Here is a 99,049-nt window from a genome sequence, read left to right on the forward strand (position 1 = left end):
TCCCTGTGCCCCATTATCACCGCCTTTGGGTAGCGTCCCCGCAGTTCCTTCAGCAGCTGCAGGAGTCCGGCCTTCTGTGCGTCTGTACGGTTGTCCGTGCTGCGCAGCCTTTCGTCAACGCCTCCGGTGTAGGCAATGTTTATGCTTGTTGAGTTGTAGCCTTTCACACCATTGCTTGCGTGTTCCTCACCAAGCAGCCTGTGGCATGAGCCGTCTGCGGTTATCAGATAATGATAGCCCGGATTCTGCCACCCTTTGCGCCGGAACTCCGCCAGCACCTCTTTCACTGTCGCCTTTTGGCTTCCTGCCGTGCAGTGCACGAATATCCGTTCAATCCTTCTCATCCTTGTCCTCCTTCATTTTGTCATTGATGACATTCCTTACATCCCCGAACTTTGTCGAGATGTACACCGTCACGCCGAATACAGAGCCGGCATACACAAGGCACTGCGCCACGTACCACAGGACAGTGTCGTTGACATTATAGTTGTTCAGGAAAAAGCACAGGAACGCCAGCAGCACACCGCTTGCAAGCATGCCGAGCGCCGAGCCGTACTGCAGCCACTCTTTTGTATTCTTCCGCATCTTCTTTGTTTTTTATATGGTTAGTATGTAGCTTTTATATCTATGCCTGCCAGCGTTATTCTTACGCTCTCCACCGTCTGTCCGTCCATCTCCAGCTGCTCCTTGATGCGTGTGCGCCAGAATATCGGGTCATGGTCAAGCAGCATGCCGCTTATTCCCACTCCCACGGCGGGGCGCTCCTTCAGCTCCCCGTTGTGCAGGCAGAGCAGCAAGGCCTGGTTCTGCGCGAGGATGTCGCCCGTCACCAATGAGCCGTTCCTTACGACAGGCTCCAGCGTCTGCCCTTTCTCGTCCCATGTCAGTTGTATTCCGTTCATGCCATGTTTCAGTGTGTGACCTTCAGGTCTTCATAATCGTCCTTGTTGAACTCATCCGCTTCCGTCCCGGGCTTTATCGTCGTGAACTTTCCGCCCGGGTGACTCACCGTGACATCGTGGGTATGCGAGTTGAACGTCTTCACAAGTTCATTGATTTTCTGTGTCAGCTGCGCTATGTTCACCAGTCCGCCGAGTTTGCCGCCGTTGACGACGACAGTCTCCGCATGGTCGACTTGCAGCACCACAAGCTGCGCGAGGTCGCCGCTCAGGCTGCCGACAGTGACGGCACTTCCTCTTTTCGGTGTTATGAGCAGCTGCCCGGCATCGTCAGTTTCAGAAGCTCTCAAACGGACATCGGGGATAACGATGTTTCCAATCTCCACTTCACACAGACAGCCTTCCACATTCTTCACGATGCCTTGGCATATTGTTATGGTGCGTCCTCCACTAATTTTTGTCAGATAATCACGCAGTATTCTGTAATCGTCCATAGTTGTCAAGATATTCTGAACCCCAAATCAATTTTCCTTTTTCCTCCGTCCTTGCCGAAGGTTGTCGTCACACTTGTCACGAAATACGTGCCGTCCTTGTACGGATAGTCCTTGTCATGCAGCGTTACCATGTCAGCAGGACGGCACACCGGTATGAGCCAGCCTGTGATGCTGCCCTCATAACCGTCAAAAGTCCTGCGTTTTACTTCAAGTTCTCCGCGTGCCTTCATGCCCGCCTCGTCACTTGTTGGGCATCTGACCTCAACCCTTTCGCCTCCGGTGCTCCCGGCTTCCACCTCCTTGACAGTCCCATCCGGAAGGAGGGCTTTCACCACGACCTTGACCTTCTTTTCCGCAGCGCGGCGGTATGTGAGGTCTTCCTTCTCAACATTTATGGCAAGGTCGTAGAGCCGCTCATTGCCGATGGTCTCGCCGGGCGGATGCACATGCAGCGTGCCGTCACATATATATATGTCCGCACCGCATTCCTCCTGTATCTTTTTCAGGACATCGTATCCGGTCGCATCGTGTATGACAAACTTTCCATAAGTCCAGCTGTAGGAGCAGGCTATCTGTAAGCCAAGCCCGCAACCGCCAACTACCTTTTCAAGCAGAGCCGTAAGGCTGGTCTTTTTCAGGACCTCGTCAGGAATCTCTTTCCTGAAGAGGAACAGGTCGTCCTCACAGTAGAGCTTTATGCTGCCACCATCTGTCGATATACGTTGCAGCCATCCGCTGAACTCACGGACAAGTCCAGTCTCCTCATATCCGAACGATATGCAGACCTTGTCGCCTCGATGCAGCTTGTTCTCCACCTCAAGCGCATTGTTGTACTGTGCTGCAGGAAGCGTTACCACAGCCGTGTCGGCAAGAAGCTCCACGCTTTTGTGTACCTCAACATTGTCAAGCATCCCCAGCCTATAGCTGCCTATCCTTATGTCATATATCATTGTGTACATAGTCTCAGGTGTCAAGGTCGTCACGGCTCAGCAACAACTTGTATATGTCGTCACTGTATGCCGTGATAGTATAGTTCTGGTTCGCTGTGCCGGCGGTGAAAGGAAAGTCCCAGCTTTCTATGGCAAGCCGGCTGACGCCGAATATCTCCAGCAGCGGGCAAAGGGCCTTCACATGTCCAGCCTCACAGAAGCCTTTGAGCGTCGCCACGTCGGCTGCCGGGTATTTCCCGTTGTCGGACATGAGCACACCCTCTATCCTCACCGTATAGTCGTCCTGCGTCCACCTTTCCTTGATGCTGCCCTTCACGCTGCCTTTGCTGACATGGCGCCGTATCAGGATGTTCTGCCCGTTGACGCTCACCATCGGCTCGACGGGGAACAGCCACTCCTTGGCGCCTGACTTCTCCAGACAAAAGCGCAGGGGCATCACCATAGGCATGCCTGCAGCATTGGTGCGTATGACGTCCTCCAGTTCCTCGTCGCTCAACGCCTCCACATCGAAGCCCGAAGGGTCAGGGATGGTCTTGCCCCTGATGTAGCCGGTGTTCACGCCATGGAAGTCGTTCTCGCGGAAAAGAGAGTAAGGCGGTATCTTTGTAAGCCCCATGGCGCGCAGTGCCGCGTTCTCCAAAAGGAATCTCGTTGTCTTCATTGTTCTGTGCTTGTCGCTATTGCCAGTGACCTGTTTATGCTTTTCAGTATCACATGTTCAAGTTCCGCCGTGTCCATCCTGTCATTCATGGTGACATTTATGCTGTCGAAGAACTTGGAGATGTGCATGGTTATGCTCGTGTTCCTTGTACCGCCCATGGCAAGAGCCTCTGCGGTCTTGCCGTGACTGCCTCTTCCAGCCTTGCCATTGCCGGAGGATGCGGCGTTGAACACTGTCCCGTTTGATGCGCTGCCCTTTGTCCCAGGTGTAGAGATTGCCGCATTCTTTGCCACACTGTGCTTTTTAACCTTGCTCTGTATGGCGTAGTTCTTGTCGTACTCAGCCTTCACGCCGGAAGCCAGAGCTTTCGTGGATGCGAATGCCTTTTCCGCGCTTGTGACACCAGTAAGGTCCCTCACTCCGCTTGCGGCGCTCTGCCATGCCCCCTTGAAATCTCCTGAGAAGAGCTTTGATAACGCGGAGCCAAGTTTCCCGATGCCGCTCATGAAAGCCTTGATACGGTCAATGAGGTATAGCTTAATGATGTCGCCGAAGCCTTTCACCGTGTCCCACATGGTGAGAAGGAAGGCGCGGAAGCCGGCAAACTTGTTCCAGCAGTATACGACGGCAGCGACAAGACCGGTAATCAGTGTAATCACCAAACCGATAGGATTGGCGTTCATGGCTATGTTCACAAGCCATTGCACACCTTCCCATATTTTTGTAACAGCCGTGACCGCCTTGACTGCTCCTGTGAGTCCGAATATTGCAACAGTGTTGAGATTGAATGCGACGGTATCCACTGCAACGACAGCGGCGAGAAGCCCAAGTTCCTCCTTCCAGTCAATGAGAAAGCCGGCCACTTTGCCGGCCACCTTGAAAATACCCTGCATGGCTGACGCTACCGGCGGCACTATCATGATGAACAGGTCAAGCAGCCCGCTTATTACCGGCTTTATCTCCCCGAACATATCCACGGCAGCCTGCTGCACGTTGCCGGCGAGGGTCGAGAACTTGCCGCTGACGGTCTGGCTCAGCCTGTCGCTCATTCCCGCAAATGCCCCGCCTTCATCCGTGGCGTGCCGGATGGCTGCCGCCACGGCGTCAAGACCTATCTGTCCCTTGCCCATCATGTCCTGAAGCTCACTGTATGTCTTGCCGGTCATCTTCTCCAGTTCCTTGAGAGGGTTGAAGCCTGCATTGATGAACTGAAGGAGATCCTGCCCGCTCATCTTTCCCGCACTTGCCACCTGCCCGAAGACAAGTGACAGGCTGCCGAGTTTGTTCCTGTCACCGGCTGCGATGTCTCCCAGCTGTCTCAGGTAGCCGTTGACCTTGTCCGCCTCCACACCGAAGTTCAGCATGGTCTTGGTATTGTCCACAAGGTCAAGGTTGGAGTATGGCGTCTTTGCCGCGAAATCATTTATCTGCGCAAGGATGCCCGCCGCCTTCTCCTCGCTGCCGACAAGCGTCGTGAACGCCACAGAGGTCTGTTCCGCCTGTGCTCCGAGACTTGCGACGGCGCTTATCCCTGTACCTGCAAGAGTGTATGGGTTGGTCAGGAACTGCATGCCCGGCACGGACATCAGGGAGTTCCCGAAATTGGATATTGAGAAGGCATTGCGCAGGCGGACCCCGACAGAAGCCGCCTTGCGCGAGACAGTGTCCAGCTGATCGGAGGTGCGCCGCGCCACGTTGAGCACGTTGCCGCCGTCCGCCTGCAGTTTTATGAGAAATTTAAGAATGTTGTCCATTTGCAGCCTTCGCCTCCATTCGTCGGATGTCTATGAGATACCGGATAGTATGTGCCCACTCTTCGTCACTCAGTGTGTCGGGGTCCATGTGCATGTAATACCTCAGCATGGTGTTCAGGAACAGCACGTCCCCGTCCTCCGCCCCCGGAACCTCCGCATCCGCTAAAGTTTTTTTATCTGTGCCTCCTTTATTTTCATGACCTCCTCCAGCTTTGGGATTACAGGGAGGAAGTACTCATCATCCTCCTGTATCGCCGTGTCACCGTCAACCCACAACTGGCGGAGCATCGTCTCGCTCATCTTTATAGGGTCCTTTATCACACTGAGGTAGCTCAAGTCCTTGCGTGTCGGCTTGCGCACTATGCAGCTCTTGCCGCCCACTTCTATCTCAAAGATGTCCCCGTGCTTCTTCTTCCATGCGGAGACCTGTTCTTTCGTGTAAACCATTTTCAATTGCTTTTTGATTGTTGTCTGAATGCCGTTCGTACAGTGTTCAGGCTGTCTTCCTGTTGGTGAAGAGGAACGGCAGCGTTTTTTCCTGGAACTTGTCGCCCTGCTTCCACTCGGTGTTGTCCTCAGTGAATTCGCAGCCGACAATCATGTCCGTCGTTATCACGTCGCCCTTTGTCGGGTTGCCGTAGGAGACGACCATGTCGAAGCTCGCGTCAAGGATGTCTCCGCCGCAAGCCTGCCGCAAAGCCTCATACTCGGACTGCAGGAGCGTAATCTCGCCCTCGTAGCTCTTGTTGCCGCGCTGTATGCTGTGCGGCTTGTTGCCCTTTGCATGCAGCAGCTCCTTCTCCTGCTTCGCGCTGTATTTCACGCCGCGAAGCCCTGTTATGGGACGGCCCGCCAGAACGACGCTGACGTCCGCCCATTCGTATTCTCTTGTATTGAACATATTGCTGTCTTTTTATGATGCCGACGTCACCAGGAATCCAAGGTCGACATCTATATAGCGCGCATAGCCGTGCGGGCGCACCTTGACCTGCACTTTGATGCGTGACGTGGCGGCAATGTCCTGCTTCTCGTCGATGTGGCACTTGCAGCCTTCACCGCTTGCGTCCGCACTCAGCTCGCCGTTTGCGGTCATCAGCCTGTTAAGGGCATTCTCGAACGCCTGCTGCCAGCTCTTCACGACGCCCAGCGACATCGTGCCGTCGTCGTTAAGCTCTATCTCGTCGAGCAGGAAATCCAATGCTGTGTCATACACGACCCTGTACGCCTTGTCTATCACGCGCCGCATGGCAAGGTGCGCATAATCGTCCGTAATGTCACATGCCATGCAGTCGTCTGTGAAGAAATATCCGCTCCTGCCGACATATTTGCGTGGTGTGATATACCCTTTTGAGTATATCTCCGCCACGGCGCTGCCGCTCTCATCCACTTTCCTGCCGCCGATGAACATCTCCAAAGGGAAGAGGCTGCCGTCCTTTACGCGACCGATGTTGCGGTGCACAGGCACGGAGGCTGTACGCCCCAGCAATGTGCCGACGCATGCACCCTTGCCGTCCTGCAGCGTGTCACCGATCAGCACGCATACGCGGTTATAGTCCTCCTGTGTCAAATCCTTCAGGCTCTTCGGCGAACTGTAGCTGCGCCCCTCAATAACCATGAAGAGCGGGGCATAAAGCTCTGTGGTGCTCCATTCCGCAAGCTGCTGCGCTTTGGGGAGGGCGGCGTACACATCGGCGGCAAGGCCTTCGGAACCGGCGGCACCGTCACCGACATTGGCGATGCCGATGCCGCGAAGTGCACCGTTCTGCCTTGTTATAAGGTCACGTATGAAACCCTTGCCGCTTTCGGTGTAGTCGCAGAGGGCAGCCATCGTCTCACCGGTGGAAACCGGATACAGGACAAGCCTTGTGCCGTTGCCTGCCTCGTCGTAGAACTCCCTCACATGCTTGTGCAGCGCAGCGTTGTTCCCTGCTGTCACGCCAAGGGCGGTGAGGTCATCCATGCCGCTTATGGTGTACGGCTCGTTGAGTGCCATGGTGTCCCCGACAGCCTCCGCGCCGCACACAAGGGCCATAAGCCCGTCGGGACTCTCACCGACGGTGCCCAACTGGCCGTTAAGGAATTGTATCTTTACTCTTGGAAGTTGCATGATGATTCTTTTTTTGCGTTAACCCGCTGCCTCTACCAGTGCAGCCACACCCTTCTTGTCATAACGGCGGTACTTGCCGCCTGAACGCATCAGGAAGGAATAGATGTCGCCATAATACTGAGGGTTGTCCATGGAGTCGAACATCTTGACCTCGCCCTGCGCGCGGCTCACGCACTGCTCCTGCCATGCAAGGCCTGCGGCACACTCTCCTACGACAGCGTCCTTCTCCCATTCAAGGAGGGTGTTGCCGTCGGCTGCCATGCGGAGAACCTGGCTGCGCTCCATGATATGGAAGCTGAACAGCTGTCCGAGGATGCCTTTCTCCGTGTCGGCGGAGTTCTGGAACGCCCAAAGCTCTTTCTCTGAAAGGTCGGCTATAAGGTCAGAATACATCACACTGTCAAGCAGGAGGTAGCGGCCGTCCTTGGCGACATTGTCCTTGTTGAAGAGAATCATCAGTTCAAGGATGTCATCCTTCGTCACCTTCTTGCGCTTGCCGCTTGCTGTCCCGCTTGTGTGCGCGTCACGCGCCTCGCCGGAGGTCTTCACGATGTTGCCGCCGGTGAACCATTTGTAGAGAAGGTTCTGCTGCGCATTGCTCCTTAACGCCTCACGGTCGTTGGCAAGCACACTGTTGCGCTTGTCGTAGCTGAGCTCCACAGTCTCGATATGCGGAATGTATATCGGGTCTGTCGTCAGCTCGTCAAGGTCGTAGGTGAGGTCGTTGTCCGTGCACTTCGTCACATCCGCAGGCACCTTTGAGCGGTTTATCTGCACCTTCGAAGGCGCACCGGCGTTAGGGATGTGCACGGTGTGGTAGTTGACGAACGCGGAGTCATCAACACTCTTGACAGCGAATGAGTCGTCAGGATAAAAGTTCTCCTGGATGTCGCTGAGCCAGATTTCTTTGTTTAATGCCATTTTCTTTATGTGTTTTGTTAGTTCTTGTATTCAATGCCGAACTTGTCCTTGTACTTGACCGCGAAGAGCGCTGGGTTCTCGGATTTGAGCGAGGCAAGCATCCCGGCACGGTCAAGCTCGTCCCAGGACTTGCCTTCGAAGCCGCTGCCGCTGCCACGGTCTATGAAGTCTGCGGCACGGCGTGTCTCCTTGCGTGCCTGCATGCTGTTTATGAACTCTTCCGCGGCGGTGCGGTCGCTTGCCATGAGCTTCTTCATCAAGGGGAGCTGCTCCTTGCCGATCTTGCCGTCGGCAACCGCCCGGTTGAGGAAATTGTCCGCATCCTTCTCCTGAAGCTCCGCAATCTGAGCCTTGTATGCCTCGTTAGCTTGCCGGAGGGCTTCAGCGCCTGTCGCCTTGCTCTCCAACGATTTGATGTGCGCCACGATGGCGCCGGCATCCGCCTTGTCTGAAAAGGACGGGATTGCCCTGATGTCGTCTATTAATGCCATTTCATTGTCGTTTTTGGGCTCAAAGCAGAGCCTGTTATTGAAATAATGATAAATCTCCTCGTCTGTCTCCGGTCTGCCTTCATCGTCCTGCATGTCGTAGACACTGTCGGCAAGCCCCATATCCAGAGCCTCGCCGGCGGTGAGCCAGTGGTCTGCACCGTCAAAGTATTTCTCAAGGACATCAGCAGGCTCCATGCCGCAGCGCCCCGCAATCATCTCCGCAAGGTCCTTCTGCAGACGTTCCATCTGGTCGGCAGTCTGGCGGAGGACGGAGGCATTGCCCCAGGTGCCGCCGCTCACACTGTGAAGCATAAGTTTCGCGTATGGGCTCATGTGGAGGGGCTTTCCGCAAAGGGCAATGATGGCGGCGATGCTTGCCGCGAGTCCGTCAACGTATATTGCAATCTCACTCTTCGACCGGCGGAGGGTGTTGTATATCGCCATGCCGCTGAACACATCACCTCCACGGCTGTTGATGCGCACATCGATGCGCCTGTACCGCGACTGCAGGGAAAGCAGCTCGCTCACGATGCGCCCGCTCTCCACCTTGTCGCCTTCACCGATGTCTCCATACAGAAGGATGGTGGCGCGGTCCTCTTCCGGGATTATGTTAAAGAACTGTCTGGTCATGTCATGCTATGTTTTGGCTGCAAAGTTCACTAAAAAAAACGACACTGCAAAACGCTGTTTCCGTCATGTGCTTCACCGTGGACATGTTGTATCTCACCGGGTCAAACAGAAAAACATGGTTTTGTTTTATCGCTGAATATTAGGAACTTTGCACTGATTTTTAGAAAAAGCACATGACAAAGACAAACATCGACAGAAAGGACATCGCCAAGTCCCTGTACCTCAACGGCAGCTTCACGCAGGAGGAGATTGCCGGGAAGGTGGGGACGACGCGGCAGACGGTGGCAAGGTGGGTGAAGGACGGTGGTTGGGAGGAACTGAAGGCATCCCGCACAATCACACCGGCACAGATACTTGCCGGGCTGAACCGCCAGATAGTGGAGATTAACAACAACATCAACGGGCGTGAGGAGGGAAAGAGGTTCGCCACAGTCGCAGAGGCGGACACGCTCGCAAAGCTCGCGTCAGCAATAAAGAAGATTGAGAATGATGCGGGCATCGCCGACATCGTCAACGTGGCGATACGCTTCACGAACTGGCTGCGCCCGCTTGACCTTGACATGGCAAAGAGGTTCAACGACCTCCTCGACACATTCCTTAAAGAGCAGATGAGATGACACAGGAAGAGAAAAAAGCCCTGCAACGCTGGGCGGAACACCACAAGGCGCTCGCCGCGGACATCCCCGTCGATGACGGGCTGTCGGCAAGGGAAATAGAGAAGAAGCGGGCGGAGCTGGAGAAGGACCCTGTGGAATGGATAAGGTACTTTTTCCCGAAATACGCAAAATATGGCTTCGCGCCGTTCCACATCCGCGCCATCAACCGCATAACAAGGAACAGCGAGTGGTATGAGGTCCTTTCATGGAGCCGTGAGCTTGCAAAGTCCACCGTTGCGATGTTCATCATCATGTACCTTACACTGACAAGGAAAAAGCGCTTCGTCGCACTCGCCTCCGCAACAGAGACTGCAGCGATAAGACTGCTCGCACCATACAAGCTGAATTTCGAGAACAACCCGCGCCTGAAGCAGTTCTACGGCAGCCAGGTGACATTGGGCGCATGGACGGAGAAGGACTTCACCACCCAATGCGGAGCGAAGTTCGTAGCCCTCGGTGCCGGCTCAGCCCCGCGCGGCGCCCGTAACGAGGAGGTGCGCCCGGACATAATATATATGGACGACTACGACACCGACGAGGACTGCCGCAACCCTGAGACGCTGAAAAAGAAATGGGAATGGTTCGAGGGCGCGCTTTATCCGACACGCTCCATCTCCGAGCCGACACTCGTCCTGTGGTGCGGCAACATCATAGCAAAGGACTGCTGCATAAAACGTGCCGGAGAACACGCAAGGCACTGGGACATCGTCAACATACGCGGAAAGGACGGCAAGTCGACATGGCCGCAGAAGAACACGGAGGAGCAGATTGACACCGTGCTGTCAAACATCTCGGCGCGCAGTGCGCAGGCGGAGTACTTCAACAACCCGGTGTCGGAAGGGACTGTCTTCAAGAACCTGCCGTTCGGCAAAGTCCCGCCATTGGGGAAGTTCCCATTCCTCGTGGTATATGGCGACCCGGCATATTCCGACTCACGCAAGAAGGCGAGCTCCACAAAGGCGGTCTTCCTCATCGGCAGGCTGAAAGGGGTGTACTACATAATCAAGGGCTTCCTTGCCCGTGAGCTGAACGCAGTGTTCATATCCTGGTACTTCGACCTCGTGGACTATGTCGGAGGCAGGACAAACGTGTACTGCTACATGGAGAACAACAAGCTGCAGGACCCGTTCTTCGAGCAGGTGTTCAAGCCGCTGCTCCGTGAGGAGATAAGGAAAAGAGGCAGGGAGCTCCATATCCGTGGCGACGAGCGCAGGAAGACGGACAAGGCGACACGTATCGAGGCGAACCTTGAACCTATTGACCGGAACGGAGCTTGGGTGTTCAACGAGGAGGAAAGGGACAACCCGCACATGCAGGAACTCATCAGCCAATTCAGGATGTTCGAGATGCACCTTCCATACAATGCCGACGGACCTGACTGCATAGAGGGAGGAATGACCATCATCAGCCAAAAGACTGCGGAGATGCTGCCGACAGAGTTCATCACTTACCGCGAACTTAACGAAAACAACAAATACAGGATGTAACATGGACAATTTCATCGAAACAACCGACTACGACGCGACAATACACCGCGAGATACTTGACGCGCTGCTGCGCAAGGATGCGCCGACCTACGACCCGCAGATAGTGGAAATCTGCGAGGACCGCGCCGTCGCCGAGATGCGCTCTTACCTTAACAAGAGCTATGACTGTGACAGGATATTCGCCGCCACAGGCACAGAGCGCCACCCGCTCATACTCATGTTCGCCATCGACATCACCGTCTACCACATCTTCTGCCAGCACAACCCTTACAAGATGGCGAAAATACGTCAGGACCGCTACGACCGCGCGATAGAGTGGCTGAAGGGCATCATGAAGGGCGACATCACAATTGACGGGGCGCCGATGCTGGAGGACGATGCCAAAGCGGACAACTCGCCATGGCAGATTCTCGCAGACACCTTGAGGCCGGCTTTCAGATGAGCAGGACAGCACGCTGTCATTCCGCAAAACAAACGGTGCCCTTTCACCATGCGAAGCGTTATCTTTCACCATATAAAGCGTTACGCTTTGCAGCATAAAGTGACACCTTTTATTTCGTCATCCAAAAGTCTTTGACTAACAAGCATATACAGACAATGAAAAAGAAAAGCAAGAAGCTCTCGGAAGAGAGGCACATAAAGCAGGGAGGGATGCGCACGCAGCAGGGTGAGCGTATGCCCGACATCGTCCTGCAGATGCCGGAGATTTTCCTCTTCGACATGAACGCGTACATGAACGCCGTCACACAGGCGAAAAGCATAGACTACTCATGCCGCACAAGGCTCTACGACATGTATGAGTCGGCAATGCTTGACCTTCATCTCTCAGGGGTGCTCGACAAACGTCTCAGGGGTGTCACACGGCTGCCGATACAGTTCGTGCGCGACGGCGTGCCTGACGAGACAGTGAACTCACAGCTCCGCTCGCCATGGTTCAAGAGACTGTGCAAAGACCTCATCATGTCTGAGTTCTGGGGATTCACGCTCGTGCAGTTCTACCTTGACGACGACGGAAGCATACAGTATGACCTCATAGACCGGAAGCATTATGACCCGGTGCGCAAGAGAATCCTCAAGTTCCAGAACGACCAGGACGGCATCCCTGCCGGGGAGTTCCCGGACATGATGTTCGTAGGCTCGGAAAGAGGGCTGGGAATATTCGCGGAACTGATGCCGGCTGTCCTTTACAAACGCGGGAACATGGCGGACTGGGCGCAGTTCTGCAACATCTTCGGCATGCCGATACGAGAGTACACATACGATGCCGGGGACGAAATGGCACGACGCAGGCTCCTTGCCGACGCAAGAAGCCAGGGCACGAATGCGGTGTACATCCACCCGAAGGACTCCGACCTCACGCTCATTGAATCGGGGAACAAGACAGGCTCGTCAGACCTCTACAAGACTTTCGCCGACTACTGGGACAGCAAGATTTCCATACGCGTGCTTGGCAATACCCTTACGACAGATGCCAGAGATACAGGAACACAGGCTCTGGGGACAGTGCACAAGGAAGAGGAGGACGACATGAAGGCGGACGACCGCAACTTTATCCTTGATGTGCTCAACTATGACATGAGACCAATCTTTGCGGACCTCGGCTTCAACGTTGACGGCGGAGAGTTCGTCTATATCGAAAAAGAGAAAATGGACCCGGCACAACGGCTGGAAATAGTGCAAGGGCTGAAAAACATGGGGCTGCCGATGGATGATGACTGGCTGTACGAGACCTTCAGCATCGAGAAGCCGAAGGACTACGACCGGCAGAAAGCCATGGCGGAGGAACGCAAGGATATGCTCCGCAAGGCTCTTGAAGACAACGGCAATGAGAACGGGACGGAAGGGAAAGACCATTTGAACACCAATCGGACGCCGTTCAAAAACATCCTGAGCCGTTTTTTCGGAGTCGCCCCGCAGCAACACGGGGCGGACACCGAATTCTGATTGACACGCTCTACTATGGCGATGGCAATGATGCACGGTTCCAAAACTCCGCACCGCTGCGCTTCGACGGCAATATCCTGAAAATGTTCATGGAGAGGCTGTACCGCGAAGAGGGTGCGGAATCCGCCGTTGACAAGGGACTGTGGCGAGAGATACTCCGGATAATCAACGAAGGCACTGTGGAAGGACTGTCACAGGCTGCCGCACCGCCTGCTCATGATGAGCAGTTCTACCGTGAGCTGCGACACTCAAATGAGGTGTTCGCCGCATTCAAGGCGCACACCATGGCGGACGAGATGGCAGCGAAACTCTATGATGCAGGAGGTCACCTGAAACCTTTCCGCATTTGGGAAAGGGATGTAAGTTCCATAAAGAGCCATCAGGTGGGCTCATGGCTGCGCACGGAGTATGACACAGCAGTAATCCGCGCGCACAACGCCGCCGACTGGAGGGAGTTCGAGCGCAACAAGGATGTCATGCCTAACCTCCGGTGGATGCCTACGACATCGCCGGAACCGGACAGCGTGCACAGCCGGTACTGGAAGGCAAGGCTCACACTGCCTGTCGGTCATCCGTTCTGGGACATGCACCGCCCGGGTGACCGCTGGAACTGCAAGTGCTCTCTCGAGGCGACGGACGAGCCGGCAACTCCGGAGGCTCTGGACGGCATGGAGGATGTGAAGCCGCAGCGCGGACTGGAGAACAATCCGGGAAAGGACGGGCATACGTTCTCTGACTCGCACCCGTATTTCCCGAAGGACTGCAGACACTGCTTCGCATACAGGAACAGCGGATTCAAAAACAGGCTCAAAGGATGGTTCAAGAACCAACAGAAAGACTGCTACAACTGTCAAGATATAGACAATCTCATACAGTCAAACATTAGAAGTTTAAAAGAACTGGTAGATGTGGAGCCACCATATGTATCTACATATACAACATCAAATGGAGGTAATATTTTTACAAGCCCATACCATGGAGAAGATGAAAAGGATGAGAATGTTAGGCTTGCAGTATTTATCCATGAAAAATTAGGTAAAAAAGTTTATCTATTACCAAGACTGGATCCTAAGAATGCAGAACAAGCTGCGTTGCGTCCTATATTGCACCCTGATGGTGTGATTCCGAATAAGAATCCTGATTATATGATTGGTGGTCTGTTATTTGATGGCAAAAGCATGATGAATGTTGAACAGAGTGGCAATACCGATAAATACCATGAAGCCATATTAAACCGTGTGAAAGCGGCAAAAAGACAAGCAGATAATGCAATTTTGGAAATTCCACCATTCATTTCAAGAAGGATAATAAACAACACTATTGGAGGGTTCCTTAAGCAATCACATAAAAACCGTATTATTATAGTAAAACACGGAGAAAAATGTTATATTTATAAAAAACGGGGCTAAAAAGCCCCATTGGAGGTATAGGCCATTAAACACGTGAATGTAAAGTTGACCGATACCACCACAAAGGTACAAAAAATATTTGAATCACCAAATAATTATGCAATAAAATATTATTATGGACGCAAAAAACATAGAAAAGCACATTCAGCGTGCCAAAAAGGATATTGAGAAGGAGGTTTGTGACCGCCTTCCGCGCAAAGTGGGCACGATAGCCGTCAACCATTTCAAGCAGAATTTCCGCGACGGAGGATGGCTTGACGGCGGCCGGCACCCATGGAAGCGGACAAAGAGGCAGGACGCCGGCACCTCCGATGCCAGATACGGACCACTGACATCAAGGCGGAACCACCTCATGCGCTCCATACAGGCGCGCCCGTCTCCCGGCATGGTGTCCATAGAGAACCCTGTGCCGTATGCCGCAATGCACAACGATGGCGGAGACATACAGACAACCGTCACAAAGAAAATGCGCAAGTACGCATGGCGCATGGCCTATTCCCTCGCAGGAGTGAAAGGCAAAGGCAGGAAGCTCCCGAAGGAACTGCCCCGGGAGGCGGAAAAATGGAAAGGGCTTGCGCTGACAAGGAAGAAGCGCCTTACTGTGCATATCCCGCAGCGACGGTTCATGGGCGACTCGCAGGAGCTGCGCATGAAAATCAACAAGACTATCAATGAATCACTGGACAAAATAAAAAGCAAACTGACAAATGGAACACCTTCTTCATAAACTTGTCATCCACATAAAGGAGAGCATGCCGTCGCTCTCCCTTGTGGACGAGGACTACGGACAGCTGGAGGCGCTTGACAAGGACAACATCGACATGTACCCTCTGACCTTCCCCGCCGTCCTCATCGATGCGCCGGAGTGCGACTGGTCAGACATCGCCGGCAAAAGCCAGAAAGGAACGGCAAAGGTCGGCGTGAAGCTCATCATCGACTGCTACGATGACACGCACTGCAACTCGGGGACAACGGACGCCATACTCGCACGTGCCGAAATGGTGGCGGAACTCCACAGGCAGCTGCAAGGCTTCCGCCCTGTCGATGAAGGGGGACTGGACCGCGAGAAGTCACGGTTCTACACATGGAACCATGGCATAAAGGTCTATGAGGCGGTCTACTCCGTGCCCGTCACTGAGGAAATCCGGGAAACAGAGGCATATCCGGGACAGGAGCGTCTGAAGGTGTCGCTTTCCGCCGGGCTGTACCCTTGAAGCCTGTGAACAGGGGCTTCTCTATCTGCCTGCCCTCGACAGTGGCACCCTCCTGTATCATCCTGCGGACAACCTGCATGACACGTCCCTCCGAGACGAAGAACTCCTCCTCGCTCAGCTTCCTTATAGCGTCATCAAAACGCAGGCGGCGGACTTCCGTCCAATAAAAGTACCTTTCAAACATCCTGCGGTCACGCGCGGCGACCAGGACCTTGCTTCTTCCTCGCTTCATAACTGCAAAGATAGCAAAAATAATACATACCGGCAAACATAAAATGAGGCACTCCGTAAGGAATGCCTCATTTTATGTTAACAGTTTATACAAAAGTTCCTACATACCCACCTTCTCCGGCTTCTTCACCTTCTGAATCATAACGGCGTGTCCTCCTTCTTCGGCTCCACATAGAAACTCTCATCCTGCACCACCTGGATGCCGCACTCCGCCATACGCTCCGCCATCGTCGCAATGCCCTCGCCAAAAACATAGTTCTTGTCTGCCAAAAGCTTGTCCTTCGCAATCTCTTCCGTCTGACGGACATAGTCGGGAAGGAACTTCCTCACCAGCTGCAACGCACTCGCCCAGGTGAAACCTTTCAGGGTCTTCAACTTCGGCGTACCGGTCCTGAAGCCTATCACGCCATGAGTCATGTCAAGGCTCTTCCTCTTTGCGAACAACTCCGACTGGTTCTCTGTCGCGAAAGCCTGCAGGGTGTCGAAAGCGACAGCCTTCTCCTCCTCCAGCTCCGCCAGACGGCCGGCATACTTCTCACGGATTCTCGCACACTGCAGCTCTATGTCCGCAGTAATCTTTGAACTCTGGGCATCTGCCTTCGCATAGCTTGCGAATGCGTCCTCTGCCATCTCCCTGCTAACGCCTGTCACCAGGACTTTCTTTGCTCTTTTTGCCATAATGTTGTCTGTTTTTATTTGTTGTTAAGCCAAATTTCGTAAGCTCAACTCGCAACCCGCTTGAGGTTCATTAGGCCGTTTGTTTTAGGTTTCAGGGGGGATTGCCACAGTAACCGCAAACCCATAACCTACAACCACAAACCTCACTGACCATCAAACTTGAGCACTTGCGAAAGTTGAATTGTTAATACTCGTCTTCATCCACCCCTTGGGTGTATTGTGTAATCTCTATGTGGCACTCTATCTCATGCTCAAGCTCCTCAAGCAGCTCAAGATAACGCTCGCCGTCAAGTCCCTTTGCCTCCGCAGTATCAAAGATGTACTGCATTATGCGTCTCACCGTTTCTTTCATGTCAGTTACTGTATTTGTCATCAATGTTTATCGGTATAATGAATGCCATACCACCTCCCTGTCCACTGTCCTGCCCCTGAGGCTTGAGCCCGCCCTTGCGCTCTATGCTGCGCAGCTTCACGCTCAAGGCGTCAAGCTCCTCCACCGTCAGAGGATAAAAGTCCTTGCCGCATATCCGCGCGTCACGGCACAAGGCGTTCACCCTTGACCAGTCCGTGGTGTCGACACCCAACTTCTGCATAAGTTTCAGACAGACACTGCGCTTTTTTCTCACTTTATGCTTCAAGGAAACCTCGTCGATGACACTCAGCTCACGCTCAAGGCTCGCGCACAACGCCTCATATTCCGACTCCCTGATATATCTCAGTTCATCAGTCCTGCCGTTCGTGTACTGGCTTACAAGCCCTCTCCGCAACTCATCACGGTCACCTATGTAAGCCAGACGCTTGAACAGACCGAAAAACCGCTTGAAATTAAAAACCTCCTGCTCCATGCTATAAGTCCGTTTTCTTGGTGGTACGGCACGCTATGATCTTTATGACCGTGGCGTTACTCTCAATTACGTTCTTGTTACTTATCGCTCTGCGCATAATGTTAGTCTTTTTCTATACTTACCTGCCACATGTTAGAAAAACGGGCTTTAACTATAGCTTGTGCCCTCCTTAATGCGGCATCCTCTGTGTAAAAGGCATTTGTAAGGTCTCCAGCTCGATAGCCCTGCCAGCGTATTGGGTCTTTAGCAAGTTCCTTTTCTGATACCGCCCTGCAAACTGATATGGTGTATTTGGGCGCGTATAAGTCTTTCTTACTTGCTGGTAAGTTATTAAACTCTTCGCATAAATAGCCACAATGCATGCGTATTTGGTTGCCCTTTTCTGCCGTTACATCCTCACATATCATTATGCCGTCTGCTTTAATGCTGGCGTAATAATGCTCCGCACCGAAACAAACGTGGCGAAAGGTGGTTATTTCAATAACCACCTTGCGGGGGCTGGCGGTTTTTGCATATAATTCTGGGCGTGTTTTTAGCTTGAAATCAAGCCCCACCATGGTGCTAAAAAATACAGGATAACACCCGTTATCTACCGAATAGTGACATGCTTCTTTTATTGTCATGCCGCACCCCCTTTCTTTTTGGCTGCCCATACGACGCGCTTTACTCTGCGCAGGTCGCATTCCCGGAATGGGTTCACAGGCAGATAGCCTGCCCTCAGAAGCCTTTCCTCCGCACAGGCGAACACATCCCTGCGCTCCTCCAAGTCATAGTGGGCTATCGCCCCGCTGATGTAGATTTTTTCTTTTCCCATAGTCATTTGTTTTCGTTTGTCTGTATTTTGTTGCTTGTCTGTATTTTGTTGCTTGTCTGTATTTTGTTGCTTGTCTGCACCAACCCCTTCTCCCATACCGTAAAATAGCTTCCGGCATCGTTGATGGAGCGTCCTTGGCAATAAGCCTTGTAACCGCTCACCCATATCTTCATGTCACACCAGTACCTCAGCTTGAGAGCTCCGCCGCCCATCGGCTCGCCCTTCTTCTCCTGACTGACGAACACAAAACATTTTTTGGGGAACATCTCTGTAAGAGCCTTCGCCTTAGGATAGTCCATGCCCATGTCATGGGCGACCTGGAACGAGTCTATTATCACGAACCTTGGCGACTTGGGGGCTTTCAGACGGGCAACCAGCTCATCGTATGTGTCGTCTGTGATAACCCGGAAATGCCCCTGCACCTCATTCATACCGAGATAGCCCATGCGCCGCTGGAAACTTTGATTTACACGCTCCTCATAGCTCACATACAGGACGATGCCATACCGGCAGAACTCTTTGGCAAGCTGCATTACAAACGAGCTTTTGCCGCTTGCGCTCCTGCCGCAGATAAACCATGAGGCGGTCTCGGCAGGCTCGCCGAATGGACCGCTCCACCGCTCATCCCACGGAAGGGTCCTCCATTTCTTTGCCGCTATGTCACGCGGACTATACGCTCTCTTCATTCTGATGACATTTGAGTTTCTCAACTGGCGTGCAAGCCGAACGCAATGGAGCTTGCTCCAATTGCTGAGGCGCAGCCGACAGTCGAAGTTTTTCAATTTCTGTGTACACACGCCGCAGACCGCCTCGTGTCTTGCGCACAACGGCCTTGATGTCAGCTCCCTCCGGTGCATTCACCTTAGCGACTATCATCGCCTGTGCTGTAAGGAATTTCTCACGCTCGCGTCCGTCATCAGGCGTGACCTTGGAGTATCTGTCACCGTATCTGCTCAGCATCTCGGTGTAGCCAACCTTCTTGCACTCTATGGAGCGGTTTATCTTTTCCTTCAGACCGTCAGCGCCCATCATGTACCAGGCGCAGCAACGCTCTGTGGCGTTCCACAAGGCTTTCAACTCCAAAAACGCCTCATACTGCAAATCACCGGCCTCGTCCAAAACAACCAACGGACAATCTATTGACCTCAGGTAGTAAACCAAGTCATCATACACATCAGCATAGCGCCCTTTGGCGTCAATGCCGAACTCACCGGCTATCTTTCTCACAAGCTTCAGTTTGGTCTTCACCTGTGAACAGTCGATATATACCGCATGCGGATGAGTCTGGACATAGTGCTTTGCCGCGAATGTCTTGCCTATATTCGGAATGTCGCAAAGAATGGCACTCAGACTGGATTTCTGTGAAAACTCAAGCTGTGTGGTGATATACTCAAAGGTAGGGGTCTTTGCCGCCTTCCATTCCATCTCACCGCGAAGGCTCACACCTAACCTTCTTGCTATGCCTATCCAGTTGGCATCACTCAGGGCTTTTTCAGTTTGCCCGTTCTTTATGGCACTGTAGACTGATGTGCTGATACCGAGACTTGCCGCATGCTTTGCGTCGCTCGGATAGTTAGGACGGTTGGCGGCTATCGCTGCCAGAATCCGCTGTTTCTGCGTCTCTTTGATCATAATTCTAACGCTGTTTTTATGTTATTCTATAAGTCTTCGATTGGTGAACGGAAGCTGTACATGCTGAAAGTGTCAACAACATCGTCCGTTTCCTCAATGGCCTCCTGTTCCGGAACTCTGAGCGCAACCGGCTCAGACTCGATACAAGGCACATCCTCCTTTTTCATGATGCCGACCCTGTCGATTGCGTTTTCTCTGACATATTTGCCGAACCTTGCAATCTTCTTCTGCTGCTCGATGTATGCCACAGTGTCCTCTTCCGTCTGCTCAGCCATCACCCTGTTGTATGTAACAACTTTTTCAACCTTATCGATGTAACGGTCGCCCTGGAATATATAGATGTCCTCTGTGTCTCCGTCCTCGGCAGGCAGGAAATAGGCCGTCACTTTGTAATTGTTTGGCTCCAGCCTCTCCAATACACTGGTATCACTCAGCCACCAGTCATCGCCAAGGACTCTCACTGTTGAATTGCGACGCACGGAGGTGGACACCTTCTCGCCGATATAACGGCTCAGCATAACCTTGTCGTACGGTTTCAGAGTAGGGTTGATGTTTGCCACAAGCACCTGCCACCTCGTCATGCCAGGATACTTCTTCTGGTTAGGGTGCAGGGTGTTGTTCCACTCAGCGCAGTCAGCCCTGTCCTCTGCCACCAGCTGCTCCCAGCTGAAATATTCCTTGTCTTCCCACATCTCGTTGGTCTCGTCACTTATCTTCTTGCTCTCCGTGCGCCACTTGCCCTTGCCGTAGAACCTGCCGATGCCCTCGTGGTTCTTGTGGATGATGCTGCGCTTCTTTGCGCCGTTCATTGCCTCGGCATACTTCTCCTGTGAGTTCTGGGGAGCACAGAAATGGACGAAGGGGAAAGCGACACCGGCCTGCAGGAAGCCGTCCTTGTACTCTGTCATCAAGTGGTTCTCCACCTCGATGCCGGCAGGCATGCCCCAACCGTTGCGCTCTATCAGCCTGAACATGTCACGGAAGCAGTCAACGACAAGACCCTGGTCCTTTTTCCTTGAGTAGCTTGCGCCGACCACACACTGGCTGACAACATCATAGGCATAATAGGCATGCACCCTCTGTTTCGTGTCCCTCAGCTTGCGTGTCAGGTCAACATCGTCCATCGTTATCTGACTCAGTGAGAACTCGCCGCTGTGCCTGTGGACGTGTGGCATCTGCTCGTGCATGAATGTGGTGAAGCTCATCAGCTTGTGCTCGATCAGAAGCTTGTTCTTCGGCTTGTTGAGATAATTGCTGATAGTGCTCTCGCTCAGTTCCAGCGGCTCGCCCTTCTTGTCCGTATAATCATCAGGGTTAAGAAGCTCCCCGCTGTCCGGGTCATAGACATCCAACTCCCCGGTCACAAACATATTGTACATCTCAAGCACACTGGTGTTGAACGGCTTGTTCGGAAGTACCGCGATGCCAAGTATCAGCCGCTCGGTCTTGTAATCCACCTTCCGCGCGCTCTGGTTGCCGAACTTGGAGCTGATAAGGCACTCGTATCCGTACTGCCGGTACTCGCTGACCTTCTTCCTGAAGCGCAGGGTGCTCGTCGGGAGGTCATGACCCAACTCATCGCGGAGGGTCTCTATCACCATTGTCATGTCCTCCCAGCCGTATTTCTCACCCATGAGCTTCTTGCGCATGGAGGCGTTGTCGTACAGCCTGATGCAGCAGTTCAGCACGCTTGCGTTTATGGCATACCGGCGGGCAAGCTCAGCTGTGGCATTACTGCTTCTGCTCCGCACCGCCCAGTCGTTGAAGAAGGCGACAGCATGCTGGTCAAGCTCATAGTTGGACATCACCCAGCCGCGGAGAAGGACACTGCCGCCGTCGCCATACAGGCTCCTCACCGCATCCCTGTAAGGAGAGGGCAGGCTGTCAACGGCTACAAGGGCGTAATTGCCTACCGCACCACCACCACGACGCACCACATTGATGCGTTTGCGGGCAGACATCTGCTTGTAGTTGGACTGTGTCATAACACCGCCGTCAACAAGCTCCCTCGCACTGATGCAGAGTGTGTTTTCGTGATACTCCATATATCTCCTGCCAATAATAGTTTAATACTCAATAAGGCACCTGCCAAACGCCTTGATGCCACAGTATATCGGCACCATTGTAACGAAGTAGACAACACCGACAACCTTCTCCGCCGGTGACATGTCCTCATAGCTCCATTTGAAACTAAGGACGAACCATATCCAAATAAGAACAAGAGTCAAAGCCAACATTATTTTCATCAATGCCTTCATAATGCGTTCCTCCTTACTACTCACCAACCTCAATTCCTTCAAACTGGGTTTTCGCGACATGGCGGATCTTCCGTGCCAGAAAACTGTTCTTCCTATAGTTCAATGACAGACTTACCATAGTACGGGTGCAGTCCATCACTTTGGCGATTTCTGCGATTTTACCATACTCCAAAATTATACGCTTCATACATTATTAATATTAAAATTTCATGCTTTATTCGTTTATCTCGATTTTTTTTCGTATTTTTGCCGCCAATTAACATTGTTAACAAAACGGTATATGAATACGGACACCATCATACTCAAAGCGCAGTTCAATGCACTGAGAAACTACTTCACATCGCTGCTGCCTGCCATTTTTAAGAATGACCCTCAGACAGACAGCAAAGTGTGGCTTGCCAAATACCTTATCTGGAAGTTTGAGAGGGATTCGCTCGCACCATACGACTTCTCAGATACGCTTCCATCTCCTGAGAAAGAAAAGATAAGTCACCGACGCTTCCAACTGCAAGTTCTTCAGGATGTAGCCTATATTCAGGGGCAGCTTGAAGAATACGGCATACCAAGAATGATAGATTCCTACGCTGCCGCTCAAGCTCAGCAAGTCTTTCTGCATTCTGACGGTTCTGAAGAGACAATGCTGCCGCTGATTGACAATCTTTAATGCCGCCATTGATTTCAATTCGTTCCATACGCTGTTTTTGATGTTAATATTGTTAATGCGCTGCAAAGATAAACAATATATCTCGACTATGCAAGAAAAGCAACAAGAAAAATCGCTTATAAAGCAAAATATCTTGCTTTATTTATCAAAAAAAGGGGTTACTCCATACGAATTTTACAAAAAATCAGGTGTAACACGCGGTGTACTACAACAAAACAATGGTATAAGCGAGGATAATCTTACAAGATTTCTTGCTTACGCCCCAGATGTTAATATTAACTGGCTTATAACAGGCAAGGGAAAGATGCTGCAAAACGAAATGACTCCCGAGTCAGATTCCTCATCTTCTGGCAACATTTCCGACTGTAAATGTACAAAAAATAATCCAAACTACCAGAGAGATTCAGAAAAAAATGATGCTTTACCTCTCGCCTCACAGGCTACCAAGCCGGGGGAGGGAATACCTCTCATACCCATCGACGCAATGGCGGGCGCACTCACAGGCGAAAGAACCGTCCTCGAATATGAGTGCGAGCGTTATGTAATACCGGCATTCAAGGGGGCGGACTTCCTCATACCAGTCAAAGGCTCAAGCATGTACCCGAAATACTTCTCTGGCGACATCGTGGCGTGCCAGCGCGTTCCAATGACCGACCTCTTCTTCCAGTGGAATAAGGTCTACGTCATTGACACTAACCAGGGACCGCTCATCAAGCGCATCAAGCCCGGAAGCGACAAGGACCATGTCCTCATCGTCTCCGATAACGAAAAATACGATCCATTCGAAATCCCATGCTCCGCCATACACGCCGTCGCACTCGTCATCGGGGTCATCAGGCTGGAATAAACCACCCTAAACCATCCAACCTCGTCAGCCCCGTCCCATAATCACCCTCCATCACCCCCGCACATATCGAAACGTTACATCTTTACCATCTCTTTTGCGGCTTCCCCCCCCTCCCTAAACCGTAATTCCCTATATATAATAAGGTGAAATTTGAAAACGGTGTGGAAATAGAGGGGGTACTATCGGCATGGTTTTTCAAGCCGAAATGAGGAAAACCATATTTATACCCCCTCTCCATTTGTACCCTCAAAACCCTATTTTGTAACCCCACTTTTTTCAAAATGTAACCCCACTTTGTAACCCCACCTGTAACCCCAGTCACGAAAAACACCATTTCTGGACACAAAAAAAAGGAGCGTAAAGCCCCCCTATTAAATAGGCATTATAACGCTGTTTTTAAGTCATTTTTAGCCCATCTAAAGGCGTAAAAGCACAAAGTCTATATACAAGCTAAGACACATAAAAGGCTAAAATACAGCCATTTCAGGGTGTCAAATATTCATGCATTTGTCGCCTTGGGCAAGGAATACAGCCTTTGTGTGTTCTAATGTAATATTTTCATGCAGTTTCTGCTCGCTTAACGCCCGCCAATGTAACATAAATGTAAATCTAATGTTAAGTTTTTATACGTTTCGTTTTACGCCCGTATTTTTCAGCAACCGCCCTAAACCATTAATAACCAATGCATTCCGCCCTATTCCCCTCTATGTCGTTTTATACGCTTCGTTTTACGCCCCATATTCTTTTCGGTGTGCTTCTGGAAAATAATCAGGTCAGAGCCGACATCTGTTCCAGCATTTTCGCTGAACGTATTGTTGGGCAGACGCAGAGCCGCCACAAGGTCAGCCTTTTTCACAAGCTCCATTCTTATGAAAGGCGAAGCGGCGTTCATTACACCCTGCGATGTGATAAAGGCAATCAGGCCTCCTTCTCTCACTTGGTCAAGACCTTTGAGAAAGAAGTAATTGTGCAACGACTTGGAAGCCTGACGATAGCCAATCTCCTTGCTAACGGCATAAGCCGGGTCTGCAACCGCGAAATCTCCGAAAGGAACATTGGAGGCAGCAACATCAAAGTAACCGTTGAAGTCACTCTCAATCTTCTCGAACCTCTCTATGCGTGTCAGCATTGACGGGTGCAGGGCTGACAAGATTTTACCGGTGAGCAAGTCCTTTTCGTAAGCCAACACCTCGGCTCCGGGGTATCTGTCATTGCGCAGGAAAGAGTCGATAAACGCTCCCTGTCCGGCAGACGGTTCAAGAAAACTTTTTATCTCTACACCCTGATATTTAAGCGCATCGGAAATAGCATCAACAATACGGTTGTCGGTATAGAATGCTGTCAGCGTTGACGCCTTCAACGACTCCATATAGCGGTTAAACTCCTTATCATCACGAGAATAATCGTGAATCAGCCGACGCAGCTCTACCGTAGGCGCGAACAGTTCAATGTCGCTCTTGCTCCACTTGGCGGCATCCGCCAGTTCATTGGCATCGTTGAGAATACACTTCAACCCACCGAATCCGGCATACTTGCGCAGCACTGCAATCTCCTCGGCAGTCTGCGCCCCGCGCCCCTTGACACCGAGACTAAACGCCATCCGTATCGCCTCGATGTTGTCGCGCATTGTTTGTAGTCTATTGTAACTCATTGCGGTATTGTTCTAAAATGTCCGCAATGGTACCCGCTAACTCGTTCTGTAGCCTCGGGTAATCTTCTCTGCTGAGGAAGTCCCCGTTGACTTCATACTTGTCAAGTATGGCGTTGACGTAACGGAGTCCGAGCAGTAATTCTGCCCACTCAATTTTTGCTTCTTCAGTCGGCAGGTCGTTGTGGAACAGTTCTTCAAGGAGGTTGAATATCACATCCCAACGGGACACATAGTGACCTTCGAGAAGAACACGCATGGCGAGTTCCTCGGCTACGGACTGACTGCGCCCTTCGAGGATAAGGTGGGTCATGGTCTTATATGCTTCGCCGGCGCGGGTATTGATAAACTCTGGGTCTGTTAATTCGGGAAAGCGGTGGTCACGTAGGTGACCGTAGAGATAGGCTGCGAAATAGTCCATCTCATTTTCATGAGATTGTTTCATTATGGTGGGGAATTTAGTGGTTTGCCGAAATCCTGTTTGCTTAAAGTGGTGTATGGTAGGCATATAAGCAAAAGGACACCGGGTTCCCGCCCGATGTCCAACCACTAAATCCACGTCAAAAATGAAACAAAAACATTATATGACGTTGAATCAAGTGCAAAGATACAAAATCTTCGGGACATTCGGGAGGAGTTATTGATATTTTAGCTGATTTTCAAGCCTCTTAACCCGCTTTCTTGTGGGATTTACGCTTCTTGCGGGCTTTCTTCTGAAAATCATTCTCGTCGGGGGTGAAGGCCTCGATGACTCGCTTCACGATGAGGTTGTAGAGTTTTTCCTCGTCACGGCTGAGGTCGGTGGGATGCAGCCCGGTCGTGACTATGCCATGACCGTTATAGGGCGTTTCGCCATTGTGGAAGGTGTTGCGGGTGCTGAGCCATCCCACTTCTTTAGCCATCCGGCCGTAGCAGGGGTTGTGTTCCAGCACACGGAAGTCACGACGCATGGAGTCATAAACATTGCCGGGGATGCCGTTCTGGTAGAGGTAGGGGTATGAGATCAGCCCTTTGGCGTAAAGTTTGTGGGCGATGAGGAACGTCGGCTCAAAATCGTAGCCGAGTTCCATAGTGGCATCCATCCACAGGGTGACCATGTTGTGAAGAGTCTGACCCTTCACGATATTCAGTTCCACGTCGCCGCTTTCATCGGCTGATTCGTTCTCAGCCGATTCGATGTCGAGGTCTTTTCCTGCGGCCTCGGAATTGGCTTTGAGAAAAAAATTCACGAGTTCCTCCGCGAGCCATGCCTCATGCTTGTCGGGAGAATATGTGCCGTTCTCGACAGCCCGGATGATGATGGGCTTACGCAGACGTGGAAGCCATGCGCGGCGCACAGTCACCGGCATACGGAGATACCAGTACAGGTTCAGGAACGCCAGTTCTCCTTCGAATGTGGGTTCCATGGCGTTGACGACGACATTGCTTTTTGCCCACAGCGTCTTGATTACGGAGAGTTGGGCTTCGTCGGCTTTCGACTTCTCCCAGCCGAGCAGCGCATCATAGTTGCGCATCCTGAAATTGAAGTGGTGCGCGTACATCTGGCGCATGTCCTGACCGGAGTTCATGACGAACTTTTCGCCATGCTTGTATTCGGATTCGATGATTTCGCCGTTGGTCCATGTCACGGCATAGCCGTTGCCATGATAGTAGCCTTCGAGTTCGGAGGTTGCGCCGATTGCGCGGGCAATGGTCTCAGCCATGAAACGGTTGGCGGTTACGACTGTCACGAGTGTCTTCTTTGTCATATTTGAAATGTTTTTATTGTGAGTTGGGAATTTTGAGACGAAAGCGTCGGGAGGTTCCGGACCCTCCCTAGGCGTTTCATCCGCGTGGGTTCAGTGGTTGTGGATTATACTCTGCTGTGGGAATCAGAGTCGCGGGCCCTTTGGCTTACGCTGCTGCTTTTGCTGGATTTCGTCCTTCGGCTGGGTCTGTCCCTTGGTCAGAGGGTCGGTGATGTTCTTCGTCTCCTCGTTGGTGAGACCGTCGTTGTTCACCGCCTTCTGGGTGCGGGATTCGTCGGCGACCTTGACACGCGGGTCATTGAGCGATGTCACCGGACGCTGTTTCTCCTTGTCGAAGTACAGATAGACAGTGCAGGGCTGTCCCTTCTCATCGACCATGTTGTCGAGCTTGGCGACACGCCCGTTGGCGTAGTCTTCCTTCTGCTGTTCGGTGAGCGGAATCTTGTTCCATTGTCCGAGAGGCTTGATGCTGCCGTCTTTGAGTGTCCAGTTGGGTTTCCTCTCAGCCTTCTTTTCCGAAGCCTCGGTCGAAACGGATTCGCCTTTGCCTTCTTTCTTGGCTTCGGCGGCACGCTTTGCCTGCTCCACCTTCTCATACCAGTGTATGCCGTTGGGTACAAATTCGACAGCCTTGCGGTCGACATTGTACTGGAGTATTCCCGTGCGGGTCTTTCCATCGCGGCATACCACCTCTTTGGGGGGCAGGGGAAGACCTTTCTTCAGGGTCATGATCTCCGGCATGGTCAGCTTCGTCTGGCCGAAAGTGTCACGGATTCTGACATCCTTTGCCGGGATTGCCAGCAGCTCGTTGGTGTAGCGGTCCCGGCTGATGAGCGATGGAACTTTCTCTCCGGTGGCAGGGTCGATCAGTTCTACAATACGACCGAGGTTGCCGTTCTCTTTGAGATTTGCCTGATCGATTTTGTCGAATTTGTGTCCCATGAACTGGTCGAGCTTCTGTTCGCTCTGGATGAAGTGAGGGACAAGTTTGACGCTGCCGTCGGGGTCAGTGCGGAAAGAGAGTCGAGCCTCGATGCTGAATTTTTCTCCTCCGAAGGTCGGGGTGATATTCACCAGCTTGGATTTCCGGTTATAAAGCATCTCCCTCAGGTCGCCGGAGGCTTCGAGAGCCTCTTTGTCGATGCCCCATTTCTCTTTGAGCATATCCCAGTCGATTTTCGACTGGTCGATAGCCTGCCACTTGGGTTCCTGCGACATGGTTGTCTGAGATTGAGCTTCATCCGCTGTCTGCTCCGATGGTTCCGCAGAGGTTTCTGTCTGCTTGGACTGCTCGACTTTCAGAGCCGGGAGCGCCACATCGACCTTGTTATCTTTGAGTATCTCGGCATTCGCCACAGGGTCTTTGGCGAGGTCGCCGATTACGGTGCCCACCGTGTCGTATCGGTCGGCGGGTACGCGGAAGAATCCGAATGTCGAGGGGTTCTTGCACTGGCGCACGAAGTTCGACATAAAAGCTTCGAGAGGGTTCTGGCCTTTTGAGAATTTCACGAGGTCAGAGAGTTTCGCCGACTTTACATCGGTCATTTTGGGTGTGCCGTCCTCGTTGAGTCCGGTCACCGCGCCTACCTGCCCGGTGTCGTTGTTGCGGGCGATAAGGACTTCTTCTTGATTCAGCTCTTGTGCCATATTAATTAGAAGTTTTTGGGGTTGGAAACTTGTGCCTGAAAAGAGGCACGTTAATTATTGGTGTATGGTGGTATGGTTTTTATCTTCTTGTGGTTTCAAATGCGATTCTGGCATCTGCCCAGCGGAAGGTCACGCGGGACTGGCGGCTGTCACCGGATTTTATGAATGGTAGTGTACCGTCAGCCATCATGGATTCTATTTTGGTTTTGCCGACATTATACATTTCCATGAGCTGTGCCTTGGTCAAAACTCTTTCTTCCGGCTCAATGATACCCTGATTTGTCAGGACAGCATAAATCTCTTTGCTGGCTTCCTTGATTTCGCGTCTGATTTCACATTTGATTTCTGCTCGAAGATCATCAATTATGGCTCTGAAATCAGAGAGGATTGCTCTTTTCTCTAATACTGTCATATCAATATCGGGGTAATCGGGTTACACGTTTCATTGCTTTCTCGTATGCCACCGGATTCCAAGGACATTGGAACTTTTCGATAGCCTCCACAAGTTCCTTCAGGAAGTAGTGGGTTTCTCGACCGACCTTCTTCCATTTCAGCACCAGCCGTTTTCGGATGCGCTGAAGGTGTCGGGGTGATACACAGAGGATAGCAGCGGCCTCATCCTTGCTCACCATAGGCTGGTTGGGAAGCCGCTCATGGATAAATCCATATTCCTCGGCTTTATGAATTTTCTCATCCTGAGCCGCGAGAAACTTTTCAAGACGGCTGAGAGTGCCTTGCATTCTCTGTACCTCTTGTGCCAGATCGGGATGAGGGGGGAACATAACGTAATTGTCCATATCAGGTGGGTTTAGCGGTTTGTTTGTGATGCAAAGTTACTTCGGGAAAAGGAGGTGCATCTATGATAACTCCGGGATAGAGTTGGGATAAGTGTAGGATAAAAAACGCTTGATTTTCTAAAATCCGCAATAATTCATCGTTGAATAACAGCGACTTATACAAATACTCTTAATGAATGTTAAAGTAGAAATTTGTGGAAATTTTTTTGAAAATCTCACGTCAGGACACAGCGAGTGCCGTCCGAGCATTCCCGAACGGCACTCGCAAGAGGCTTATGGAATGTTCAGCTTAGAAATCGAGATTGCCGAGGTTTTTGGAAAGAATGTCCATATCCTTTCCGATTTTGTCGGCGGTAATTCTCGCGTAGATCTGTGTGGTCTGGATATTTGTGTGGCCGAGCATCTTTGATACCGACTCGATGGGCACTCCACGGCCGAGGGTCATGGTAGTGGCGAAGGTGTGCCGGGCGAGATGGAACGTCAGGTTCTTCTCGATGCCACAGATGTCGGCTATCTCCTTCAGATAGCAGTTGAGCTTCTGATTGGTGATTATCGGCATGAGCTGGCCGTCGGTGTAGCAGCCCTCATATTTGTTGAGGATTTTCAGGGCCGGCGGAAGTAGGGGTACCATTACCTTCGTGTTGGTCTTCTGACGGTGGGTGACTATCCACAAGCGACCGTCGAACATCTTCTGGATGTTGTCGACACGGAGGTGGGCGAGGTCGATGTATGCCAGCCCGGTGAAGCAGGCGAAGATGAAGATGTCGCGCACCTGTTCCAGTCGCTTGGAGGCAAACTCTTTCTGCATCATCTTGCAAAGCTCGTCTTCGGTAAGATAGCCACGGTCAACACGCTCGATGGAGATTTTGTAGCCGTTGAAGGGGTCAACGGTTATCAGTCCGGCGCGGATGGCTTTGTTGATTACCTGCTTGAAGAACTTCATGCACTTGTAGGTGGTGTTCTGCGAGTATTTATACTCGGTACGGAGGAAGAACTCCAAGTCCACGATGAACTGATACTTTATCTCTCTCAGGGGAATGTCGGTGATATTGTACTTCTTCTTCATGAACTCCACCACGCGGCGGTACATTCTTTCGTACTTGCGGTAGGTGGGGTCGGCTTTGCTGAGTCCGACGAGCTTCTTGGTGTCCTCCAGATGCTGCTCATAGAGTTTCAGGAGTGATTCCTCCCGCTGGGTGATGCCCATGTAGGCGTTGCGCACCATTTCTACGGTAACGTAGCCGTGACGACGCTGGATGTCATAGAAATGATTGGTCAGAATAGTCTGAATATCCTGAAGATGGTTATTGATCTCAAAAGACTTGGATGAACGACCGGTGGCTTTACCGGCTTTCCCATCCCATCTTTCTGGCTCGCAAACCAATTTTGTGCTCCAGTCCTGTCTTTCTCCGTCAATAGACACGCGCACGATGATGGCGGATGTACCATCCTTGTTGACATGATTGCTTCGGAGATAGAACAGAATCTTAAATGTGCTCTGTTTCATCTTACATTTGGATTTGGTGGTTATGATTGCGCAGGGTTTTTACCCCCTTGCAAAATTCATAACGAGTTAAACTTAATTTTGCTTAGACTCACCTCGGCCAATAGAGGACGAATAGCGGACATGATGTCCTGCGTATTCTGACGGAGTGCATGGGAATAGAAAATTAGGTATCAAATGTAAGCTTCGGACTATGCCACCGGACTCCATTTCTTGTGTGCCATCAGATGTCCGATTTTGGCCGCTATTTTCCGACTTATGTCAGAGTTTCGGTTTCGTAAAGTGCTGCACAAAACATAGTTACGACACTTACTGCTACACAACTGCTACATTTGGCATCTCACGATTTTTGTGTAGCAGATTTGCAACCAATGGGTGTCTTGTTCAGTCTTTTTTCTGTCCGATGACGGTCCTGAGTCGTCATTTTTAGGCATTAAAAAACCGCACAATAAGTTGATATTGTGCGGTTTAGTCTTGTTTAGACTTTTGTTGGCCGGAATCTGTCCGACCCGTCAAGTGGAGCTGGGGAGAATCGAACTCCCGTCCACACAAGGAACCAATATGCTTTCTACATGTTTATTCCGGACTTCATTTTCGAGTGCCGACAAGACCCGGACCACCAACCGGCACCTTAGCCTCTAAAGTCTCATCCTTCGGCCGAGGCTGCCTCCGGACTATTCCCGAATTTCCTACACCGCTTTACCAGACGCTTCGGAACAAGAGCTTCTGAGCGATGTCTCGTCCCAACACCTTGTGTCGGGATTAGGCCAGTAAACTACTGTACTTCGTTTAGGCAGCGAGAGCGTAACGTGTTTCGCCAGATAAATGTTCGACAGCAGAGATTAAGGAGCCTACCGCCACCGCTCCACATGCTTACACACCGCTTCAACTTGCTGTCAAATCCAGTCAGCCCCGGTGCTTGTTTCAAGACTGCAAAAGTACACATTATTTGCCTAACCTACAAGAAAAGGGCGGGAAATCGTAGTTAAAATATGCAAAACGGCACTATTTATACAATAAAACTCGTAACTTTGCGAAATAAAGTTCAATATAATCAGTAAAAGAAAAAGTATCAAAATTGGGAAAAGTATTAGTCATAGGATGTGGCGGCGTTGCTGGCGTCGCAATCCAGAAGTGTGCGGCGAATGCCGAGGTGTTCGGGGAGATTTGTATTGCCTCACGCACTGTGAGCAAGTGTGACGACCTGAAAGCTGCCATTGAGGCGAAGGGTACGAAGGCGAAAATCACCACAAGGAAGGTTGATGCGGACAACGTTGAGGAGCTGAAAGCCCTCATCAACGAGGTGAAGCCTGACGTGGTGCTGAACCTTGCCCTGCCTTATCAGGACCTGACAATCATGGATGCGTGCCTCGCCTGCGGCGTGCATTACGTCGACACCGCCAACTATGAGTGCGAGGACACCAACGATCCGGAGTGGCGCAAGACATACGAGGCGCGCTGCAAGGAGAAGGGCTTCACTGCATATTTCGACTACTCATGGCAGTGGGCGTACAAGAAGCGTTACGAGGAGGCAGGGCTCACCGCAATCCTCGGCACAGGTTTCGACCCGGGAGTGACATCAGTGTTCACAGCCTACGCCTTGAAGCATTACTTTGACGAAATCCACACCATAGATATCCTTGACTGCAACGGCGGTGACCACGGTTATCCTTTCGCGACAAACTTCAACCCTGAAATCAATCTCCGTGAGGTAAGTGCCAACGGTTCTTACTGGGAGAACGGCAAATGGGTGGAGACAGAGCCGATGGAAATCAAGCGTGTCTACAACTTCGACGGTGTCGGAGAGAAGGACATGTACCTCCTTCACCATGAGGAGATTGAGTCTTTGGCACAGAACATCCCGGGAGTGAAGCGCATCCGCTTCTTCATGACCTTCGGACAGAGCTACCTCACCCACATGAAGTGCCTTGAGAATGTCGGCATGCTCGGCACAGAGCCTGTAGAGTTCAACGGTCAGGAGATTGTCCCTATACAGTTCCTCCGCCGCCTGCTCCCGGACCCTGCGTCCCTCGGTCCTCGCACTGTCGGCAAGACAAACATCGGATGTATCTTCACCGGCGTTAAGGACGGCAAGGAGAAGCATGTGTATATTTATAATGTATGTGACCATCAGGAGTGCTACAAGGAGGTCGGCAGCCAGGCCATCTCCTACACAACAGGCGTTCCGGCGATGATTGGCACAGCCATGCTCATGCAGGGTCTGTGGAAGAAACCGGGCGTGTTCACCGTCGAAGAGTTTGACCCTGATCCATACATGGACATGCTCAACAAGTGGGGACTCCCATGGCAGGTGGACGAAAATCCTGTACTTGTTGATTAATGTAATATTCTCTGCCATGCAACCAATTAAGGCTACATTCGTGAAAAGCAACCGTTTTTGGTTGCATAGCAGAGACTTTTCTACAAACGTCATATAAAAAAAACGTTAGTTCGATGCATTGCCAACGATCCGGCGAAACAAAAAAACATGCTATCAAAAGCACCGTGAAACGGTGACTCCTTGTTAACCCCGTATGCTGCTTACGGCAGCATGCGGGGCTGTATCCATGTAAGTGACTCTGCACCGTAAGACGGTGTCTCACACAGAAAAGTAACTATTGGCATGTTTATATTATGAGGCACCGTATTACGGTGCAGGTTGATGCGCTGAGGTTTTTGTTTGGGGCAAGCCATATCAGTTGATAAATGCATGCGGACCGGTGACATCTACAAAAAAATGTGGCAGAGCCACACTTAATGGGAATACTCGGCAATGCCCCTGTATGCATATTGCATATTATCCACACCCACACCAAATCTTGCAGAACCATGAAAAAAGGTGCGAAAAGCAAATGCCTTTCACACCCTTGACTTGAAATCTTCATAGGAGAAGCGTTTCCAAAGGCGGAGCGTTTCTCTTTTTTTTATGTATATGTCCGGCAGCGGCATACCGTTGAACGTGTTCGTCTTGACCATGGAATAGATAGCCATGTCGCCAAAAACGACCTCATCACCTTCGGTCAGTTCACACGCCATGTCATACGTTCCGATGACATCACCGCTGAGACACGTAGGTCCTCCGAAGCGGTACTTGCGGCATTCGGCATCCGAAGCGTCGGGAGCAGTGTAACGCTCGCCCTTGACTTTCTCCAAAGGCGGTGTGTAAGGCATCTCTATGACGTCAGGCATGTGGCAGGCGGCAGAGGTGTCAAGGATAACGTTCCGTACGCCATCGCCGCTTTTCGCCTGCACTTCAAGCACTTGGGAATGGAGCGTTCCGGCATTCAAAGCCACCGCTTCGCCCGGCTCAAGATAGACTTCAAGACCGTATTTCCCCTGCATGCTCCTGATGCAACGCTCAAGACGAGGTATTTCGTAGTCATCCCTTGTTATATGATGTCCGCCGCCAAAGTTTATCCAGCGCATGCCATGCAGATACTTTCCGAACTTTTCCTCCACGGCATCGAGTGTCTTTTCAAGGTCGTCGCTGTTCTGTTCGCAGAGTGTATGGAAATGAATGCCGTCAAGAAGCGACATCAACGGTGTGCCGGCGACCTCCCGTTCAAACACGGCGAGCGTCGTTCCGAGGCGCGAACCCGGAGCGCAAGGGTCATAAATGGCGTGTCCTTCCTGTGTGGAGCATTCCGGATTGATGCGCAAACCTACTTGCAGTCCGGCATCCTTCGCACGCTTGCCGTAAAGGCTCAGCTGCCGTGGCGAATTGAAGTCTATATGGTCGCATATTTCAAATATGCGTTCCATATCCTCCTCCTTGAATGCCGGCGAGAAGACATGGTTCTCTCCCCTGCCCTCTTCGTGCCACAGCTGCGCCTCAAAAATGCCGCTTGCCGTCGCACCCGCCAAATAATCCGCCACCAAAGGGTACAGCCCGTAACAGCTGAAGCACTTCTGTGCCAAAAGTATCTTGCATCCTGTCCTGTCCGTCACACCGCGCAGTACACGGAGATTCTGCTCCAAACGGTCGGTATCGATACAGAAATATGGTGTCCTTATCTTATCCATAAACAATTTATCCTTATTATAAAAATCATTCCGAGATGCCGCTCTGCAGAACGTGCCGACACCCCTCACAAAAGCATCCGTGACACAAGGAAAAAGCACCCGTCACAGGCAGGCAAACAAAGTGTAGCCTTTCACCATACGAAAGGTTACCTTTTACCTCCCAAAAGGTAACACTTTGCCGCACGAATCGTAACCTTTCGCCACGTCATCTGTAACAGCTTGAAAATCAATGTGTCATTATGGAAACAGTAGTTCTTGTTTTCTGTTCCATAAATTAAAGTCCATTCCAACGAACCGCATTAGCGGTTGAATAGAGTAGCCGTGGGTCGTACCCACGGATTTTTGCATGTATTTTTCTGTTACCGACCGATTTATCGGTCGAACAACCCCACAACACTCAACCCTATTCGACCGACAAATCGGTCGTTGTATAACGATTTCCTGCAATCCGTGGGGTGCGCCCCACGGCTACTTTCTTATCACCGCTAACGCGGTTCCATGCACAGGCTTTGCAAACCTAATGCACAGGCTATATCACAGTATAGCCACCGCTGATGCGGTTTTATATACAAGAACCTGTTTCCCTACTCTATCACTCCGCAAAGCCGCTCTATGTACTTGCATACAATGTCTATTCCCGGCGTGTTGCTCGCACCCTCAGGGATGATGACATTGGCGAAACGCTTCGTCGGCTCTATGAACTGTTCGTGCATAGGCTTAAGCACCTTGATGTAACGCTCCATGACCATTGTCACAGTGCGTCCTCGGTCGATGGTGTCACGCTGTATGTTGCGCAGCAGACGGATGTCCGCATCACAGTCGACATATATCTTCAGGTCCATCATGTCACGCAGACGCTTGTCGACAAGTGCCATGATTCCCTCGACGATAATCACCGGCTTCGGCTCCACATGTATGGTTTCCGGCAAGCGGTTGCTTATGAGATACGAATAAGTCGGCTGCTCTATGGCACGCCCAGCCTTAAGTTCATTGATTTGCTCTATGAGGAGCTCCCAGTCGAAAGCGTCAGGGTGGTCGAAATTTATCGCCTTACGCTCCTCGTCAGTAAGCCCGGTTGTGTCATTATAGTACGAGTCCTGCGGTATCACAGTGACATAGTTGGGAGGCAGAGCCTCAACGATTTTCTTCACGACAGAGGTTTTTCCGGAACCGGTACCTCCTGCTATTCCGATGATTGTCATTGTCTTGGGTTTTACGATGCCCACCAAGCACTGTGGCTTCCATAGGCAACAAAAGGTTATTTCAGTGAGCAAAATTAATAAATCTTTGCGAGAAACAGGCAAAAGAAGTGGCGTATTTATGTTAATATATGCTAATAACCGACTTGCTTTCAGCATTTCCTTTTTCTGTTTCAACTTTTCTTAGTACCTTTGCATCTGCTTTATGCAATAATCGTATAAACTAAACAAAAGAACAAAGAAATGAAAAAAGGTATTCACCCAGAGAACTACCGCCCTGTCGTATTCAAGGATATGTCTAACGGCGATATGTTCCTCACACGCTCTACAGCCAAGACTAACGACACAATCGAGTTCGAAGGCGAGACTTATCCGGTAGTGAAGGTCGAAATCTCAAGCACCTCTCACCCATTCTACACAGGCAAGAGCAAGCTTGTCGATACAGCAGGTCGTGTCGATCGCTTCATGAGCCGCTACGCAAAACTGAAGAAGTAAGGAGACCCACCATATTAATATATATGGTCGTTTGCCCTCCATGCAGTTGCAGATTCGTGGAGGTGCTACAACCAAAGCGAGACACTCAAGGTGAAAGCCTTGGATGTCTCGTTTTTTTTTTCATACACATGAGGTTACGGAAAAAACATATTCACATTGCCATTGCAGCGGTTATCGCAGTCGCTGCGGTTGTCTCACGCTTCTATTATGACTCCCCAACGCCACTTTCCGCGGTGACTTTGGAGGAACAGAAATACAGCCTTCTCACTGACGAGGATGGCTCAGACTCGCTGCATATCTTTGTTTTTCCCGGCAAAGACACACTCGTGGCGACAGCCCGGGACTCGCTTTTCCTGCGAAGGATAACAAGGGAGCGACCCGCTTCATGGGTCAACCGGCTGTGGCTGCCGTCATGCTTCGGACTTGTAGCATGCAAAACCGACAGTGCGGAGGAACGCCCTCTGACCGTCATACGCGAGGATTCCGTGCCGGCAATGCTACGCCGGGAGCTTGCGACACTCACCGCCTTGCAGCGGAACTACTGCAACCAGCTGTCGGAAATAGACTATTACATGCACTCTCACGACATGCAGGACGAGGGTTTTGATGTCGTCATACGCCACAGGGAAAGGATTCTGCACAGGCAGGACTCGGTCTCGGCACTCATGGCAAGCATACGCAAGTTGCAGAAAAGCAAAGTTTTCCGTGTTGAAGAAAAGGCTTCTTATTGCATTGTCAACGGAAAAGAGCGATTCAAGGCTAAGGAGCGATTCACCCTGCGCAAGGGCTACAAGGCATTCGGGGCTACAGATGACGCGCTGAGGCTCTTCGTCAGGCAGTTCCGCAGTGACGGTTTCCGTCCTGTCTATCTTGGAGCGGACAGCATAGGGTATGGAGACACGCCGTCAAAAGCCCTGTCAGTACCTGCCGACACAATAATCTGCCGCATGCAGCAGAAAGGGCAGAACCTTGTGGCGATACACTATAAAGGCGGCGGATACTACGAAGGGGAGTACAGTGACTCACTGAAAGCGCGCCATGGCTTCGGCATCGGCTTCGACAACCGTGTCCGCGCCGGCAAGTGGGAGAACGGAAAGTTCAAGGGCGAACAGCCGGTCTATTCCGCCAACCATGTCTACGGCATCGACATTTCGCGCTGGCAGCATGAACTGCCGGGCAGGAAAGGCTACCGCACTGTCATCAAGAAAGTCAGGAGAGGAAAGCAATGGCGCAGGATAAGAGTGCGCCGGAAGATTGTCTACCCTATACAATGGGACCGGCTGCGCATAACATCCCTTGGCACATTGTCAAAGAAAAAGGTCAACGGAACTGTCGATTTCCCGATTTCTTTCGTGTACATCAAAAGCACAGAAGGCATATCCATCCAAAACACCTATTACAGGAACGACTACGCACAGGCACGCAAGCATGGGTACAAAGTCGGCTCTTACCACTTTTTCTCCACGAAAAGCGGTGCGCAGGCACAGGCTGCTTACTTCATAAAGAACAGCCACTACAGCCATGGCGACCTCCCTCCCGTGCTTGACCTTGAACCGTTGGAAGCACAGATACGGGCGGTTGGAGGCGAGAAAGTGCTCCTTGCAAGGGCAAGGCTGTGGCTGGAGGCTGTGGAGAAGCAGTGGGGCGTGCGCCCTATCCTTTATGTCAGCCAGTCGTTCATAAACAAGCATCTCAACGAGACTGACACAAAGACTGATGCAAGGTATATAAAAAAGAACTACAACATCTGGATTGCACGCTACGGAGAGTACAAGCCTGACGTGCATCTTGTGTTCTGGCAGCTCAGTCCCGATGGCAGAGTGGCAGGCATAAAGACACCTGTGGACATCAACATCTTCAACGGCTATGCCACGGCATTCCACAAAACCTTTTCCGGACAAAAATAAAATAATTATTAATTTATTTTGTTTTTCGCCCGCGATATAGTAATTTTGCAAAGAGTATGAACACCATAATCCTGAAAAACATTGTATTTTACCTCGTCTGCACATTGATGTCGCTAACGGCAATGACTGTGCAGGCGCAGGATATCCCTGCCATAAAGGCTGTGCGCGACAGAGCCGCCAAAGTGGAGAAACTGCCGACAGGGCTTATACTCCCTGAAGGGTTTGATTATGACCTGCCGACAAGGAAGAGGGTAAAGAAGCCCATTGACCCAAACATGGCAGGCGTGGAATGCGAGGATACATGCAACCACATCCATGGCATTGACATAAGCCACTATCAAGGGCATGTGTTTTGGGAGACCATAGCGGAGAACTCCAACATGGCGTATGTCTATATCAAGGCAACCGAGGGTGGCGACCGCATAGACTCGAAATACGAGAACAACCTCAAGACGGCTCACAAGAACGGGCTGGCGGTAGGCTCTTACCATTTCTATCGCCCAAAGACACCACAGCAAAAACAGCTGAGAAACTTCACGACACAGTGCAGACCGCATGAACAAGACCTTGTGCCGATGATTGACATCGAGGTGACAAACGGCTTGCAGACACAGGCTTTCTGCGACTCTCTGTTCAAATTCCTTGACCTTGTCGAGAAGTATTACAAGCAGAAGCCTCTCCTCTACACCGGCGCAAACTTCTATGACAAATATCTGTTGGGGAAACTTGACGGCTACAAGGTCATGATTGCGCAGTACACTCAGCATGAACCGAAACTGAAAGACGACTTGGATTACACCCTTTGGCAATACACCGGCAAGGGACATATCAAAGGAATAAAAGGATATGTTGACAAATCGCGCTTCATGAGGAGGCACAAACTGAAGGAGATAAGGTACAAACACAAGAAATAAGAACAAACAATTAAGAAAAGAAACATGATTATAAAATGTCCCGAATGCGGACGGCAAGTGAGCGACAAAGCCCCGACATGTCCGTCCTGTGGTGTCGAAATAGCTGGAAAAGTGACACACTGCCACCATTGCGGACACCTTTATTTCACAGCTGACGGCATCTGCCCGAACTGCCATGCGCCAAAAGACGCGCCGAAAAACAATACAAACGCCGTTGCACCTAATGCTGGTACAGATGCGGCAAACACAGCTCCTGCAACAGTAACTTCCACCAACACAAACGCTGTACAACACGCCGAAACTCACGATTCCGGCACAAACGGCAGCAAAGAGCCCAATAAAGGCGGAAAGACTCTTGCCATCGCCTTTGTCTTTGCGACAGTAATCTGCCTGGGACTGTTCTATTTCTACAGCCGGGCACAGAGCACAAAGGAAGAGGAAGACTATGAGTTTGCCATGCGCTCCACAGACCCGGAAGTGCTGCAGAACTATCTCCTACGCTACAATGACGCACCGGAAGCGCACCGCGATTCCATAGAAGCGCACCTCATCGCTCTGCAAAAAGGGGACGAAGAATGGAACAACGCCATACTGAGCAACTCTCGCCAGAAACTGCAAGCCTACATTGACGCTCATCCAGAGTCCGTCCACAGGCAGGAGGCATTGGTCAGACTGGATTCTCTCGATTGGGTTGCAGCAAAGAAAAGCAACTCTGAGGACGAACTTAAAGAGTACACCGTGCAGCATCCTGACGGCAGATTCATTGACGAAGCTAATGTCATGCTGTCCAAAATCCTCAGCACCATGGTGCAATCTGACGAGAAAGAGATGGTCACCTCTCTCTTCCGCCAGTTCTTCCAAAGCATAAACTCAAAGGATGAGTCACGACTTACGGCAACAGTGGGTATGGTAATCGACTCATTCCTTGGCAAATCAAACGCCAATGCACAGGATGTGGTCACCTTCATGCGCAAAATCTACAAGGATGATGTTGACAACATGATATGGCGAATTGACCCGCAGTCGTACAAAATCGAGAAGCGCGAGATTGCAGAAAACGAATATGAGTACAGCGTTTCATTCTCCGCAACGCAGGATGTTGAGCGCAACGGCACTGTCACAAAGTCCGACTACCGCGTATCGGCAATGGTAAGCAACGACGGAAAAATATCAGGTTTCAACCTCACGAAACTTAATTAACCCAAATCCACATATACAACAACAAGAGGCTATGTTCATCTTTCATGACATAGCCTCTTGTTGTTTTGTAATAGTTTTTGCATTATTTGAAAATATCCGAATGAGTGCCGGTGCGCATAAGTATCAGCAACAGTTCAGTTTCTTTCTTATCCCAAACCAACAGCCAGTCCGGTGCTATGTGGCATTCCCATAACCCCTCGTATTGCCCATGAAGCCTATGGGGCTTATATTCTTTAGGCAACTCGCCCTTTTTCTTTTAGAATATTCAAGACCTCAGTTATAAGATTGGAATCATAACCACGTTTCAGGCACCGCTTCAAAGAACGTTTAAACTCACCTGTCACTTTCAAAGTGTATGTCATGGTTTACACTCATTAATCAGTTCATCAATACTATCGACAGTGTACAAATTACCAGACCTGACATCATCCAAAGCTCTGTCAAGCCCTGTCTTATGCAGTTTTTTCGCCTTAACCTCCACAACACCTTTTAGCATGCCTATTGCTGTCAGCAATTCATCAAGCATAGTCGTGTTTTCAACTTTTACTATCAATTCTGTCATAACTATTGATTTTATGTCACAAAGTTACAATATTCTTATGATATTTGCAAAACAATTCAAAAGAAATGTGTCCACATTCTGCAAAAGACTATGACGTTTCGTTCATCGGAGACACTAAAATCCGATATTTTCAGAACTCAATCTGCACCTTGGCATTAATCTGCCTGCCGGTCAGATAGTTAGGAACGGCATACTGATGGTTGGAGACATCCGTCACCCAATAGTAGGAATTGACATTGTTAATACCGAAAAGGTTCAGGCAGTCCACACCAAGCCAGATGTTGCGGAAAGCCTTCTTCTTGTCGCGCTTTCCCTTTCCGTCCTTCCGCTCATTGTCATACAGGCGGTAGCTCATGCCGATGTCCGCACGCTTGTATGCCGGAGCGCGGAAATTATTGTCCTCAACACCACGGTGAGGGGCGGCAAACGGGAGACCGTCGGCAAAGGCTAACTTCAACGCCATCTTAAGACGCTGCGTGCCGGGGAAATAATCCGTGAAGAAAAGGTTCACGGCATAACGCTGGTCGGTAGGCAGCGGAACTGACTTTCCATGCAGCTTCATGCCTGTGTTCATGACCGAGAACGACAACCAGGAGTCTGTTCCGGGCACAAACTCGCCATATAGCTTGAGGTCCAAGCCTGCGGTATGTCCCGACGCCTCATTAGTTCCATAGTACACAACCTTCACATTCGACACAGAGTAAGGCACAAGATTGGACAGCGCCTTATAGTAAAGCTCGGCAGAAAACCTATACCTCTTCTCCGAAACGCGGAAGCGCCTGTCATAGGCTGCTATCAGGTGAATGGAACGCTGCGACTTGATGTTCTCGTTAAGCAACGCCGTTGTCACACCGTCCACTGTCGATGTGTCACGCAGTTCCTTATAGAACGGCGCCTGATAGTACAGACCCGCGGCAAAGCGGTATGTCACATCATGGTTCTTTCCCGGCACAATGGAGAGCGACACACGGGGAGAGACAATGCTCTCCTTGTTGAACGACCAGTTGGCGAAGCGCACACCGTAGTTCAAAGTGTACAATGTCATGCGGTTCTCGTCACGCTCATTCTTCTCAGCGTCCCAACCTCCGGAAGTGAAACGGTAACTGTCCTGCATGAAAGCCTCTATACGCGTCGCGTCAAGGACATTGTTTGCCGAGAGCGTGTATATCATGTGAAGGTCATGACCCGTATGAGGGACAGAGTATCCCGATGAGTCGCGATACTCATATTCACGCGATTTCTCCTCTATATGCTCTTTTTTCAGAGTGAGCCCTGCAAGGAATTCATGCTTGCGCGACTTATGTTCAAGCATCAGTTTGGTACTCAGCACCCTTGCTTTGAGGTAATTCCTTGTATGCTCGAAATACGTTCCGACACCAAGATTCTCCGATGTCTCGGTCTGGTCAAGCCAGTATTGTCCCTGAATGTCATACGTTTCCTGCTCCTTGGTGGAGAAAGCAGAGCCCATAAGCGACAGCTTCGTCTTCTCCGTAAACTTGCGTGTGATGCCCAAAGTGCCAAAGAATGTGCGGAACAAGTCCTTCTCCTGACCGTCGAAATATATGCGCAGAGACTTCACATTGTCCTGAGTGCCGAAGGTTGTCTCACGGTTTTCAGGTGTGAAGTTGTAGTGGTTCTCTGAAATATTGCCCAAGAAACTGATGTCCCAACGCTTGTTCGGCGAGTAGACCATATACGTCTGATAGTCAAGGAAAGAAGGGTCGTACTCGCCCTTTGTGTCCATCTTGCCCAGCAGACTGCTTGTGCGCTTGTACCGCAAGCCATTGCTCCATGAGAATTTCTTTGTCGAAAAGCCCACGAACCCACTCGCACCGAGGAGCGATGCCATTACGTTTGCCTCGAATTTCTCAGGACGACGGTACTTTATGTCCAAGGCAGAGGACATCTTGTCGCCGTATTTCGCCTCATAACCGCCGGTGGAGAAGCCCACAGACTCCACCATGTCGGGATTGATGACCGACAGTCCCTCCTGCTGGCCGTTACGCACAAGGAAAGGACGGTAGACCTCCACATTATTTATATATACGGAATTCTCGTCAAAAGCGCCGCCACGTACATTGTACTGCGAGGACAATTCCGAATGGGTTGACACTCCTGCCTGTGTCTGAATCATGTCCTCCACGGCATTCCCCGTAATGGAAGCCGACCTCTGCACTGTCTTCAGGTCCTCTTTGTCAAGCATTTCCGTGGAGCCTGTCTGACGCCTTTTCTCCGTGACTACCACCTCTCCTATCCGGTTGTCGGCAAACATCTGCACCTGCAGGGTAAGTTTTCCCTTCGGACGGCGCAACACACGCGTCTTCGTCTTGTAGCCCACCATGGAGAAGCGCACCACCACGCTGTCAGCGGAAACACCACTGAGCGAGTAATTGCCCTTAAGATTCGTGAATGCCACCTTCATCTGCGGCAGTATGGTCACTGTCGCAAGCTCCAGTGGGTCTTGATTCTCGTCTGTGACCCTGCCCGAGAGTGTGAATGTGTTCCCTCCCTCAGGATGTGTCTGTGCCTCTGCCATGACAGAATGAAAACAGCAGACAATAGATATAATTATGTATATTATTCGTCTCATTACAGTAAAATAACGTACAAAAGTAGCATTTTATTGCTATCGGATAAGTTTATTATCACACAAGAATTCATTTTTCATCAAAAAGCAGAAATCGAACATATATATTTTGAATTCTACTGCCTTTTTAAGTTAAGTATTATTAATGTGCGCGTTAACAGCAAATTAAACAGTAAAAAAGCGCAAGAAAAATTTGCATAAATCAAGAAAATGCAATATCTTTGCAATCGTTATCCTGAAAACAATCTTTTTACCTTAAACTAGTACCTATTGAAGGTAAGAGCGATAGCCTGTGAAGGTAGTCGCTTTTTTCTTTTTAAACCACTCCGGCGAAAGGTAACCTTTCACCATGCAAAGGGTTACCTTTGACAACACAAAGTGTAACCTTTCACAATGCAAAAGGTTACACTTCATAAAAACAAAAAAGCGTATTATTTTGAAGAGGTTGTACGCCGTAGAAATGAATATTTTACCGATTGGGGAACTTCTATAAAGCCGGCCATACTCTCATCGCCTCCATACGTTTCCAAAACATCAGTCATGGTTATCGACTTGTCTGCCGGATTGTATTTCAGTTTTGCAGAATATTTCGCACCTGAGCACATCTCTTCCAAGTTGATTTTGATTGTATTTCCATCGATTTTGAAGTCTGTGATGTTGTAAGAGCCATTGCGGTTAGCTCCCAAGGTGTTGCTCATTCCCGAATACACAATGCCCCATTGTGGCTCTTCACCGCCGTCCGGCATGAACTTTTCATAGAGATTCAATACAATTGTACCACGGTATCTATACTTGTCGCCCTCTCCCATGTCTTCCGTCTTGCTAAAAGTCCACATTCCCACGAAAGGCTTTTCTTCAAGGTCCTTCTTTTCCTTCCCTGTTGCCTGAAGCTCTTCTTCTGAATAATAATCAATGGTTCGTGACATAGTGTTGAAATCTATGGAACTTGTCGGCTTGGGTTCCGAGCCCATTGTTATGGACACCCAATTACCTTGTCCATCATACCGGTATTCAAAAGTGTCAATACCATGGTGTACAGCCGTGGAAAGCAATGTCTCATCCGTAAGAGGAGCTTTGTCTGTAAAGAGGTAAAACTCCTTCTTTGCCACATCTCCTTGTTCATTGTAAGTGTACTCTGTCAGTCCGTAGAGCACAGATGCCCTATACCCTTTCACGCCGCGATACATGGTGCGGATAGCCTTCAACTGTCCGTCGGGTGCGTATTCCATCACGCTTTCGGCTTTGTCTGCCGAAAAATTCCCCGGCAGTGATGACCGTTTATGGGTCATCCGCCCGACAAGTATCATGTCGTCTCGTTGGATGAACTTGATATTAAGGTATGGTGTCAGGCCATTTGTCACTATGCTGTCGGGAACCAGGACATCCATACTGTCATGATAGCAGTACAGGCGTTCGCCATGCGATGATGAACGGCGGGCGAGCTTTCCTTTCTTGTAGCTATAAGAATGGCTGTTTGGACTTTGACCTCGGAAATTGCGCCCAAGAAGCGTCAACTCTCCGGCTTCATTATACTCTGCCTTTGCTCCTTCGCCGTATCTTCCTTGAGAGTCCATGCGAAATTGGTAGTCCGTCAGATTCCCTGCCGTATTAAAGGTGTAGGTCCATGAAAAAGTACTGACTTTCTCTCTGACTGACTTGACTTTTCCGCGCAATCCCATCTTTGCGAGGTCATTGGGATAGGTTACATAGTCAGGCAAATTCGACGGTTTTATCTCATAACCAGGGGTACTGCCGAACATTGCTGTCGGCATGCCATAATATAGTCCGATAGGTGGGAACACCTGTTCTACCTTTGTTTCATCAGAAGAAGAGCCTGTGCGTTGAGGAGCACAGGAAACCACGCTAAGGCTTAATGCCAATGCAATAAATTTGATATAATTCTTCATAGTAGCTTTACAATTTGAAATTTACAGGAACTGAATAATACGACCTTACAGCACGACCGTTTACCTTGCCCGGAGAAGACATCTTTCCTAATGCCTTTACTACTCTAACAGCTTCGCGGTCGAGACTGCAATCAACCGGCTTAACCACTTCCACATTAGTGATTGAACAATCTTTCTCAACGATAAATTTCACCACGACGTTCCCTTGAATGTTGCTTTCTGCTGCAACCAGCGGGTAACGAGTGTTCTTTAATATGCATGCAAGAAGAGCTGCCGGACCGCCGGGATAAGTGGGTTCTTGCTCTACCTGCGTGTATATCTGATTGTCGTCGACGGAAACAGAAGTACCGGTTTCATCACCTACCAGACGAGTTTCAAACCACATTGCACGTCTGCCTTCACTTGTATTGTATGCAAACATTACAGCATAAACGTTGTCTTCAATAGACTCTGCATGCTTAAGGATGTATTCGACATCCCTCAAAGTGAATTTTGAAAGGTCTATGTCGTAACCAAGCTTTCCGTTAAGGATGCCCGAATGATTTGACTCGGGATTGCGTTCAACAGTACAGGTGTACGGGAAAACGACATATCCTTCCTTGAGCATTCCGATATAGAAAGTATCTGCCCAACCTACATGCTCCTCCGTCCCACGTTCGAGAACTACAGTTATATTTCCCTCTGCATCAGGAACACAAACGACATAGGTGCACTCTTCCAAATCCTTAATTGTTACAGGCATAGCCTCTACTTCTTTAAGGCCATAAGACTGAGTGTATCCATTGAAAATTCCGGAAACATAAGTACTGAATTCCACTTCTATCATCAAACCATGCCCCTCGGATTTTACAGGCAAAACAGTTCCGGGAGTGATAACCATGCTGGTTCCGCCTTCATTAAGAGGTTTGGAAGACTGTCTGTGCCATTCGTATTCATCATACTCAGGCCCGGCAATGCAAATCAGAATGTCGGATTGCATATCGGAAGTTTTGAAAAGTTGTCCTTCCATTGTCGGTGTTACAAGTGCTTTCCACCTCGGCAGTGGAACGTTGAACGGTATACGCACTTGGGCAACGGCCGAAAGGAAACATGTTGTAGCCGTCAGTAGCAATAAGAGATGCTTCATGGTCTGTTACTTTTTAGTTACTGAGAATGGATAACTGTTTTCACCGTCAGCACTTGTCCATGTGCCATAATAGCCATTGCGAGTGAGAGTGCCTTCAAATTTTCCGGTCATGTTCATGCCTACATATTCTTCAAGGACAAGATGCTCATAGTCGTCAGTAAGTTGACCACGCAGTTGGATTGGCTGTTTCTTTTTGGTATAGAAATATTCGCCACTGTAATATGCACCTCCGTCTGTGGTAAGAGTCATCTCTATGGCATGTTTGCCATCGATTGTGCCTTTGTAATTATCAGTGTATTCATTACCTTCCGGCTCATCCTGGGTCTCTGCTTCCTCTATTGCGGTTGACGTTTCTTCCGTTTTGGGATACGTTGAGGCAGGTTCGTCATTATCTTCTGAGAACATCGTCTCTTCTGAAGGACGCACATCTTCAACATTATTCTTTCCGATTGTGTATGTCGCACCTTTATGTGTAATCGGTGAAATGCAAAACCATGAAGCAAGTCCAATGAGAACAATTGTGGCAAGGATTGAGCACAGAGTCATAATTGTACTGTTATCCGACCAACATTCGTCTTCATCAGCACCGGCAAGCGAACCATTGTTGATCTTGCACCAGCCGCTAATAAGGTAGCAGACCTGACAAATCCAGAAGACAATCGCCGCCAATGCCAAGAGAACAAATATCGCTATAGAGCCGCCAATCAGTGAAGCAATGGCATCCATTCCGTCACCGGCAAAACTACTTACGATATTGGAGAAATTGCTGATGGAACCCAAACCGATAAACAATGCTGTCAGGAATACTATGATGGGATAGAAGGCAAGGATGATTCCGAAGGTGTAAGAGACACGAAGATTTCCGGCTCCTCTCTGTGCCAGACTGTTCCAAGTTTCTTCAATGCCCAGGTGATTGAACGCCCCGCGGAACTTAAACAAGGAGATAAGGTTAAGCACCCAACCCACAAAGCGGAACAATAAGCCAAACATACCGAGGAAACTGCCGATAAACGTACATGCCATGCCGGCAAGTCCTATCCAGCAAGCTGAATAGAGGCTTCCTGTCAGCCAGCGTCCTTTTTCTGTCGATTGTGTATCCCGGAATTTGGAAAGTCCTAAGACATAGGCAACCCAGCCACCGATGGCCAGCACTTCAAATACACGGGTACAGAATGAAATCCTGCCATGTACTGCATAAAACTTAAAGAAACCTTCAGCATGAGATTGGTCTCCGAAAGAGGCGGCTACATCAGACAGGTTATCAAGATATCCTTTCGCAGTATCGATAATACTAAAGAAGAATCCACAAAAGGAAGCGGCGCAGCCGAAAACAGTCAGGGCGAGTACGCCCCAGAAAATCATGGAGGTTGAAGAGCGCCATGCCGCACTGTTAGATGACAATTGGTTCATCATTTTACATTTTTTGTTTGATTTACGTTGTTAATTGATAGACACAAAAAAGGCGTGTAACCGTTCATCGGCTTGTCTGACTCAAGGTTACCGCCAAGTGACCTGCACATATAACAAGCACAGAACGGCTCACGCCCATGGAGCGTGAACCTTCCATCTGCTTGTTCTCATATGTTGAATGTTTGGCGGTATTCAGAGTCAGAGAACAAGAGCGAAAGCTCTATTTTTTATGTAAAATGTATGAACTGGAAACGCTTTTCTGTTTTTCTACGGAACGCCACACTCATGGTGCAGCCTTTTCCTTTGTTGCGTTCATCGTTCTTTTATGTCTGTTTCTTCAGTAATAATTAAAGGGTGAATAATTTTGCTTATCAAGTGCAAATATACAAAATTTTAATGTAAATCAATCATTTTTATGTGTTTTTCTGCAAAGGAAAGATGATTTTTTGTGTTTCATGCTATCAACGATTGACTTTGGAAGCAAATTCATTTTATACAACATAGCACACATACAATAATAATGTAAGTTAAATGTAAACAGATAGTTTCCCTCGTCTCAATGATTTTTTGTATTTTTGCATATTAAAGTGCAACAAGGACTTATGCTTAACGATAAAAATCCATTACTCAGACATTACAACACCCCGCACGAGACTGCTCCGTTCGGGGAAATATCAATACAGGACTTCGAGGAGGCTATGCTCGAAGGCATACGCCGTGACAATGAAGACATCGACCTCATAGTGAACAATCCGGCGGAACCTACTTTCGACAACACCATAGTACGCGAGGATTCCGACAGGGAGAAGAGCTATTACTACGGACTTCTTGGTCGTGCAACAACGATTTTCTTCAACCTCATGTCGGCGGAAACGTCGGACGAGATTGACGCTTTGGCTGAAAAGATGCAGCCTATCCTCACGAAGCACAGCAATGATGTGAGCCTCAACAAGCAGCTTTTCGAGAGAATCAAGCGTGTGCATGACCGCTACGCTTGTGAGAACAATGACGGTCTGCGCCCTCTTTCTGCAGAAGAGCGGATGCTGCTTGACAAGAGTTATGACGGTTTCGTGCGCTCCGGTGCGCTCCTCAATGAAGAGGAAAAGGACAAACTGCGTGCCCTGAGCGAGGAGGCAAGCATGCTTGCACTGAAATTCTCACAGAACCTGCTGAAGGAGAACAAGGCTTATTCGCTGCACATCACTGACGAAGCACAGCTTGAAGGGTTGCCACAGACTGCCACAGATACTGCTGCACAGACTGCAAAGGAGCAGGAAAAGGAAGGTTGGGTGTTCACTCTCGACATGCCTTCCTACTCGCCTTTCATGACATATTCCACACAGCGCGAGCTTCGCCGTGAGATGTACATGGCGAGAAACAGTGTGTGCACCCACGATAATGACGAGAACAACCTCGAAATATGCAAACGCTTGGTCAATCTTCGCCGTGAGATTGCGCAGTTGCTTGGCTACGAGACTTATGCCGACTATGTGCTGAAACACCGCATGGCAACAAGCGTTGCGAATGTTTACAACCTTCTTGACAGTCTCATCGAGGCGTACAAACCGACAGCAGAGCAGGAGCGCAAAGAGCTGCGCGAGTTTGCCGGAATGGAATTGGAACCATGGGATGTGTCCTTCTATTCCCACAAACTGCAGCTGGAGCGTTACAATCTTGACTCGGAAATGCTGCGCCCGTACTTCAAACTGGAGAACGTCATCAACGGCATCTTCGGTCTTGCGACACGCCTTTACGGCATAACTTTCAAGGAGAATAACGACATTCCGGTCTATCATCCTGACGTCAAGGCATACGAAGTCTTTGATAAGGACGGCTCATATCTTGCTGTCTTCTACGCTGATTTCCACCCACGAAAGGGCAAACAGGGAGGCGCGTGGATGACAGAATACCAGGGTCAGTGGATTGACTGCAAAGGTGAAAATGTGCGTCCGCATGTCTCTGTCGTTATGAACCTTACGAAACCAACCGCAGAGAAGCCTGCATTGCTCACTCTTGGCGAGGTGGAGACCTTCCTGCATGAGTTCGGTCATTCGCTGCACGGCATGTTTGCCAACACGCGCTTTGAGTCGCTTTCCGGCACAAACGTATGGTGGGACTTTGTGGAACTCCCTTCACAGTTCATGGAGAACTTCTCCGTGGAGCGCGAGTTCCTGCGCACTTTCGCCTTCCATTACGAGACAGGCGAGGTCATTCCCGACGAGTTGATTGACCGTATCCTTAAGGCGCGCAACTACAACTGTGCCACGGCATGCCTGCGACAGGTAAGTTTCGGTCTGCTTGACATGGCGTATTACACAAAGAAGGATGAGTTTTCGGACGATATTGTTTCCTTTGAGAAGAAGGCATGGGAGAAGGCTATCCTTGGCAAACAGCGTAACGACACGTGCATGACGGTGCAGTTCTCGCACATCATGGCAGGAGGTTATGCCGCAGGCTATTACAGCTACAAATGGGCGGAAGTGCTTGACGCCGATGCTTTTGCCGTATTCCAAAAGGAAGGCATATTCAATCCTGAAACCGCACAACGCTTCCGCGACTGCATACTCTCAAAGGGTGGCACGGAGCATCCTATGGAATTGTACAAGCGTTTCAAAGGCTCAGAAGCAACAATCGACGCATTACTGGAAAGAAATGGAATCAAAACAACAGCTTCTTGACAAGCGCTACCTCCGCATGGCGGAGATATGGGCGGAGAACTCCTACTGCAAAAGGCGGCAGGTGGGATGCCTTGTCGTCAAGGACAAGCGCATAATCTCTGACGGCTACAATGGCACACCGTCTGGATTTGAGAATGTCTGCGAGGACGAGGATAACATCACAAAGCCGTATGTCCTGCACGCGGAGGCTAACGCCATAACGAAACTGGCTCGCTCCCATAACAACAGTGACGGAGCAACACTGTATGTGACAGACTCGCCCTGCATCGAATGCGCGAAACTAATCATACAGTCGGGCATCACACGCGTGGTGTTCACGCACCTGTACCGCATCACCGACGGTGTGGAACTGTTGCAGCGTGCCGGCATCGAGGTTGTGCATCTCACCATGGAGAAAAACTGACATCACCCCATTCTTCCGGCATTCCGCGGATGGAACGGCGAGAAAAAAACATGAAGCACACAGCATAAAGGACAATCCTCTTTCTGAACACAATCAAAAACATCATCCTGTGAACACAAAAAACAGATACATGCCTGTGCTGATGGCCATTTGCATGGTCATCGGCATACTCATCGGAACTTTCTATGCAAACCATTTCTCAGGCAACCGGCTCAACATCATCAACACAGAGTCCAACCGCCTGAACAATCTCCTGCATATCATCGACGACCAATATGTGGACACCGTCAATGTCAATGACCTCGTTGAGAAAGCCATACCGCAGATTCTTGCGGAGCTTGATCCGCACTCTGTCTACATAAGCGCAAAAGACGTGCAGGTGATGAACGATGACCTGAAAGGCTCATTCTCAGGTATAGGCATAGCATTCACCATACGTGAGGACACTATCCATGTCCAGAACGTCATGTCTGACGGTCCTGCGGAACGTGCGGGAATAATGGCAGGCGACAAGATTGTGGCTGTCGACGGCAAGCCTTTTGTCGGAAAAGAAGTGACAAACGAGGCTGCCATGCGCAAACTGAAGGGCGAGAAAGGCTCAAAGGTGACTATCGGCGTACTCAGCTATGGCAGCAAAAAAGTCAAGACCTTCACACTCACGCGTGACGACATACAGACAAAGAGCGTTACGGCATACTATATGCTGGACGAAACGACAGGCTACATAAAGGTGAAGAACTTCGGCGAGAACACTTATGCCGAGCTTCTTGTTGCCCTTGCGTCACTGTCACAGGAGAACCTTGAGAACCTTGTCATCGACCTTCGCGACAATACGGGCGGCTATCTGCAGACTGCAATACAGATGGCTAATGAGTTCCTGCCAAGCAAACGCCTCATCACTTATACCGAAGGACGCAAGTCGCCACGCCAAGACTACAAGAGCGACGGACGCGGTGCATACCAGCATATCCCTCTCTGCGTGCTTATCAACGAGGGTTCCGCATCATCCTCCGAGATATTTGCCGGTGCCATGCAGGACAATGACCGTGCCACAATAATCGGCAGACGCTCATTCGGCAAGGGACTTGTGCAGCAGCAGATTTCATTCCCTGACGGTTCGCTCATCCGTCTGACAATAGCGCGTTACTATACGCCGTCAGGCCGTTGCATACAGAAGCCTTATACAATGGGCGATGAGGAGGAATACGAAAATGACCTCATTGCACGCTATGAGCATGGCGAATTCTTCTCGCAGGACAGCATAAAGCATGACGGCCCGGAATACCATACAACACTTGGCAGACCGGTGTACGGCGGTGGCGGCATCACCCCTGATTACTTCATCGCTGAGGACACTACGGGCATGACATCGTACTACAAGCAGGCGGCAATGACAGGACTCATCATGCAGTTCGCATACACCTACACTGACGACAACCGTCTGAAACTGAACAATTTCAAGGAGATGATGGAGATGTCCGACTACCTTGTGAAACAGAACACTGTGGAGAAGTTCGCCACTTATGCCAACTCACGAGGGCTGCAGCGTCGCAACCTCATGATTCGCAAGTCGCACTCTCTGCTGGAAAGGTACATCAATTCGCGCATCATCTACAACATGCTGGACGAGCAGGCTCTTACGGAATATCTGAATATTGACGATAAGGCGGTGCTGAAAGCCCTTGAACTGTTCCACAACGGCAACGCATGGCCACAAAAGCCAGTAAAGAATGACAAAGCAGGAACTAAGAAATAGTGTCAGGGAACAGCTCCGCGAATGCTCTCCGGAAGAGCTTTCACGGCAGTCGGAAGCAATCTGTGAATGGCTGCTGCGCCACCCTCGGGTGATGGTTGCCGACACTGTCGTGGCATATTGGTGCCTTCATGACGAGCCGGATCTAAGTAATGCCATTGACGCTCTATGCAAACAAGGGAAAAGAGTGCTGCTGCCATGCGTGACAAGTGACACGGAAATGGTGCTCAGGCAGTATGACGGACCAACGTCCATGCGCACCGGAGCATTCGGAATACAGGAGCCTATCGGTGAGGAAGCGGACATAGACAGCCTGAATAACGACTCCACCGTCATCCTTGTGCCGGGAGTGGCATTCGACAACAACGGCAATCGTTTGGGACGCGGCAAGGGTTATTATGACAGATTCCTGCAAAACGCCGGCAGACCGCATACCATCGGCATCTGCTTTGACCTTCAGATTGTCGGCGAAGTGCCTTACGGAGAGCACGACATCCCTGTGGACGAACTTGTCAAGGTTGCCATTGACAACTGTCAGAAACTTACAAACAACAACTTATTCGGCAACGGCAAAAACAATAATCCATACATACCTTGACTATGGAAAACTTCAAAATAATCATCGTGGAGGATGTAGCCCTCGAGCTGAAAGGCACAGAGGGCATCATACGTAATGACATCCCGGAAGCGGAAATAATAGGCACAGCACAGAACGAGGCGGAATACTGGCGGCTGATTCGCAAGGAAGAGCCTGACCTTGTGCTGCTTGACCTTGGCTTGGGCGGCTCAACAACCGTTGGAGTTGAGATATGCCGACAGACAAAACAGACACGCCCAAAGGTGAAAGTGCTCATCTTCACAGGCGAAATCCTTAACGAGAAACTGTGGGTCGATGTGCTTGACGCAGGGGCGGACGGCATTATTCTCAAGACCGGGGAGCTTCTCACGCGCCGCGATGTCATAGCCGTAATGGACGGCAAGCAGCTTGTCTTCAACCAGCCTATCCTCGAACGCATAGTGGAACGCTTCAAGCGCACAGTAGGTTCGGAACAGATGAACCAGGATGCAAAGATAAGGTACGAGATTGACGAGTATGACGAACGCTTCCTGAGGCATCTTGCCTTGGGCTACACCAAGGAGCAAATCACGGCTCTCCGCGGCATGCCGTTCGGCATAAAGTCACTGGAGAAGCGCCAGGCGGAACTGATTCAGAAACTTTTCCCCAAGAAATCAGGAATCAATGCCACACGACTGGTGACAAAAGCCCTCGAACTGCACATCATAGACATAGACAACCTCGTTCCCGATGAGGAATGACACCACATCGTTCATCATGAAGCTAATCAGCTTTCGCCATGAAGCAAAGAAGAAACATTGTCCCTATTGTCCTCTGCCTCCTGTTCGCATGTGAGGCAGTCCTCTTCCCCTTGTCATGGATTGCAAGCACAATATGGCAGGAAAGCGGCATAATGTCCCTTCTCTCTCCTGACGGCATCCGTTGGTTCGTAGGCAATCATGCACGGCTGCTGTCAACGCCCTACCTTGTATGGCTCCTGCTTGCCGGAATATCGGCAGGCATTGTCAAGGACAGCGGAATCCTACACCCAAAGAAAGGATGGACGCTGCAAGTCACACTGTTTGTGCTTGTTGTCATGCTTTCTGCCATCGGATTGCTTTCATTCTCCCCACATGCCATACTCCTCAGTGCCACCGGCAACCTGCTTGACAGCAGTTTCTCGGCAGGAATCGTACCGGCATTGTGCTTCGTGGCATGCTGTTGTGCGCTGACCTACGGCACACTTGAATCAAGATATGCAACTCTCAACCATATTTATACGGCAGCATTACGCGGCATAAATATGGCTGCGCCGTATATCCTGCTGTATCTTTTCACTGCGCAACTCTATTTCACCCTTCAATACATCCTGCCATAATCAGGAGGGGAATATAATGACATGAAAACCGGAAAGCGTTCAGTGACATTCTGAAAGGTAACACTTTGTAGTACAAAGAGTAATACTTGACTTGACAAAAGGTAACACTTGGCATTGCCAAGTGTTACCTTTTGTTTTCTCCTCCGCATTTTAACATCCGTTGCGTTTTTAGTTTAGCAAAAACAGCGAAATGCTTTACATTTTACAGGAAGCCACTATATTTTGCTTACATATTGGCAAATGACAAAAAGAAGATATTTGCAACACCATGCAATATACAAACAGAAGCAAACGGCAGACAAATGCCATTTGCTTCTGTTTTTTATTTTCCCTGAAGCATTAGCAGCTGCAGAGAGCAACATTCTAATACCCCGGATTCTGGTATTCCGCACCATTATCTATGAGGAGAATCTCCTTGCTTGAGATTGGGCGCAGGTAGTGGACAGCCGGATTAAAGCTCTTAATCTGAGGATTGTGCACCAGGCGTGACTCGAAAGCACGGAAACGCTTCAGTGTCATCCAACGGTTCCACTCGCCAATCATCTCGCGTGCATACTCGTCAAGCAGGAAGTCCTGTGTGAGCTGTGCCTCGCTGATGTCAAGACTTCCGTCATGGTTCTTGCAAGCGCGGTTACGCAGAGTGTTGATACGGTTCACTGCCGCGCCCTTATTGCCAAGACGCCATTCGATTTCAGCAGAGACAAGGTAGCTCTCACCGAGACGGTAGATGAACTGGTCACTGGCATTGTAAGCCTTGTTCGGGTTTGTCAGATAATCAGGAACCATGCAGTCGCCCTTGATGAGCGTAGGGAAGAATCGCTTCGGACGCGCCAGGTCAAGATAGTTGTCGTCTATGTTGTAGACAGCATATTTGTGTTTCTGCTTCTCCGCATCCGTGAGTTTTGTGCGTGAAAGATAGATGATTGTGTCACCGACCATCACATCGTAAGCAGCATTGCCCACACGGCCGTCATTCACACCGTAACGCTTGGCATCCGCATCAATCCATCTGTAGCCGGTCTTCTCCGGGTTTGTAGCCTTGTTGCAGTAGTAAACAACCTTGAAGAACGCATCAAAACGCTCGTCGGCAGGATTGCTGTAAAGGTTGTACATGTACTTTGTAGGCTCCATGATGCAGTCACCCTTCAGCACCTTTGGCGCAGACTTTACGCTTGGTTCAAGGCCTTCGATGTAGATTCCTGCCTTGTCATTGTTGTAAGCACAGTACTTCTTCCATGTACGGTTAGGATAGTTGCCGCGCGGATTAAGGCTCAGCTCTGTCTCATCATGGCTTATCACGAAGAACGCCTCCTTGTTATGCTTGTTGTTCTTCTCGGCAAAGATGTCCTTTGCATCAGCATAGAGCTGAGTGTCATAGTCGGCAGCATGGTCGATAAGCTCGTCTATCGCCTTCTTCGCCTTCTTCAGCAGTTCCTCACTCTCTGTGGCAGAGATAGGCACAACATTGGAGATTTTGTCCGTGTATGTAGAGTATGTCATACATGCCTTTGCGTACAGGTGATAGGCAGCGGCACGCTTCACATGTCCCTGATTGGACTGAGTGAGAGGAAGCCATTGCATCGCAAATTCCAGGTCGGAGAGAATGACATTGTAGAAATCATTCACGGAACTCATAGGGAGAGACTTTATTTCCCCGGTTACCGGCTCCAGAGGAAGATACTTTCCACCTCTGTGCTCCACAATGTTGAAGAGCGCGTGGGCACGGATGAAATGAGCCTCGGCAGCAAGTTTGTAGACAGTCTCCTTCGGAGCGTCAGTCACCTTGTCTTGGTAAGCGATTGCGCCGTTGCAAGCATGTATGACGCCATAGAAACCGTCGTAGCCCTCATTCATGAGGTTGCATGCCGCACCGAAATCCTCATAGCGCATGAGCTTGCTGTAATTGCCGTTAGTGCCGTTCTCGTTGACGTCCGCCCAGATGTCCGTACCGCCTTCGGCTTCAAGAAGGAAGCTGTCCTCTGACTGACCATAGATGATGCGCACAAGGTCGAAATAGCAGTCGTTTATCTTTTTTGTGTATCCGGCTATCGAGCTCCATGCCAATTCTGTGTCACCGGAAGGATTCTCTTCATCCAATTCACAGCTTGTGGTAACGCCTAAGAGGAGTACCGAAGCTGCCAAAATCCAAATATTTATCTTTTTCATAGGTGTTTCTGTTTTTTTTAGAATGAGACATTTACGCCAAACACATACTGCTTGGACATTGGTGTGGAATCATCGTCACCGCCCTTCTCCGGGTCGTAGTTCTTCAAGTAGTCACACTTCGTGAACACAAACGGATTGTTTGCAGTGAAATAGAAGCGCACATTCTCCATGTGAACCTTCTTCACGAGATTCTTCGGAAGTGTGTATCCGAAAGAGATTGTCTTGATTTTGAAATAAGAACCGTCGAAGAAGTTCGCCCAATCCTGGTACTGTGGGTTGCCGTTGTTGGCATCCGGCATAGGATAGCGTGCAGACTGGTTCTCCTTTGTCCAATAGTCGCAGATGACCGGTGTGGCATTCAGACCGTCGCCACGGTACCAGCCTGTCAGTCCGTAGTGGATAGTCTGTCCCCAGCGCATTGTCATAAGGACAGAGAGGTCGAAATTCTTGTATGTGAACTGGTTCTGCATGCTTGCCGCCCACTTAGGGGTTGCCTGTCCGAGGACATAGTAGTCGTCAGTGTTGAGTTTGTAGTCAGCCTCGCCCTTCTCCGCGATGTGCACCTGTCCCGGCTTCTGTCCGTACTTCGCAGCCTCGTCAGCCTCAGCTGTTCCCCAGATGCCGGCATACCTGTAGCCATAGTAAGTCTTGATTGCTTCACCCGGAATCAGGTAGTAGTCCCCGAACTGGAGCGGTCCGTCGGATGTTGTCTTCACGACTTCCTCCTTGTTTGTGGACCAGTTGAGGGTTGTTGTCCAAGTGAAGTCCTTCTTTATGATGTTACGGCTTGTGACGGCCACTTCCCAACCGGTGTTGCGTGTCTCTCCGACGTTTGCCCAGATAGAAAGACCGCCACCGCCAAAACCGCCTACTCCCATTGGGAGGGTCTTCTTGTAAAGCACATCCTTTGTGGTTGTGCGATACCAGTCGACAACGAAGTTCAGCCTGTTCTTGAAGAGAGCAAGGTCAAGTCCCAAGTCCACCATGTAGGACTTCTCCCAACCGAGTTCCTTGTTTGCCATGATGTTGCTGTAGCCACTGGAGTTCTGCACATCACCGCCGAAGCCGAACTTGTTGGCACGGATGTTCTGTATTGTGGCATACTCGGCTGCACCGGCATTGCCTGTCACACCGTAACTTGCACGGAGTTTCAGGTCGGATATTGCTTTGAGGTCGGACATGAATGCCTCATCGCTGATGCGCCATGCGACAGCAGCTGCGGGGAACACATCCCAACGCTTGTCCTCGGAGAGTACGGAAGAACCGTCCCAACGTGCGGAAACGCTTGCAAGATAGCGTCCTTTGTAGGAATAGTTGGCACGTGCTACGTATGACATTTTCTGGCTGCCTACAAAAGAAGAGGATACTTTCGGCTGTCCCGTTCCTGCGCCAAGATTGTGGTAACCGAATGAGTCGGAATCAAAGCCGTAAGCCTCAGCAGACGATTCTTCCAAACGGTTCTTCTGCCATTCTGCAACAGCAGTGACAGTGAAGTCATGGTCCTTCTTTATCCGGAAATTGTAAGAAAGGACATTCTCCCACTTATAATTATATGTGAACTTTGTCGGAATCTTTGCTGATACAGGGTCTTTTTCGAGATGTTCGTAAGACTGGCTTCCTGTATAGAGTCCTTGACGGCGGCTTGTGAAATGTCCTCCCAATGTTGACTTGAATGTAAGTCCTTTCATCGGAGTTAGTTCAACGTATGCCTGTGGAGTGACACTGAGCACCTTGATGTTGTTGACATACTGCCCTTCTGCCTCATCGGCGATAGGGTTAAGAGTGTTGCCGCCGTCGCCCAACGGGTCAAGATTCACAGTTCCGTCCTCATTGTATGGAATGCCGAGAGGGGCAGTGCCCATCATACGGTTCCATATACGGTTGGAACGCTTGTCATGGTCGGAGTACATGGCGTAGACGTTCAGTCCGTACTTTACAATTTTGTTGGCTGTGAAATCAATCTTCGCACGTGCGGAGTAGCGGGTCTTTTCATCTCCTTGCAAGTTGCCCTCTACATTATAGTAGCCAAGGGAGAAATAAGAGCTCATACGGTCATTTGCGTATGATGTGCTGAGATTGTAGCTCTGTGTGATACCGGCCTGCGTGCCGAGGTCAAACCAGTTGACCCAATTACCGTTATCAATAAGATTTTGAAAAGATGTCGGGAACAAATCGGCGTCACTTGTGTATGTTCCGGCATTCTGCTGTGCAAGACGACGGAAATTGACATAATCCTCCCCTTTGCGTGTCTCAGGATAGGAAGGTATGGTGTTTAATCCGAGATAAGCGTCGAAATTGATGCTGTGCTTGCCCTTCTTTGGGCTCTTTGTAGTGATGATGATTACGCCGTTGGCACCTGCCGAACCGTAGACAGCCGTCGAGGAAGCATCCTTGAGAACCTCAATAGACGCGATGTCATTAGGGTTCAGTTCTGAATAAGACCCCTGCATACCGTCGATGATGAAGAGCGGAGTGTTGTCGCCGTTGATAGAGCGCGTACCACGAAGCATGATGTTAAGCTCTGCATCAGCGTCACCGGAAGTGCGTGTGATGTCCAGACCTGCCACCTGCCCCTGAATAGCTTCGATAGGGTTGCTGACAGGAACACGTGCAATGTCCTCGCTCTTTACGGAAGAAACCGAGCCGGTAAGGTCACGCTTCTTGATTGTGCCGTAGCCGATGACTATAACCTCGTCCATCACCTGCGAATCCGGAGACATCTTGACGGTCATTCCGGTCTTTGCGGTAACAGTCTGCGTGGTGTAGCCTACATACGACAATTCCAAAGTCGCTCCATTAGGCGCATTGACTGAGAACCCTCCGTTGACGTCTGTGATTGTCGCGGCTTGAGAGCCCTTCACCTTTATGGTGACACCAATCATAGGCTCCCCCTGTTCGTCAACAACAGTTCCCTTGATTGAATTCTGCTGAGTTTGCACCAAAATGTTAGCCCTGACATCTGCAAATACTGAAGAAGGGTACACAGTTGTAACAAAACCAGCAAGCAACATAGCTTTCATAGCCCTGTTGACTAAAGTCTTGTTTTTTTGCATAAATTTTAAGTTAGTTGTTTGATAGTTTTATTAAGGAATAAGTAATGTTTATATAGTTATTGTGAAGACATTTCCCAACTTACTTAACACATGTCGGTTAGAGATTTTTTGCAAATTTATTGTTAAAAGTGGACTTTTTAGGCTAAATATTCTGCAAAAAGGTGGATTTTTCTTAACTTTGCAGCATGAAACGAACAATTAGCGTAATAATCCACCTGGCATTTGTTTTGCTATGCATAAATGCGCAGACCTTTTGGAACACACGGACGTTCACTCCCAAGGAAGGGTTGTTCCTGGAGATAATCACGGAAGTGTTGCAAACCGATGACGGATATCTTTGGTTTGCAACATGGGATGGCATTATGCGCTATGACGGCTATGACTTTGTCACTTTCCGACAGGACAATGCCAAAAACAGGATAACCACGGCAAGGTTGATTAAAAGCGGCATATTGATTCAGGACTATAACTCAAAGTACAAACTGTTTGACACCAACACTCTCTCTTTCCGTGCTGCCACTGCCGCAGAGATTAAAAGCACAACCATAAACCCACTGCAAGTAAAGAGGAGTGACCTTGACATCACTGTTCCTGAAGAGCACAAGGTACGAGCTATATTCAAGGACAACCAGAAGAATCTGTGGATATTGATGGACAGGGGTATGGTTTATATGTCCCAACACAAACAGACATTCAAAGAAAGCCTTAACCGTAGGAAAGCGGAGACTCGGGCTTTGTTCATAGACAGTCGTGGGCGGTTCTGGAAGGGTGGCAAATCAACTGACACCCCGGACGGCGGTTTCTGTGAGCTTGACGGCAAGCCACTCAACGTAAAATGCAGACCTTACGCATTTGCGGAGGACGCACAAGGGAACATTCTTATAGCTTCTAAGAAGGACGGCATCTTCATCGCCAACAGCAACGGAATAAAGCCTTATGACTATAATGTCCCCAGATGCTTCTGCTTCGAGACAGACAGGCGCGGGCATATTCTTGTGGGAAGCCATAAGAACGGAGTCTATGATTTAACAGCACGCAAACATATTTTCGGAAAAGAGAAGGTGCGCTTAATCAGAGTTTTAGGAGGTGACAGCCTGCTTGTCGCCACCACGGACGGTGTGATTCTTTCTACAGGAGGGAAGGAACGGAAGATACTTGACAACAGGGATGTATACACCGTTGACTGCATCAACGGCAAATACTATTTCGGAGTATATGGTGAAGGGCTCCACCACATGAAGTCCCTTGATGAAAAAACTACACGCCTCTGCCCTTATGTCGGTGACAAAAGCATCAGCTACATAAAATCATCTTTCGTTGACAGGAACAGCAACCTATGGCTTGTGACATCCAACTCCATCATAAGCTATAATGACAAGACATCAACCTTCGTCAATTATGGTGAGGCTCATTTCGGGAAGAACATCGACTTCACAGAGTGCAGACCTTTGATGCTCAATGACGGTAGTATCGTTGTCGGTACAATGACAGGAACGTTGACTTTCAACCCTGACAGCATAAGGAATGAAAGGGAAGACATGGTAACCATCGCTGTGTCAGGGATAAGGTATGGTGACGACACTGAAATACGTGCCGTGAGGGACATTGACAGCATCACGCTGGACGCTTCCCAACGCAGGTGCAAGCTTAACCTCACGACTTTCAACTATGCATTTGCCAAAGAAATCAGTTTTGCATACAAGATGGACAATGAGAAAGAATGGCACTATCTGTTCCATGACCATGTCATACACCTTGACAATCTGTCCTCAGGCAACCATACTTTGCAGATTCGCGCTTCTGATGACCATGGGATATACTATGATAATGTGCGGACGATAACAATCAATGTGGAGCCATATTTCTACGAGTCAAGTGTTTTCTGGATAGCAATACTGTTGCTGGCACTGCTTGCCACCGCATACATCTACCACAGGGTCCAGGTCAATCTGCAGATACAACGTGAGAAGGACAATGCCGGAAAGGTTACTGTACAGTTCAAGAACCCGGAAACATGTGACAGTGACAAGGAGTTCATGGAGACATTGACAAACCTTCTTGAAGAGCGCATCTCCGATTCAGACTTGCGCATGGAAGACATTGCCCAGATGATGCACATGAGCTATTCCAATTTCTATCGCAAACTGAAATCACTAACAGGCTTGAGCGTCGTGGAGTTCCTGAAGCGCATGAGGATTCAGCATGCAGCAAGAATGTTCGATGCAAGCAATACAAAAGTCAGTGAGGTTTCCTATGCTGTAGGCTTTGCAGACCCAAAATATTTCAGCAGGGTCTTCAAGAATGTTATGGGAAAGACTGCCTCAGAATATATTGCTGAAAACAAAAAGCAAAAACACTGACATCTATAATAAGGAGGGTGTGCCAAAATACCCTCCTTTCTCTAAAAACCGCAATGTTATGGATTCCGTCAGAACCGGAATCCAAGGCCGATGCCTATATCTTTGCATCCACAAAACATTTATTTCATGGCATCAATAGCTAAGCCAAGGCATCAAAAAAACGTGGACTAATAGCTTCATCTACGTTCTTGAGGTATCGCCAAACACCATGCCACATATATGAGTAAAAGCCCACGCCATTGGGTATGAAAAAATTATATTCTGCAAGATTCCGGCATTTATCAAAACATACCAGGCTTTATTTTGGTGACTCTGTATTATATACTTTAGCATTCTCAGGCTTCTGTTTCGGAACTATCTCCGATGTGGAAGTCTTGTCGGAAGAAGAAACCGTGGCTGCGTCGGTTACAGCCTGCCAAGGGGTTGCAGTACGCTCATCTTTTGCCACATTATCTTTGCGGCGTGTCCAGAATGTTGCCATAATTATATGTGTATATGATTATTACAAGATATGTTGCAAATGCCTCACAAGACAAAATGCGCTCCCCATACGAGGATGGCATAGCGCAGGAACTTGCCTATCGCTATTGCTATTGTTGTGATGAATATGTTGGCACGCATAAGACCGAGCATAATGGTAATTGCACTGCCAATAATGGGCAGGAACGCGAAAAAGCCTATCCATGCACCATGTCCATGCATGAAGCGTTCAGCCTTGTCCAATGACTCTTTCTTCACATGCAGGTATTTCTCTATCCAGTCAATTCTGCCAAGATGTCCGACCCAATAGTTGAACATAGAGCCAAGGACATTGCCAGCAGTGCCCCACACCACCAAACCAACAGGGTCAAGCCCAGCAGCCTGGAGACCAACCATTATGGCTTCGCTGCTCCATGGGAACACACTTCCGGCAATGAATGCCGCAATGAACATCCCTATGTATCCGTAACCTTCCAGCAGGGTTATAATGTCAGCCATTCTTGCAAATAGGGTATGATGGTTAATGCCAAGACAAGCACAATAGAAACTATCACTGATATGTTTGTCAGGCGTGTTGAAGTGAAATTGATATAATGCGCTACCAGAGGAGCGGCGCACACGACAATGATTCCGAACAAGATGTCCGCGCCCGGCACATCATTCAGGGGAAGGATGTATAGTGCTGCCAAAGCGAAAGTGAACACCAAGGATATGAGTGTGAATATGCTGAAAAGCATCCTCACATGAATCTTGTCATCAGAACTGTGGCGCAGGAAATGTATCATTCCAACCAAAGACATTACCACAACAAATGATTCTGCGTAAAGTTCCCACAATGTCATCGGCAAGGCTGCCGGCAATAATGTATTCATATCACTGAATGCGAGCAATGTGCTGTCGTCCGGCACCAAAGCATCGCGATACGCAAAAATAAGGTCATACCGGTTTTCAATCACGACATAAGGCATGAGGCACCACAAAGGCGTAATCACCCCAAGAATCGATGCAAGCCAAGACCTGAAACTGAACGACATAAGGAAAAACGCATCTGCTATCCAAAATACCGGCAAGGCAAACACCAATGGAGGCCAAAGCATTGCAGCAAGTCCCATGAAAAGGTATGCCCAATATTTCATGCCATTACTGTCATGCTCCTGGTATGTCCTGAACGATAATGTCACCATGAACAGGAAACACATCTGTACTGCCATTACCTCAAGATTCCTCAACAGCCATGGGCACATGAGCATCAGCGCCATATAGGAACAACTTACCATACGGCTGTATCTTCTCATAAGGGCATTGCGGTTGTTCAACTCCATCATGAGGTATGTGTTGACGACAAATATCAGACACTGCCACCACAACGTATTGTCTGCAAAGAGCATAAGCCCCCACAGACATGCACTGTAAAGAATCATAACAGGCAATGCCATACGGCTTGAACCCATATTGTTCTGGAATCGTCGCATCACTAAATATTGTAGCAATATGGCATGCCGACAAATGGTTTCCCCCTTGTCGGCATGCTTCAATAATTTTATAAAGAGAATTATAGGTCTGCTCCTATGTCGGAACGGAAATATTTTCCTTCAAACTGAATCTTCTGTGCTTCCTTGAAAGACTTGGCAAGAGCCTCTTCCTTGTCTGCTCCATAAGAAGAGACAGCTATGACACGTCCGCCGGCAGTTACCACATTTCCATCCTTCATGGCTGTTCCTGAATGGAAGACAATTGATCCTTCAACATCCTCAATGCCTGTAATTGTGAAGCCTTTCTTGTACTCCTGGGGATAGCCTCCTGACACCATCATCACGCAGACAGCGGAACGTGGGTCGAACTCTATTGCCCTTGTGTCAAGGTTTCCTTCCGCAACACCTTCAAAAAGGTCTACGATGTCTGACTTCAGACGGAGCATAACACTCTCTGTCTCAGGGTCACCCATGCGGCAGTTGTACTCGATCACCATCGGTTCTCCATTGACATTGATGAGTCCGAAGAAGATAAAGCCCTTGTAATCAATGCCCTCTGCAGCAAGACCGTTGACCGTTGGCTTGATGATGCGCTCCTCAACCTTAGCCATCCATTCAGGAGTTGCGAAAGGAACAGGAGTCACGCTGCCCATGCCACCTGTGTTAAGACCAGTGTCATGCTCACCGATGCGCTTGTAATCCTTTGCTTCAGGCAGGATTTTGTATTTCTTTCCGTCTGTGAGGACAAAGACAGAGCACTCTATGCCTGACAGGAATTCCTCAATTACAACACGTGAAGACGCATTGCCGAACATGCCTCCGAGCATCTCTTTCAACTCGCTCTTTGCCTCGTCCAGTGTGTCAAGGATAAGCACTCCCTTGCCGGCGCACAGTCCGTCAGCCTTCAGCACATAAGGAGCAGAAAGCGTCTCAAGGAACTTGCAGCCTTCCTCCACCTGTGTGCCATCGAAAGTTTCATAGGCAGCAGTTGGTATGTTGTGGCGCTTCATGAACGCTTTTGCGAAATCCTTTGAGCCTTCAAGCACGGCACCGGCCTTTGAAGGTCCTATGACAGGAATATCCTTTGTGCGGGAATCGTTCTTCAAATCATCATAAACTCCCTTTACCAATGGGTCTTCGGGACCTACAACGACCATTTTCACGTCATTATCCACAACAAACTGCTTGATAGCCTCAAAGTCATCGGCTTTCATATCCACGTTAACACCCTTGCCACCGACACCGTCAGTGCCGGCATTGCCCGGGGCGACAAACAGTTTGTCACACTTTGCGCTCTGCGCAATCTTCCAACCTATGGCATGCTCTCTGCCACCTGAACCTAATAAAAGTATATTCATATCGTTACAAGTTTCTTTTTTTCATACACGCAAGGTGCCTAATCCTTACAGTGGGAATCCCACCGGCAAGCAGCATCCTATTTCAGATAATCCTCGAAATACTGTGTGATTCGCTCATGCAAATGGACAGATGCATGTCCACGCATGTTATGCCCCTCACCCGGATAAACAAAGAAATCAGGCTGAGTGCCTGCCTTCACACAAGCGTCAAGGAACTGCAAAGCATGCTGTGGCACGACTGTCGGGTCGTTCATACCGATAATAATCTGCAGCTTGCCCTTCAGATTCTTTGCTTTGTCAAGCAAAGATGTTTGGGCATAGCCTTCCGGATTGGTCTCAGGAGTGTCCATATAACGCTCGCCATACATCACCTCATACCATTTCCAGTCTATCACCGGTCCGCCGGCAACACCTACTTTGAACACATCCGGATAGGTTGTCATCAATGATGTCGTCATGAATCCGCCAAAGCTCCAGCCATGAACACCAAGTCTTTCCATGTCAACGTAAGGCAATGTACGCAGGAAATCCACACCCTTCATCTGGTCTTTCATCTCCTCCTGTCCGAGATGCCTGAATGTCACCTGCTCAAACTCCCTGCCACGGTTCTCCGAACCACGGTTGTCAAGAATGAAAAGGATATATCCCTTCTGTGCCATGTATGTCTCCCAGGAACGGGAGCCCCAATGCCATGATGCCTCAACGTTATGGGCATGAGGTCCGCCATAGACATAAACGACTGTCGGATATTTCTTTGTTTCGTCAAAATCCGGTGGCAGCACAAGACGGTAATAGAGGTCTGTTGTTCCGTCAGCAGCCTTTATCGAACCGCATTTGTACGTTGGAACGGCATATCCCTCCCATGGATTAGGCGAAACGAAATACTCCTTTCGTGTCTTCTTCACCGTATTTATGATGTCGTATGCACGCGGAGTGTCAGGTGTGGAATACACATCCACCAACTGCGTGCCGTCATCTGAGAGAATGCCATAATGAACGCCCTTGCCGTTGTCAAGAAGGGTACGTTTGCCATTCATGTCAAGTGCAAAGAGATTGCTTTGCAAAGGGTTCAGCTCATTGGAGCGGATTATGACGGATTTGTTCTTCTTGCAGAATCCGAGAATCTCCATGTTGACATAGTTTCCATTGGTCAGCTGCTTCAGAAGTTTGCCGTCTGTATTATACAAGTACAGATGTCTGTACCCATCCGTGTCGCTCCACAATATGAACTTGTTGGAGTCCCAAGGCAGGAAAGCAACAGGATGAAGAGGCTCTACGTATTTGTCATTATGCTCTGTGTATAGGGTCTTGACTTTCTTGCCTGTCTCCGCATCATAGACATCCAACGAAGTGTCAGTCTGGTCGCGGTTCACTTCAAACAGATAAATGCTTCTGTTGTCCGGTGACCAGCAGATATTCGTGAAATAACGGTCTGTCACATCTCCGAGCTCCAGCCACACTGTCTTTGCTGTCTTCATGTCATAGACACCGACAGTGACCTTGTGGCTCTTCATTCCTGCCATAGGATACGCGTCCGGCTCCACAGCAGCCACACGCTCAAAGGTGTTCACCTGCGGATAGTCCGTGACCATTGACTGGTCCATACGATAGAAAGCAAACCGTGACTTGTCAGGAGAAAGGAATATGCCACTGTTGATTCCGAACTCATTCCTATGGACAGCCTCGCCATAAACAAGCTGACGGCTGCCGTCAGTGGTAACCTGCTGCGGCTCATTGCCGACAGCTGTCTGCACATATATATTATGTTCACGCGTGAACACCTGCGGGTAGCCCTTCGGTTTCGTCAGCGTGTCACTGTTCACCAGCTTGTTGCCGTCCCACCAAAGGCGGAGGTATTTCGGTGACATCTGCCTGAAGTTCTTGCCGCCGAAATTCAAATCCTCAAGTGTGAACTGCTTCTGCTGCGCATTGATGCCCAGTGTTGCCACAGTCATTGCCATTGCAAGAATAATACGTTTCATAAATCAATCCTTCCCGAACATTTTCTTTCTGTCAGCGAAACCACGTCCGGAACCTTCACGGCGAGGACGCATTGGCTTCTTTTCACCATAGCCTTTGTCGTCGAAACGGCTTCCCTTACGTTCAAAACCTCCACGGCGATTTTTCTTGTCGTTATCAAAACGCTTGCCGTCTTTGCGGCGGTCATCACGGAATTCCCTGCGGCGCTCATCGTTTCTGCCATAGTCCCTGCCCTCACGGCGCTCGCCACCACGGTCACGTCGCTCACGGAAATCCGCCTTGCCTATCCTATGGTCAAGCGAGTGGAAATGGAATGAGCGTATGTCCTCGTCGTCGTAATCATCGACATTGCCTGAACGCATCGCCTTGTATTTGCGTTCAAGCGCCTTTTCCTTTTCGCGCTCATCGTCACCGTCCATACGGCTCTGCTCACGGTTTCCTTTCACATAGCGCTTCTCGGAATTGAATTTCCTGTCATCACCGGTCTTCACATCCCCACCTTCCTTACGGAAATCAGAGAACTTGCCGCCAAAGAGAGAATACTTGCGGAACTCGCATTCCAAAGAGCCATTGTACACAGGAATCTTCTGTGAAGGCTTCAGCCCGATAGCCTCGAAGCACTCTTCCTTATAAGACAGTATCCATGCGTCATTGCCCTGGAACTGATGCTTCAGGCGCTCGCCTATCATCTTATATGTGCCGAGAAGGTTCTGTGTGGAGATTCTCTCACCATAAGGAGGGTTGCTGACAAGAATAGCCGGTTCTGCAGGCTGCTGGAAATCCTTGAAATCAGCACATTCCACCTCTATGCATTTGGTCAGTCCTGCTGCCTTGACATTCAGTCGGGCAGTGTTCACCGCCTTTATGTCACAGTCATACCCCTTGATTTTATGCACGAACTCACGCTCCTGTGAATCATCATTGTATATTTCGTCAAAAAGGTCTTTGTCGAAATCTGCCCATTTCTCAAAGGCATATTCCTTGCGGAACACACCCGGAGCCATGTTCTGCGCTATGAGTGCTGCCTCGATAAGCAATGTTCCCGAACCGCACATAGGATCGATGAAGTCCGTTTCACCTTTCCAGCCTGTCATAAGTATCATACCTGCTGCAAGCACTTCATTCAGCGGAGCTTCCACCTGTTCCTGACGATAGCCGCGACGGTGGAGCGACTCACCGGAGGAGTCAAGCGACAGTGTGCACTCATTCCCCGCGATATGTATGTTAAGCCTCAAGTCCGGGTTCGCCACGGAGATGTTAGGACGGCGTCCGCCCTTTTCCCTGAACTGGTCGACAATGGCATCCTTAACCTTGTAAGTGACGAAGCGCGAATTGCGGAACTCATCAGAATAGACGACAGAGTCCACTGAGAATGTGGAACTCGCCGTGATATACTCGCTCCAGTCAACGGCTTTCACGCCTTCATAAACCTCATCCGCCGAATTGGCTTTGAAGCGTCTGATAGGCTTCAGTATCCTGATTGCCGTATGCAACTGGAAGTTTGCACGGTACATCATCTCCTTGTCACCAGTGAACGACACCATACGGCATCCTATCTGGACATTGTCGGCACCAAGTTCTGTCAACTCTTTTGCCAGTACATTCTCAAGACCCATGAAGGTCTTAGCTATCATTTCAAATTCCATATCTTGTTTTGGATGTATTCTTTTCTTACTTTCTCCTTTGCTTTATTTATCGAAAGACATTTCCAACAGCCACTTTCCGCCGATGAAAACCATCCGACATCACTTTTTCTGTACTATCATATCCCCGGGTTTCGTGCTTTCCGTCACCCATATATTTCCTCCGATGACAGTGCCTTTGCCAATGGTTATACGACCAAGAACCGTGGCATTACTATAGACTATGACATCATCTTCCAAAATAGGATGGCGTGGAATGCCCTTGATTGGGTTGCCTTCCTCGTCCAACGGGAAACTTTTTGCGCCGAGCGTCACACCCTGATAGAGCTTCACATTGTTGCCGATGATGCACGTTGCGCCGATAACGACACCTGTACCGTGGTCGATGGTGAAATGATGACCTATCGTCGCGCCGGGATGGATGTCTATGCCTGTCTCCGAATGCGCCATCTCTGTCAGTATGCGCGGTATAAGCGGGACACCCTGAACGAATAATTCGTGAGCCAAACGGTAGTTGGTCATTGCACGGATGCATGGGTAGCAGGAGATTATCTCGCCATAGTTTTCCGCCGCAGGGTCACCGTTGTAAGCAGCCTCAACGTCAGTGGCAAGAATGGTCTGCAACTCCGGAAGTTTCTCTATCACCCCGGTGGCTATCTCCCCTGCCCTTCTCCGCATGCTGCAAATGTCCAATTCTTCCTCAGAAAAGCACAGACCAGCCAAAATCTGGTCGACCAGCAGTTCATAAAGTTGCTGCAGACCGGCTCCGATAGGGTATTTCAATGAATGGATAAGAACGTTCGACTTTCCGAAATATCCCGGAAAAACAATCGCACGTGTAATGTCAATAATCTCACCAAGCACCTTGCTTGAAGGCAGCGGACGCCCCTCTCTATGCTCATGATAGAGTTTCCATATGGCGCAGTTGGATGACAGTTTCCCTGCCAGTTCCGCCAGTTTCTGGTCTGCAAGTCTAAGAGCCATTGTCTATTGTTTTATCAGCAAAGCGCCCTCCCCTACACGACGTCATGCCACACCATTTCCGCACACGCCGCCGGCAAAGAGCCTATTATGTTGCAAAGTTACAGTTTTTTTCGCTAATTCCAAAACATACGACACCTATTTTTATAAATAAGTGACACAAATCAGTGTGAAAACCGTACGCTGCAGGGCAGTGCTGCGCCCAAAGGTGACCTTTCACACTGTAATAGATAACCTTTTGCACCATGAAAGGTAACACTTTACAGAGTAAAAGGTTACCTTTCGTTAGAATGACCATCAAAGATACATAACAATTTGATTATAAACAACTTGTGAAAACATAGACATTCATTTTCCGAATGCACAGCAAGCTACCCTCACAGAAACACATTTCCATGCCTTTGCGGACATGGGGCAATATGCTGATTTTGTGGCATGCAGCAGTATCCCGGCACACATGGAGTTAGAAGAAAATGCTATTAATTCAAAAACTTTGCAAAAAAACGTGGGCAATAGAGGATTTTTACTTAACTTTGTTGACAGAATACGCAATAAAACACTGAAAAAACAGATGACTGAAACACTTGTTGTGCTACTTATCACGGTAGCAATGTTCATACACGGGAAAGTGCGTCCTGACCTTGTCGCACTATGCGCCCTCGTCTCACTAAGGCTTCTTGGCATACTGACTCCCGAGGAGGCGACATCGGGCTTCACATCGTCGGTAGTGGTGATGATGGTCGGACTGTTCGTCATCGGAGGGGCTATCCTGCAGACAGGATTGGCAAAGGCCGTGAGCCAGCGCATCATAAAACTTGCGGGAGGGAACGACACGGCACTGTTCATACTCGTGGTGCTTGTGACAGCTGTAGTCGGAGCGTTCATAAGCAACACAGGCACAGTGGCTTTGATGATGCCTATCGTGGTGAGCATGGCTGCCCAATCGGGCATACAGGCATCACGACTGCTTATGCCACTGGCGTTTGCCAGCAGCCTTGGCGGCATGCTCACGCTTATCGGAACACCGCCGAACCTTGTCATTCAGGAGTCACTCATCGAGCATGGCTACAAGCCTTTGGAGTTCTTCTCCTTCACTCCTGTCGGCATAATCTGCATAGTCATCGGCATAATTGTCATGTTCCCTCTCAGCAAACTGTTCCTTTACAAGAAAAAGAATGCAGGGAGCGAGACCGACGGACACAGGAAAACACTTGAAGAACTTGCGGAAGAATACAACCTCAGCAATGGTGTCAGGCGTTATATCATAACCGACAGTTCGGACATCAAGGAAAAGACGGTCGCCGAACTGAACCTGCGCAACACTTACGGGCTGTCGATTCTTGAGATAAGGAACGAGAGCAACCTGCGCGGCGGGCTTATCCGCAACGTGACACAGAGCATCGCCACTCCGGAAAAGATACTCGCCAAGGGGGACATCATCTACCTTATGGGCAGCAAAGAAAGGATGGACGAGTTTGCAAAGAAGGCGCGCATAAAGAAAATGGATGGCAAGGGGATGGACTTCTATGACCTCGGCATAACAGAGATTGTGCTTGTCCCGCGGTCAAGGCTTATCGGGACAAAGCTTGCCGGGTCAGGATTCCGCGAGAAATACAACATCAATGTGCTTGGGATAAAGCGCAACAAGGACTACATAATGGACAATCTTGCCGACAAGCGCCTGCTTGCCGGTGATGTGCTTCTTGTGCAGGGAAAGTGGAGCAACATAGAGAAACTTGACCATGAGGAGACCGATTGGGTCGTTCTCGGGCATCCTGAAAAGCATGCCATGCAGGCGACTCTTGACTACAAGGCTCCGCTTGCTGCCGTAATCATGCTTGCCATGGTCGCCGCTATGGTGTTCGACTTCATCCCTATCCCACCTTCCACCGCGGTTATCACTGCCGGACTGCTGACTGTCCTGACGGGATGCTTCCGCAACATCAATGCCGCCTACAACACAGTAAACTGGGAAAGCATCATCCTTATAGCAGCAATGATGCCGATGTCCATCGCCTTGGAGAAGACGGGAACATCGGCACTCATATCTCATTCTCTTGTTGAAGCATTGGGAAGCATGGGACCTACGGTGCTGCTGTGCGGCATTTATTTCACGACATCGTTGCTCACAATGTTCATAAGCAACACTGCCACCGCCGTACTTATGGCTCCTATTGCAATGACTGCTGCCATAGAAATCGGTGCAAGCCCTTATCCGTTCCTCTTTGCCGTAACTCTCGGAGCGAGCATGTGCTTCGCTTCTCCGTTCTCAACACCGCCAAACGCATTGGTGATGCATGCCGGAGGGTACAGGTTCAGTGACTACATCAAAGTCGGACTGCCGCTACAGATTATCATAGGCATTGCCATGACTTTCATCCTGCCATTGCTTTTTGAGTTCTAAAGGACAATAAAAAACTGTTGCAAATTACTTTATATTTACGCTCTGTTTATATCAAAACAGATGTTTTTCAATATAAAGTAATTTGCAACAGTTACTTATTACCCAGCAGACTTTTCTTATCTGTGACCGCCACCATTGCCTCCGAAACCGCCGGAGCTACGTGTAGCACTGCTATTGGAACTGCCACGGGAGCCACCACTGAAACTGCCTCCTGAGCGGGAACCTGAGCTACTGCCATGGGAACGGTTGGAACTGCCGCTTGTCACACTACGGTTGGAACTGCTGCCTGAGAAGGAGCGTGACGGAGTGAAGTTGCTTGAACTGCGGTTGGAACTACGGTTCACATCGCCTGCCGTACGCCTTGTGCTGCTTTCGCGCACTCTGTCAGCATCGCGGCGGTGCCCTTTGTTATGCTGCGAGTTAAAGCCGGATGAGCCTTTGCGGTGGTTCACATCACGGTTGGAGTGACCACGGCCGAAAGAGACATTGGGTCTGCTGTGCAAGCCATTTGAGTGATGTCCGCGCTTGCTGTCAAACACAGCACGCATTCCGCGATGGTGTGAGCCGGAGAAAGTCCTGCCATGGTACCATGAGCGTCCTCCGTTTCTGTGCCAAGCATGTCCGCCACGGTATGTAGTGTAGAAATGCGGACGGCTGAAATAGAAGAAATTATGGTGAGGATAGTGGGCAAAGATACGGAAATGCCAGTAGCCGCTGCCCCAATATAACGGGCGGTAGAAATATTCCAGTCCGCAGAATGTACGGTATTGCCAGTCAAGGAGTATGTACGAAAGGTCAAGATTGCGGCGGCGCCAATACTCGGAATAGACGTCATCGGCCGTCGTGACGGACATCAGGTAGTCGAGGTTGATCTCGAAGGCTGCCTCATACTGTGACTCCGTAAGGTCCAGTTCGTAAGCCATCTTGTCCGTAAGGAACAAGGCTTTCTCACGTGCCTGTTCGTAACTCATGGCACGTGCCGACATGATTACGGAAATCATCATTGCGAAGGAGAGAAGAATCTTTTTCATAACCGTATGTTTTTTATTGTTGTTGCTTTTGCCTTTCCATGGCATTATCCGGCATGCGTGCTGCGGAATGCTTCTTTCTATGCTGCAAAGTTACTGCCAAAAGGGCAAAAGAGCAAAGGTGATTTTCCTAATAGCGGTGGGAAAATCCCTAAACATTCATTAACAGCCACGCCATGTATGCCACAAAGCCGGCTGCCAGCACCGCACCTTCCCAACGTTCCATGGTCTTGTTTGTGAAAGAGAATACATACAGTGCAAGTGCACTTATGAACAGTGTGGCAAGGTCAACAGTGGAGATGCCGGAAGGACTGAGAGGCACGATGACGGATGTAAGGCCCAGTATCAGCATGATGTTGAACACGCATGAGCCGATGACATTGCCCAATGCCATCGATGTGCTGCCCTTCCAAGCGGCGACAACGCTTGTTGCCAGTTCCGGGAGGGATGTTCCTGCACCAAGTATGGTTATACCGATTACTGCCTCCGAGACACCTAACGACTGTGCGAAACGTGTCGCCGAACCAACAAAGATGTCTGCACCGACAACAAGTTCTGCAAGACCAATGATAATAAGAAGCGGTGCAAAAGCACGCAATCTGCCATTCAACGCACGGGCTTTGCCTATCAATGTGCTGCTTGTTCCTGACTCTTGCGGCATTACAGTGGCAGAAGTGCTTCCGGCAGATGTGCTTTTCCGCTTCTTTGTCACTGTGGCGGCAAGCAGCTGTATGCTGCGGAGCATATACCATATATACATGACGAACATGGCAACCATTAGCCATCCCTCGCCTCGTGTCATTGTCCCGTCGGCAAGAAAGAATATGAGTGCCACTGTCGCACAGAACGCAAAAGGCAGGTCACGGCGGATGGTTGACATCTCGACAGACATCGGATGAATCACGGCACATACACCAACGACAAGCAGCACATTGAAAATGTTGCTTCCGACGACATTGCCGACTGCCATGTCTGACGTGCCGTTCAGCGCGGAAGCCATGGAAACACAGAATTCAGGCATAGATGTGCCGAAGGCGACGATGGTGAGTCCGATGACCAACTCCGGCATGTGGAACTTACGCGCGACACTCACAGAACCTTCCGTAAGGTTGTCTGCACCGCGCAGCACAACAACTATGCCTACTAACATCAAGATTATATCTGCAATATTCATAAAGCTAAAATTCAAACAACTTGAGATTTTCCAATAAAGGGCATAAAAAATCCCCTCCCGAACGGGAAGGGATATAACTGTCAGTGATTAAGCTCTGTCATCAATGTTGTCACCTTCCGTAGGAGCGAGAGACACCTCGAAATCAGTGATTCCTGCATTGACAAGGATGTTGTACCACTGTATGAGTTTCTTGATGTCACTGTCGTGGACACGCTCGCGGTCGAATGACGGAAGAATTTCTGCAAAATACTCGCGGAGCTCTGCAGAACTTGCCTTCTTGTAGTCAAGGGATGCCGGTTTTGACTCTTCTTTCTCACCGAGTGACTTAAGCACTTTCCAGAGTGCGATGTCCTCATCGTCTGTGTACATTGCTATGTCGGCAAGGCTTGTGACGCGGTCTTTTGCGAATGCGGGGATGCGCTTCTTTGTCTCGTCAAGAGTTTCTACTATAAGTGTACCGTTACCGCGGCTGACAAGGCGGTAAAGACCTGGTTTGCCAGAAATGGCGAGGATTGTTTCTTTCATTATCTTCTGTGTTTTTTATTTGTAGTTGTTTATGCGTGTTTATTATACCTGTTGAATGCGACATGCTCAAAGATAAACATGCCGCACAAATGCCATACGGACGGAGAAAGTATCCCCGGCCTATTCATGTTTTATCTTTTCCAAAAGTTCTTCCAGTTGCCTGTCAAGGTCAGCAGTGCCGTCATTGACTATGACATAATCGGAAAGACGCTCCTTCTCCTCCTGAGACATCTGGCGGTTTATCCATTCGAGAGCCTTCTCCCGTGAGATGCCGTCACGCTCCATGACCCTTTCCACCCTTGTCTCCAAAGGGGCTGAGACACAAATGACCTTATCGACATTATGCCGAAAGTCAGCCTCAAAGAGTATGGCTGACTCCATCCACTGCATGCCCGAAGACCGGAAATCCTTAGCAACAGCAGGGTGGACAATGCCATTAATCACCTTTGTGTTCTCTTCCGAGGCGAGAAGGAACTGCGCCAAAGCAGCTTTGTCAAGCTGCCCGTCGGGAAAGACATCCTGTCCAACTGCCTCAGACAGCTGTTCTTGCAGCTTATGGCAGGAACGCATGAGACGCTTTGCGGAAGCATCACAGTCGAACACTTCCACACCATATTCCTTCAGTTTGCGGCAGACATAGCTTTTCCCACTGCCAATGCCGCCGGTAAGTGCATATTTCATTGTTCTATGAGATAATCCACATCAGAGACGGCAAGGCGCACATTGCGTGCGTCACGCGGCGAACGTACGATGCGCAGGCTGCATTTCTCTGTCGTACCGCCTGCCGTAGAATGGTAATCGGCAACGACTGTGAACTGTGAGACACCAATCTTCTTGTACTGTGACGCACCAATGACATAGGAGACATCCACCTGTGAAGGGAATGTGCGCAAGGTCTTTGTCACCGGGACGTTTGCAGGAATGATAGGAACAGAGGTAGTCGCCTCAACCATGACATCAGGGCAGAGCGTCATGCGCACCTTGTCCGGCACGAATTTCGTTCCAGGAATGGGACGAAGACGCACGACAGCCGACAGTGTGTCCCTCACATTCCGTATATTCTGACGCACAGTATAGACAGCTGTCAGACTGTCAAGTATCTGCGACGAGCCATAGACCGTGACATAAGCTGGGCGGAACTGCACTCGCGCAAGATAGTAATTGGCGTCAGCACTGACAACACCAAGCATCTTCACCGGCACACGCTTATGCTTGCCATGGTTGTAGGCAAGTTCAAGCTTTTCAGGCTTCACGGAGACTATCTTCGTTGAGCCTGAGAGTTGCTGGCTTACAAGTTTCTGCATTTCTGAAGCAGTGACGGTTATCTTGTCCGAAGTCTTTGCATAAGTCTGGAACGGCACCTTTACCAGCGGAGTATGTTTGCGGTACATGTAGGTGGCGAGCACAAAGCCCTTGTCACGCACGACAATACGCACATTAGGCATACTGTCGGCAAGGACAACGACATTACCCGGCACACCTGTCAGCTGTACAGGAATCTGTATCTCGCGCTCCATGGTGTCGTTAAGGACAGACATCAGCCAATAAGCGGAGCTAAGGACAAGGAAGAACAAAAAAATCAGAAACTCCCTGTTAACAGCACTGAACAGGAAGTCTCTGATTATCTTTGTTATGTGTTGCAATTTTTCCGGCATTGGATAGCTTTGGCATTAAAGGTCAGTTTGTGTTCCCCACTGCCCCACAATGTGCGGCACGACCTTCCTCGTCACTTATTGGTTCAAATGCAGTCGTGATTATTTCTGCTCAGGTGCGGCAGCGAAGACATAAGACTTCTCAACCTTTATGGTAACACCTTTGGAAACTTCTATCTCCACGATGCCGGCCGCATGGTCCACCTTCTTCACTTCACCATGGACACCGCCGCCTGTGACTACTTTCGCACCCGTTTCGAGAGCGTTCTGGAAGTTGCGTATCTCTTTCTGCTTCTTCTGCTGAGGACGAATCATAAAGAAGTACATTATGGCGAACATCAGCACAAGCATTATAATCATGGAGTAATTGTTACCCCCTGCTGCCTGGGCAGCGAGAATTGTATTCATAATTGATATGTTTTTATGTTATTGTATGGTTACTATATAATATCTAATGTATGTTCCTTCATCTCTCAGGCAATGGCTTAAGCATCTTTCCTGTCTCGTTGAGATAGCGCGCAATGGAGTCAAGCATGCCGTTCACATACCGCCAAGACTTCGGTGTGCTGTAGATTTTCGCGAGATTGACATACTCGTTAATGGACACAGAGACCGGTATGGCAGGGAATGAAAGCATTTCAGCTATGGCAATCTGCATAATCACCACATCCATGTATGCCAGTCGCGAGAAGTCCCAGTTCTTGGTTGTCTGGGTCATGTAGTGCTGGTACTGCTCCGAATTGAGTATCGATGTGCGGAACAGTTTGACAGCGAAATCACGGTCAGCCATATCCTTGAATTCCGGCAACAGTTCCTGGTCGGCACCGCTCTTCTCATTGAAACGCTTTATTGTCTTTATGACAAAGGTGTCTACAATATACTTGTCGTCATTCCAATAGAGAGACCTTTCCTCCAAGACCTTGTCTATCTCTTCGTTGTCAACGACAAAAGTCTTGTAGAGCTTGCGCCACAATTCACGGTCAGCGGCATAGTCCGGCTCTTCCTCTGCTGCCATATACTCAGTATAAGCCTCGCTTGCCTCTATGCTGTCAAGCACGCTGCGCACAGCCGTCACATCATCATCCCAAGTGAATTTCTGACGTCCGCGCCATTCATTGAGCGTAGCATTTTCCTCAAGCTGCAAGGCAAACTTGTTCAAGGTGAAACGTTCCGAAGGCTTAGCCCCTTCGCCACGCTCATGCCTTGCCCTTGCAACGTCAACGCGCTGGCGTGCAACACGGGTGACGGCAACTATCAAATCCAAAAGGCTATGGTACAAGTCATACGCCTTGTCAAGGCTGAAAAGCAATTCCTTCTCCGCATTCTCAACGTTGCAGTTCCCATTCTGGTAATAAGCGTAGGTCAACTGGACCACCTTGATTCTTATAAGTTCTCTGTTTATCATATCACTATATAATATATATGAGGAATATTTCCTGCATCCTTATGTACCGAGTACACTATTATGTTGCAAAAATAGACAAAATACTCCACATAGACAAGAAAATTCACACTTTTTCTATGTTTTTTAATATAATCCTTTGTCTGATTCAGAAAAAAGTAGTAATTTTGTCGGGCATTTCGCAAAATCTTTCGTGCTGTGTGCTGCACCGGCACTGTGTGATGGCGGATTAAGCAACTTAATTTCATTAACTACTTAATTTAGAGTAACACAATTATGTTAGAAATCAACGTAACAGGTCAGGTAAGAAGCGACCTCGGCAAAAAGGCTTCTAAGGACATTCGTAAGCAGGGACTCATCCCTTGCAACATCTACGGCGTAAAGCGTGGCGGTGAGAAGAACCTTCCGGTAGCTCTCTCTTTCACATCTTCATTCGCAGAGCTTCGCAAGGCTATCTACACTCCTCATGTGTATGTTGTCAACCTCAACATCGACGGCGTTGACCACAAGGCTGTCATCAAGGAGCTCCAGTTCCACCCGGTAACAGACGCCCTCCTCCATGTTGACTTCCTCGAGATTACAGAGGACAAGCCTGTAACAGTAGGCATCCCTGTAGAACTCAAGGGTCTTGCAAACGGTGTGCGTAACGGTGGACGCCTCGCTCTCCTCGTTCGTCAGATCAAGGTTACAGCTGTTTACACAAACATTCCTGAGAAGCTCGTCATCGACGTTACAAACCTTGAGCTCGGCAAGTCAATCAAGGTTGGCGACCTCAACTTCGAGGGTCTCGAGTTCGCTACTCCAAAGGAAGTTAACGTATGCTCTGTACAGATGACACGTGCCGCACGTGCTGCTGCTCAGGCTGCTCAGTAACACTGACCTCATACTGAATTCTTATCGGCACCGGAGCACAGCTTCGGTGCCGTTTTGTTTTCTCCGCAACAGTAACAGCATAAAAACGACAAACGCAAAATGGACAAATTTCTTATCGTAGGTCTTGGAAATCCCGGACCGGAATACCACGAGACACGCCATAACGCCGGCTGGATGGTTGTCGACAGGCTCGCTGAGGAGCTCGGAGCGACATTTGCCGACAAGCGCTACGGCTTCGTCGCCGAGACTTCCATAAAGGGAAGAAAGCTATTCCTGCTCAAACCCACGACATACATGAACCTTTCCGGCAATGCCGTACGCTACTGGCTGGAGAAGGAAAACATTGCAACGGAACGGCTTCTCGTCGTTGTCGACGAACTCGCGCTGCCGCTTGGCAAAATGAGGCTGAAGGGCAGCGGCTCCAACGGAGGGCACAACGGACTGGGGCACATACAGCAACTCATAGGACAGAAGTACGCCCGACTGCGCATCGGCATAGGCAACGAGTTCAACCGTGGCGGACAGGTGGACTACGTCCTTGGCAAATTCCCTGCCGAAGAGCGCGAGATTCTTAACCCTCTCATGGACAATGCCGTCGCCTGCATCAAGTCTTTCGTCCTCGCAGGCATTGACATCACCATGAACCAGTTCAACAAGAAATAAGGCTTACATGCCACCTTAGCTTATGGAAAACAAACTAAAGCATCAGGACACTGCCCGCCTGGACAAATGGCTGTGGGCAGCACGAATATTCAAGACGCGCACAGTAGCCGCCAACGCCTGCAAGAACAGCCGTGTAAGCGTGAGCGGTGTGGGCACTGACGGCACAGCTGCCATGGGGGCTGCCTTGGCAAAACCGTCACGGATGGTGAAATGCGGCGAGGTCATCCATGTCAAGAAATCGCCCATCACCTACTCTTTCCGCATACTCAACTGCATCGAGAACCGTGTGGGCGCGAAACTTCTGCCGGAGGTCTATGAGAATGTGACCACCGCAAAGCAGTACGAACTCTTGGAGATGTCACGCATCTCCGGCTTCATCGACCGTCAGCGCGGCACGGGACGTCCTACGAAGAAGGAGCGCAGGCAGCTTGATGACTTCAACGAAATGCCTGTGTTCGGCTTTGAAGAGGAGGACGAGGAGGACCTTTTCGACTTTGACGAGTAAGGCATAACGCCACGTCTGCCGTAACCATGGAGCACTCTCTGACCCAAGGAATTTATGCATGAGTTTTATTATGCTCTATTTATCATAATGTGCAGATAGGGTTATGAAATGCGGATTTTGACGCTCTGTTGTGGCTTTTGTAGCCATAAAAAGCGTGGGGAAGCATGGTTTTTCATTCAAAAAGTGATGAGAAACCATGCTTTTCCTTATCTTTCGGATAATGAAAGATGACACTTTGCCATGCGAAGGATCAGCTTTGACAATGCAAAAGATTACCTTTCGTTTTACGGAGAACCACCATTTGTTTGTATATTTTCATAAACAGCTGATCGGCAACACATTACAGTAACACGGAAAATTTCACGAATTTCCGCACTTTCTATTACGAATTTTGTTACAAGCGATTCTCAGAGGGCAAAAAGACGGTGAGTTTTCCAATGTTATAGGGAGGACAGTGGCTCCGCCACACTTCCATGAGAAGCGGTTACACAAACAACAGGAGCATCTCGCAAAAACGCAATCAGGGGATAATCTGAAAGCCATGAGTAATGCACTTGCAGCTTTTCGCAAACCAATTCTGTCTGACTGTATCTGGTGACACGCCACTGTTTATTGTACGGAAAACAACAGCAGGGACACATAAAATGTGGAAAAAATACCGAAAATGGATGTAAAATAAGACTATTCGCGTTAAATAGTGTAAACAATTATTGTGCATTGTGTGTTTTGTTTGTAAATTTGCGGTTGATTGCGCAACATGGGAATTCACATGCCATGTCATCCATGGAACAGATTTGCGTGACGGCACAATCGGCGGAAGCCATGCGGCGGAAAAGCCGGCGGTGAACCTATATATTGGAAAATCATAAAAACAGATTATAGAAATACGACTATGGAACATGTAAAGTGCTTGATTGTCGGCTCAGGACCGGCAGGCTATACGGCGGCGATATATGCAGGACGCGCCAATCTCAGTCCTGTGGAGTACTGCGGAATGCAGACCGGCGGACAGCTGACGCAGACCACTGACGTGGAGAACTTCCCGGGCTATCCGGAAGGAGTTGACGGCAACCAGATGATGATGGACCTCCGCGCACAGGCGGAACGCTTCGGTGCTGACCTCCGTGACGGAGAGATTGTCGAGGCAGACCTGTCAAAGCGTCCTTTCGTCCTTACTGCCGACAATGGCGACAAGATAGAGGCGGAGACGCTGATTATCGCCACAGGAGCATCGGCAAAGTATCTCGGACTTGACGATGAGAAGAAATATGCCGGACAGGGTGTCAGCGCATGTGCCACATGTGACGGCTTCTTCTACCGCAAGAAGGTGGTCGCTGTCGTCGGAGGCGGTGACACAGCGTGCGAGGAGGCGACCTATCTTGCAGGACTTGCATCAAAGGTCTACCTCCTTGTCCGCAAGCCGTTCCTCCGCGCTTCCGAGGTGATGAAGCAGCGCGTCATGGATAATGAGAAGATAGAAGTGCTTTTCGAGCATAACGCCGAGGGACTTTTCGGTGAGAACGGTGTGGAGGGTGTCCACGTCGTAAAGCGCAAAGGAGAGGCAGACGAGGAGCGTTACGACATAGCTGTCGACGGCTTCTTCCTCGCCATAGGCCATAAGCCTAACTCTGATGTCTTCAAGAAATATGTGGAGACTGACGAGGTGGGCTACATCAAGACCGAGGGTTCGACACCTCGCACAAACATTCCGGGAGTCTTTGCTGCCGGCGATGTCGCTGACCCTGTCTATCGTCAGGCTGTCACAGCTGCCGGTTCAGGCTGCAAGGCTGCCATTGAGGCTGACCGCTTCCTTAGGGAACAATAATGGAAATCAGACTGTCTGTCAGGCAATCCGCTGTATGTGGATTGCCTGGCAGACAACTTTTTCAATTTGTCAACTTGACAAATTGCCGGAAAGAAGATAACTTTAATCACTAATAATTAAAACTTAAAAACAACTGAATTATGAAGAAATCAATGCGATTTGCCTTGATGCTGTTCCTCATGTGCATAGGGACAGTGGCATCGTGGGCAGACTTCAAGGATTTCAGTGTGCAGGTGAACAACCAGGAAGGCACACTGTTGACCTCGGAGGAAATGGCAGTGCAGCACACAGCCTTTGAGTTCGGTGTCGCTGTGGCATCGGACGGAGCTGTGAGCCGTGTGGCTGCCGGTGACGCAAATTCTGTGGCTACTGTCAGTGGCAAGTACCACAGTGACCATGGTTCTACAGAACTGAAAGTGGTAGTTCCCGTGGACGGTAACGTGAAAATCACTGTCGGACAATGTACTTACAGCGGAAGCGCTATCAAGGTGACCAACAGTGACGGTGCAGAGGTTGTCACAAAGACTCCGGGAACGGCTTGCTGGAAGAACGACCGCAAGAATGTCACCGAACTGTACTACACAGGCGAGGCTACCACACTTACTATCTCCGGCATGGGCTACTGCCCTTATGTTGCTGTAGAAAAGAGCGATGTCGTTGTGAAGAAGTTCGACATCACTTACAGCCTCGGTACAGAAGAAGGTGTGGAAGGTATCGCTCCGGCTGGCGTGACATGGACAGAGGGCGACACATTTAACGCTCCAAAGAACTTCACATTATATAAAGAAGGCTATACTCTCACAGGCTGGAACGACGGCACAAAGACTGTCGCACCAGGTGAGGAGTACGTCCCTGCTGCCGATGTGACACTGACTCCGGTGTTCACAAAGAACACTGTCTCTCTTGCTGACCGCACAGAGGTTGTCACTCTGAAATGGGATTTCCAGACAAGGAACGGTGCGCCGACTGTTGGTTGGCAGAATGTCACAGGCGTTTATGTAACACAGGCTCTTGTCAACGGACAGACAATCGATGTCAAAGTTGATTTTGACACAAACAATGGCGGCAAGATTGCCAATGCCAATTGGAATGACTGGTGTCAGATGAATGCAGGCACTAAGTTCACAATCCCTTCATGCAAGGGTGCGACATTCTCACTCGAGTCTTACAATGCCACAACAACGACAACCGTTGACGGTGTCGCAGCAGAAGGCAATGGCAGCACAATCTATTCTACAGAGATAGGCAGCAAGTCGGAGACTATAGAGGTTGTCATTGGCGACGGCAGCTATTTCCGCTATCTTCAGATGGTTCTTCCTGTCGTGGAGGAAGGTGTAAAGATAGAGGAACGTGCCATTATAGACACAGACTTTACAGATTGGGAAAGCGTTTCCAAAGAAGGCAATCTCAAAATCACTACACTTTCCAGCAAAGAGGACATTCAATTCAACTTTGTTCAGACATCGTGCACACCTGCAGGAACAAACAGCAAGTTCCCTAATGTTGTGGGCTACCTTATGGCAGAGAAGAAGCCGGAGGCTGAAATAACAACTTCTGTCTTCAAGAACATTACAAAAGTCCGTTACTATCATGGTGCTACAGGAAGCAACAGAGGTTGGGGACTCCAGAAGAAGAGTGCAAATGATGCTGATTGGGTTACATTGAGTGACGCTGTCGCTAATCCGGCTTCAGGCAAATGGGTTGAATGTGAAATCAATGAAAAGGATGTGCAGCTCCGTTGGTATAATCTTAATGGCTCGCAGAATGCTTACATGTTTGAGCTTGAAGTGTACGCGAATGTTGAGATTACAGCCAAGCAGGTGACTCTGACAGCTAAGGTTTCTCCGGAAGAAGCAGGCTCCGTCAGCGTTTACCCTGTAAGTGAAACATTTGACGAAGGTTCTGATGTCACACTCACTGCAACAGAGAATTTCGGATATGATTTCGTCAACTGGACAGACCAGGACGGCAATGTCGTTGCTGAGGAAGCGAAGTTCAAGTATACAATCGTTGCTGACGCCACATTGACTGCTAATTTCAAGAAAGTGAACACTTATGCTCTTGATGTCACTGTCGACGGTGGTGGTAAGGACTATATGATTAGCTATTCTCCTGCCTATACTTTGGTTGACGGCAAGAAGATGTACGAGGAAGGCACAAATGTAACTCTCACAGCTGCATCCAATGAGGTTGTCAAGTTCGGCTCATGGAGCGACGGACAGACATCTGCTGAGATAGTTTGCAATATGAGTGATAATCTCGCTCTTACTGCGACATATTCCGCTTCAGACTTTATTGCAATATGGGACTTCTATCAGCCGGGCAACAACGGCCGTATCGCCGACTTCGCTGCTGAAGGAAATGAGGCTGCTGCCCTCGTTATGCGTGACGAGGCTGGTAATGCTTCAGGCTGGCTTGACAAGCCGGAAGTCAACGGAGGCTACGAAGGTCGTCCGGGCGGTGTATGCTGGAAGAATGATGTGGCAATAGGCACATACTACTGGCAGACTAAGGTTGACGCAAGCAATTTCACTGACATTAAGGTGAAGTCTGCAATGGTGTACAACTACAATGCTTATCAGACCTACAATGTTGAGTACTCTCTTGACGGTGAGAGTTGGTCAAAGCTCGGCGCAATCAACATGACCGGTCCTAAGAATTGGACAGACCTTGCTGTGGATGTTCCTGCCGAGGCAAACAACAAGGCAGAGGTTTATTTCCGCTGGATAGCAGACAAGTCGTCAAAGATTGACGGAACCGATTCTAAGAATGACGGTGCTTGTATAGGCGCAATCTACATCACAGGTTCTGAGAAGGTCTTCGATGACGGCAAGGCTCCTGTCGTTGTGACTACTGTTCCTGCTGAGGGAAGCAACACTGCAAGTGCAAACGGCAAGATTGTCATCACCTTTGACAAGAAAGTTCAGCTCACTTCAAACGCTAAGGCTACTCTTGGAACAACAGAACTGAAGCCTGTTGTATCAGGCAAGACTGTCGTATGTGAATACAAAGGTCTCGCTTACTCTACAGATTATGTGTTCACTCTGAACGGAAACTCTGTTGTCGACCTCACAGGCAACAACAAGGTGGCAGACGACATCACAATCAATTTCACCACAAGAACAAAGCCTGAGGTCACAAAGGGCATCTATGACGCTGTCGTTACCACAGGTGCAGAGCTTTCTGCTGCCATCGCTGCTGCCAACAAGCGTGCCGATAAGTCTACACGCTACCGCATCTTCGTAAAGCAGGGCAATGTGAAGATTCCTGCTTATGACGGCGATGTCACTGTGGAAGTTGAACTTGCCAACGGCACAAAGGTGAAGAAGACTTACAAGGAGCCACGTACTTACATCACCGGTAACAACATCTCTATCATCGGTGAGAACTACGAGAACACTGTAATCACCAACTCTGCTCCTACAGAGACATATCAGGGCAAGTACGGTCCTGCAAACATTGCTGAGGGTATAGGCAACTCTGATGTCTTCATCAACTCATCAACAGGACTCTATATCCAGGGCGTTACAGTCAAGACATCCCTCGGTGATGCTGTCGGACGTGACATTGCTTTCCAGGATAAGGGTAACAAGACTATCATGAAGGATGCCTGCCTCTGGGGCTATCAGGATACATACGTTTCCAACGGCGACAAGAGCAAGTACTATTTCGAGGGCGGTGTGCTCCGCGGACGCACAGACTTCCTTTGCGGTAAGGGCGATGTTTACTACAATCAGGTTACTCTCCGCCAGGTGGCAGGTGGCTACCTCGCTGTTCCTTCTGTACCTAAGAAATACGGATATGTCTTTGAATCATGTAAGATTGTCAGCGACGATACCGACCCAAGCAAGGTGAATGGTCAGTTCACACTCGGCCGTCCTTGGGGCTCAGGCACACCGAAGGCATACTTCCTGAATACAGAAATGGAGGTAGCTCCTTCTGCCGTAGGCTGGAACGAGATGTCAGGAGGCTGGCCGGCACGTTTCGCAGAGTATAACTCTCATCTCTCTTCAGGCACATTGGTTGACCTTTCTCAGCGTAAGACAACCTTCGGTGACGGTCACAAGAACAATCCTGTGCTGACAGCGGAAGAGGCTGCAGAACTGACTCTCGCAAACGTTATGGGTCAGGATGATGACTGGGACCCAACTGCACTGACAGAACAGGCAAGTGCTCCGGTGAACGTTAAGCTGACTGGCAACGACATCACTTGGGATGATTCCAACTATGTTCTCTGCTGGGCAGTATGCAAGGACGGCAAGGTTGTTGACTTTACAACAGAGCCTACCTACACTGTCGATGACGCGAAGGCTGTATGGTCTGTACGCGCTGCAAACGAGATGGGTGGACTTGGCGAGGCTACTGTCGCTACAAGAGGCACAGGTATCAGCAATGTTGAGACAGGCAATGCTGCCAATGCCAATACAGTCATCAAGCTCATCGAGAACGGAAAGGTTGTCATCGTGAAGGACGGCAAGAAGTTCTCCGCGGCAGGACAAATGCTGAAATAAGGCTGATTATCCGGCGATTTGTCAGGTTGGCAAATTGACAACTTGACAAATTGTCAGATAAAAAAAATAAGAATAATTTAAACTTTCAATAAAGTGTTTGCATCTAATAAGGGTGTAAACACTTTTTTATAGATATAATGAAGAAAATATTTTTATTGATGGTTATCGCTCTTTGTGCCACGGTCAACGTAATGGCGCAGAGAGTTATCAGCGGAACATTCGTTGACAAAGACAGCGATGACGGTATCGCACAGGCTACGGTATCGCTTCTGAAAAAAGATAGCACCTTCGTCAAAGGTGTGATTTCTGACATTGACGGCAGATTCTCGGTGACAGCACCGAAGGACGGCAGCTATCTGCTGAAGGTCACAAGCATAGGCTATAAAACCCTTGTCAAACCGGTTCGGGTCAGCGGGTCCAACGTTTCCCTCGGCAAAATCACGCTTGCCCTCGATGCCGTGATGCTTAAAGAAGCTATCGTCAACGGACAGGCAGCAAAGATGACTGTCAAGGAAGATACTTTCGTATACAATGCCGCGGCATACCATACTCCCGAAGGCTCTGCCATAGAGGAGCTTGTCAAGCGTCTTCCGGGTGCCCAAGTGGACGAGAACGGTAAGATAACCATGAACGGCAAGGAGGTCAAGAAGATACTTGTCGACGGCAAGGAGTTCATGACCGGTGACACGGAGACTGCCTTGAAGAACCTTCCGACATCGATTATCGAGAAGGTGAAGGCTTACGACCAGAAGTCTGACCTTGCCCGTGTGACAGGCATCGACGACGGAGAGGAGGAGACAGTCCTCGACTTCGGCATAAAGCGCGGCATGAACAAGGGATTCATGGCTAATGTGGACTTGTCCATTGGCACTTACGACCGCTATGCCGAGCGTGGCATGGCAGCATATATGCGTGACAATCTGAAGATTATGGGCTTCGGAAGTGCCAACAACACCGGCAACCAAGGATTCCCCGGCGGTGGTGGCGGTATGCGCTTCGGCGGTGGGAACAATGGTCTTAATGCGCACAAGATGTTAGGATTCAATGTCAACTATCAGAATGCAAAGATTCTGAAAATCGACGGTTCTGTGCGCTGGAACCATAACGACAAGGATGTGATGTCAAAGAAATCTACCGAGAACTTCCTCAGTTCCACAAAGTCTTTCGGCAACTCAAAGTCTCAATCCTTCTCACGTGGCGACTCATGGAATGCCCAGATGCGGCTCGAATGGACACCGGACACGATGACAAACATCATGTTCCGTCCTAACATCTCTATCTCCACTTCCGACAATGTGTCAAACTCTGCCGACGCTACGTTCAATGACGACCCTTACAAGAGTGTCAGCGACCCTCTTTCAAAAGAAGGGTTGAGCAAGTTGGAAGAGCTTGAACAGCTTGTTAACTCAAAGAAAGCAAGCTCACTTTCCTACAGCAAGTCAACATCGGCAAACGGAATGTTCCAGTTCAATCGTAAGCTGAACAACCGCGGACGCAACATAACATTCCGTGGAAACTTCAGTTACAGTGACGGTGATTCCAAGAGTACAAGCCTTCAGGATGTGACTATATTCCAGGCTTTGGACAAAGAGAACTATCAGAAAAACAGATACAACGTCACTCCGACAAAGTCTTACAGCTACACATTGAAAGGAACTTACTCCGAACCTTTGGGAAAACAGATGTTCCTACAGGCTGCATACTCATTCAAATACTCAAAGTCAAAGAGTGACCGTAGCACTTACGACTATTCTGACATTGACGGTTACGACTTTGTCATACCGGCCTACCGTGATTGGGAGACCTATCTCGGCAAACTCAACGGCTATCCTAATTTGGACGAATATCTTGACGAAGACTTGTCAAAGAAGTCTGAATACGACACCTACACTCATGAAGGCTCCTTCCAGTTGAGGAAAATCGGCAGAAAATGGAACTACACCGTCGGAATGATGATGCAGCCTCAGCATACCCGCCTTAGGTACAAATACCAGGGAATGGATGTCGATGTGAAGCGCGATGTGCTCAATTTCGCACCTTCACTTGACCTTCGCTACAAGATTTCAAAGGTCAGCCAGCTGCGCGCCACATACCGTTCAACGACAAGCCAGCCGTCAATGACCGACCTTCTCGACATCCGCGATAATTCCGACCCTCTCAACATCTCCACCGGTAACCCGGAACTGAAGCCTTCGTTCAAGCATAATTTCCGCCTGTTCTATAACGGTTATGCTCCGAGCTACAGCCAGTCATGGATGACACATGTTAATTTTTCCTTGACGCAGAACAGCATTTCCAGCTGCGTGCGCTACAATGAGGAAACCGGTGGCAAGGAGACAAAGCCTGAGAACATCAACGGCAACTGGGACCTCAGAGGCGCACTTATGTACAACCGCAGTATAGACTCCGCAGGAGTGTGGAACATCAACACGTTCACAAACATCTATTATCAGAACCGTGTCTCTTATCTCATGCAGGACAATGTGACACTTAAGAACACCACACGCTCAACAACCATCGGCGAACGCTTGTCAATCAGCTACCGCAGCTCATGGCTTGAGGTTGAACCTAACGGACAGTTGAGTTTCGCACATACACGCAACCTGCTCCAATCGCAGTCAAATCTTGACACATGGAACTTCAACTACGGTATGAACATCACCGTCACCGCACCTTGGGGCACAGGGTTCTCGACCGACGCGCACATGAATTCCCGCAGAGGATATAACGATGCATCGCTGAACACAAACGAGTTCGTATGGAACGCGCAGGTTTCGCAGTCGTTCCTCAAGGGCAAACCACTGACGCTTTCCGTACAGTTCTATGACATACTGAAGAAGCAGTCCAGTCTCTCACGCGCAATCTCGGATACGCAGCGTACCGACTCTGAGTATAACACGATAAATTCCTACGTGATGTTCCACCTTATATATAAGATAAACTCTTTCGGCGGAAAGAATGCACGCAAAGGAAATGGCAGAGACGGCGGCAGACCAGATTTCAATGACCGTCGTTTCAGCCGTGGCAGAGGAATGGGCGGCATGCGCCCTCCTCACATGATGTGATTGTTGTTTGTTAAGGTAATGAAGTCTGAGGAATTCTGACTGATAAAAATGAAAGGTGACGGTTCGTGATTGAATCGCCACCTTTTGCCTTAATGAACACAAGTGTATAAGAATTTATTGGTGTCTGTAAAACGCAAAATACATCTCTGATTGTGTATGCGATGTCCGAATGTTTCTGTGCAGAGAACCGCGTCAGCGGTTCCCAAGACAAGCCCATTTGGAATAAAGACCTCATAAGAAGGTTATATACAAGAGCTTTGCTGCCTGTCATTGCTTTTTTACCGGACAACAATAATAAGAATTAGAAAACTTGCCGTGTTTTTGCCTCATGAGAATCGCTTGAAAACAAAAGCGGAAAGAAGAAAGCGGAAATTCGCGAATTTTTCAAGATTTCCATAACATCTTGTTATTCAAAACCTTATATACAAACATCCAAAAAGTCACAGCCTTCTGCGCCACAAAAGGCAACCTTTCTCAGTGCCAAGTGTTACCTTTTGCACTGCGGAAGGCTACGAACAACATAAGGAATCGTTATCTTTTGAACAAAAAACGGTCGTTTTTCGCCCTTTCCAACCTATCAAAAGCCGTAAGAAAGTGTCCCAAAACACATTCTTCAGGTGTATTTTCCACATTATGATAAATAGAGCATTGGAAAACTCATAACAAAAAAAATCGCTCTCCTGCGCACCATTTACGAAGAAAAAAACGTAACTTTGCAGCAGCATAAGAAAAACATCGGGAATCAGTCCCACAACAAAACGCCCATGAAAATACTTGTCCTTGAAAACGACAACCACGATTTCCACCTGCTGAAACATCTCTTGGAGGATATCAGACCGGAGGCGGAAATCATCGGTCCCATATCCACCGTGGAGCAGGCGAAGGACTATCTGCAGTACTGTCACTACGGCATAGACATAATAATCACCGACATCAGGCTGAATGACGGTCTGTGCTTCGATGCACTGAACCACGCTCCGGAGGACACTCCGGTAATCTTCACCACCACGTATGGCGACCACGCATTGCAGGCATTCGGATATAACAGTCTGTCGTACCTGCTCAAACCCATCGACAGCGAGACACTCTCCCAAGCATTGGACAAAGCGCGGAAACTACTACGACCGCACAGGAAACGGCAGGTAAGCAGCACTGCCGGTGAGAGTTCCTATCGCGAGCGGTTCCTTGTCAAGAGCACCAAAGGCGAGAAAGTCATCCTGATTGCCAACATCCGGTATATTGTCTCCGAGCAGAAGACCACCTATATCAAACTCCAAGACGGCACTTCTTATGCCCTGCCAAAGACCCTCGACGAGGTCGCCGGCATGCTTAACCCAAAGTTTTTCATGCGCGTGGACCGCAAGTACATCATCCCTCTCGGACAGGTTGCCGGCACCGAACGACTCGAAAACGGAAAGATGTCCATCTGCCTCAAAGGGGACAGCCACCCGGAGATTATTGTCAGTCGCACACGGAAAGCGGAAGTGTGCAAATGGCTTGCAGGGAAATAACATTTCATCCGCAAAAAACAACAATTCAGTATTTTTCGTTATAAACATTCTTGTTCCATCAGTCAGTTTGCTTAACTTTGTATATACATGACTGCCGGATGTCGGTTTTCTATGCTTTTTTGCAAGCATAAAGCAACTAAAAACAGGCATTTGTGAGCAAAGAACCATCACAAGAAAGTTAAAAACAAGAAATACAAGAACATGAACGATTTCAAGACAATTTTCGAAAGCCGTTATACCTGGATAGAAGGCTTCATGCGTAATGTGCGCAGATATGCCACAAGACAGGCTATGATATGCCACGAAACAAGCACGATATGGACTTATGCCGACCTTAACCGTGACGTCAACCGCCTGTGCAACGCACTGGCAAAGGACGGATTCAAGAAGGGTGATGTCATCATGATGCAGTTGCTCAACTGCCCTGAATTTGCTTTCGCCTACGTCACTGCCCACAAGATGCACGGTGTCTGCGCTCCTGTGAGCTACCGAGTAAGCTGTGGCGAACTGTCATTCAACATCGAGGACTCAAAGCCGATGGTGATTCTCTGCTGCGAATCCAAGCTCCCTGATGTCCGGGAAGCCATAAAAATCGCCAACTATACTCCGAAACGAATCATTGTTGTGGGAGGAAAGACGCATGATGGCATCATCTCTTATGACGACTATGTGAAGGACGCTTCAACGGAAGAGCCGCCATTCACCTGCGAATACAACATCTATGACGAGACAACACGCCTCTACACTTCAGGTACGACAGGACGCCCGAAGGGTGTTTGCCTGACGAGCATCAACGAGGTTCTTTCCGCTCATGACGTGATGATTCACTTCCCGATGAGCTATAAGGATGTGACCATGAACACCACACCATGGTTCCACCGTGGCGGACTGCACTGTGCCGGTCCTTGTGTTGTGTTCTATGCCGGTGCATCGCTGGTGATACAGGGCAAGTTTGACGCTCACCAGACCTTGAAGCATGTGTGGAAATACAAGATAACATTCATCATCGGTGTGCCTACCGTACTTGAAGCACTTGCCGACGAGCAGGAGCGGCAGGGCTATGACATAAGCGCACTGAAGGGAATTGTCACCATGGGCAGCCCGCTGGAACGCTCTGCATGCATCCGTTACCAGAAGGTGCTCACTCCGAACATCTTCAACGGCTACGGCACAACGGAGACTTTCTGGAACACATTCCTGCGTCCGTTCGACCTTCCTGACTTCGCCGGCACTGCCGGAGCGTCATGCGTGGATGATGATGTGAGAGTGGTGAAAGTCTATGAGGACCACCGTGCCGAACCGGACGACCTTGCATCAATTGACGGAAAGGAGGTTGGCGAGGTGATAATCTGCTCTCCTGCCAAGTCACCTTATTACTATGTGAACAACGATGAGGAGACTGAAAAGAAATACTATAAGGGCTTCATCTACACCAACGACCTTGCAATATGGGACGAACATCAGTTCATCACTATCGTGGGACGCAAGGACGACATGATCATCTCCTCGGGAGAGAACATCTATCCTACTGAGATTGAGGCTGTGCTCAACACACATCCGAAGGTGAAGGACTGCATCGTGACCTCCGTGCCTGACAAGATTCGCGGACAGATGGTCACTGCCTACGTTGTAAGGAACGACATGTCGCTCACTCCGGAAGAGCTTGACCATTTCTGCAAGGAGAGCTCTGCCATAGCTAATTTCAAGCGTCCACGCTATTACCGCTTTGTCGAGCAGATTCCTTTCAATGCCACAGGCAAGAAGCTGCATGTGAAAATAAAGCACACAGCAGAGGTGGATTTGAAGAACGGGCTGCTCTATAGAGTATAACATTCCGACATCCATTATTACAGCATAACACGATGCCGCCGGTGACTCCGCATGCATGGAGACACCGGCGGTATCTTCACAGATAAGCGCCCCCCTGACAATACTTACCAAAAACACAAACAACATGGAAAAAGAAGAAATGGCATTCCATCACCAGATGCCGGCACAGCTGCGCTTTTCCGACATCGACCAATTCGGACACATGAACAATTCTGTATACTTCTCACTGTTCGACATGTGCAAGACGCGGTACTTCATCGATGTACTCGGGCAGCATATCTTTGACAGTCTCGGTATTGTCGTGGCGCATATCGACGCGAATTTCCTCGCACCGATATTCTACCCTGACGAGATTGTCCTGCAAACGACCATAACGCATCTTGGCACAAAGAGCTTCCGGCTCTTCCAACGAGCCATCAACAAAAGGACAAAGGAGGTGAAATGCGAATGCAACACGGTCATGGTCTTCTTCGACACAGTACACAACCACTCCATCCCCATGCCGGAATCCTTCAAGCAGAAGATTGCGGAATATGAGGGAGACAACAATCTTCTGACGAAATAAAGCAGATTTCGGAACAATGTTTTTCCATTCGGGAATGGATTGTTGCATGACAATGCTCCTCTCACTACCTTTGCACAAGACTTGAAACGGTGGGCATAAGGCACACCGTAACCAACAAAAGCAAAAGGACAAAGAAATGGAAAACAGAACAGAACTTAACCGCAACCTTGCACAGATGCTTAAGGGCGGTGTCATCATGGATGTTACAACACCGGAGCAGGCAAGAATCGCCGAGGCTGCAGGCGCATGTGCAGTAATGGCATTGGAGCGTATTCCTGCGGACATCCGTGCAGCAGGAGGCGTAAGCCGCATGAGCGACCCTAAGATGATAAAGGGCATACAGGAGGCGGTGACAATCCCGGTAATGGCGAAATGCCGCATAGGGCATTTTGTCGAGGCACAGATACTTGAGGCTATCGAGATTGACTACATAGACGAGAGTGAGGTGCTCTCCCCTGCCGATGATGTGTACCATATTGACAAGCGCAAGTTCGATGTGCCTTTTGTCTGCGGTGCCAAAAACCTTGGCGAGGCTCTGCGACGCATAAACGAGGGCGCAACCATGATACGCACAAAGGGCGAGCCGGGCACAGGTGATGTCATCCAGGCCGTACGTCACATGCGTATGATACAGAGCGAAATACGCCGCCTTGTCTCCATGAGCGAGGATGAACTGTATGAGGCTGCCAAGCAGTTGCGTGTGCCGTTTGACCTCGTGCAGTATGTGCATGAGAACGGCAAGCTCCCTGTCGTCAATTTTGCAGCAGGAGGTGTGGCTACACCTGCCGATGCTGCCCTTATGATGCAGCTTGGCGCAGAGGGAGTGTTCGTCGGAAGCGGCATATTCAAGAGCGGTGACCCTGTGAAGCGTGCACAGGCAATCGTAAAGGCCGTCACCAATTACAATAATCCGAAAATCATAGCAGAGCTGAGCGAGAATCTTGGCGAGGCGATGGTAGGCATCAACGAGAGCGAAATAGAACTGCTGATGGCAGAGAGAGGCAAATAAAGGCATGAGAATAGCAATACTTGCATTGCAAGGTGCCTTTGCGGAGCACCAACAGATGCTACGGCGTACAGGCACGGACTCCTTCCTTGTAAGGAACGCCGATGACTGGCAGCAGCAGAAGGACGGTCTGATTATTCCCGGAGGCGAGAGTACGGCAATGATGCGCATCATCAATGACGGAGGACTTTTCGAACCTGTCAGGAATGCCATTGCAGGCGGGCTTCCGGTATTCGGCACCTGTGCCGGGCTGATAATGCTTGACAAGGAGCATCTCGGAACAATGGACATCACCGTGAAGCGTAACGCTTATGGCAGACAGCTCGGCAGTTTCCATACTGTTCACGAGATGAGGGGAATTGGAGAGATACCCATGACATTCATCCGTGCACCATATATCACGGCTGTAGGGGACAGTGTGGAGATTCTTGCAGAAATCGAAGGAAACATTGTCGCCGCAAGACAAGGATGCCAGATTGTCACAGCCTTCCACCCTGAACTGAACAATGATACTCGTGTGCATGAGTTATTCATAAACTCTGTCATAAATCTGCGGGCGAAATAAGACAATTATTTTAACTAATGCCTGTCACAGACCATAAAGTGCACTCCAAAAGTTTTGTATTTAACTTTTGGAGTGCACTTCAAACATAATGCATCCTCTGCATTTTAATTCATATACTATCAAACACTTCTTATGAACGTTTTGAAAAAGAAAAACTTCAAAATCCCTTTTCTTAATACTCTATTTATTCCACAGACTTACAGTTACTCCGGCACGAAGCCAGCGTCCAGGTTGCGGAATTGTGACATAGTCATAGTAGCATTTGTTGAGAAGGTTTTCACCGTCAACATATAATTTCCAACGTTTTTCTTTCCAAGAAAGGCGGCCGTCAAGGAGCGCGTAGCTTGGGTTGTTCTCCCCCACACGGTCCTGCCAACGCCATGAAAGGCTTAGAGCCAGATTCTTCCATATCCTTCCTGAAGCGGAAAGCACGAACTTATGGCGCAAATACTCCATTGCATACTTACTGGAAATGACATTAACTGTGTAAGAAGAGCTCTCGTTGATGTATGCGTACTGTAACCCAACAGATGCAACAGGAAAAGACTCACCCCACATTTGTTGCGGCAACAAACGCACATTCAGCTCTGCTCCAACATTGTCAAGACAGAAATTGACCGAATGGAATATACCGTCCGACTCCAGTTCTCCTGACTGAGAAAGACTGCTGTAGGTCACCCAGTCTATCATGTCAGTCTTATGACTGTAGAACGCCTGTGCTTCAACAGCAACACCTTTGGCAGAAAAGGATGCACCTAACTGAAGGTCTGATGTTTTCTCCGGACGAATGTCATGGTTGCCTTCTATGTTCTTCCCGCTGTAGTACAAGTCCGTGAATGTCGGCATACGCATTGCCATGTTCCATGAGGCATACAGTTTCCAATTGCAGTCAGGTCGCCATGCAATGTCCAGACCGGGATAAAACCGCCATCGACGGTTATTGCCTGTATTCATATTGGCAAGCAATCCGAGAGAGAAAGTCCAACACTTAAGTAGAATGTCATGCTCCATGAATGAAGAGACATTGGTTCTTGAATCCTTGAACTTATAGAAATTCCCGTCCTGAGCATCATAGCCGCCGGTCTCCTGCCACTCATTTTCCGCAAGAGGATTTCCAAGAGAGGTACTTAAGACGGACTCTTTGCGTACTTCAACACCAAGAGATGTCCTGCCGAGAAATGTCGAAAACCACATATTGACAGAGGCTCCTCTTGAGTCAACCTTATGGAAATTCTCACCTGCGGGCTCTCCCTTATGCCACTGATAATGATCGTACCAACGATTCCAATAGAGCTGTGGCGAAATGTGCACTTTTCCTATTTTCACATTCCCGTTCAAGGCAAACATCCATCTCTCGGTGCTTTCCCATTGGTCTGTGCTCGCAGCACCATAGAAAGTGTTCGCACCATAGGGCTTATAGCTGTAGCCCGCCTGACCGCTTATGGAGAAATTATCCATGGAAAAGCCTCCGTTATAAAAGAAGCGCGTCGACGAGAACGCACTGTTCGGTGTGCCACCGTCCGCCCGTGTATAGCCTCCGGAAAGCATTGAGCGGAAGCGCCCGGCACCATTATTGCCAAGCCCGTCGGCGTCGACGGAGACAGAGCCGTTTCCTCCGGCATAGCCGTAACTGCCGCCGTAAAGATGCGCCATAGCCTCATTGCCGGACTGCCGCGTGATGATGTTTATCACACCGTTGAATGCCGAAGTTCCATGAACACGTGCAGCAGGGCCTTCGAGTATCTCTATGCGCTCGATGTCCTCCACGCTGACAGGGAAATCTGCCGAAAGATGTCCGGTTTGAGGTGAGGAAATGTTGACTCCGTTAATAAGAATCGTAATCTGGTCAAAGTTTCCTCCACGAATCGAGATGTCCGTCTGCACACCAAAGCCACCGCGCTGACGGACATCCACGCCTGTGACTGACTTCAATAAATCGTTGATGGTTTCCGCCGCCGCACGATGAATGTCCTCACGTGTGATGACAGAGACTATCTTCGCCGACTCACTGAGAGTCAGCGGCACCCGACTTCCGGTGACCACCACCTCGTCGAGCCTGAGCTCATTGTGCTGCAACGAGTCACCGACAGCGTCCGTGCGCACGCTTATCCCCTCAGCCTTCGTATGCGTAAGGGTCGCGACGCTCAGTGTGCCGATAATCACTTCACGTCCCATGCACGCAAACAGAGCATAACTCTTGCGTGAGAAACGTGTGAAACGCAGCCTGTTGAACTCACAGAATGATTTTTTCTGCATAATTTTATTTTGATAAAAGCAGGTCCCTAACCTGCACTGAAAATTATTATATATAGGGATTTTGAAGTTTTCTTCTATAACTTATTCATGTCCGAAAGTCACTTGCCAGCAACCTTTTCCTTCTCCTCTACAAGCACTTTGTCACGGAAATCAGAGGGAAGATAGCCGGTCTGACGCTTGAAAAACTTCACGAAATACGACGGGTCGTCATATCCCATGCGGTAGGCTATCTCCTTCACCATAAGGTTTGTGAAGCGCAGGAGACGCTTCGCCTCCAGGATGACACGGTCATTGATGAACGCGAGCGGAGACTTGCGCGAGCATTCCGTAACACTGTTGGTAAGGGTCTTTGACGAGACATTAAGCCGTTCGGCATAGTCCTTTACGGTATGTATGCGGTCAAACTCCTGCTCCAGCATTTTGCGGAATAGCAGGAACAGGCGGTGGGACGCGCGTGTCGTATGCAACGGCAAAGAATCGGGGCGCACACCATGACGCTGCACATTGACAAGGAATATCTTCACCAGCGCACGGAGAATGTCCATGTGCCCGAAATCATCCACACTCTCCTGCTCCAGGCGCATACGCTCTATTATTCCGTGAAGGTGGTTCACCACAGAAGATTCCTTTATCACAAAGTAAGGCGCGGTGTCAAAAGCATTGAACATATTATATTTTATGAAAATATCCTCATCGGCATTCTCATATTTCAGAAAATCCGTACACAGCTTCACAGAGATTCCCTTATGCCTTGTTCGGCCGTCAAAGCTGTGAATCTGCCCCGGAGAGAGGAAGAATATGGAATTTTCCTCCACAACATAGTCCTGAAAATCCACAGTATGGATGCCACCACCTTCAAAGAACCACAGTATCTCGTAGAAGGTGTGGACATGCGGATGACTGTTGGTTTCCATGTCCATGTCAAGGAATTCCGGCATAGCTTCTATGCCGAAACCATCACCGGAAGGTGCCTCGCACACCATATTATATATATCACCGAGAGAAACCTTTTCCATTATGCCCAATTATTTAGTGGTGCAAAAATACTAAAATTCCCTGAAACTACCACTTATGAAAGTTAAAAATGTGCATATTCGTGCAAAAAAGGAACCACCATTCCCAAATTCACCATTTATTTTCCCGAATTGCCTTGGGATATAGGAAATAA

General features: G+C 49.5%; 89 protein-coding genes, 1 other RNA gene and 1 pseudogene (1 of these 91 running past the window's edge). 33 read left to right on the plus strand and 58 right to left on the minus strand.

The genetic code is table 11. The features are described 5' to 3' along the window. The 13 genes in view from E5358_RS04800 to E5358_RS04855 are tightly spaced (at most 53 nt apart) and all read right to left on the minus strand, a layout consistent with a single transcriptional unit that may run on beyond the window. A protein-coding gene (locus E5358_RS04800; protein WP_135939130.1) for an N-acetylmuramoyl-L-alanine amidase crosses the window boundary here: on the minus strand, window positions 1–344 show its 5' portion. It extends 100 nt beyond the left edge of the window; the window shows 344 of its 444 coding nt (coding positions 1–344); its start codon is at window positions 342–344; its stop codon lies beyond the left edge, outside the window. Further along, window positions 331–585, minus strand: a complete 255-nt coding sequence (locus tag E5358_RS04805) for a hypothetical protein (protein ID WP_135939131.1) — start codon at window positions 583–585, stop codon at window positions 331–333. The genes E5358_RS04800 and E5358_RS04805 overlap by 14 nt, the downstream gene beginning before the upstream one ends. Window positions 586–605: 20 nt before the next feature. Further along, on the minus strand, window positions 606–902 hold the full coding sequence (locus tag E5358_RS04810; protein WP_277821160.1) for a hypothetical protein: 297 nt from the start codon (window positions 900–902) through the stop codon (window positions 606–608). 8 nt (window positions 903–910) lie between these two features. Continuing rightward, window positions 911–1,393 carry a hypothetical protein gene (locus tag E5358_RS04815; protein WP_135939132.1) on the minus strand — a complete coding sequence of 161 codons (483 nt, stop codon included), beginning with the start codon at window positions 1,391–1,393 and terminating at the stop codon, window positions 911–913. A 5-nt stretch (window positions 1,394–1,398) separates the two neighbouring features. After that, window positions 1,399–2,352 carry a hypothetical protein gene (locus E5358_RS04820; RefSeq protein ID WP_135939133.1) on the minus strand — a complete coding sequence of 318 codons (954 nt, stop codon included), beginning with the start codon at window positions 2,350–2,352 and terminating at the stop codon, window positions 1,399–1,401. Window positions 2,353–2,356: 4 nt separating this feature from the next. Continuing rightward, complete coding sequence (locus E5358_RS04825; protein WP_135939134.1) at window positions 2,357–3,004, minus strand: DUF6046 domain-containing protein; 648 nt, start codon at window positions 3,002–3,004, stop codon at window positions 2,357–2,359. After that, on the minus strand, window positions 3,001–4,758 hold the full coding sequence (locus E5358_RS04830) for a tape measure protein (protein ID WP_135939135.1): 1,758 nt from the start codon (window positions 4,756–4,758) through the stop codon (window positions 3,001–3,003). Before E5358_RS04830 ends, E5358_RS04825 begins: the two co-directional genes overlap by 4 nt. After that, window positions 4,742–4,867 (minus strand): hypothetical protein, encoded by a 126-nt coding sequence (locus E5358_RS15275; RefSeq protein ID WP_277821161.1) that lies wholly within the window; start codon window positions 4,865–4,867, stop codon window positions 4,742–4,744. The genes E5358_RS04830 and E5358_RS15275 overlap by 17 nt, the downstream gene beginning before the upstream one ends. Before the next feature lie 53 nt (window positions 4,868–4,920). Further along, window positions 4,921–5,205 carry a hypothetical protein gene (locus E5358_RS04835; RefSeq protein ID WP_135939136.1) on the minus strand — a complete coding sequence of 95 codons (285 nt, stop codon included), beginning with the start codon at window positions 5,203–5,205 and terminating at the stop codon, window positions 4,921–4,923. A 46-nt stretch (window positions 5,206–5,251) separates the two neighbouring features. Then, window positions 5,252–5,659: a hypothetical protein gene (locus E5358_RS04840; RefSeq protein WP_135939137.1), complete on the minus strand. Its 408-nt coding sequence runs from the start codon at window positions 5,657–5,659 to the stop codon at window positions 5,252–5,254. Between the two features lie 12 nt (window positions 5,660–5,671). After that, window positions 5,672–6,865: a DUF2586 domain-containing protein gene (locus E5358_RS04845; protein ID WP_135939138.1), complete on the minus strand. Its 1,194-nt coding sequence runs from the start codon at window positions 6,863–6,865 to the stop codon at window positions 5,672–5,674. Window positions 6,866–6,883: 18 nt separating this feature from the next. After that, window positions 6,884–7,786, minus strand: coding sequence for a hypothetical protein (locus tag E5358_RS04850; RefSeq protein WP_135939139.1), 903 nt, complete (start codon window positions 7,784–7,786; stop codon window positions 6,884–6,886). Window positions 7,787–7,803: 17 nt separating this feature from the next. Then, window positions 7,804–8,907, minus strand: coding sequence for a head maturation protease, ClpP-related (locus E5358_RS04855; protein ID WP_135939140.1), 1,104 nt, complete (start codon window positions 8,905–8,907; stop codon window positions 7,804–7,806). 173 nt (window positions 8,908–9,080) lie between these two features. Between E5358_RS04855 and E5358_RS04860 the strand changes: the two genes are divergently transcribed. From E5358_RS04860 to E5358_RS04890, 7 genes are all read left to right on the plus strand, one after another. Beyond that, entirely contained in the window at window positions 9,081–9,524 is a 444-nt protein-coding gene (locus E5358_RS04860) for a YfeC-like transcriptional regulator (protein ID WP_135939141.1), read from the plus strand. Then, complete coding sequence (locus E5358_RS04865; RefSeq protein WP_135939142.1) at window positions 9,521–11,050, plus strand: hypothetical protein; 1,530 nt, start codon at window positions 9,521–9,523, stop codon at window positions 11,048–11,050. Before E5358_RS04860 ends, E5358_RS04865 begins: the two co-directional genes overlap by 4 nt. 1 nt (window position 11,051) lies before the next feature. Then, window positions 11,052–11,492, plus strand: coding sequence for a phage protein Gp36 family protein (locus E5358_RS04870; protein WP_135939143.1), 441 nt, complete (start codon window positions 11,052–11,054; stop codon window positions 11,490–11,492). Window positions 11,493–11,647: 155 nt separating this feature from the next. Then, window positions 11,648–12,994 (plus strand): phage portal protein family protein, encoded by a 1,347-nt coding sequence (locus E5358_RS04875; protein ID WP_135939144.1) that lies wholly within the window; start codon window positions 11,648–11,650, stop codon window positions 12,992–12,994. A gap of 89 nt (window positions 12,995–13,083) precedes the next feature. Beyond that, window positions 13,084–14,403 carry a hypothetical protein gene (locus tag E5358_RS04880; RefSeq protein ID WP_135939145.1) on the plus strand — a complete coding sequence of 440 codons (1,320 nt, stop codon included), beginning with the start codon at window positions 13,084–13,086 and terminating at the stop codon, window positions 14,401–14,403. Window positions 14,404–14,518: 115 nt separating this feature from the next. Then, window positions 14,519–15,130: a phage virion morphogenesis family protein gene (locus E5358_RS04885; RefSeq protein WP_135939146.1), complete on the plus strand. Its 612-nt coding sequence runs from the start codon at window positions 14,519–14,521 to the stop codon at window positions 15,128–15,130. Then, window positions 15,111–15,617 (plus strand): hypothetical protein, encoded by a 507-nt coding sequence (locus tag E5358_RS04890; protein ID WP_135939147.1) that lies wholly within the window; start codon window positions 15,111–15,113, stop codon window positions 15,615–15,617. The genes E5358_RS04885 and E5358_RS04890 overlap by 20 nt, the downstream gene beginning before the upstream one ends. Here the strand turns inward: E5358_RS04890 and E5358_RS04895 are convergent. The 11 genes and pseudogenes from E5358_RS04895 to E5358_RS15065 form a co-directional block, all read right to left on the minus strand. Next, the gene (locus E5358_RS04895) at window positions 15,535–15,849 is read right to left on the minus strand and encodes a transposase (RefSeq protein WP_277821162.1); all 315 of its coding nucleotides are present in this window, start codon (window positions 15,847–15,849) and stop codon (window positions 15,535–15,537) included. The genes E5358_RS04890 and E5358_RS04895 overlap by 83 nt on opposite strands. A 137-nt stretch (window positions 15,850–15,986) precedes the next feature. Then, window positions 15,987–16,526 (minus strand): host-nuclease inhibitor Gam family protein, encoded by a 540-nt coding sequence (locus E5358_RS04900; protein ID WP_135939148.1) that lies wholly within the window; start codon window positions 16,524–16,526, stop codon window positions 15,987–15,989. Between the two features lie 184 nt (window positions 16,527–16,710). Next, entirely contained in the window at window positions 16,711–16,899 is a 189-nt protein-coding gene (locus E5358_RS04905) for a hypothetical protein (protein ID WP_135939149.1), read from the minus strand. Then, entirely contained in the window at window positions 16,880–17,371 is a 492-nt protein-coding gene (locus E5358_RS04910; RefSeq protein ID WP_135939150.1) for a hypothetical protein, read from the minus strand. Before E5358_RS04910 ends, E5358_RS04905 begins: the two co-directional genes overlap by 20 nt. Window positions 17,372–17,472: 101 nt before the next feature. Continuing rightward, window positions 17,473–17,994: a hypothetical protein gene (locus E5358_RS04915; protein ID WP_135939151.1), complete on the minus strand. Its 522-nt coding sequence runs from the start codon at window positions 17,992–17,994 to the stop codon at window positions 17,473–17,475. Continuing rightward, window positions 17,991–18,185, minus strand: a complete 195-nt coding sequence (locus E5358_RS04920) for a hypothetical protein (RefSeq protein ID WP_135939152.1) — start codon at window positions 18,183–18,185, stop codon at window positions 17,991–17,993. The genes E5358_RS04915 and E5358_RS04920 overlap by 4 nt, the downstream gene beginning before the upstream one ends. Before the next feature lie 2 nt (window positions 18,186–18,187). Then, complete coding sequence (locus E5358_RS04925; protein WP_135939153.1) at window positions 18,188–18,871, minus strand: DNA repair protein RadA family protein; 684 nt, start codon at window positions 18,869–18,871, stop codon at window positions 18,188–18,190. A gap of 73 nt (window positions 18,872–18,944) precedes the next feature. Continuing rightward, window positions 18,945–19,817: pseudogene (locus E5358_RS04930) on the minus strand (AAA family ATPase); the annotation flags it as partial. Window positions 19,818–19,843: 26 nt separating this feature from the next. Continuing rightward, window positions 19,844–21,862 (minus strand): hypothetical protein, encoded by a 2,019-nt coding sequence (locus E5358_RS04935; RefSeq protein ID WP_277821163.1) that lies wholly within the window; start codon window positions 21,860–21,862, stop codon window positions 19,844–19,846. A 21-nt stretch (window positions 21,863–21,883) separates the two neighbouring features. Further along, window positions 21,884–22,075 carry a hypothetical protein gene (locus E5358_RS04940; RefSeq protein ID WP_135939155.1) on the minus strand — a complete coding sequence of 64 codons (192 nt, stop codon included), beginning with the start codon at window positions 22,073–22,075 and terminating at the stop codon, window positions 21,884–21,886. Between the two features lie 16 nt (window positions 22,076–22,091). Beyond that, a complete protein-coding gene (locus tag E5358_RS15065) occupies window positions 22,092–22,262 on the minus strand; it encodes a hypothetical protein (RefSeq protein WP_168354586.1) in 171 nt (56 codons plus the stop codon). Window positions 22,263–22,355: 93 nt separating this feature from the next. Between E5358_RS15065 and E5358_RS04945 the strand changes: the two genes are divergently transcribed. Together E5358_RS04945 and E5358_RS04950 are read left to right on the plus strand one after the other, a co-directional pair. Further along, window positions 22,356–22,739 (plus strand): hypothetical protein, encoded by a 384-nt coding sequence (locus tag E5358_RS04945; RefSeq protein ID WP_135939156.1) that lies wholly within the window; start codon window positions 22,356–22,358, stop codon window positions 22,737–22,739. Between the two features lie 319 nt (window positions 22,740–23,058). Continuing rightward, window positions 23,059–23,586, plus strand: coding sequence for a S24 family peptidase (locus E5358_RS04950; protein ID WP_277821164.1), 528 nt, complete (start codon window positions 23,059–23,061; stop codon window positions 23,584–23,586). Between the two features lie 694 nt (window positions 23,587–24,280). Here E5358_RS04950 and E5358_RS04955 read toward each other — a convergent pair. The 8 genes from E5358_RS04955 to ssrA form a co-directional block, all read right to left on the minus strand. Then, window positions 24,281–25,213, minus strand: a complete 933-nt coding sequence (locus tag E5358_RS04955) for an N-6 DNA methylase (RefSeq protein WP_277821165.1) — start codon at window positions 25,211–25,213, stop codon at window positions 24,281–24,283. Window positions 25,214–25,223: 10 nt separating this feature from the next. After that, window positions 25,224–25,679 carry a DUF1896 family protein gene (locus E5358_RS04960; protein WP_160631018.1) on the minus strand — a complete coding sequence of 152 codons (456 nt, stop codon included), beginning with the start codon at window positions 25,677–25,679 and terminating at the stop codon, window positions 25,224–25,226. A gap of 223 nt (window positions 25,680–25,902) precedes the next feature. After that, window positions 25,903–26,982: a DNA topoisomerase gene (locus tag E5358_RS04965; protein WP_123486105.1), complete on the minus strand. Its 1,080-nt coding sequence runs from the start codon at window positions 26,980–26,982 to the stop codon at window positions 25,903–25,905. Between the two features lie 123 nt (window positions 26,983–27,105). Continuing rightward, window positions 27,106–28,629, minus strand: coding sequence for a DUF4099 domain-containing protein (locus tag E5358_RS04970; protein ID WP_123486106.1), 1,524 nt, complete (start codon window positions 28,627–28,629; stop codon window positions 27,106–27,108). 79 nt (window positions 28,630–28,708) lie between these two features. Beyond that, window positions 28,709–29,041 carry a hypothetical protein gene (locus E5358_RS04975; protein ID WP_123486107.1) on the minus strand — a complete coding sequence of 111 codons (333 nt, stop codon included), beginning with the start codon at window positions 29,039–29,041 and terminating at the stop codon, window positions 28,709–28,711. A gap of 1 nt (window position 29,042) precedes the next feature. Continuing rightward, a complete protein-coding gene (locus tag E5358_RS04980) occupies window positions 29,043–29,426 on the minus strand; it encodes a hypothetical protein (RefSeq protein ID WP_123486108.1) in 384 nt (127 codons plus the stop codon). Window positions 29,427–29,715: 289 nt separating this feature from the next. After that, window positions 29,716–30,933 carry a site-specific integrase gene (locus E5358_RS04985; RefSeq protein WP_123486109.1) on the minus strand — a complete coding sequence of 406 codons (1,218 nt, stop codon included), beginning with the start codon at window positions 30,931–30,933 and terminating at the stop codon, window positions 29,716–29,718. 511 nt (window positions 30,934–31,444) lie between these two features. Next, window positions 31,445–31,844, minus strand: a transfer-messenger RNA (tmRNA) gene (gene ssrA / locus E5358_RS04990). 164 nt (window positions 31,845–32,008) lie between these two features. Here ssrA and E5358_RS04995 point away from each other — a divergent pair. Further along, window positions 32,009–33,271 carry a saccharopine dehydrogenase family protein gene (locus E5358_RS04995; protein ID WP_135939158.1) on the plus strand — a complete coding sequence of 421 codons (1,263 nt, stop codon included), beginning with the start codon at window positions 32,009–32,011 and terminating at the stop codon, window positions 33,269–33,271. A 518-nt stretch (window positions 33,272–33,789) separates the two neighbouring features. Here E5358_RS04995 and E5358_RS05000 read toward each other — a convergent pair. Both E5358_RS05000 and udk read right to left on the minus strand, forming a co-directional pair. Continuing rightward, window positions 33,790–34,953 (minus strand): carboxynorspermidine decarboxylase, encoded by a 1,164-nt coding sequence (locus E5358_RS05000; protein ID WP_135939159.1) that lies wholly within the window; start codon window positions 34,951–34,953, stop codon window positions 33,790–33,792. A gap of 584 nt (window positions 34,954–35,537) precedes the next feature. Beyond that, window positions 35,538–36,155, minus strand: coding sequence for a uridine kinase (gene udk, locus E5358_RS05005; protein WP_135939160.1), 618 nt, complete (start codon window positions 36,153–36,155; stop codon window positions 35,538–35,540). A 240-nt stretch (window positions 36,156–36,395) separates the two neighbouring features. On the opposite strand from udk, the gene E5358_RS05010 reads away from it, so the two are divergent. The 4 genes from E5358_RS05010 (at window position 36,396) to E5358_RS05025 (ending at window position 40,668) form a co-directional block, all read left to right on the plus strand. Further along, window positions 36,396–36,647 (plus strand): type B 50S ribosomal protein L31, encoded by a 252-nt coding sequence (locus tag E5358_RS05010; RefSeq protein ID WP_135939161.1) that lies wholly within the window; start codon window positions 36,396–36,398, stop codon window positions 36,645–36,647. Between the two features lie 128 nt (window positions 36,648–36,775). Then, complete coding sequence (locus E5358_RS05015) at window positions 36,776–38,554, plus strand: glycoside hydrolase family 25 protein (protein ID WP_168354587.1); 1,779 nt, start codon at window positions 36,776–36,778, stop codon at window positions 38,552–38,554. Window positions 38,555–38,829: 275 nt separating this feature from the next. Then, window positions 38,830–39,468: a glycoside hydrolase family 25 protein gene (locus tag E5358_RS05020; RefSeq protein WP_135939207.1), complete on the plus strand. Its 639-nt coding sequence runs from the start codon at window positions 38,830–38,832 to the stop codon at window positions 39,466–39,468. A 24-nt stretch (window positions 39,469–39,492) separates the two neighbouring features. Beyond that, complete coding sequence (locus tag E5358_RS05025) at window positions 39,493–40,668, plus strand: zinc ribbon domain-containing protein (RefSeq protein WP_135939163.1); 1,176 nt, start codon at window positions 39,493–39,495, stop codon at window positions 40,666–40,668. An 82-nt stretch (window positions 40,669–40,750) separates the two neighbouring features. On the opposite strand, the gene E5358_RS15550 is transcribed toward E5358_RS05025, so the two are convergent. The 6 genes from E5358_RS15550 to E5358_RS05055 all read right to left on the minus strand — a co-directional run bounded on the left by E5358_RS15550 (window position 40,751) and on the right by E5358_RS05055 (window position 48,263). After that, window positions 40,751–40,909, minus strand: coding sequence for a type II toxin-antitoxin system YafQ family toxin (locus E5358_RS15550; protein ID WP_422121062.1), 159 nt, complete (start codon window positions 40,907–40,909; stop codon window positions 40,751–40,753). 117 nt (window positions 40,910–41,026) lie between these two features. Beyond that, window positions 41,027–41,230, minus strand: coding sequence for a hypothetical protein (locus E5358_RS05035; protein WP_135939164.1), 204 nt, complete (start codon window positions 41,228–41,230; stop codon window positions 41,027–41,029). Window positions 41,231–41,360: 130 nt separating this feature from the next. After that, entirely contained in the window at window positions 41,361–43,820 is a 2,460-nt protein-coding gene (locus tag E5358_RS05040) for a TonB-dependent receptor (protein ID WP_135939165.1), read from the minus strand. A gap of 428 nt (window positions 43,821–44,248) precedes the next feature. Next, entirely contained in the window at window positions 44,249–45,724 is a 1,476-nt protein-coding gene (locus E5358_RS05045; protein ID WP_135939166.1) for a hypothetical protein, read from the minus strand. Between the two features lie 7 nt (window positions 45,725–45,731). Further along, on the minus strand, window positions 45,732–46,850 hold the full coding sequence (locus E5358_RS05050) for an energy transducer TonB (protein ID WP_135939167.1): 1,119 nt from the start codon (window positions 46,848–46,850) through the stop codon (window positions 45,732–45,734). A 6-nt stretch (window positions 46,851–46,856) separates the two neighbouring features. Beyond that, complete coding sequence (locus E5358_RS05055) at window positions 46,857–48,263, minus strand: hypothetical protein (protein WP_135939168.1); 1,407 nt, start codon at window positions 48,261–48,263, stop codon at window positions 46,857–46,859. Window positions 48,264–48,862: 599 nt separating this feature from the next. Between E5358_RS05055 and E5358_RS05060 the strand changes: the two genes are divergently transcribed. From E5358_RS05060 to E5358_RS05085, 6 genes are all read left to right on the plus strand, one after another. Beyond that, window positions 48,863–50,938 carry a M3 family metallopeptidase gene (locus E5358_RS05060; RefSeq protein ID WP_135939169.1) on the plus strand — a complete coding sequence of 692 codons (2,076 nt, stop codon included), beginning with the start codon at window positions 48,863–48,865 and terminating at the stop codon, window positions 50,936–50,938. Continuing rightward, window positions 50,913–51,341: a deoxycytidylate deaminase gene (locus tag E5358_RS05065; RefSeq protein WP_135939170.1), complete on the plus strand. Its 429-nt coding sequence runs from the start codon at window positions 50,913–50,915 to the stop codon at window positions 51,339–51,341. The genes E5358_RS05060 and E5358_RS05065 overlap by 26 nt, the downstream gene beginning before the upstream one ends. 130 nt (window positions 51,342–51,471) lie before the next feature. Then, on the plus strand, window positions 51,472–53,097 hold the full coding sequence (locus E5358_RS05070; protein ID WP_135939208.1) for a S41 family peptidase: 1,626 nt from the start codon (window positions 51,472–51,474) through the stop codon (window positions 53,095–53,097). After that, the gene (locus E5358_RS05075; RefSeq protein WP_135939171.1) at window positions 53,072–53,692 is read left to right on the plus strand and encodes a 5-formyltetrahydrofolate cyclo-ligase; all 621 of its coding nucleotides are present in this window, start codon (window positions 53,072–53,074) and stop codon (window positions 53,690–53,692) included. The genes E5358_RS05070 and E5358_RS05075 overlap by 26 nt, the downstream gene beginning before the upstream one ends. A gap of 2 nt (window positions 53,693–53,694) precedes the next feature. Continuing rightward, complete coding sequence (locus E5358_RS05080; RefSeq protein ID WP_135939172.1) at window positions 53,695–54,411, plus strand: DUF5932 domain-containing protein; 717 nt, start codon at window positions 53,695–53,697, stop codon at window positions 54,409–54,411. Between the two features lie 38 nt (window positions 54,412–54,449). Further along, the gene (locus E5358_RS05085; RefSeq protein ID WP_135939173.1) at window positions 54,450–55,028 is read left to right on the plus strand and encodes an AbgT family transporter; all 579 of its coding nucleotides are present in this window, start codon (window positions 54,450–54,452) and stop codon (window positions 55,026–55,028) included. A gap of 363 nt (window positions 55,029–55,391) precedes the next feature. Here the strand turns inward: E5358_RS05085 and E5358_RS05090 are convergent, their stop codons facing one another. Next, the gene (locus tag E5358_RS05090; protein WP_135939174.1) at window positions 55,392–57,194 is read right to left on the minus strand and encodes a RagB/SusD family nutrient uptake outer membrane protein; all 1,803 of its coding nucleotides are present in this window, start codon (window positions 57,192–57,194) and stop codon (window positions 55,392–55,394) included. A gap of 17 nt (window positions 57,195–57,211) precedes the next feature. Next, window positions 57,212–60,133, minus strand: coding sequence for a SusC/RagA family TonB-linked outer membrane protein (locus tag E5358_RS05095; protein WP_277821167.1), 2,922 nt, complete (start codon window positions 60,131–60,133; stop codon window positions 57,212–57,214). 299 nt (window positions 60,134–60,432) lie between these two features. On the opposite strand from E5358_RS05095, the gene E5358_RS05100 reads away from it, so the two are divergent. Then, the gene (locus E5358_RS05100; protein ID WP_135939176.1) at window positions 60,433–62,607 is read left to right on the plus strand and encodes an AraC family transcriptional regulator; all 2,175 of its coding nucleotides are present in this window, start codon (window positions 60,433–60,435) and stop codon (window positions 62,605–62,607) included. A 298-nt stretch (window positions 62,608–62,905) separates the two neighbouring features. Here the strand turns inward: E5358_RS05100 and E5358_RS05105 are convergent, their stop codons facing one another. From E5358_RS05105 to E5358_RS05135, 7 genes are all read right to left on the minus strand, one after another. Further along, a complete protein-coding gene (locus E5358_RS05105) occupies window positions 62,906–63,088 on the minus strand; it encodes a hypothetical protein (RefSeq protein ID WP_135939177.1) in 183 nt (60 codons plus the stop codon). A gap of 44 nt (window positions 63,089–63,132) precedes the next feature. Beyond that, a complete protein-coding gene (locus tag E5358_RS05110) occupies window positions 63,133–63,585 on the minus strand; it encodes a YqaA family protein (RefSeq protein WP_135939178.1) in 453 nt (150 codons plus the stop codon). After that, window positions 63,570–64,538, minus strand: a complete 969-nt coding sequence (locus E5358_RS05115; protein WP_135939179.1) for a hypothetical protein — start codon at window positions 64,536–64,538, stop codon at window positions 63,570–63,572. Before E5358_RS05115 ends, E5358_RS05110 begins: the two co-directional genes overlap by 16 nt. Before the next feature lie 101 nt (window positions 64,539–64,639). Further along, entirely contained in the window at window positions 64,640–65,917 is a 1,278-nt protein-coding gene (purD, locus tag E5358_RS05120; RefSeq protein WP_135939180.1) for a phosphoribosylamine--glycine ligase, read from the minus strand. 77 nt (window positions 65,918–65,994) lie between these two features. Next, on the minus strand, window positions 65,995–67,899 hold the full coding sequence (locus E5358_RS05125; protein WP_135939181.1) for a S9 family peptidase: 1,905 nt from the start codon (window positions 67,897–67,899) through the stop codon (window positions 65,995–65,997). Window positions 67,900–67,902: 3 nt separating this feature from the next. Beyond that, complete coding sequence (locus E5358_RS05130; RefSeq protein ID WP_135939182.1) at window positions 67,903–69,543, minus strand: THUMP domain-containing class I SAM-dependent RNA methyltransferase; 1,641 nt, start codon at window positions 69,541–69,543, stop codon at window positions 67,903–67,905. A 99-nt stretch (window positions 69,544–69,642) separates the two neighbouring features. Then, the gene (locus tag E5358_RS05135; RefSeq protein WP_135939183.1) at window positions 69,643–70,524 is read right to left on the minus strand and encodes a serine O-acetyltransferase; all 882 of its coding nucleotides are present in this window, start codon (window positions 70,522–70,524) and stop codon (window positions 69,643–69,645) included. A gap of 568 nt (window positions 70,525–71,092) precedes the next feature. Between E5358_RS05135 and E5358_RS05140 the strand changes: the two genes are divergently transcribed. Next, a complete protein-coding gene (locus E5358_RS05140; RefSeq protein WP_135939184.1) occupies window positions 71,093–72,925 on the plus strand; it encodes an SLC13 family permease in 1,833 nt (610 codons plus the stop codon). 116 nt (window positions 72,926–73,041) lie between these two features. On the opposite strand, the gene E5358_RS05145 is transcribed toward E5358_RS05140, so the two are convergent. From E5358_RS05145 to nusB, 7 genes are all read right to left on the minus strand, one after another. Then, window positions 73,042–73,956 (minus strand): hypothetical protein, encoded by a 915-nt coding sequence (locus tag E5358_RS05145; protein ID WP_135939185.1) that lies wholly within the window; start codon window positions 73,954–73,956, stop codon window positions 73,042–73,044. A 148-nt stretch (window positions 73,957–74,104) separates the two neighbouring features. Continuing rightward, complete coding sequence (locus E5358_RS05150; RefSeq protein WP_135939186.1) at window positions 74,105–75,127, minus strand: calcium/sodium antiporter; 1,023 nt, start codon at window positions 75,125–75,127, stop codon at window positions 74,105–74,107. Between the two features lie 87 nt (window positions 75,128–75,214). Further along, the gene (locus tag E5358_RS05155) at window positions 75,215–75,652 is read right to left on the minus strand and encodes a DUF5606 family protein (protein WP_135939187.1); all 438 of its coding nucleotides are present in this window, start codon (window positions 75,650–75,652) and stop codon (window positions 75,215–75,217) included. 120 nt (window positions 75,653–75,772) lie between these two features. Then, window positions 75,773–76,333 (minus strand): dephospho-CoA kinase, encoded by a 561-nt coding sequence (coaE, locus tag E5358_RS05160; RefSeq protein ID WP_135939188.1) that lies wholly within the window; start codon window positions 76,331–76,333, stop codon window positions 75,773–75,775. Beyond that, window positions 76,330–77,307, minus strand: coding sequence for a CdaR family protein (locus E5358_RS05165; protein WP_135939189.1), 978 nt, complete (start codon window positions 77,305–77,307; stop codon window positions 76,330–76,332). Before E5358_RS05165 ends, coaE begins: the two co-directional genes overlap by 4 nt. A gap of 99 nt (window positions 77,308–77,406) precedes the next feature. Further along, window positions 77,407–77,712, minus strand: coding sequence for a preprotein translocase subunit YajC (gene yajC, locus E5358_RS05170; RefSeq protein ID WP_135939190.1), 306 nt, complete (start codon window positions 77,710–77,712; stop codon window positions 77,407–77,409). Between the two features lie 58 nt (window positions 77,713–77,770). After that, a complete protein-coding gene (gene nusB, locus E5358_RS05175; RefSeq protein WP_135939191.1) occupies window positions 77,771–78,709 on the minus strand; it encodes a transcription antitermination factor NusB in 939 nt (312 codons plus the stop codon). 273 nt (window positions 78,710–78,982) lie between these two features. Between nusB and E5358_RS05180 the strand changes: the two genes are divergently transcribed. The 11 genes from E5358_RS05180 (at window position 78,983) to pdxT (ending at window position 95,625) form a co-directional block, all read left to right on the plus strand. Then, window positions 78,983–79,579 (plus strand): 50S ribosomal protein L25/general stress protein Ctc, encoded by a 597-nt coding sequence (locus tag E5358_RS05180; RefSeq protein WP_135939192.1) that lies wholly within the window; start codon window positions 78,983–78,985, stop codon window positions 79,577–79,579. A gap of 99 nt (window positions 79,580–79,678) precedes the next feature. Further along, a complete protein-coding gene (gene pth, locus E5358_RS05185; protein WP_135939193.1) occupies window positions 79,679–80,242 on the plus strand; it encodes an aminoacyl-tRNA hydrolase in 564 nt (187 codons plus the stop codon). A gap of 22 nt (window positions 80,243–80,264) precedes the next feature. Next, a complete protein-coding gene (locus tag E5358_RS05190) occupies window positions 80,265–80,747 on the plus strand; it encodes an RNA-binding S4 domain-containing protein (RefSeq protein WP_135939194.1) in 483 nt (160 codons plus the stop codon). An 892-nt stretch (window positions 80,748–81,639) separates the two neighbouring features. Further along, window positions 81,640–82,572 (plus strand): thioredoxin-disulfide reductase, encoded by a 933-nt coding sequence (trxB, locus tag E5358_RS05195; RefSeq protein WP_135939195.1) that lies wholly within the window; start codon window positions 81,640–81,642, stop codon window positions 82,570–82,572. Window positions 82,573–82,712: 140 nt separating this feature from the next. Continuing rightward, a complete protein-coding gene (locus tag E5358_RS05200; protein ID WP_135939196.1) occupies window positions 82,713–87,083 on the plus strand; it encodes an InlB B-repeat-containing protein in 4,371 nt (1,456 codons plus the stop codon). A 137-nt stretch (window positions 87,084–87,220) separates the two neighbouring features. Then, a complete protein-coding gene (locus E5358_RS05205) occupies window positions 87,221–90,148 on the plus strand; it encodes an outer membrane beta-barrel protein (RefSeq protein ID WP_135939197.1) in 2,928 nt (975 codons plus the stop codon). A gap of 764 nt (window positions 90,149–90,912) precedes the next feature. Then, complete coding sequence (locus tag E5358_RS05210) at window positions 90,913–91,659, plus strand: LytR/AlgR family response regulator transcription factor (protein WP_135939198.1); 747 nt, start codon at window positions 90,913–90,915, stop codon at window positions 91,657–91,659. Window positions 91,660–91,860: 201 nt separating this feature from the next. After that, window positions 91,861–93,489, plus strand: a complete 1,629-nt coding sequence (locus tag E5358_RS05215; protein ID WP_135939199.1) for a class I adenylate-forming enzyme family protein — start codon at window positions 91,861–91,863, stop codon at window positions 93,487–93,489. A 124-nt stretch (window positions 93,490–93,613) separates the two neighbouring features. Beyond that, window positions 93,614–94,054 carry an acyl-CoA thioesterase gene (locus tag E5358_RS05220; RefSeq protein ID WP_135939200.1) on the plus strand — a complete coding sequence of 147 codons (441 nt, stop codon included), beginning with the start codon at window positions 93,614–93,616 and terminating at the stop codon, window positions 94,052–94,054. Window positions 94,055–94,190: 136 nt separating this feature from the next. Further along, a complete protein-coding gene (gene pdxS, locus E5358_RS05225) occupies window positions 94,191–95,063 on the plus strand; it encodes a pyridoxal 5'-phosphate synthase lyase subunit PdxS (protein WP_135939201.1) in 873 nt (290 codons plus the stop codon). 4 nt (window positions 95,064–95,067) lie between these two features. Then, on the plus strand, window positions 95,068–95,625 hold the full coding sequence (pdxT, locus tag E5358_RS05230; protein ID WP_135939202.1) for a pyridoxal 5'-phosphate synthase glutaminase subunit PdxT: 558 nt from the start codon (window positions 95,068–95,070) through the stop codon (window positions 95,623–95,625). Between the two features lie 180 nt (window positions 95,626–95,805). Here pdxT and E5358_RS05235 read toward each other — a convergent pair whose 3' ends face one another. After that, entirely contained in the window at window positions 95,806–97,881 is a 2,076-nt protein-coding gene (locus tag E5358_RS05235; RefSeq protein WP_135939203.1) for a TonB-dependent receptor plug domain-containing protein, read from the minus strand. 98 nt (window positions 97,882–97,979) lie between these two features. Then, window positions 97,980–98,897: a helix-turn-helix domain-containing protein gene (locus tag E5358_RS05240; RefSeq protein WP_135939204.1), complete on the minus strand. Its 918-nt coding sequence runs from the start codon at window positions 98,895–98,897 to the stop codon at window positions 97,980–97,982. Window positions 98,898–99,049: the final 152 nt, after the last annotated feature.

It is taken from the genome of Palleniella muris, from assembly GCF_004792655.1.
Taxonomy (GTDB): domain Bacteria; phylum Bacteroidota; class Bacteroidia; order Bacteroidales; family Bacteroidaceae; genus Prevotella; species Prevotella muris_A.

Coding starts and splice junctions, on each gene's coding strand:
- E5358_RS05165 (WP_135939189.1), bottom strand. CDS start 77,307: ATGCCGGAAAAATTGCAACACATAACAAAGATAATCAGAGACTTCCTG.
- E5358_RS05080 (WP_135939172.1), top strand. CDS start 53,695: ATGGAAAACTTCAAAATAATCATCGTGGAGGATGTAGCCCTCGAGCTG.
- E5358_RS04905 (WP_135939149.1), bottom strand. CDS start 16,899: ATGACAAATACAGTAACTGACATGAAAGAAACGGTGAGACGCATAATG.
- pdxS (WP_135939201.1), top strand. CDS start 94,191: ATGGAAAACAGAACAGAACTTAACCGCAACCTTGCACAGATGCTTAAG.
- E5358_RS04950 (WP_277821164.1), top strand. CDS start 23,059: ATGACTCCCGAGTCAGATTCCTCATCTTCTGGCAACATTTCCGACTGT.
- E5358_RS04920 (WP_135939152.1), bottom strand. CDS start 18,185: ATGGGAAAAGAAAAAATCTACATCAGCGGGGCGATAGCCCACTATGAC.
- E5358_RS05065 (WP_135939170.1), top strand. CDS start 50,913: ATGGAATCAAAACAACAGCTTCTTGACAAGCGCTACCTCCGCATGGCG.
- E5358_RS05150 (WP_135939186.1), bottom strand. CDS start 75,127: ATGAATATTGCAGATATAATCTTGATGTTAGTAGGCATAGTTGTTGTG.
- E5358_RS04975 (WP_123486107.1), bottom strand. CDS start 29,041: ATGACAGTATTAGAGAAAAGAGCAATCCTCTCTGATTTCAGAGCCATA.
- E5358_RS04915 (WP_135939151.1), bottom strand. CDS start 17,994: ATGACAATAAAAGAAGCATGTCACTATTCGGTAGATAACGGGTGTTAT.
- E5358_RS04880 (WP_135939145.1), top strand. CDS start 13,084: ATGGAGAGGCTGTACCGCGAAGAGGGTGCGGAATCCGCCGTTGACAAG.
- E5358_RS04875 (WP_135939144.1), top strand. CDS start 11,648: ATGAAAAAGAAAAGCAAGAAGCTCTCGGAAGAGAGGCACATAAAGCAG.
- E5358_RS04860 (WP_135939141.1), top strand. CDS start 9,081: ATGACAAAGACAAACATCGACAGAAAGGACATCGCCAAGTCCCTGTAC.
- E5358_RS05025 (WP_135939163.1), top strand. CDS start 39,493: ATGATTATAAAATGTCCCGAATGCGGACGGCAAGTGAGCGACAAAGCC.
- E5358_RS05140 (WP_135939184.1), top strand. CDS start 71,093: ATGACTGAAACACTTGTTGTGCTACTTATCACGGTAGCAATGTTCATA.
- udk (WP_135939160.1), bottom strand. CDS start 36,155: ATGACAATCATCGGAATAGCAGGAGGTACCGGTTCCGGAAAAACCTCT.
- E5358_RS04830 (WP_135939135.1), bottom strand. CDS start 4,758: ATGGACAACATTCTTAAATTTCTCATAAAACTGCAGGCGGACGGCGGC.
- E5358_RS04890 (WP_135939147.1), top strand. CDS start 15,111: ATGGAACACCTTCTTCATAAACTTGTCATCCACATAAAGGAGAGCATG.
- E5358_RS15275 (WP_277821161.1), bottom strand. CDS start 4,867: ATGCTGAGGTATTACATGCACATGGACCCCGACACACTGAGTGACGAA.
- yajC (WP_135939190.1), bottom strand. CDS start 77,712: ATGAATACAATTCTCGCTGCCCAGGCAGCAGGGGGTAACAATTACTCC.
- E5358_RS04955 (WP_277821165.1), bottom strand. CDS start 25,213: ATGCGCGACAACATCGAGGCGATACGGATGGCGTTTAGTCTCGGTGTC.
- E5358_RS04845 (WP_135939138.1), bottom strand. CDS start 6,865: ATGCAACTTCCAAGAGTAAAGATACAATTCCTTAACGGCCAGTTGGGC.
- E5358_RS05180 (WP_135939192.1), top strand. CDS start 78,983: ATGTTAGAAATCAACGTAACAGGTCAGGTAAGAAGCGACCTCGGCAAA.
- E5358_RS04820 (WP_135939133.1), bottom strand. CDS start 2,352: ATGTACACAATGATATATGACATAAGGATAGGCAGCTATAGGCTGGGG.
- E5358_RS05085 (WP_135939173.1), top strand. CDS start 54,450: ATGAAGCAAAGAAGAAACATTGTCCCTATTGTCCTCTGCCTCCTGTTC.
- E5358_RS04825 (WP_135939134.1), bottom strand. CDS start 3,004: ATGAAGACAACGAGATTCCTTTTGGAGAACGCGGCACTGCGCGCCATG.
- E5358_RS04865 (WP_135939142.1), top strand. CDS start 9,521: ATGACACAGGAAGAGAAAAAAGCCCTGCAACGCTGGGCGGAACACCAC.
- E5358_RS04985 (WP_123486109.1), bottom strand. CDS start 30,933: ATGAAACAGAGCACATTTAAGATTCTGTTCTATCTCCGAAGCAATCAT.
- E5358_RS05105 (WP_135939177.1), bottom strand. CDS start 63,088: ATGGCAACATTCTGGACACGCCGCAAAGATAATGTGGCAAAAGATGAG.
- E5358_RS05215 (WP_135939199.1), top strand. CDS start 91,861: ATGAACGATTTCAAGACAATTTTCGAAAGCCGTTATACCTGGATAGAA.
- E5358_RS05190 (WP_135939194.1), top strand. CDS start 80,265: ATGGAAAACAAACTAAAGCATCAGGACACTGCCCGCCTGGACAAATGG.
- E5358_RS04910 (WP_135939150.1), bottom strand. CDS start 17,371: ATGGAGCAGGAGGTTTTTAATTTCAAGCGGTTTTTCGGTCTGTTCAAG.
- E5358_RS05075 (WP_135939171.1), top strand. CDS start 53,072: ATGACAAAGCAGGAACTAAGAAATAGTGTCAGGGAACAGCTCCGCGAA.
- E5358_RS05050 (WP_135939167.1), bottom strand. CDS start 46,850: ATGAAGCATCTCTTATTGCTACTGACGGCTACAACATGTTTCCTTTCG.
- E5358_RS04815 (WP_135939132.1), bottom strand. CDS start 1,393: ATGGACGATTACAGAATACTGCGTGATTATCTGACAAAAATTAGTGGA.
- E5358_RS05155 (WP_135939187.1), bottom strand. CDS start 75,652: ATGAAAGAAACAATCCTCGCCATTTCTGGCAAACCAGGTCTTTACCGC.
- E5358_RS04940 (WP_135939155.1), bottom strand. CDS start 22,075: ATGAAGGCATTGATGAAAATAATGTTGGCTTTGACTCTTGTTCTTATT.
- pth (WP_135939193.1), top strand. CDS start 79,679: ATGGACAAATTTCTTATCGTAGGTCTTGGAAATCCCGGACCGGAATAC.
- E5358_RS04980 (WP_123486108.1), bottom strand. CDS start 29,426: ATGGACAATTACGTTATGTTCCCCCCTCATCCCGATCTGGCACAAGAG.
- E5358_RS15065 (WP_168354586.1), bottom strand. CDS start 22,262: ATGAAGCGTATAATTTTGGAGTATGGTAAAATCGCAGAAATCGCCAAA.
- E5358_RS05090 (WP_135939174.1), bottom strand. CDS start 57,194: ATGAAAAAGATAAATATTTGGATTTTGGCAGCTTCGGTACTCCTCTTA.
- E5358_RS04935 (WP_277821163.1), bottom strand. CDS start 21,862: ATGGAGTATCACGAAAACACACTCTGCATCAGTGCGAGGGAGCTTGTT.
- E5358_RS05220 (WP_135939200.1), top strand. CDS start 93,614: ATGGAAAAAGAAGAAATGGCATTCCATCACCAGATGCCGGCACAGCTG.
- E5358_RS05200 (WP_135939196.1), top strand. CDS start 82,713: ATGAAGAAATCAATGCGATTTGCCTTGATGCTGTTCCTCATGTGCATA.
- purD (WP_135939180.1), bottom strand. CDS start 65,917: ATGAATATACTTTTATTAGGTTCAGGTGGCAGAGAGCATGCCATAGGT.
- E5358_RS04885 (WP_135939146.1), top strand. CDS start 14,519: ATGGACGCAAAAAACATAGAAAAGCACATTCAGCGTGCCAAAAAGGAT.
- E5358_RS05015 (WP_168354587.1), top strand. CDS start 36,776: ATGAGGTTACGGAAAAAACATATTCACATTGCCATTGCAGCGGTTATC.
- coaE (WP_135939188.1), bottom strand. CDS start 76,333: ATGAAATATGCACTTACCGGCGGCATTGGCAGTGGGAAAAGCTATGTC.
- E5358_RS04965 (WP_123486105.1), bottom strand. CDS start 26,982: ATGACAAAGAAGACACTCGTGACAGTCGTAACCGCCAACCGTTTCATG.
- E5358_RS05145 (WP_135939185.1), bottom strand. CDS start 73,956: ATGAAAAAGATTCTTCTCTCCTTCGCAATGATGATTTCCGTAATCATG.
- E5358_RS05210 (WP_135939198.1), top strand. CDS start 90,913: ATGAAAATACTTGTCCTTGAAAACGACAACCACGATTTCCACCTGCTG.
- E5358_RS04810 (WP_277821160.1), bottom strand. CDS start 902: ATGAACGGAATACAACTGACATGGGACGAGAAAGGGCAGACGCTGGAG.
- E5358_RS05125 (WP_135939181.1), bottom strand. CDS start 67,899: ATGAAACGTATTATTCTTGCAATGGCAATGACTGTGGCAACACTGGGC.
- E5358_RS04805 (WP_135939131.1), bottom strand. CDS start 585: ATGCGGAAGAATACAAAAGAGTGGCTGCAGTACGGCTCGGCGCTCGGC.
- E5358_RS05205 (WP_135939197.1), top strand. CDS start 87,221: ATGAAGAAAATATTTTTATTGATGGTTATCGCTCTTTGTGCCACGGTC.
- E5358_RS04855 (WP_135939140.1), bottom strand. CDS start 8,907: ATGACCAGACAGTTCTTTAACATAATCCCGGAAGAGGACCGCGCCACC.
- E5358_RS04925 (WP_135939153.1), bottom strand. CDS start 18,871: ATGAAGAGAGCGTATAGTCCGCGTGACATAGCGGCAAAGAAATGGAGG.
- E5358_RS04960 (WP_160631018.1), bottom strand. CDS start 25,679: ATGAAACAATCTCATGAAAATGAGATGGACTATTTCGCAGCCTATCTC.
- E5358_RS04835 (WP_135939136.1), bottom strand. CDS start 5,205: ATGGTTTACACGAAAGAACAGGTCTCCGCATGGAAGAAGAAGCACGGG.
- E5358_RS05070 (WP_135939208.1), top strand. CDS start 51,472: ATGCCTGTGCTGATGGCCATTTGCATGGTCATCGGCATACTCATCGGA.
- E5358_RS04895 (WP_277821162.1), bottom strand. CDS start 15,849: ATGAAGCGAGGAAGAAGCAAGGTCCTGGTCGCCGCGCGTGACCGCAGG.
- E5358_RS05000 (WP_135939159.1), bottom strand. CDS start 34,953: ATGGATAAGATAAGGACACCATATTTCTGTATCGATACCGACCGTTTG.
- E5358_RS04840 (WP_135939137.1), bottom strand. CDS start 5,659: ATGTTCAATACAAGAGAATACGAATGGGCGGACGTCAGCGTCGTTCTG.
- E5358_RS05040 (WP_135939165.1), bottom strand. CDS start 43,820: ATGAGACGAATAATATACATAATTATATCTATTGTCTGCTGTTTTCAT.
- E5358_RS04900 (WP_135939148.1), bottom strand. CDS start 16,526: ATGGCAAAAAGAGCAAAGAAAGTCCTGGTGACAGGCGTTAGCAGGGAG.
- E5358_RS05115 (WP_135939179.1), bottom strand. CDS start 64,538: ATGGGTTCAAGCCGTATGGCATTGCCTGTTATGATTCTTTACAGTGCA.
- E5358_RS05055 (WP_135939168.1), bottom strand. CDS start 48,263: ATGATGAACCAATTGTCATCTAACAGTGCGGCATGGCGCTCTTCAACC.
- E5358_RS05045 (WP_135939166.1), bottom strand. CDS start 45,724: ATGAAGAATTATATCAAATTTATTGCATTGGCATTAAGCCTTAGCGTG.
- E5358_RS04945 (WP_135939156.1), top strand. CDS start 22,356: ATGAATACGGACACCATCATACTCAAAGCGCAGTTCAATGCACTGAGA.
- pdxT (WP_135939202.1), top strand. CDS start 95,068: ATGAGAATAGCAATACTTGCATTGCAAGGTGCCTTTGCGGAGCACCAA.
- nusB (WP_135939191.1), bottom strand. CDS start 78,709: ATGATAAACAGAGAACTTATAAGAATCAAGGTGGTCCAGTTGACCTAC.
- E5358_RS05130 (WP_135939182.1), bottom strand. CDS start 69,543: ATGGAATTTGAAATGATAGCTAAGACCTTCATGGGTCTTGAGAATGTA.
- E5358_RS05020 (WP_135939207.1), top strand. CDS start 38,830: ATGGCAGGCGTGGAATGCGAGGATACATGCAACCACATCCATGGCATT.
- E5358_RS05100 (WP_135939176.1), top strand. CDS start 60,433: ATGAAACGAACAATTAGCGTAATAATCCACCTGGCATTTGTTTTGCTA.
- E5358_RS05060 (WP_135939169.1), top strand. CDS start 48,863: ATGCTTAACGATAAAAATCCATTACTCAGACATTACAACACCCCGCAC.
- E5358_RS05235 (WP_135939203.1), bottom strand. CDS start 97,881: ATGCAGAAAAAATCATTCTGTGAGTTCAACAGGCTGCGTTTCACACGT.
- E5358_RS04850 (WP_135939139.1), bottom strand. CDS start 7,786: ATGGCATTAAACAAAGAAATCTGGCTCAGCGACATCCAGGAGAACTTT.
- E5358_RS04870 (WP_135939143.1), top strand. CDS start 11,052: ATGGACAATTTCATCGAAACAACCGACTACGACGCGACAATACACCGC.
- E5358_RS05110 (WP_135939178.1), bottom strand. CDS start 63,585: ATGGCTGACATTATAACCCTGCTGGAAGGTTACGGATACATAGGGATG.
- trxB (WP_135939195.1), top strand. CDS start 81,640: ATGGAACATGTAAAGTGCTTGATTGTCGGCTCAGGACCGGCAGGCTAT.
- E5358_RS05010 (WP_135939161.1), top strand. CDS start 36,396: ATGAAAAAAGGTATTCACCCAGAGAACTACCGCCCTGTCGTATTCAAG.
- E5358_RS05135 (WP_135939183.1), bottom strand. CDS start 70,524: ATGGCTCTTAGACTTGCAGACCAGAAACTGGCGGAACTGGCAGGGAAA.
- E5358_RS05035 (WP_135939164.1), bottom strand. CDS start 41,230: ATGACAGAATTGATAGTAAAAGTTGAAAACACGACTATGCTTGATGAA.
- E5358_RS05240 (WP_135939204.1), bottom strand. CDS start 98,897: ATGGAAAAGGTTTCTCTCGGTGATATATATAATATGGTGTGCGAGGCA.
- E5358_RS04970 (WP_123486106.1), bottom strand. CDS start 28,629: ATGGCACAAGAGCTGAATCAAGAAGAAGTCCTTATCGCCCGCAACAAC.